The 115343-nt window shown below is 63.4% G+C and carries 102 protein-coding genes, 5 tRNA genes, 1 other RNA gene and 2 pseudogenes (2 of these 110 only partly in view); 82 read left to right on the forward strand and 28 right to left on the reverse strand.

Going from position 1 to position 115343, the window contains the following annotated elements:
- Positions 1-2348, reverse strand: the 5' portion of a protein-coding gene (aceE, locus tag L1277_RS04170) for a pyruvate dehydrogenase (acetyl-transferring), homodimeric type (RefSeq protein WP_253375065.1). It extends 379 nt beyond the left edge of the window; the window shows 2348 of its 2727 coding nt (coding positions 1-2348); the start codon lies at positions 2346-2348; its stop codon lies beyond the left edge, outside the window.
- A gap of 255 nt (positions 2349-2603) precedes the next feature.
- Between aceE and L1277_RS04175 the strand changes: the two genes are divergently transcribed.
- The 6 genes from L1277_RS04175 to rnpB all read left to right on the forward strand — a co-directional run bounded on the left by L1277_RS04175 (position 2604) and on the right by rnpB (position 6435).
- Positions 2604-3077: a peroxiredoxin gene (locus tag L1277_RS04175; protein ID WP_253375066.1), complete on the forward strand. Its 474-nt coding sequence runs from the start codon at positions 2604-2606 to the stop codon at positions 3075-3077.
- 73 nt (positions 3078-3150) lie between these two features.
- A tRNA-Val gene (locus tag L1277_RS04180) sits at positions 3151-3226 on the forward strand.
- A 356-nt stretch (positions 3227-3582) separates the two neighbouring features.
- The gene (locus L1277_RS04185) at positions 3583-4353 is read left to right on the forward strand and encodes a hypothetical protein (protein WP_253375067.1); all 771 of its coding nucleotides are present in this window, start codon (positions 3583-3585) and stop codon (positions 4351-4353) included.
- A 65-nt stretch (positions 4354-4418) separates the two neighbouring features.
- Positions 4419-5237 carry a Nif3-like dinuclear metal center hexameric protein gene (locus tag L1277_RS04190; protein ID WP_253375068.1) on the forward strand — a complete coding sequence of 273 codons (819 nt, stop codon included), beginning with the start codon at positions 4419-4421 and terminating at the stop codon, positions 5235-5237.
- 53 nt (positions 5238-5290) lie between these two features.
- The gene (locus L1277_RS15750) at positions 5291-6028 is read left to right on the forward strand and encodes a zinc ribbon domain-containing protein (protein WP_253375069.1); all 738 of its coding nucleotides are present in this window, start codon (positions 5291-5293) and stop codon (positions 6026-6028) included.
- 43 nt (positions 6029-6071) lie between these two features.
- An RNA gene (gene rnpB, locus L1277_RS04200) (RNase P RNA component class A) lies at positions 6072-6435 on the forward strand.
- Positions 6436-6441: 6 nt separating this feature from the next.
- On the opposite strand, the gene ppgK is transcribed toward rnpB, so the two are convergent.
- Together ppgK and map are read right to left on the reverse strand one after the other, a co-directional pair.
- Entirely contained in the window at positions 6442-7209 is a 768-nt protein-coding gene (gene ppgK / locus L1277_RS04205) for a polyphosphate--glucose phosphotransferase (protein WP_253375070.1), read from the reverse strand.
- Complete coding sequence (gene map / locus L1277_RS04210) at positions 7206-8087, reverse strand: type I methionyl aminopeptidase (protein ID WP_253375071.1); 882 nt, start codon at positions 8085-8087, stop codon at positions 7206-7208. The genes ppgK and map overlap by 4 nt, the downstream gene beginning before the upstream one ends.
- A gap of 35 nt (positions 8088-8122) precedes the next feature.
- On the opposite strand from map, the gene L1277_RS04215 reads away from it, so the two are divergent.
- A complete protein-coding gene (locus L1277_RS04215; RefSeq protein ID WP_253375072.1) occupies positions 8123-8311 on the forward strand; it encodes an SPOR domain-containing protein in 189 nt (62 codons plus the stop codon).
- 6 nt (positions 8312-8317) lie between these two features.
- On the opposite strand, the gene panB is transcribed toward L1277_RS04215, so the two are convergent.
- Positions 8318-9151: a 3-methyl-2-oxobutanoate hydroxymethyltransferase gene (gene panB / locus L1277_RS04220; protein WP_253375073.1), complete on the reverse strand. Its 834-nt coding sequence runs from the start codon at positions 9149-9151 to the stop codon at positions 8318-8320.
- A gap of 115 nt (positions 9152-9266) precedes the next feature.
- On the opposite strand from panB, the gene L1277_RS04225 reads away from it, so the two are divergent.
- Both L1277_RS04225 and L1277_RS04230 read left to right on the forward strand, forming a co-directional pair.
- Positions 9267-10622, forward strand: a complete 1356-nt coding sequence (locus tag L1277_RS04225) for a glutamine synthetase family protein (protein ID WP_253375074.1) — start codon at positions 9267-9269, stop codon at positions 10620-10622.
- Positions 10623-10643: 21 nt separating this feature from the next.
- Positions 10644-13637 (forward strand): bifunctional [glutamine synthetase] adenylyltransferase/[glutamine synthetase]-adenylyl-L-tyrosine phosphorylase, encoded by a 2994-nt coding sequence (locus tag L1277_RS04230; protein ID WP_253375075.1) that lies wholly within the window; start codon positions 10644-10646, stop codon positions 13635-13637.
- Between the two features lie 95 nt (positions 13638-13732).
- On the opposite strand, the gene glnA is transcribed toward L1277_RS04230, so the two are convergent.
- Positions 13733-15157 carry a type I glutamate--ammonia ligase gene (gene glnA, locus L1277_RS04235; protein WP_253375076.1) on the reverse strand — a complete coding sequence of 475 codons (1425 nt, stop codon included), beginning with the start codon at positions 15155-15157 and terminating at the stop codon, positions 13733-13735.
- Between the two features lie 138 nt (positions 15158-15295).
- Between glnA and L1277_RS04240 the strand changes: the two genes are divergently transcribed.
- A complete protein-coding gene (locus L1277_RS04240; protein WP_253375077.1) occupies positions 15296-15724 on the forward strand; it encodes an RDD family protein in 429 nt (142 codons plus the stop codon).
- Positions 15725-15747: 23 nt separating this feature from the next.
- On the opposite strand, the gene L1277_RS04245 is transcribed toward L1277_RS04240, so the two are convergent.
- Complete coding sequence (locus L1277_RS04245) at positions 15748-16458, reverse strand: DUF4191 domain-containing protein (RefSeq protein WP_253375078.1); 711 nt, start codon at positions 16456-16458, stop codon at positions 15748-15750.
- A 181-nt stretch (positions 16459-16639) separates the two neighbouring features.
- Between L1277_RS04245 and L1277_RS04250 the strand changes: the two genes are divergently transcribed.
- Entirely contained in the window at positions 16640-18091 is a 1452-nt protein-coding gene (locus tag L1277_RS04250; RefSeq protein WP_253375079.1) for a hypothetical protein, read from the forward strand.
- Between the two features lie 9 nt (positions 18092-18100).
- Here the strand turns inward: L1277_RS04250 and sucB are convergent, their stop codons facing one another.
- From sucB to L1277_RS04265, 3 genes are all read right to left on the reverse strand, one after another.
- Positions 18101-19540, reverse strand: a complete 1440-nt coding sequence (gene sucB / locus L1277_RS04255) for a 2-oxoglutarate dehydrogenase, E2 component, dihydrolipoamide succinyltransferase (protein WP_253375080.1) — start codon at positions 19538-19540, stop codon at positions 18101-18103.
- Positions 19541-19611: 71 nt separating this feature from the next.
- Positions 19612-20985: a dihydrolipoyl dehydrogenase gene (lpdA, locus tag L1277_RS04260; RefSeq protein WP_253375081.1), complete on the reverse strand. Its 1374-nt coding sequence runs from the start codon at positions 20983-20985 to the stop codon at positions 19612-19614.
- Positions 20986-21080: 95 nt separating this feature from the next.
- A complete protein-coding gene (locus tag L1277_RS04265; protein ID WP_253375082.1) occupies positions 21081-22583 on the reverse strand; it encodes a leucyl aminopeptidase in 1503 nt (500 codons plus the stop codon).
- A 120-nt stretch (positions 22584-22703) separates the two neighbouring features.
- Here L1277_RS04265 and L1277_RS04270 point away from each other — a divergent pair, with 120 nt between their 5' ends.
- From L1277_RS04270 to L1277_RS04290, 5 genes are all read left to right on the forward strand, one after another.
- Positions 22704-23648: a proteasome assembly chaperone family protein gene (locus L1277_RS04270; RefSeq protein ID WP_253375083.1), complete on the forward strand. Its 945-nt coding sequence runs from the start codon at positions 22704-22706 to the stop codon at positions 23646-23648.
- Positions 23649-23670: 22 nt separating this feature from the next.
- On the forward strand, positions 23671-24987 hold the full coding sequence (locus tag L1277_RS04275; RefSeq protein WP_253375084.1) for a nitrate/nitrite transporter: 1317 nt from the start codon (positions 23671-23673) through the stop codon (positions 24985-24987).
- 209 nt (positions 24988-25196) lie between these two features.
- Positions 25197-26492, forward strand: coding sequence for an RNA polymerase sigma factor (locus L1277_RS04280; RefSeq protein ID WP_374110163.1), 1296 nt, complete (start codon positions 25197-25199; stop codon positions 26490-26492).
- A complete protein-coding gene (locus L1277_RS04285) occupies positions 26485-27780 on the forward strand; it encodes a Mur ligase family protein (RefSeq protein ID WP_253375086.1) in 1296 nt (431 codons plus the stop codon). The genes L1277_RS04280 and L1277_RS04285 overlap by 8 nt, the downstream gene beginning before the upstream one ends.
- Positions 27777-28511 carry a type 1 glutamine amidotransferase gene (locus L1277_RS04290; protein ID WP_253375087.1) on the forward strand — a complete coding sequence of 245 codons (735 nt, stop codon included), beginning with the start codon at positions 27777-27779 and terminating at the stop codon, positions 28509-28511. Before L1277_RS04285 ends, L1277_RS04290 begins: the two co-directional genes overlap by 4 nt.
- A 66-nt stretch (positions 28512-28577) precedes the next feature.
- On the opposite strand, the gene L1277_RS04295 is transcribed toward L1277_RS04290, so the two are convergent.
- Positions 28578-28823: a hypothetical protein gene (locus tag L1277_RS04295; RefSeq protein ID WP_253375088.1), complete on the reverse strand. Its 246-nt coding sequence runs from the start codon at positions 28821-28823 to the stop codon at positions 28578-28580.
- Positions 28824-29012: 189 nt separating this feature from the next.
- Between L1277_RS04295 and L1277_RS04300 the strand changes: the two genes are divergently transcribed.
- Positions 29013-31094 (forward strand): type IIA DNA topoisomerase subunit B, encoded by a 2082-nt coding sequence (locus tag L1277_RS04300; RefSeq protein WP_253375089.1) that lies wholly within the window; start codon positions 29013-29015, stop codon positions 31092-31094.
- Between the two features lie 63 nt (positions 31095-31157).
- Here the strand turns inward: L1277_RS04300 and L1277_RS04305 are convergent, their stop codons facing one another.
- The gene (locus L1277_RS04305; RefSeq protein WP_253375090.1) at positions 31158-33635 is read right to left on the reverse strand and encodes a DNA topoisomerase (ATP-hydrolyzing) subunit A; all 2478 of its coding nucleotides are present in this window, start codon (positions 33633-33635) and stop codon (positions 31158-31160) included.
- Between the two features lie 87 nt (positions 33636-33722).
- On the opposite strand from L1277_RS04305, the gene L1277_RS04310 reads away from it, so the two are divergent.
- Positions 33723-34862, forward strand: a complete 1140-nt coding sequence (locus tag L1277_RS04310; protein ID WP_253375091.1) for an alkaline phosphatase family protein — start codon at positions 33723-33725, stop codon at positions 34860-34862.
- 90 nt (positions 34863-34952) lie between these two features.
- On the forward strand, positions 34953-35642 hold the full coding sequence (locus L1277_RS04315; protein ID WP_253375092.1) for a hypothetical protein: 690 nt from the start codon (positions 34953-34955) through the stop codon (positions 35640-35642).
- 286 nt (positions 35643-35928) lie between these two features.
- On the opposite strand, the gene sepH is transcribed toward L1277_RS04315, so the two are convergent.
- The gene (gene sepH, locus L1277_RS04320) at positions 35929-36975 is read right to left on the reverse strand and encodes a septation protein SepH (protein ID WP_253375093.1); all 1047 of its coding nucleotides are present in this window, start codon (positions 36973-36975) and stop codon (positions 35929-35931) included.
- A 201-nt stretch (positions 36976-37176) separates the two neighbouring features.
- On the opposite strand from sepH, the gene L1277_RS04325 reads away from it, so the two are divergent.
- Entirely contained in the window at positions 37177-37470 is a 294-nt protein-coding gene (locus tag L1277_RS04325; protein WP_121658897.1) for a DUF4193 domain-containing protein, read from the forward strand.
- Here the strand turns inward: L1277_RS04325 and L1277_RS04330 are convergent.
- Entirely contained in the window at positions 37467-37928 is a 462-nt protein-coding gene (locus tag L1277_RS04330; RefSeq protein WP_253375094.1) for a DUF3093 domain-containing protein, read from the reverse strand. The genes L1277_RS04325 and L1277_RS04330 overlap by 4 nt on opposite strands.
- 38 nt (positions 37929-37966) lie before the next feature.
- Here L1277_RS04330 and dut point away from each other — a divergent pair, with 38 nt between their 5' ends.
- From dut to L1277_RS04360, 6 genes are all read left to right on the forward strand, one after another.
- The gene (gene dut, locus L1277_RS04335) at positions 37967-38425 is read left to right on the forward strand and encodes a dUTP diphosphatase (RefSeq protein ID WP_253375095.1); all 459 of its coding nucleotides are present in this window, start codon (positions 37967-37969) and stop codon (positions 38423-38425) included.
- An 80-nt stretch (positions 38426-38505) separates the two neighbouring features.
- The gene (locus L1277_RS04340; protein WP_374110164.1) at positions 38506-39129 is read left to right on the forward strand and encodes a DUF3710 domain-containing protein; all 624 of its coding nucleotides are present in this window, start codon (positions 38506-38508) and stop codon (positions 39127-39129) included.
- Positions 39129-39893, forward strand: coding sequence for a DUF3159 domain-containing protein (locus tag L1277_RS04345; protein WP_253375097.1), 765 nt, complete (start codon positions 39129-39131; stop codon positions 39891-39893). Before L1277_RS04340 ends, L1277_RS04345 begins: the two co-directional genes overlap by 1 nt.
- A 161-nt stretch (positions 39894-40054) precedes the next feature.
- Positions 40055-42865 carry an aconitate hydratase AcnA gene (gene acnA, locus L1277_RS04350; RefSeq protein ID WP_253375098.1) on the forward strand — a complete coding sequence of 937 codons (2811 nt, stop codon included), beginning with the start codon at positions 40055-40057 and terminating at the stop codon, positions 42863-42865.
- Positions 42866-42992: 127 nt separating this feature from the next.
- Entirely contained in the window at positions 42993-44948 is a 1956-nt protein-coding gene (gene dxs / locus L1277_RS04355; protein ID WP_253375099.1) for a 1-deoxy-D-xylulose-5-phosphate synthase, read from the forward strand.
- A gap of 69 nt (positions 44949-45017) precedes the next feature.
- Positions 45018-46190, forward strand: a complete 1173-nt coding sequence (locus tag L1277_RS04360) for a N(5)-(carboxyethyl)ornithine synthase (protein ID WP_253375100.1) — start codon at positions 45018-45020, stop codon at positions 46188-46190.
- Positions 46191-46251: 61 nt separating this feature from the next.
- Here the strand turns inward: L1277_RS04360 and L1277_RS04365 are convergent, their stop codons facing one another.
- The 4 genes from L1277_RS04365 to L1277_RS04380 all read right to left on the reverse strand — a co-directional run bounded on the left by L1277_RS04365 (position 46252) and on the right by L1277_RS04380 (position 51451).
- The gene (locus tag L1277_RS04365; RefSeq protein ID WP_253375101.1) at positions 46252-48387 is read right to left on the reverse strand and encodes a 3-hydroxyacyl-CoA dehydrogenase NAD-binding domain-containing protein; all 2136 of its coding nucleotides are present in this window, start codon (positions 48385-48387) and stop codon (positions 46252-46254) included.
- Between the two features lie 5 nt (positions 48388-48392).
- Positions 48393-49589: a thiolase family protein gene (locus L1277_RS04370; protein WP_253375102.1), complete on the reverse strand. Its 1197-nt coding sequence runs from the start codon at positions 49587-49589 to the stop codon at positions 48393-48395.
- A gap of 73 nt (positions 49590-49662) precedes the next feature.
- On the reverse strand, positions 49663-50862 hold the full coding sequence (locus tag L1277_RS04375; RefSeq protein WP_253375103.1) for an HRDC domain-containing protein: 1200 nt from the start codon (positions 50860-50862) through the stop codon (positions 49663-49665).
- The gene (locus L1277_RS04380) at positions 50855-51451 is read right to left on the reverse strand and encodes a DUF3000 domain-containing protein (RefSeq protein ID WP_253375104.1); all 597 of its coding nucleotides are present in this window, start codon (positions 51449-51451) and stop codon (positions 50855-50857) included. The genes L1277_RS04375 and L1277_RS04380 overlap by 8 nt, the downstream gene beginning before the upstream one ends.
- An 85-nt stretch (positions 51452-51536) precedes the next feature.
- Between L1277_RS04380 and L1277_RS04385 the strand changes: the two genes are divergently transcribed.
- Positions 51537-52670 carry a S9 family peptidase gene (locus L1277_RS04385; protein WP_253375105.1) on the forward strand — a complete coding sequence of 378 codons (1134 nt, stop codon included), beginning with the start codon at positions 51537-51539 and terminating at the stop codon, positions 52668-52670.
- A gap of 6 nt (positions 52671-52676) precedes the next feature.
- On the opposite strand, the gene L1277_RS04390 is transcribed toward L1277_RS04385, so the two are convergent.
- Together L1277_RS04390 and L1277_RS04395 are read right to left on the reverse strand one after the other, a co-directional pair.
- Positions 52677-53114 carry a SufE family protein gene (locus L1277_RS04390; RefSeq protein ID WP_253375106.1) on the reverse strand — a complete coding sequence of 146 codons (438 nt, stop codon included), beginning with the start codon at positions 53112-53114 and terminating at the stop codon, positions 52677-52679.
- Positions 53107-54027, reverse strand: a complete 921-nt coding sequence (locus tag L1277_RS04395) for a sulfurtransferase (protein ID WP_253375284.1) — start codon at positions 54025-54027, stop codon at positions 53107-53109. The genes L1277_RS04390 and L1277_RS04395 overlap by 8 nt, the downstream gene beginning before the upstream one ends.
- Before the next feature lie 146 nt (positions 54028-54173).
- On the opposite strand from L1277_RS04395, the gene zapE reads away from it, so the two are divergent.
- The 6 genes from zapE to L1277_RS04425 all read left to right on the forward strand — a co-directional run bounded on the left by zapE (position 54174) and on the right by L1277_RS04425 (position 59811).
- The gene (zapE, locus tag L1277_RS04400; protein WP_253375107.1) at positions 54174-55214 is read left to right on the forward strand and encodes a cell division protein ZapE; all 1041 of its coding nucleotides are present in this window, start codon (positions 54174-54176) and stop codon (positions 55212-55214) included.
- Positions 55215-55380: 166 nt separating this feature from the next.
- Positions 55381-56613: an ammonium transporter gene (locus L1277_RS04405; protein ID WP_253375108.1), complete on the forward strand. Its 1233-nt coding sequence runs from the start codon at positions 55381-55383 to the stop codon at positions 56611-56613.
- Positions 56614-56748: 135 nt separating this feature from the next.
- The gene (locus L1277_RS04410; RefSeq protein WP_253375109.1) at positions 56749-57129 is read left to right on the forward strand and encodes a type II toxin-antitoxin system PemK/MazF family toxin; all 381 of its coding nucleotides are present in this window, start codon (positions 56749-56751) and stop codon (positions 57127-57129) included.
- Positions 57130-57325: 196 nt separating this feature from the next.
- A complete protein-coding gene (locus tag L1277_RS04415; protein ID WP_253375285.1) occupies positions 57326-58030 on the forward strand; it encodes an endonuclease/exonuclease/phosphatase family protein in 705 nt (234 codons plus the stop codon).
- Between the two features lie 145 nt (positions 58031-58175).
- Positions 58176-59330, forward strand: coding sequence for a ScyD/ScyE family protein (locus L1277_RS04420; RefSeq protein ID WP_253375110.1), 1155 nt, complete (start codon positions 58176-58178; stop codon positions 59328-59330).
- An 85-nt stretch (positions 59331-59415) separates the two neighbouring features.
- A complete protein-coding gene (locus L1277_RS04425; protein WP_253375111.1) occupies positions 59416-59811 on the forward strand; it encodes a PPOX class F420-dependent oxidoreductase in 396 nt (131 codons plus the stop codon).
- Here L1277_RS04425 and L1277_RS04430 read toward each other — a convergent pair.
- Together L1277_RS04430 and L1277_RS04435 are read right to left on the reverse strand one after the other, a co-directional pair.
- The gene (locus L1277_RS04430) at positions 59800-60696 is read right to left on the reverse strand and encodes an aminoglycoside phosphotransferase family protein (protein WP_253375112.1); all 897 of its coding nucleotides are present in this window, start codon (positions 60694-60696) and stop codon (positions 59800-59802) included. The two genes, L1277_RS04425 and L1277_RS04430, sit on opposite strands and share 12 nt — an antisense overlap.
- 146 nt (positions 60697-60842) lie before the next feature.
- Positions 60843-60918 (reverse strand) — tRNA-Val (locus L1277_RS04435).
- 205 nt (positions 60919-61123) lie between these two features.
- On the opposite strand from L1277_RS04435, the gene L1277_RS04440 reads away from it, so the two are divergent.
- The 3 genes from L1277_RS04440 (at position 61124) to L1277_RS04450 (ending at position 61424) form a co-directional block, all read left to right on the forward strand.
- Positions 61124-61195 (forward strand) — tRNA-Gly (locus tag L1277_RS04440).
- Positions 61196-61251: 56 nt separating this feature from the next.
- Positions 61252-61322: transfer RNA gene (locus tag L1277_RS04445), tRNA-Cys, on the forward strand.
- Positions 61323-61352: 30 nt separating this feature from the next.
- Positions 61353-61424, forward strand: a tRNA-Val gene (locus L1277_RS04450).
- Positions 61425-61567: 143 nt separating this feature from the next.
- Here the strand turns inward: L1277_RS04450 and L1277_RS04455 are convergent.
- Positions 61568-62743, reverse strand: coding sequence for a zinc-dependent alcohol dehydrogenase (locus tag L1277_RS04455; RefSeq protein WP_253375113.1), 1176 nt, complete (start codon positions 62741-62743; stop codon positions 61568-61570).
- A gap of 101 nt (positions 62744-62844) precedes the next feature.
- Here L1277_RS04455 and L1277_RS04460 point away from each other — a divergent pair, with 101 nt between their 5' ends.
- Positions 62845-63981 (forward strand): AI-2E family transporter, encoded by a 1137-nt coding sequence (locus L1277_RS04460; protein WP_253375114.1) that lies wholly within the window; start codon positions 62845-62847, stop codon positions 63979-63981.
- Here L1277_RS04460 and L1277_RS04465 read toward each other — a convergent pair.
- Together L1277_RS04465 and L1277_RS04470 are read right to left on the reverse strand one after the other, a co-directional pair.
- The gene (locus L1277_RS04465) at positions 63890-64741 is read right to left on the reverse strand and encodes an alpha/beta fold hydrolase (RefSeq protein ID WP_253375115.1); all 852 of its coding nucleotides are present in this window, start codon (positions 64739-64741) and stop codon (positions 63890-63892) included. The two genes, L1277_RS04460 and L1277_RS04465, sit on opposite strands and share 92 nt — an antisense overlap.
- Positions 64738-65433 carry a lysoplasmalogenase gene (locus L1277_RS04470; protein ID WP_253375116.1) on the reverse strand — a complete coding sequence of 232 codons (696 nt, stop codon included), beginning with the start codon at positions 65431-65433 and terminating at the stop codon, positions 64738-64740. Before L1277_RS04470 ends, L1277_RS04465 begins: the two co-directional genes overlap by 4 nt.
- A 127-nt stretch (positions 65434-65560) precedes the next feature.
- Between L1277_RS04470 and thrS the strand changes: the two genes are divergently transcribed.
- The 12 genes from thrS to L1277_RS04530 all read left to right on the forward strand — a co-directional run bounded on the left by thrS (position 65561) and on the right by L1277_RS04530 (position 78394).
- A complete protein-coding gene (gene thrS, locus L1277_RS04475; protein ID WP_253375117.1) occupies positions 65561-67528 on the forward strand; it encodes a threonine--tRNA ligase in 1968 nt (655 codons plus the stop codon).
- On the forward strand, positions 67516-68127 hold the full coding sequence (locus tag L1277_RS04480; RefSeq protein WP_253375118.1) for an HIT domain-containing protein: 612 nt from the start codon (positions 67516-67518) through the stop codon (positions 68125-68127). Before thrS ends, L1277_RS04480 begins: the two co-directional genes overlap by 13 nt.
- A gap of 75 nt (positions 68128-68202) precedes the next feature.
- Complete coding sequence (pdxS, locus tag L1277_RS04485) at positions 68203-69105, forward strand: pyridoxal 5'-phosphate synthase lyase subunit PdxS (protein ID WP_253375119.1); 903 nt, start codon at positions 68203-68205, stop codon at positions 69103-69105.
- Complete coding sequence (gene pdxT, locus L1277_RS04490; RefSeq protein WP_253375120.1) at positions 69095-69694, forward strand: pyridoxal 5'-phosphate synthase glutaminase subunit PdxT; 600 nt, start codon at positions 69095-69097, stop codon at positions 69692-69694. The genes pdxS and pdxT overlap by 11 nt, the downstream gene beginning before the upstream one ends.
- 67 nt (positions 69695-69761) lie before the next feature.
- On the forward strand, positions 69762-70523 hold the full coding sequence (locus L1277_RS04495; protein ID WP_253375121.1) for a YebC/PmpR family DNA-binding transcriptional regulator: 762 nt from the start codon (positions 69762-69764) through the stop codon (positions 70521-70523).
- A 3-nt stretch (positions 70524-70526) separates the two neighbouring features.
- Complete coding sequence (ruvC, locus tag L1277_RS04500; RefSeq protein WP_253375122.1) at positions 70527-71099, forward strand: crossover junction endodeoxyribonuclease RuvC; 573 nt, start codon at positions 70527-70529, stop codon at positions 71097-71099.
- A 56-nt stretch (positions 71100-71155) separates the two neighbouring features.
- The gene (gene ruvA, locus L1277_RS04505; protein WP_253375123.1) at positions 71156-71788 is read left to right on the forward strand and encodes a Holliday junction branch migration protein RuvA; all 633 of its coding nucleotides are present in this window, start codon (positions 71156-71158) and stop codon (positions 71786-71788) included.
- On the forward strand, positions 71785-72810 hold the full coding sequence (ruvB, locus tag L1277_RS04510) for a Holliday junction branch migration DNA helicase RuvB (RefSeq protein ID WP_253375124.1): 1026 nt from the start codon (positions 71785-71787) through the stop codon (positions 72808-72810). Before ruvA ends, ruvB begins: the two co-directional genes overlap by 4 nt.
- A 69-nt stretch (positions 72811-72879) precedes the next feature.
- Complete coding sequence (gene yajC / locus L1277_RS04515; protein ID WP_253375125.1) at positions 72880-73275, forward strand: preprotein translocase subunit YajC; 396 nt, start codon at positions 72880-72882, stop codon at positions 73273-73275.
- A gap of 95 nt (positions 73276-73370) precedes the next feature.
- The gene (gene secD, locus L1277_RS04520; protein WP_253375126.1) at positions 73371-75092 is read left to right on the forward strand and encodes a protein translocase subunit SecD; all 1722 of its coding nucleotides are present in this window, start codon (positions 73371-73373) and stop codon (positions 75090-75092) included.
- A complete protein-coding gene (gene secF, locus L1277_RS04525; RefSeq protein WP_253375127.1) occupies positions 75092-76102 on the forward strand; it encodes a protein translocase subunit SecF in 1011 nt (336 codons plus the stop codon). Before secD ends, secF begins: the two co-directional genes overlap by 1 nt.
- Before the next feature lie 45 nt (positions 76103-76147).
- Positions 76148-78394, forward strand: coding sequence for a bifunctional (p)ppGpp synthetase/guanosine-3',5'-bis(diphosphate) 3'-pyrophosphohydrolase (locus L1277_RS04530; RefSeq protein WP_253375128.1), 2247 nt, complete (start codon positions 76148-76150; stop codon positions 78392-78394).
- Here L1277_RS04530 and L1277_RS04535 read toward each other — a convergent pair.
- From L1277_RS04535 to L1277_RS04545, 3 genes are all read right to left on the reverse strand, one after another.
- Entirely contained in the window at positions 78381-78866 is a 486-nt protein-coding gene (locus L1277_RS04535; protein WP_253375129.1) for a hypothetical protein, read from the reverse strand. The genes L1277_RS04530 and L1277_RS04535 overlap by 14 nt on opposite strands.
- Before the next feature lie 90 nt (positions 78867-78956).
- The gene (locus L1277_RS04540) at positions 78957-80189 is read right to left on the reverse strand and encodes a DUF349 domain-containing protein (RefSeq protein ID WP_253375130.1); all 1233 of its coding nucleotides are present in this window, start codon (positions 80187-80189) and stop codon (positions 78957-78959) included.
- Between the two features lie 101 nt (positions 80190-80290).
- The gene (locus L1277_RS04545; RefSeq protein WP_253375131.1) at positions 80291-81085 is read right to left on the reverse strand and encodes a peptidylprolyl isomerase; all 795 of its coding nucleotides are present in this window, start codon (positions 81083-81085) and stop codon (positions 80291-80293) included.
- 210 nt (positions 81086-81295) lie between these two features.
- Between L1277_RS04545 and L1277_RS04550 the strand changes: the two genes are divergently transcribed.
- The 13 genes from L1277_RS04550 (at position 81296) to nusB (ending at position 93657) form a co-directional block, all read left to right on the forward strand.
- A complete protein-coding gene (locus L1277_RS04550) occupies positions 81296-82762 on the forward strand; it encodes a replication-associated recombination protein A (RefSeq protein ID WP_253375132.1) in 1467 nt (488 codons plus the stop codon).
- Between the two features lie 170 nt (positions 82763-82932).
- Positions 82933-83562, forward strand: a complete 630-nt coding sequence (rpsD, locus tag L1277_RS04555; RefSeq protein ID WP_253375133.1) for a 30S ribosomal protein S4 — start codon at positions 82933-82935, stop codon at positions 83560-83562.
- 145 nt (positions 83563-83707) lie between these two features.
- Entirely contained in the window at positions 83708-83953 is a 246-nt protein-coding gene (locus tag L1277_RS04560; RefSeq protein WP_253375134.1) for a hypothetical protein, read from the forward strand.
- Between the two features lie 42 nt (positions 83954-83995).
- Entirely contained in the window at positions 83996-86653 is a 2658-nt protein-coding gene (gene alaS / locus L1277_RS04565) for an alanine--tRNA ligase (RefSeq protein WP_253375135.1), read from the forward strand.
- 15 nt (positions 86654-86668) lie between these two features.
- Positions 86669-87139 (forward strand): Holliday junction resolvase RuvX, encoded by a 471-nt coding sequence (gene ruvX / locus L1277_RS04570; protein ID WP_253375136.1) that lies wholly within the window; start codon positions 86669-86671, stop codon positions 87137-87139.
- 3 nt (positions 87140-87142) lie between these two features.
- On the forward strand, positions 87143-88420 hold the full coding sequence (mltG, locus tag L1277_RS04575) for an endolytic transglycosylase MltG (RefSeq protein ID WP_253375137.1): 1278 nt from the start codon (positions 87143-87145) through the stop codon (positions 88418-88420).
- Complete coding sequence (locus tag L1277_RS04580; protein WP_253375138.1) at positions 88420-89286, forward strand: shikimate dehydrogenase; 867 nt, start codon at positions 88420-88422, stop codon at positions 89284-89286. The genes mltG and L1277_RS04580 overlap by 1 nt, the downstream gene beginning before the upstream one ends.
- Before the next feature lie 47 nt (positions 89287-89333).
- Positions 89334-90548: a chorismate synthase gene (gene aroC / locus L1277_RS04585; protein ID WP_253375139.1), complete on the forward strand. Its 1215-nt coding sequence runs from the start codon at positions 89334-89336 to the stop codon at positions 90546-90548.
- Positions 90545-91057: a shikimate kinase gene (locus tag L1277_RS04590; RefSeq protein ID WP_253375140.1), complete on the forward strand. Its 513-nt coding sequence runs from the start codon at positions 90545-90547 to the stop codon at positions 91055-91057. Before aroC ends, L1277_RS04590 begins: the two co-directional genes overlap by 4 nt.
- Complete coding sequence (gene aroB, locus L1277_RS04595; RefSeq protein ID WP_253375141.1) at positions 91054-92148, forward strand: 3-dehydroquinate synthase; 1095 nt, start codon at positions 91054-91056, stop codon at positions 92146-92148. Before L1277_RS04590 ends, aroB begins: the two co-directional genes overlap by 4 nt.
- A gap of 1 nt (position 92149) precedes the next feature.
- Complete coding sequence (locus tag L1277_RS04600) at positions 92150-92602, forward strand: type II 3-dehydroquinate dehydratase (protein ID WP_253375142.1); 453 nt, start codon at positions 92150-92152, stop codon at positions 92600-92602.
- Between the two features lie 78 nt (positions 92603-92680).
- On the forward strand, positions 92681-93244 hold the full coding sequence (gene efp, locus L1277_RS04605; protein WP_253375143.1) for an elongation factor P: 564 nt from the start codon (positions 92681-92683) through the stop codon (positions 93242-93244).
- The gene (gene nusB, locus L1277_RS04610; RefSeq protein ID WP_253375144.1) at positions 93244-93657 is read left to right on the forward strand and encodes a transcription antitermination factor NusB; all 414 of its coding nucleotides are present in this window, start codon (positions 93244-93246) and stop codon (positions 93655-93657) included. The genes efp and nusB overlap by 1 nt, the downstream gene beginning before the upstream one ends.
- Before the next feature lie 52 nt (positions 93658-93709).
- Here nusB and L1277_RS04615 read toward each other — a convergent pair.
- A pseudogene (locus L1277_RS04615) lies at positions 93710-94592 on the reverse strand (NAD(P)-binding domain-containing protein).
- Between the two features lie 260 nt (positions 94593-94852).
- On the opposite strand from L1277_RS04615, the pseudogene L1277_RS04620 reads away from it, so the two are divergent.
- The 20 genes and pseudogenes from L1277_RS04620 to hisF form a co-directional block, all read left to right on the forward strand.
- Positions 94853-95979 (forward strand): annotated as a pseudogene (locus L1277_RS04620) (DUF222 domain-containing protein); the annotation flags it as partial.
- A gap of 45 nt (positions 95980-96024) precedes the next feature.
- Positions 96025-96267 (forward strand): HNH endonuclease signature motif containing protein, encoded by a 243-nt coding sequence (locus L1277_RS04625; protein ID WP_253375286.1) that lies wholly within the window; start codon positions 96025-96027, stop codon positions 96265-96267.
- Between the two features lie 147 nt (positions 96268-96414).
- Complete coding sequence (gene pyrR / locus L1277_RS04630; protein ID WP_253375145.1) at positions 96415-96954, forward strand: bifunctional pyr operon transcriptional regulator/uracil phosphoribosyltransferase PyrR; 540 nt, start codon at positions 96415-96417, stop codon at positions 96952-96954.
- Positions 96954-97904, forward strand: a complete 951-nt coding sequence (locus tag L1277_RS04635; RefSeq protein ID WP_253375146.1) for an aspartate carbamoyltransferase catalytic subunit — start codon at positions 96954-96956, stop codon at positions 97902-97904. The genes pyrR and L1277_RS04635 overlap by 1 nt, the downstream gene beginning before the upstream one ends.
- A gap of 2 nt (positions 97905-97906) precedes the next feature.
- On the forward strand, positions 97907-99256 hold the full coding sequence (locus L1277_RS04640; protein ID WP_253375147.1) for a dihydroorotase: 1350 nt from the start codon (positions 97907-97909) through the stop codon (positions 99254-99256).
- On the forward strand, positions 99249-99794 hold the full coding sequence (locus L1277_RS04645) for a hypothetical protein (protein ID WP_253375148.1): 546 nt from the start codon (positions 99249-99251) through the stop codon (positions 99792-99794). Before L1277_RS04640 ends, L1277_RS04645 begins: the two co-directional genes overlap by 8 nt.
- Positions 99791-100954, forward strand: coding sequence for a glutamine-hydrolyzing carbamoyl-phosphate synthase small subunit (carA, locus tag L1277_RS04650; protein ID WP_253375149.1), 1164 nt, complete (start codon positions 99791-99793; stop codon positions 100952-100954). Before L1277_RS04645 ends, carA begins: the two co-directional genes overlap by 4 nt.
- Positions 100954-104247 carry a carbamoyl-phosphate synthase large subunit gene (carB, locus tag L1277_RS04655; protein WP_253375150.1) on the forward strand — a complete coding sequence of 1098 codons (3294 nt, stop codon included), beginning with the start codon at positions 100954-100956 and terminating at the stop codon, positions 104245-104247. The genes carA and carB overlap by 1 nt, the downstream gene beginning before the upstream one ends.
- On the forward strand, positions 104244-105086 hold the full coding sequence (gene pyrF, locus L1277_RS04660) for an orotidine-5'-phosphate decarboxylase (protein ID WP_253375151.1): 843 nt from the start codon (positions 104244-104246) through the stop codon (positions 105084-105086). The genes carB and pyrF overlap by 4 nt, the downstream gene beginning before the upstream one ends.
- Positions 105079-106008 (forward strand): guanylate kinase, encoded by a 930-nt coding sequence (gene gmk / locus L1277_RS04665; protein WP_253375152.1) that lies wholly within the window; start codon positions 105079-105081, stop codon positions 106006-106008. The genes pyrF and gmk overlap by 8 nt, the downstream gene beginning before the upstream one ends.
- A 116-nt stretch (positions 106009-106124) precedes the next feature.
- Positions 106125-106382 carry a DNA-directed RNA polymerase subunit omega gene (gene rpoZ, locus L1277_RS04670; protein ID WP_253375153.1) on the forward strand — a complete coding sequence of 86 codons (258 nt, stop codon included), beginning with the start codon at positions 106125-106127 and terminating at the stop codon, positions 106380-106382.
- A 15-nt stretch (positions 106383-106397) separates the two neighbouring features.
- Complete coding sequence (gene coaBC / locus L1277_RS04675; protein ID WP_253375154.1) at positions 106398-107597, forward strand: bifunctional phosphopantothenoylcysteine decarboxylase/phosphopantothenate--cysteine ligase CoaBC; 1200 nt, start codon at positions 106398-106400, stop codon at positions 107595-107597.
- A gap of 32 nt (positions 107598-107629) precedes the next feature.
- Entirely contained in the window at positions 107630-108823 is a 1194-nt protein-coding gene (gene metK, locus L1277_RS04680) for a methionine adenosyltransferase (RefSeq protein ID WP_253375155.1), read from the forward strand.
- Between the two features lie 2 nt (positions 108824-108825).
- A complete protein-coding gene (locus L1277_RS04685) occupies positions 108826-110913 on the forward strand; it encodes a primosomal protein N' (RefSeq protein WP_253375156.1) in 2088 nt (695 codons plus the stop codon).
- 25 nt (positions 110914-110938) lie between these two features.
- Positions 110939-111856 (forward strand): methionyl-tRNA formyltransferase, encoded by a 918-nt coding sequence (fmt, locus tag L1277_RS04690; RefSeq protein ID WP_253375157.1) that lies wholly within the window; start codon positions 110939-110941, stop codon positions 111854-111856.
- Between the two features lie 10 nt (positions 111857-111866).
- Positions 111867-113264 (forward strand): RsmB/NOP family class I SAM-dependent RNA methyltransferase, encoded by a 1398-nt coding sequence (locus L1277_RS04695; RefSeq protein WP_253375158.1) that lies wholly within the window; start codon positions 111867-111869, stop codon positions 113262-113264.
- A gap of 27 nt (positions 113265-113291) precedes the next feature.
- The gene (gene rpe / locus L1277_RS04700; RefSeq protein WP_253375159.1) at positions 113292-113972 is read left to right on the forward strand and encodes a ribulose-phosphate 3-epimerase; all 681 of its coding nucleotides are present in this window, start codon (positions 113292-113294) and stop codon (positions 113970-113972) included.
- Between the two features lie 13 nt (positions 113973-113985).
- Positions 113986-114249, forward strand: coding sequence for a phosphoribosyl-ATP diphosphatase (locus tag L1277_RS04705; RefSeq protein WP_253375160.1), 264 nt, complete (start codon positions 113986-113988; stop codon positions 114247-114249).
- Positions 114250-114306: 57 nt separating this feature from the next.
- Positions 114307-115146 carry an ATP phosphoribosyltransferase gene (gene hisG / locus L1277_RS04710; RefSeq protein WP_253375161.1) on the forward strand — a complete coding sequence of 280 codons (840 nt, stop codon included), beginning with the start codon at positions 114307-114309 and terminating at the stop codon, positions 115144-115146.
- Between the two features lie 13 nt (positions 115147-115159).
- Positions 115160-115343, forward strand: partial view of an imidazole glycerol phosphate synthase subunit HisF gene (gene hisF / locus L1277_RS04715; RefSeq protein ID WP_253375162.1) — the start only. Its footprint extends 581 nt past the window's final position; only the first 184 of its 765 coding nucleotides appear in the window; it begins with the start codon at positions 115160-115162; its stop codon lies beyond the right edge, outside the window.

Consider the following 115343-nt stretch of genomic DNA (forward strand, 5'->3'; position numbering starts at 1 on the left):
TCTCGACGCAGTTCAGTCCATGACGTCACCGACCAGACATCGGCGGAAACGCCCCAGTCCTGGGCCAGCAACTGCTGCGCCTCAAGAGCCCACGGGACAGACACGCCCGAGGCGAGAAGCTGGGCACGTGGCCCTTCAGTCTCGGCACCCTTGAGCTTGTAGATTCCGCGAAGCAGTCCGTCAACGTCCAGGTTCTCTGGCTCGGCGGGCTGGACGATCGGCTCGTTGTAGACCGTGAGGTAGTACATGACGTTGGGGTCTTCGTGCGCCCCGCCGTACATGCGCTCGAGGCCGGCGCGCATGATGTGCCCGATCTCGTAGCCGTATGCCGGGTCATAGGTGATCGTTGCCGGGTTGGTCGATGCGAGCAGGGGTGAGTGACCGTCAGCGTGCTGGAGACCTTCACCGGTCAGTGTCGTGCGTCCGGCAGTCGCTCCGATGATGAAGCCTCGTGCCATCTGGTCACCGGCCGCCCACAAGGCGTCGCCCGTGCGCTGGTAACCGAACATTGAGTAGAACACGTAGATCGGAATCAGCGGCTCACCCTGTGTCGAGTACGACGTTCCGATGTTGGTGAACGCAGCTGCTCCGCCGGCTTCGTTGATGCCGACGTGCAGGATCTGGCCCTGCGGGCTTTCCTTGTACGCGAGAAGCAGTTCACGGTCAACCGAAGTGTAGTGCTGGCCGTTCGGGTTGTAGATCTTCGCGGTCGGGAAGAACGCGTCGATTCCGAAGGTTCGAGCCTCGTCCGGGATGATCGGGACGATTCGGTTACCGAAGTCCTTCGAGCGAATGAGGTCCTTGAGCAGTCGAACGAACGCCATGGTGGTGGCGATCTCCTGGGTGCCGGACCCCTTCTTGGCGATCGCGTACGTCGAGTCCTCCGGAAGACGGATCTCGGTGTACTTCGACCGGCGTTCGGGAACGTAACCGCCGAGAGCCCGCCGGCGCTCGTGCAGGTACTGGATCGCTTCGTCGTCCGCACCGGGGTGGTAGTACGGCGGAAGGTACGGGTTCTCCTCGAGCTGTGAGTCCGTGATCGGGACGCGCATTTCGTCACGGAACATCTTGAGGTTGTCCAGCGTCATCTTCTTCATCTGGTGCGTGGCGTTGCGGCCCTCGAAGGACGGGCCGAGGCCGTATCCCTTGACCGTCTTCGCGAGGATGACCGTCGGCTGTCCCTTGTGCTCCGAGGCAGCCTTGAAGGCGGCGTACACCTTGCGGTAGTCGTGGCCACCGCGCTTGAGGTTCCAGATCTGCTCGTCGGAATAGTTCTCCACGAGCTTGAGCGCACGCTCATCCCGACCGAAGAAGTTCTCACGGACGAATGCACCGCTCTCGGCCTTGTAGGTCTGGTAGTCACCGTCAGGCGTGACATTCATCAGGTTGAGCAGGGCTCCACTTGAGTCACGGGCGAGCAGGTCATCCCACTCGCGGCCCCAGACCACCTTGATGACGTTCCAGCCGGCACCGCGGAAGAAGCTCTCGAGCTCCTGGATGATCTTGCCGTTACCGCGGACCGGTCCGTCGAGCCGCTGCAGGTTGCAGTTGATGACGAAGTTGAGGTTATCGAGTCCGTCGTTAGCGGCAACCTGGAGCTGTCCGCGGCTCTCGACCTCGTCCATCTCGCCGTCGCCGAGGAACGCCCAGACCTGCTGGTCACCGGCATCCTTGATGCCGCGGTTGGTCAGGTACTTGTTGGTCTGTGCCTGGTAGATCGCGTTGATCGGTCCGAGACCCATCGAGACGGTCGGGAACTGCCAGAACTCTGGCATGAGCCGAGGGTGGGGGTACGACGAGATGCCGTGCGGAGCATGCGACTTTTCCTGGCGGAACCCATCCAACTGGTCGGTGGACAGACGGCCCTCGAGGAAGGCACGTGCGTAAGTTCCGGGGGAGGCGTGGCCCTGGATGAAAATCTGGTCGCCGCCGCTGGGGTGGTCCTGGCCGCGGAAGAAGTGGTTGAACCCGACTTCGTAGAGCGCCGCGGACGACGCGTACGTCGAGATGTGTCCACCGACACCAATCCCGGGGCGCTGTGCGCGGTGCACCGTGATGGCCGCATTCCACCGGATCCATGCGCGGTAGCGTCGCTCGATGTCCTCGTTTCCGGGGAATTCAGGCTCGTTCTCCGGCGCGATCGTATTGATGTAATCCGTCGTCGGCACCATCGGAACGCCGAGGTGCAGTTCACGGGAACGCTTGAGCAAGCTCAGCATAATTTCGCGCGCACGGCCGTGGCCGTGGGTTGCGACGAGCTGATCAAGCGACTCTTGCCACTCTGCGGTTTCTTCGGGATCAGCGTCGAAGTTGTTAACCGAGTAGGGGTCCTGGTCGTTTACAGTCACCGTCGACCTTTCTGTATGGGCAGATCGTGCCTGGTTTTCCGAGGTGCAAATGTCAGACAGGGTCGGGTTACGACACGCGCAGGCACCTCAGATCAGCCTAGCGACTTAGAAAGCCAAAGGGTGACATTGTGCTGCAGTGCGTGAATTCCGCAGTGACTTTGGAGTTGAGAACCGGGAGGTCTAGCATGTGTCACTGATTCGCGTGAGGGCCTCTCGCGCGTGAAACCAGGCACTGGCCTGAAAGGACGCGGCGCTATGGCTCTCGAGAACGACACTCGAGCCCCCGACTTCGAACTCGTCAATCAGTTCGGCGAGACGGTGCAACTGGGCAGTTTCCGCGGCAAACGAGCCGTGGCACTCGTCTTCTTCCCCCTAGCGTTCTCCGGGCGCTGCACGAGTGAGTTGTGTGAGCTCCGGGACAACCTCGCTCTGTTCCAAAACGGCAACGTCGAATTAATTGGAATCTCTGTCGATTCGAAGTTCACACTCCGCGCGTGGGCGGAGGAAGAAGGTTACGACTTCACCCTGCTCGCCGATTTCTGGCCACACGGTCAGGTCAGCAAGGAGTACGGCGTCTTCCTCCCCGAGAAAGGCTTCGCAAACCGCGCCACCTTCCTCATCGACATCGACGGCATCATTCGGGCCAGTTTCATCACGGCGCCGGGCGAGCCGCGTTCTCTGGATGCTTACCGCACCGCTCTTGAGAGCGTTCAGCACCAACTGGTCTGAATACTGGGCAGCGCCGCTGTTTCGAGTCGGCGGTGAAAACTGTGTAACATGATCACGCTGCCTCGCGCAGTGAGGGCCTTTAGCTCAGCTGGTAGAGCGCCACGTTTACACCGTGGATGTCATCGGTTCGATCCCGGTAGGGCCCACCAACACCTCAGAAAGACCGGTTCGCGCTCCGCGAATCGGTCTTTCTGCATTTCGCCGACATGCCCTGCGTCGTCTCAGCGACGACGTGCACACGACTTGCACAGGGTTAGGGCAGGTTCTTTTCAGGCGAACCTTTCATACTGGGGTGATCAGTCGCCTGCGTGCCCGAATGTGCAGGCGTGACGCGGGCAGTTCTCGCGTCGTCCAGACATCGAAAGTCATCCACGTAGCCGCAGAGTGCGGAGCCCATGTGCCCCACTCGTGACGACCAGGCCACCGCCCCTCGTGAGCGCGGTGCCGCTGTGTCCAGGCTCACGCCCCGTGCGAGCTGACGCGCGCCGGCACAATCCCGGAAATCATGCTCATACTCAAAAGATTCACCCGCGCCCAAATTCTCATTGCAGCACTCGTTGTCGTCGGCGTCGCCCTCGCGTCGTTCCTGACGATCCAGGCCAACATCGCTCGAGTTCAGTCCATTGCCACCGGCGAGAAGATCGAGGGTTCGAGAACCCAACTCGCGGCCGCGCTGACCGCGACGGCGGACACCGTGTCGGAAGCTCAAGCCAACAAGCAAGCAGAAGCCGTACTGGCCGAGGCCAACCAGGTCATCGTTGCTGTGCAGGAAAAGGTCGACACCACTCCGCTCGTCGCCAGCGTGGCGTCGCTTTCGTCGTATGCCAGCCACGATGGTGACACTGTGCTCGCCCTCGCCGCGTCCACACAGGCCACGACCGCTGAGATGCAGGCCGCCGCCGCCGAGGCCGACCGCCAGGCCGCAGCGGCCGCCGCAGCAGCTGCCGAAGCCCAGCGCGTTGCCAACACGCCTGATGGCGCTCGTGCCACCGCGCGCTCAATGGCCCAGTCCTCCTACGGATGGGGCGACGCGCAGTTCTCCTGCCTCGACAAGCTCTGGCAGAAGGAGTCGGGCTGGTCTTACACCGCCCGCAACGCATCGAGCGGCGCCACGGGCATCCCGCAAGCACTCCCGGGCAGCAAGATGGCATCGGCCGGAAGCGACTGGGCAACCAACGCCTCAACGCAGGTGAAGTGGGGGCTCGACTACATTCAGCGCGCCTACGGTTCTCCGTGCTCGGCATGGTCGCACTCGCAGTCCGTCAACTGGTACTAAGTCAGAACGATCCTCTCGGTAAAGGGCCGGCCCGGAAAGCATCACGCTTTCTGTAGGCTGGCCTTGTGCCATATTCACTTCGCGAGGTCTCCGACGCCGTTGAGTCGTTGTGGCCCATCGCTGGAGCCGAGGGTTGGGACGCTTCCGGGCTGATCGCAGGGCACCCAGACGACTCGGTCTCTACCGTGCTCCTGGCCGTCGATGCCGTTGCCGAGACCGCCGACGAAGCGCTCGATAGCAGAGCCGATCTTCTCCTGGTGCATCACCCACTGCTGCTTCGCGGCGTCACCTCCATTGCCGCCGACCGCTACAAGGGATCGATTCTGACCCGCCTCATCCGCGGGAACTGTGCACTTCTCGCCGCACACACCAACGCTGATGTTGTCGGTGATGGAACCTCGGGCGTCCTCGCCCAACGCCTCGGCCTGGTTGACGTCGCCCCGATCGTCCCCCACACCGACCCCGAAGCGGGCATCGGCCGCGTCGGCCGCCTCACCGAACCGTTGAGCCTCGGTCACCTGGCCCAGGCGCTCGGCAAAATTCTTCCCGCGACGGCCACCGGCATCCGCGTCTCCGGCGACTACGACAGCATGGTCCAGACCATCGCACTGTGCGGTGGTGCCGGTGATTCCCTGTTATCAACGGATGCCGTCACTCACGCAGACGTCTATGTCACGAGCGACCTTCGGCACCATCCTGCATCCGAAGCCCGCGAGCAGGCCGGCCTTGGTCGAGGCCCCGCACTCATTGATGTCTCGCACTGGGCCAGCGAATGGCTCTGGCTTGACGTCGCCGCCGAACAATTGCGGCAACGGCTTCCTGACCTGAGTGTCCAGGTAAGCGAGATCCGTACAGACCCCTGGGACTTCGTCGTCACCCAGTGATGCGCCGCGTCCAGCCACCACAACTCCAAAGTCAGAATCACAAGGGAACCGACGTGAAATCTAACCTCGCCGAGCAGAAGAAACTGCTTGAACTGCACACCATCGATTCTGGGCTTGCCCGGGTTGCGTACCGGGAGAAGAACCTGCCGGAACTCGCTGAGCACGCCGCTGTGACCAAGAAGCGCACCGAGCTCAGCGCCCGGCTCGCTGCTGACCTCGGTGAGCTCGAGGATGCCAAGACCGAGCTGGGCCGGCTCGAGTCGGACGCGGGCGTCGTCGACGCCCGGATCGCGCGGGACACCGAGCGAGTGAACACCTCGTCGAGTATGAAGGACGTCGCCGCTCTGGAGGCAGAATTGGAGTCGCTCTACCGGCGGAAGACCAACCTCGAAGACATGGAGCTCGTCGTCATGGAACGTGTCGAGGTTGCTGAAGCCCAGCTCTCGGCCACCCGTGACCTCGACAACGACCTCGCCGAGAAGTTGGAGGAGATCGCCGTTCGCCGTCGTGCGGCGCTTGACGAACTGGCATCCGAGCGTGCAACGCTCACCGCACAGCGCGGGCTCCTCGAGGACTCGGTCACGCCGGATCTGCTCGGCCTGTACGAGTCACTGCGGGCGAAGACCGGCACCGGCGCTGCCCTCTTCCGGGCTGGCACTTGTGGCGCGTGCACCATGTCACTGACCGGCAACGAACTGGTCAAAGTGCGTTCGGCCGAGATCGACGAGGTGCTCGAGTGCCCTGAGTGCGGTGCCATTATGGTGCGCACCGAAGAGTCCGGACTCTGGTAGCGAACATTCCGCTGCCAGACGGCAGGTAAACTCGACGTGTGAATGGGTCGGCAAGACGACCGCGTCGCCAGTAATGGCGCCGAGGAACGTCCGGGCTCCGCAGAGCAGGGTGGTGGGTAACACCCACCCGGGGTAACCCGCGAGACAGTGCAACAGAAAGTAGACCGCCGGGCACGCAAGTGCCAGGTAAGGGTGAAACGGTGGTGTAAGAGACCACCAGCGGCCGAGGTGACTCGGCCGGCTCGGTAAACCTCGCCCGGAGCAAGGTCGAACAGAGGACTATGGGGCTGCTCGTCCCGTCCTCGGGTAGGCCGCTAGAAGGCTGTGGCAACGCAGTCTCGAGACAGATGGTCGTCCAGGGTGCACACGCACCTCAACAGAACCCGGCGTATCAGCCGGCCCATTCACCTCCGTCAGCTCAGCGGCGGAATTGTGCGCACCGCCAGAGCCGCAGCCCCTAAAATGCCCGCGTTGTTGCGGTGCACGGCCGGCACGATCGGCGCGTTGAGCGACAGCCTCGGCAGGAAGTGCTCGTGGTGCTTGGAGACGCCTCCGCCGACGATGAAAAGGTCGGGGGAGAAGTAGAACTCCAACCGGGAGTAGAAGGTCTGCAGTCGCTTGGCCCATTCCTTCCAGGACAGGTCCTCACGCTCTCGAGCAGCGTTGGATGCACGCGTCTCGGCATCGACGCCGTCAACCTCCAGGTGGCCCAGTTCGGCGTTCGGTACGAGAACTCCGTTGTGCAAAATTGCGGTGCCAATTCCCGTGCCCAGGGTTGTCATCAGGGCAACGCCCTCGATGCCCTGAGCCGCGCCGAATTGCGCTTCTGCGTAACCGGCGGCATCCGCATCATTAACGAAGGTGATGTCTCTCTTGAGCGTCTGCTCGAAGAGTTCTTCGGCCTGCAGACCGATCCACTTCTTCGAAACGTTCGCTGCCGACAGGGTGACGCCGTGTTTCACGACGGCCGGGAAGGTGACGCCGACCGGGACGTCCGATCCCGGCTGCAGCTTCTCTAAAAGCGCTGCGGTCACCTCAAGGATGCCCTCGGGGGAGCCACCAGCTGGGGTGGGCAGCTTGATGCGGTCGGTGACGAGCGTGCCGGTCGAGAGGTCGACGACAGCGCCCTTGATGCCTGTGCCGCCAATATCGATGCCGACGGCGGTCGATGGGCTGATCATGCGTGTGCTCCCGTCGGAAGGGTGAGGACGTCTGCACCGGTCTCGGTGACGACCAGCGTGTGCTCGAACTGGGCCGTCATACTCTTGTCTTTCGTGGTCACTGTCCAGTCGTCGGGCCACATGTCCCATTCGTGCGTGCCCAGAGTGAGCATCGGCTCAATCGTGAAGACCATGCCGACCTCCATTACCGTGTCGTACTGGGGCGCGGAGTCGTAGTGCGGAATGATCAAGCCCGAGTGGAAGGCACGACCGACGCCGTGGCCGGTGAAGTCGCGGATGACGCCGTAGCCGAATCGCTTTGCGTACGACTCGATGGCCCGGCCGATGACGTTGACCTGGCGCCCGGGAGCGACGGCCTTAATGCCGCGGCGGAGGGACTCTTCTGTGCGCTCCACGAGCAGGCGCACGTCGTCATGAGCCTCCCCGGCGATGAACGTGCGGTTGCTGTCTCCGTGCACGCCGTCGACGAACGCGGTGATGTCGATATTGATGATGTCGCCGTCGTCGAGCACGGTGTTGTCAGGGATTCCGTGGCACACGACTTCGTTGACCGAGCTGCAGAGGGACTTGGCAAACCCGCGGTAGCCGAGGGTGGATGGATACGCATAGTGGTCGATGAGGTACCGGTGCCCAATTTCGTCAAGCTGATCTGTTGTGACGCCGGGCCGGACGTTCTCGCCGACGAGTGCGATGGCATCCGCTGCGATTCGTCCTGCACGGCGGATACGTTCGATGTCCTCAGGGGAATAGACGTCGGTTCCGGTGTATTTCGCCGGGGATTTCTTGCCCACGTATTCGGGTCGAGGAATGCGCGGGGGGACCTGACGCTCGGGAGAGCGAACGCCGGGAATCAGGTGGCCATTCATGTCCTTGGGCATAGGATCAAGCTTAGCGATGCAGGAGGAGGCAGCTCATGGCTGAAGACCCGTCGAAGCAATATTGGTACAACATGAAGACCGGGCAGGTTGAACGGGGCTACCAATCGCCATCCGTTGACCGCGCCGGCCCCTTCGAGACCGAAGCGGAAGCGCGGCATGCCCTCGATAAGTTGCGCGAGAACAGCCGTAAGTGGGCTGAGGAGGACGCCGCAGAGGGCCGCTGACGCAGCTTACTTGTAGCTGTACTCTTCGCCGGGGTAGACGCCGTCGGCGACCTCGGTGCGAAACGCGGAAACGGCGTCGGTCAGGGCACCGCGGATGTCGGCGTACTTCTTGACGAAGGACGGGATGCGTCCGGTGGTCAGGCCGGCGAAGTCGGTCCAGACCAGCAACTGCCCTGAGACGTGCGGGCCCGCGCCAACTCCGATGGTGGGGATGTCGAGCTCCGCCGTCACGCGTTCGGCGGCGTCAGCAGGCACCATTTCGAGGACGACCGCGAAGGCACCGGCGTCCTGCACGGCACGCGCATCGCGCATCAGCTGGTCAAACGCGTCGCCGCGACCCTGGATGATGTGCCCGCCGAGGCCGTGTTCGCTCTGCGGGGTGAAGCCGATGTGGCCCATGACGGGAATGCCGGCTGAGACGATCCGGCGAATCTGGTCGTGGCTGCGTTCGCCGCCCTCGAGCTTTACGGCCTGTGCGCCGGTCTCTTTCATGAACCGCAACGCCGTCTTAAGCGCGTCTTCGGGCCCGTTCTCGTATGACCCAAAAGGCATGTCGGCGACGACAAGGGCGCGCTTAGCGGCTCCGGCGACGGCACGGGTGAGGGGAATGAGCTCATCGACTGTGACGGGCAACGTGGTGTCGTAACCGAGGACGGTGTTGCCCGCTGAGTCTCCGACGAGAAGGAAGTCGATGCCAGCCTCGTCAAAGATCGACGCGGTTAGCATGTCGTAACTGGTGAGACCGGTGATCTTGATGCCCTGGTCTTTGGCACGCTGGAAGTGCCTCGTGCGCACGCGGGCAGGGCTTGTCGACGGCGCTGGCTTCATTGGCTCACTCATGCCCGCCAGTCTAGCGATCGGCGCGCCGTCGAATATGGCGTCAGCCTGCCAGCGTCAGGGCGTTGGAACGGATAGCCTATGAGGGCAGCTAACGCACGACAATTAAGGGGAGTGGATGGATAAGCAGCGCGACTTCGTTCTTCGTACGATCGAGGAGCGGGGAGTCAAGTTCGTGCGACTGTGGTTCACCGACGTCGTCGGCACTCTCAAGTCGGTGGCGATTGCTCCCGCTGAAGTTGAAGGCGCATTCGCTGAGGGCCTCGGCTTCGATGGTTCAGCCATTGAAGGTTTGAGCCGATCGTACGAATCGGACCTGCTCGCGGTACCCGACCCCACGACGTTCCAGCTTCTTCCCTGGCGTGGCGAGATCGACCCAACCGCACGGATGTTCTGCGACATCACCACCCCTGACGGGCTTCCAGCTGTCTCTGATCCGCGGAACGTGCTGAAACGCACGCTGGCTAAGGCCGCCGACCGCGGATTTACGTTCTACACGCATCCGGAGATTGAGTTTTACCTGCTCAAATCGGCCAAGCTCGGCAAGGAAGGCCCCGTGCCCGTTGACTCGGCCGGTTACTTCGACAACGTGCCCGGCGGTACGGCGCACGACTTCCGTCGTCGCTCAGTTCGCATGCTGGAAGACCTCGGCATCTCCGTCGAGTTCAGCCACCACGAGGCGGGCCCCGGCCAGAACGAGATCGACCTGCGCTACGCGGACGCTCTCACCACAGCCGATAACATCATGACCTTCCGGACGGTGATCAAGGAAGTTGCAATCGAGCAGGGCGTCTACGCGACGTTCATGCCCAAACCGCTCTCGGACCAGCCCGGATCCGGCATGCACACGCACATGTCACTCTTCGAGGGCGACAACAACGCCTTCTACGAGGCCGGTGCCCAGTACCAGCTCTCCAAGATCGGTCGTCAGTTCATTGCCGGACTCTTGCACCATGCACCGGAGATCACCGCGGTAACCAACCAGTTCGTGAACTCATACAAGAGGCTGTGGGGCACGGTCGGTCGCAACGGCCTGGCCGAAGCTCCGAGCTTCGTCACCTGGGGACACAACAACCGCTCAGCGCTCGTTCGGGTTCCGCTGTACAAGCCCAACAAGGGCGGAAGCGCTCGCGTCGAATATCGTGCGATCGACTCCGCTGCGAACCCGTACCTCGCCTACTCGCTGCTGCTGGCCGCAGGGCTGAAGGGCATCGAGGAGAACTACGAGTTGCCGCCCGAGGCCGAAGACAACGTGTGGAGCCTGAGTGACTCCGAGCGCCGTGCCCTCGGCTACTCGGCGCTCCCGGCGAGCCTCGACCACGCCACCCAGCTGATGGAAGAGTCCGAGTTGGTGGCTGAGACGCTGGGAGAGCAGGTGTTCAACTACGTTCTGGCCAACAAGCGGCAGGAGTGGCAGGAATACCGCGCACAGGTCACGCCGTACGAACTCGAGAAAAACATCGAGATTCTCTAAGCCGCAACGCCCACCTTTCGAATGCGCCGCGATCAAACAACGCTGAGTGAACTCGCTCGGCTCGGTTTCGCCGGGCTGAGCGGCGTTCGCGCGCTCCTCGATGAGCTGGCGACGACGGTTTTGGTGAACCAGGACGAGCTGCTGCCGTTATTTGGTCGCGCAGCGGACCCGGATCAGGCGTTGGCCGGTCTGGTGCAACTCGGGCGAGCGCACCCTGAACGGCTCGGCGAGGTGCTCACGAGTGCCGGTCGCACCAAGACCCTCGTCCGTATCCTGGGTGCATCGACCGGACTGGCGGATTTCTTCCACCGTCACCCGGACGAGCTCCTGCGCCTTCCCGATCGCCCGCGGCGCCTTCCGACCCGGGCGGAGCTCGTCGAGAGCCTTCTGGACGCTGTCGGTGCCGTCGACGGTTTTGCGCAGTATTCCGATGAGGATGGCTGGACGCGCCTTCGGGTACGGTATCGCCGGTGGCTCGCCCGGATCGCGGCTCACGACCTTCGGTCCGAGGACCCGGTCTCGGCATTCGATGCCGTGGCTCTCGCCCTGTCCGACGCGGCGGCTGCTGCGTTCGAAGCGTCCATCGCGGTGGCGCGACGGCAGGTTACTGAGCCCGGCAACGGGCCGATGGTCTTCGGTGAGGGCGAAGTGCGAGCCACCCGCTTCTCCGTGATCGGGATGGGTAAGGCCGGTGCGGGCGAGCTGAACTATGTCAGCGACGTCGACGTCATCTTTGTAGCCGAAGGCTCCGAGGACGCCGGAGTTTCGAACCCGCGCGCAATCGATATCGCTACCCGGCTCGCCATGCTGTCCATGCGTGGATTGGGCCAGGCAGGAATCGAGCCCGAACTGTGGGAGGTCGACCCCAACCTCCGGCCCGAGGGCAAGCAGGGCGCTCTGGTTCGCACCCTCGAATCGCACCTCGCCTATTACGAGCGGTGGGCGAAGAGTTGGGAATTCCAGGCGCTCCTCAAGGCTCGTGCGTTCGCCGGTGATCTGGCGCTAGGCGAACGGTACGTCGAGGCGATTGCGCCGTTGGTGTGGTCCAGTGCGGCCCGGGAAAACTTCGTCGAATCTGTTCAGCGGATGCGTGAACGCGTGACCGAAAATATCCCTGCTGAAGAGGTGCACTACCAAATCAAGCTCGGACCGGGCGGACTGCGTGACATCGAGTTCACCGTCCAGCTCCTGCAACTGGTGCACGGCGCGGTTGATGAGCAGGTGCGGCAACGTGGAACCCTCCGCGCCCTCGAGGCGCTGAGCGCCAACAGCTACATTGGCCGGGAAGAGGCGAATGCCTTCGCCGCCGACTACCGGATGCTCCGCGTGCTTGAGCATCGGCTCCAGCTGGCGAGCCTCCGGCGCACGCACATCATGCCGCAGGACACGGACGAGCTGCGCGTACTGGCCCGCGCGTCGACGCTCGCTCCCAACGCCGACGCACTGGTGACGCGTTGGGAGAGCATCAAACACGAGGTGCGTGGCCTGCACGAGCGACTTTTCTACCGTCCGTTGCTCGCGGCGGTCGCTGCCCTCCCCGAGGAAGAGGTTGCCCTGAGTTCGGCCCAGGCAGAAGCGCGCCTGGCGGCCATCGGCTTCCGCGACGCCAAGGGCGCCCTCGCACACATCGCTGCGCTGACCGCCGGCGTCTCCCGCCGGGCGACTATCCAGCGTCACCTCCTTCCCGTTATGCTCCGTTGGCTCGCCGACGGCGCCGACCCCGATTACGGGCTTATTGCCTTCCGCCGGCTGAGTGAGTCGCTCGGTGGCACCCACTGGTTCCTCCGCACCCTCCGCGATTCGTCCGGAGTCGCCCAACGGCTGACACGGGTGTTGTCGGGCTGCCGCTTCATCGGAGAGCTGCTCGACCAGATCCCGGAGGCCGCGGCCTGGCTCGCAGATAACAAGGACCTGCACCCGCGCTCGTTGACCGCAATTGAAGACGAGATGCGGGCGATCCTGGCACGACACGACACCGACGCGGCGGCCGCGCAGGCCATCCGTCGCGTGCGTCGGCGTGAGATCCTCCGGCTCGCTCTCGGTGGTGTGCTCGGCGTGACCGAGCTCCCCGAGCTGAGCTCGGGGTTGACGGACATCACGACGGCAACGATTCGAGGCCTTCTCCGCCTGATCCGCCGGGCGGACGGGGTCGGCGAGGCAGACCTTGAGTTCGCGGTGATCGGCATGGGACGATACGGGGGAGCGGAACTCGGCTTCGGCTCCGACGCCGACGTCATGTATGTCTATCGGGCCACGCGGCTCGACAACGAACAGTCCCACAAAGCAGCGAACCGCATCGTCTCTGAACTCAATCGCCTGAGCGAAGATCACCGGCTCCCGCTCGACCTCGACATCGGTCTGCGCCCGGAGGGCAAGAACGGCCCGGTTTCCCGCTCGTTGGACTCGTATCGCGCTTATTACGCCCGTTGGTCGTTGACCTGGGAGGCGCAAGCGCTCCTTCGCGCCCAGGGCGTCGCTGGTGACGCAGAATTAATTGCCGATTTCGAGAAGGTCGCCGACGGCATCCGTTATCCCTCCGAAATTTCGGAGGCGGCCGTGCGGGAAGTGAAACGCATTAAGGCTCGGGTCGAGAATGAGCGGCTGCCGCAGGGTGCCGACCCGTCTCGACACGTCAAACTCGGTCGCGGATCTCTCAGCGATGTGGAGTGGTTCGTCCAACTCCTGCAGTTGGAACACGGAGCCCGCATTCCCGGTCTTCGAACGACGAGCACTCTGACGGCGCTGCGTGTTGCCCAGGAGAACGGCCTCGTTACGGTGGAGAGCGCAGAACGCTTGCGTGCGGCGTGGATCTTTGCATCTCGGTTGCGCTCTGCGATGACGCTGTGGCTGAACAAGACCACAGACGTTCTCCCCAGCGATCGGATGCAGCTTGACGGCATCGCCCGCGTGCTCGAGTACCCGCCGGGGTCGGCGGCGCAGCTCGAGGAAGATTATCTCGCTGTCACGAGGCGCGCACGGAGCGTCTTCGAGAAGAACTTCTACGGGAACCCGTAACGCTCAGCGCTGGCCAGGTCGGTGCAGGAGCGGTCGGAACGCGTTAACCACAACTGGCCGCACCCCGAAGGGCACGGCCAGTAGTGATGCGGGTCTTAGACGCCGTAGTAGAGCTCGAACTCGAACGGGTGCGGGCGCTGCGCGAGCGGCTTGATCTCGTGCTCACGCTTGTAGTCGATCCACGTCTCGATCAGGTCGCGTGTGAACACGTTGCCCTGCAGGAGGAAGTCGTGGTCGGCTTCGAGGGCCTGGAGTGCGCCTTCGAGTGACGACGGCACCTGCGGGATGCTCTTCGCCTCTTCGGGGGGCAGCTCGTAGAGGTCCTTGTCGACGGGCTCGTGCGGCTCGATGCGGTTCTTGATTCCGTCGAGGCCAGCCATCAGCTGAGCGGCGAAGGCGAGGTACGGGTTACCCGAGGCGTCGGGGGCGCGGAACTCAATGCGCTTGGCCTTAGGGTTCGTTCCGGTAATCGGGATGCGGATCGATGCTGAGCGGTTACCGGCGGAGTACACCAGGTTGACCGGAGCTTCGAAGCCGGGCACGAGCCGGTGGTAGCTGTTGACGGTCGGGTTGGTGAACGCGAGCACAGCAGGGGCGTGCTTGAGCAGGCCACCGATGTACCAGCGGGCAACGTCGGACAGTCCGCCGTATCCGGCCTCGTCGTAGAACAGGGGCTGTCCGCCGTTCCAGAGGGACTGGTGGACGTGCATACCCGAGCCGTTGTCGCCGAAGAGCGGCTTCGGCATGAAGGTGGCCGTCTTGCCCCACTGGTGGGCGGTGTTCTTGACGATGTACTTGAACTTCAGGATGTCATCGGCGGAGTGGGTCATCGTGTCGAACCGGTAGTTGATCTCACCCTGGCCTGCGGTGCCAACTTCGTGGTGGCTGCGCTCGAGAATCAGGCCGGCGTCGGAGAGCTTGAGGCAGATGTCGTCGCGCAGGTCAGCGTGCTGGTCGACCGGGCTGACGGGGAAGTAGCCACCCTTGTACGGCGTCTTGTTGGCGAGGTTTCCGCCGGGCTCTTCACGTCCGGAGTTCCAGGCGCCTTCGCTGGAGTCGACCGAGTAGGAGCTGGAGTGCTGGTTGATCTCGTAGCGTACGTCGTCGAAGATGTAGAACTCTGCCTCAGGCGCGAAGAACGCGGTGTCAGCGATTCCCGTCGAAGCCAGGTACTTCTCAGCCTTCTTGGCCACCTGGCGCGGGTCCTTCGCATAGATCTCGCCATTACGGGGGTTGTAGATGTCGAAGATGATGATGAGCGTGCGCTCGATGCGGAACGGGTCAATGTACGCCGTCGTCACATCGGGGATCAGCTGCATGTCCGACTCGTGGATGCTCGCGAATCCCCGGATCGACGATCCGTCGAACAGCTGTCCGACCGTGAAGAACTCCTCGTCGACTGTCGATGCCGGGATGTTGAAGTGCTGCTGAACACCGGGAAGATCGGTGAATCGGATGTCGACGAACTTAACGTCGGTGTCCTTGATGAACTTAAGCACCTCGGATGAATCGCTGAACATATGGAGAACTCCAAAAGAAGGTTGGTACCGAGAAGACTGCAACCTGCAGCCTCTTGAAGGGTATGCACCCGGGGTTACCCGCCAGTGACACCCATGTTTCTGGCATGTTACACGTCTCGTGGCCCGTAGGATTTAACAATGCCTGCGAACACCCGACCTCCAGCTTCATCCGGCGACATTGCGCCGAGCCGATACCCGGGGGAGCGTCTGGGGCTTCCCGAGCGTGGGCAGCACAGCGTTGCCCGTGCGGGACGTCGCATCGGCGCGCTCGTCGTGGACTGGGGATTGGCCATGCTGGTGTCGGCGATGTTCTTCAGCTCTGAAGCTTGGGCGAACACCGCACTTTTCGCGATCATGCAGATCGTTTTCCTGCCCACACTCGGCGGAAGCCTCGGCCACCGCCTCTGGGGGCTGCGGCTCATCCGTGTGACGGGTGGCTGGGTGGGAGCGTGGCGGCCGCTCGTACGCACGCTTCTGCTCGTGATCGTGGTGCCCGCGCTGGTCTGGGATTCAGACCAGCGCGGTTTCCACGACAAGGTGGCGGGAACGGTACTTATCCGCGCCTGAGAGGGTGTGCGGCTCAGGAAAAGTTACCTGGCGCGCTGCGGCTTCACCTTGAACGGGTCGACACCCTTCGGAATGGGAAGTCCGGTGGAGCTGAGCGAGGACAGACGGTTCATTACCGCGAGGGTCTCAGGCTTGGTCAGGGTCGGCTTCACCTTGCGGACCGAACGAGTGAGCTTGTAGAGCGGCACAGAGTCCTCGTCCGGACCAACGAACAACACGGTAACCGGGACGTTCGGAAGAACGCGGTTCACCTTACGCTTTTCGTCTTCAACGAGACGCGATGCGCGCGAGCGTGGGCCTTCTCCGACCAGAACGACACCGCCGCGACCGACCGCGCGGTATACGGCATCCTGCGTCTTCGCGTTTGCATTTACGGGCATTTCGCTACCCTGCCATCCACGCGGAAGCGAGCTGCGGAACACCGCCCCCACAGCACCAGGCTGACCGGAGATCTGGCTGTATGCGGCTTTTTCGGCTTTGCGGCCGAGGATAATCATGGCCGCGAGGATACCGGCGAGGACGCCTGCGATGATCCAGAGGACCATGCCGAAGACGCTGCCGCCGGAGATCAGGAAGGCGAGCACGACGGAAATCGCAATGCTTCCGACGAATCCGAGGAGGATCCACCAGACAGCTGTCTTGTCGTAGCGGCGGGTCATTTGGAACACCTGCCACATTTGCTTCAAGCGGCCTGGTTCCTTCGCAGCCTTAGCTGGCTTTTCTTTGCGTGCCATGCCTTCAAGGATACCGGCATCCGGACCCCTCGAATGTGCCGGACTGCGCGCTCACCGCGAACGGGCATTTCCTGAACTGTTCCCTGACCGCCGCGGGTTGCTCACAACAGACCGGGGCGCGTCACGGGGCTCAGAGTGTGTCTGGAACAATCTCAGGCACGGGCCGCGAAAGGCGACGAACGTGAAGAATCCTGGGCCGGCAACGGCGGCGGTAGCATCTCTCCCCGAGACAGAGTTGTGCGGCTTTCGGCTCGTACGGATTATCAGCCACAACGCGACAGTAACGTCGTGGGTGGCCAGCCCAAGTGGCCACGGCACCGGGCACGATCCGGAGGACGCGACGCCCCTCGAAGGATCTGTGACGCTGAGCAGGTTCACAGAGGTCGGCGCCGCCGCCATTCCGCCCGCCATGCTGAGCGTTTCGTCGTCGTTTCTGCAGCGAGCCCTCGACGTGGCGACCGACGGCAGCGGTGCCGTGGTGCTGATCACCGAGCGAACGCACGGTACCCTCGCGGAGCTGTTCGACCTGCGGACAGCGGTGCGCCTGGGGGAGGCGGTGACGATCCTCGCTCCCGTGGCGGCGGGTATCCATGCGTTGCATCGTGAGGGATATACCCACGGCGGCCTCTCACCCGCCACTGTGGCGTTCACATCGGATGGCCGACCGCTTGTGACGCTGCTCTCGGACACCATGTCTTCTGCACCAGCCTGTACCGAGGAGAGTGACCTCGCAGACCTCAGGAAGCTCATCAGCCTCGTGCTCGGTCGGAGTGACGCCGCAGGGAGCGAGCCGGTCGAGGCGCTCCTCCGCTGGCTCGAGCGAAGCGACGCCCCTCGGCTGACACCCGACTTTTTCACCCAACTCGACCTGCGGCTCTTTGCACTCGCGGAGCCCGCGCCCATTTCGTTCGCAGCAGAGTCGGCCGACGTGAGAACTCGTGCGGAATCACCGGTGGCTGCGTTCCACATTCTGCGGGAGCGCACACGAGAAGACCGAGGGACAGCGGACGCCGGCGATCGAGTACCGCGGTTCCTCGCTGGACTCGGATCCTGGGCGGAGGCCGTGGGTGGTTTCTCGATGAGCGACAACCTCAGATCGCGATTCGCCGGTATTGGGGGCTGGCTCGCCCGCACTCTTCGGGGGCGGGCAGCGGTCCTCATTGTCGGAACGGCGGTTGCCATGGTGGCGGTGTGGGGCGGTCTTGCGCTTGTGCCGGCTGCCGACACACCCACGAACGCCGCCGATCGGGGGAGCAATGTCGAACCTGTAGCGAACGTCGCAGCGACGAACGCGGAGACAACGGCAATTGAGTCGGACGACCCGATCCCCGCGCTCGTGGGTTTGCTTGCCCTGCGATCCCGTTGCCTGCAGAGCGGCAACGATGGGTGCCTGAATATCGTGGACGAACCCAACTCTGCGGCCGAGGCAACGGACCAGCACGCAATGGATGTGTCTGGCGAGACGTTTCTCCCGTTGCCGATCGAGCCGGCCCAGGCGGAGCTGCTGCAACGCACCGGGCATGCTGCGCTTTTTCGGGTTAAGCCCGGCGGCAAAGAAAGCCAGCCGGTGCTCGTCCTCATCATGAAGACGACCACCGGCTGGCGGGTCCGGGACCTTGCGGTGCCGGGATAACTGTTGTTGCTAGATGCCCAGGTCAGCTTCGAATGCGCCTGCCTCAAGACGGTTCTTGACCGCAACAAGGTAACCAGCGGCATCCGCACCATCAACGATGCGGTGATCGTACGACAGTGCAAGGTAGACCATTGAGCGGATAGCGATTGCTTCCTGGCCGGCAGCCTTCACCACGATGGGACGCTTGACGACAATGCCCGTTCCGAGGATCGCCGATTGCGGCAGGAACACGACAGGGGTGTCGAAGAGGGCGCCACGCGAACCGGTGTTTGTCACCGTGAAGGTGCCACCGGAGAGCTCGTCTGGCTTGAGCTTGTTGGCGCGGGTGCGCTCGGCGAGGTCCGCAATCTGAGCGGCAGTCTCGGCGATGTTCAGGTCAGTTGCGCTGCGCACAACCGGCGTGAGCAGTCCGCGCTCGGTGTCAACCGCGATCGAGATGTTCTCGTGGTCGGGGTAGACGATCGAGTCGCCGTCAACGGTGGCGTTGATCACGGGGAACGCGGTCAGTGCCTCGGCAGCTGCCTTCACAAAGAACGGCAGGAACGACAGCTTGTTGCCGGTCTTCGAGAGGAAGTCAGCCTTAACCTTGTCGCGAAGCGCCGCGATGTTGGTGACGTCGACCTCGATCACCGTGGTGAGCTGAGCGGAGGTCTGCATCGACTGTACGGCGCGCTCGGCGACGACCTTGCGCAGGCGAGACATCGGCTGCGTGGTTCCGCGCAGCGGCGAAATCTCGAGCGGTGCAGCCTTGGCAGGTGCCGTCGAAGCGGATGCTGCCTGGCCGGCCTGCAGGACGTCTTCCTTGCGAATGCGGCCGCCGACACCGGTGCCGGTGATTGTCGACAGGTCGACACCCTGCTGGTTGGCGAGGCGACGCACGAGAGGAGTGACGTATCCGCCACCGAGCGACTCGCCAACGGCGGGAGCGGACGGCTGTGCTGCCGGGGCAGCAGGAGCGGGCGCGGGAGCCGAAGGTGCTGCCGGGGCAGGGGCCGGGGCGGCAGGCGCCTGGGCGGCGGGAGCCGGCTCGGGAGCTGCGGGAGCGGGCGGTGCTGGAGCATCGGCGGGTGCCTCAGCGGGAGCTGCTTCAGCTTCCTCCGGAACCTCGGTCGACGGCTGAACCGACGGCGACTCTTCTTCCTGTGCCTCGGCTGCGGGCTCTTCCGACTCGGCCTCAGCGGCCGGTTCGGCGTCGCCAGCCGGCGCCGATGAACCGTCGCCGATCTTGACGAGGGCTGTACCGACCTCTACCGTTTCGTCTTCCTGAACGAGGATCTCTTCGATAACCCCGGCAACCGGCGATGGGATCTCGGTGTCGACCTTGTCGGTCGATACCTCGAGTAGAGGCTCGTCGACTTCGACGCGATCCCCGACGTTCTTCAGCCAGCGGGTGACCGTACCCTCGGTGACACTCTCGCCGAGTGCCGGAAGGCTTACGGATTCTGACATGACCTTGTCTCCTTTGAAACCAATTCTTGCTATGTGAGCTTAGTAACGAACGCGCCCGCGGCGGGCGAGAACTAAAGTGCGTGCAACGGCTTTCCTGCAAGAGCGAGGAACGCTTCGCCGAGTGCTTCGCTCTGGGTGGGGTGAGCGTGGATGAGAGGAGCAAGGTCCTCCGGGTACGCTTCCCAGTTCACCGCGAGCTGGCCTTCGGTGATGAGTTCTCCGACTCGGGCACCGATCATGTGGACGCCGACGACGGGACCGTCGATGACCCGGACGACCTTGACGTTTCCGGTCGTGCCGATGATCTCGCTCTTGCCGTTGCCGGCGAGGTTGAAGTCGTATGCCTTGATCTTGTCGGCGCCGTACTGCTCAGCAGCCTTCGCTTCGCTGAGACCAACAGAGGCGACCTCGGGGTCGCAGTAGGTGACCTTCGGGATGTTGACGTCGGGGATCAGAACGGGCTTGAGGCCCGCAATTTCCTCAACAGCGAAGATGCCCTGCTGGAATCCGCGGTGTGCGAGCTGGAGGCCGGGAACGATGTCGCCGACTGCGTACAGACCCGGGATGTTGGTCTCGAGGCGCTCGTTGGTGATGACAAAGCCACGGTCCATGGTGACGCCGACCTCTTCGTAGCCGAGGTTGGCCGTCGACGGTCCGCGACCGACGGCGACGAGAAGAAGCTCGGCCTCAATCGTGGTGCCGTTCTCGAGGGTGACGACAACGCCGGACTCGTCCTGGGTGACCGACTGGAAGCGAATTCCCAGCGAGTAGTTGATGCCGCGCTTACGGAACGCGCGCTCAAGGCCCTTGCTGATCGACTCGTCCTCGTTGGGAACCAGGTGGGGGAGCGCCTCAATGATCGTGACATCGGAGCCGAAGGACTTCCAGACGCTTGCGAACTCAACACCGATGACGCCGCCACCGAGCACTGCGACCTTCTTGGGGACGAAGTCCAGCTGAAGTGCGTGCTCGCTCGTGATGACGCGGCCGCCGATCTCCAGTCCAGGAAGCGAACGGCTGTACGAGCCGGTGGCGAGGATGACGTTCTTACCGGTCACCGTCGTGTCGCCCACCTGAACGGTCGTCGGGGAGGTCAAACGGCCTTCACCCTCAATGACCGTGATGCCGCGGGCCTTGATCAGTCCCTGAAGACCCTTGTACTTCTTGGCGACAATGCCTTCGCGGTACGTGGTCACGCCAGCAATGTCGATGCTGTCGAAAGTCGCATTGACACCGTACTTCGACGACTCGCGGGAGACGTCAGCAACTTCAGCGGAATGCAGAAGGGCTTTGGTTGGAATGCAGCCGCGGTGGAGGCAGGTGCCACCGAGCTTGTCTTTCTCTACAAGTCCGACGGTGAATCCGAGTTCGCTCGCGCGCAAAGCCGCTGCGTAACCACCACTTCCACCACCGAGAATGACGATGTCAAAATTCTGCTCCGACACTGAGTTACTCCCTCGTGCATCTGGTTCATGCGTAAGTCGCCTCCCTGGGTCGGGCAGGCAACGCTCTAGGGCCTTTTACCGCCCATACGACCTTACTACGGGCGAGAAAACTCTTCGGCCACTCGCACGAGCGTCCGAACAGCAACTCCGGTCGGGCCGGTGCCCGTGAATCCGTAGGGTGACTCACCGTTCGTACCGGGTCCAGCGATGTCAAGGTGCGCCCACGGAATGGACGGGGCGTCGTCGTCGGTGCCGATCTTGCCGATGAACTCCCGCAGAAACAGTCCGGCGACGAGCATCCCGCCGGAGCGGTTGCCCACCTTGGCATTGGCGAGGTCTGCAACTTCCGAGCGCAGCAGGCTCCGAAGCTCCTCCGCGAAGGGCATGGGCCACATCGTCTCTCCGACGCCCTTTGCTGCGTCCAGAACCTGGCCGACGAGAGTCTCGTCTCCCATCACGCCGGTGTATCGGTTCCCGAGGGCGACGACCTGGGCACCGGTGAGGGTGGCGACGTCGATGATGGCGTCGGGCTGTTCGGCACTTGCCGCGACGAGTCCGTCGGCCATCACCAGTCGGCCTTCGGCGTCGGTGTTGGTCACTTCAACTGTCGTGCCGTTAGAGATCGTGAGCACATCGCCCGGGCGGATCGCCGTACCTGACGGCATGTTCTCCGCGATGCACATCCACGCGGTGACGCGAACGTCGAGGCCGAGCTCTGCAACGGCCCGAACAACGGCGAGAACCGTCGCGGCGCCGATCATGTCGTCTTTCATACCGAGCATCGATGCGGCCGGCTTGAGGCTCAACCCACCGGTGTCGAACGTGATGCCTTTGCCGACGAGCGCGATGTGCCGCGCGGCATTCGCAGGGGAGTATGCGAGTTTGACCAGACGCGGAGGGCGACTCGAACCCTGGCCGACCCCGAGAATTCCGCCGAAGTTGTCACGGCGCAGGGCTTCTTCGTCCCACACGGTGATGTCGACAGGCAGATCGCGAACGGATGCCTCGGCTGCGGCAGCGAGGGACTCCGGGTACAGATCGTTCGCTGGAGTTGCCGCGAGGTTCTTCACGTCCGCCACCGCGCTGGCGATGACGCGAGCGCGAGCAATCGCGGCCGTTGTCTCCTCAGAATCGGCGAGGACCGCATCTGTGAGTACGGTGACGGTGCTGACCGGGGCCTTCTGGCTGTCGAGGGATGTCCCCTTGTAAGCGGTGAATGAGTAGGCACCGAGTGCGGCGCCCTCGAGCGCTGCGGCCAGTCCGGCGGCATCGTTCAACGGCAAAGCCAGCGCGACACTCGCGGATCCAGCGAGCTGGCGGATGGCAGAGCCAGCTGCAGTCCTCAGTGCGTCGGAAGTGACCTCGCTGCCGAGCCCGATGATGGCGATACTTCCTGCGGTCCCAGTGCCGGGGATACGCACAAGCTGGTCGGCCGAACCGGTCACGCCGATCGCCTCCAGCGAGTTCGCGAGATTCTCAAATCCTTCCGGCGCCAGAAGTTGCGGACCTCCGCGTTTCACCGTCGCGCCCACAACGAGAACGTCGGCGGAGATGGTGGTAGCGGAGGACGAGGAAACGAGGAGTTCAAGATCAGCCATTACTTCATGCTAGACGCTGAGCCCCTTGAGCCCCGTGAACCCTGTGGCTGTTCGCTCTGGGCGCTCTCCGTCCCGGGGTGGGAAGGGAGTTCACGATCAGGCTCCGATTAGAGTGGAGACATGAGCGTTACCGGCGACCTGTTCGAGCTGACCCCAGCGGCCTCTGCCGTGCCGATGGGGCTGGATCTCGTGATCGCGCTGACCGGGTTCTCCGACGCGGGTGGGGCGGCGGGACAGTTCAACGAGTATTCGCGACAGGCCGTGACGAGTGAACCGATCGCCGTCTTCGAGAACGACTTGCTGCTTGACTATCGAGCACGTCGGCCGATCATCTACTTCAATGAAGACCGCCTGACGGAATACACCCCGCCGGTTCTCCAACTGTCGCTTGCTCAGGACGACCTGCATCAGCCGTTCCTCATGCTGACCGGGTACGAACCAGATTTTCTGTGGGAGCGCTTCGTGCGCGACATTATCGGTCTGATCGAGCGATTCGGAGTGGCCCGAACGACATGGGTCCACGCCATTCCGATGCCCGTGCCGCACACGCGGCCCATCGGCGTCACGGTGAGCGGTACTCGCGAAGACCTCATTGAGGGACTCAGCGTGTGGCGGCCGCACACTCAGGTGCCGTCCAACGTCCTTCACCTCCTGGAGTACCGGTTGACCGAACTCGGCTCGGACGTTGCCGGCTTCGCGCTCCTGATTCCTCACTATCTCGCCGATACTGAGTTCCCATCAGCGGCCCTCGCCACCATTGACAGCATCAGCGCGGCGACCGGGCTTATTCTGCCGACCGACGAACTCCGCGAGGAGGGACGAGACTTCGTGTCGCGCATCGATGAGCAGGTTCAGGGCAACGAGGAGCTGCGGCGCCTCGTCGGAACGCTCGAACAGCGCTACGACGCGTACATGGAAAACAACTCGTTGAAGTCGCCACTCATGGATTCGGAGGGGGCTCTGCCGAGCGCGGATGAGATCGCCGCGGAACTCGAGAAGTTCCTGGCCGGGCGTAAAGGACCCGACGAGGGAACAGGATCGATGGGTCCTGGCGCACGACCCTGACCCTACGGCGTAGGCTTAACGGGTGAATTCCCGCAAATCTTGGTTCGTCTTTTGGGTGGGAGTCATCGCGTACATCGCTGCCGTCATGCAGCGATCGACCCTTGGAGTCGCCGGCGTTTCAGCCGTTGATCGATTCGATGCGTCCGCCTCAGCTCTGAGCGCCCTCGCTGTTGTCCAGTTGATCGTGTACGCCGCTCTTCAGGTGCCCATCGGTGTCCTCATTGACCGGCTGGGACCACGCGTGCTCATCCTGAGCGGGCTCTCGCTGATGGTGGCGGGCCAAGTGGTTCTCGCATTCGCTCCGAACATCGGTATTGCGGTCGTCGGGCGGGTGTTGGTGGGCGCCGGCGACGCAGCCATCTTTGTGTCCGTTATGCGACTGGTGACGTCCTGGTTCTCCGGGCGCACGGTTCCGCAACTGTCCCAGTGGATGGGGAACCTCGGCCAAGCTGGCCAGATTCTGTCGGCTATTCCGTTCGCGTTTGTGCTGCACCAGACCGGGTGGACGAGCGCGTTCCTCGCGGCAGCAGCCTTTGTGGCTCTCTCCCTGGTACTGTCGCTCGCCGTCATCCGCGATCGTCCGGCGGACTCAACCGAGCACCCTCGCGTGGCAACCATGCGCGAGGCCATGAGGGAACTCCGGGCGGCATTCGCGCGACCGGGAACCCAGCTCGGTTTCTGGGCGCACTACTCGACGCAGTCCTCCGGCACCGTTTTCTCACTGCTCTGGGGCTACCCGTTCATGGTCTACGCCATGGGACTCGACGAGAGTCTCGCTGCGTCGATGCTGCTCGTCGTGGTGGCGTCCGGTGTGATCGTCGGACCGATCCTCGGCCTGCTGTCTGCCCGTTACCCGTACCGGAGGAGCAATCTCGTTCTCGGGATTGTTCTGGTCATCGGCATCACCTGGGCTGTGTTCCTCGCCTGGCCCGGGGTGCCACCGCTGTGGCTGCTGATCATCCTTCTCGTTGTTCTCGGCGCCGGTGGGCCCGGTTCGCTGATCGGGTTCGATTTCGCCCGGACCTTCAACCCCGTTCGCGTGCTCGGGGCTGCGAATGGAGTGGTCAACGTCGGGGGCTTCCTGGCGAGCTTTGTCATGATGTACTTCGTCGGCCTGCTCCTCGACCTGCAAGCGTCACCGGGAGCCGGCACTGAGGAGCTGTACAGCATCTCGGCGTTCAAAGTTGCCTTCCTCGTCCAATACCTCGTCATTGGGTTCGGTGTGGTCATGCTTCTCGCCGCTCGGAGGCGCACCCGGCGGAGGATTGTTCTCGACGAGGGAATTGAAGTGGGGCCTCTGTGGGTTGCAGCTATGGAGAAGATTCGTCGCCGTCGCTGATGGTCGCTTCGTTCGGACATCCGGTCAAGGCAGCCGTTGGCGGGCTAGTGGACTAAAACGTGGCATAATGATAGTAAGGACCCGTTCAGGTTCCCATGGTGTGCACGTTGCGAAACGCACACGCCGCGGGGGACTTGACATGGGTCCTAGTAATGTCCGAAAACAATCTGGGCCCACGAGCGGGTTCTGGCGACATCCCAGCTCAGGGACTGAAAGGTGCTCTTATGGCCACCAAGGCCGCACAAACTTCGGCAGAAGAAGAACAGACCGCTGTCGCAACGGCAGCGGTGAAGGCTCCGGCCGTCAAAAAGATGACCGCAGCAGCGAAGGCAAAGGCGGAGAAGGCCGCGGCAGCAGCCGCTGAAGCGCCCGCCAAGGCCGCCCCCGCAAAGCGGGGCGCAAAGAAGAAGGCCACCGACGACGTGGAGGAGGCCGCCCTGGCGCCTGACGTCATCGAAGACGACCACGACGACGAAGACGACGCGAAGAAGAGCACGATCGCCACCGAGGCACTGCCTCAGGGTGCGCTCGTCCTCTCCGCGACCGACGACGAAGATGAAGTTCCGGTTTACTCGTCAGCGATCACTGGCGCAACAGCCGACCCGGTCAAGGACTACCTGAAGCAGATCGGAAAGGTTGCGCTCCTCAACGCGGCTGAAGAGGTCGAACTTGCGATGCGTATCGAGGCCGGCCTGTTCGCCGAGGACAAGCTGTCTCAAATGGACGACGCTGCAAAGCGCACCCAGCTGGGCCGCGAGCTGACCTGGGTTGCCAAGGACGGCGCGCGCGCGAAGAGCCACCTGCTCGGAGCAAACCTCCGCCTCGTCGTCTCCCTGGCGAAGCGCTACACAGGCCGTGGGATGCAGTTCCTTGACCTGATTCAGGAAGGGAACCTGGGCCTCATCCGCGCCGTCGAGAAGTTCGACTACACGAAGGGCTTCAAATTCTCGACCTACGCAACGTGGTGGATCCGTCAGGCAATCACCCGCGCGATGGCCGACCAGGCCCGCACCATTCGTATTCCGGTGCACATGGTCGAGGTCATCAACAAGCTCGCCCGCGTCCAGCGGCAGATGCTGCAGGATCTGGGCCGCGAGCCCACCCCTGAAGAGCTCAGCCGCGAACTGGACATGACCCCTGAGAAGGTCATCGAGGTGCAGAAGTACGGACGCGAGCCCATCTCGCTGCACACCCCGCTTGGCGAGGATGGCGACAGTGAATTCGGAGACCTCATCGAGGACACCGAGGCGGTCGTTCCTGCCGACGCCGTTGGTTTCACGATGTTGCAGAAGCAGCTCGAAAGTCTCCTCGACTCGTTGAGCGAACGCGAGGCCGGAGTAATCCGGATGCGCTTCGGACTTGGCGACGGCATGCCGAAGACTCTCGACCAGATTGGCGACACCTTCGGCGTCACGCGCGAACGTATCCGCCAGATCGAATCGAAGACCATGGCCAAGCTGCGCCACCCGTCCCGCTCGCAGTCTCTTCGGGACTACCTTGAGTAAACCGACGGGTCTTCATTACGTCCTTCCCATCCTCGCCGGCCGTGTGACGCGCTTCGCCACACGGCTGCGCGGCGGTGGCAGCGCGATGCCCGGTGTCGTGGTGCAGAAGCTTGCTCCGCACATCATGCGGGATGTCGCATCACAGCTGCCGTACGGCGTTGTTTTTGTCCTCGGATCGAACGGTAAGTCGACAACGACGAACTTGCTCTCGGCGATCATGCGTGAGCACGGTCTTCGGGTCTTCACCAACCCGTCTGGGGCGAACATGCCGCAAGGCATCGCCTCAGCGATCCTGGCGGAAACCAGCCTGACCGGTCGCATGGATGCTGACATCGCGATCCTGGAGATCGACGAGGGCTACGGTGCCGTCATTGCGCGGCAGCTCAAGCCGGCGACCGCCGTCATCCTGAACCTCCTCGTTGACCAGATCTACCGTTTTGGTGAGCCGGACAAGGTCGCTCAGATGTTCCGCGGGATCGCCGCTGAGATCACTTCCTCGATCGTTCTGAACCGCGACGATAACTTCCTCGGCAAGCTCGGCAGCGAGCTCGAGGCGGAAGGTCGCCTTCAGGTCGAGTACTTTGGTGCGACGCCAGAGGTACAGGCCTCCGCGCCCCACGGCCAGGTATCCGCTCGGGATTTCAGCGACGTCGCAGCCGCCGCATCGCGCGAGGCTGCTGCTGAGGTCGTCCATGCGGACGGATACGACGCTCGGATCTCCTGGGCAGGCACCGTGTACGACATTCGCATGCCGTCACGCGGTTTGCACTATGCCGTCGACATCGCAGCAGCGTTCACTCTCGCCGCCCGCAACCTGGGTGACAAGTTCGACATCCAGCGGGCGATCACCGCTGTGCAGACGACCAAGACCGTTTACGGTCGGGGAGAAATCCTCCAGGTCAATGGCGTTGAGGTCGAGATCCTCATGTTGAAGAACCTCGCAAGCCTGCAGCTGAACCTCGATTACCTTCAGGAGACTCCCGAGTCAGTTCTGTTCGCGTACGACGAGTCGAGTAAAGACCCGTCCTGGTTGTATGCGGCGGATCTCAGCAAGCTTGACCACGTCGACGTCATCTCGGGGCCAAAGGGCGCTTTCGTTGCGCTCCGGCTGGCATACGAAGGCAAAGATTTCGGCGTGATTGAGCCCGACATCACGAAGGCAGTCCAACGGATGCTCGACGGGCCACGGCCCACGAGCGGACGTCACACCTTCTTCCTCGACTACGACCAGATGATGGCTACCCGCCGCTATCTGGGCTACAAAGACCTGGAAGCGGGTGCAGCATGACAATCTCGGTTCTGGAACTTTATCCCGCTCACCTGTCGCTGAACGGTGACGTTGGCAACCGAACGGCACTGGTTCGCCGAATGCGTCTGGCGGGCATCGACGTCGCGGAGCACGCTTACCACCCGGGCGATACGCTGCCGGACACCCCGGACATCGTCACCATCGGAACAGGCACCTCGAGCGCTCAGCGTTCGCTTGCCTCGGACATCGCACGGCTCGCTCCGCTCCTGGCCGAGTGGTCTGAGGCTGGTGTCGTGATCTTCGCGGCCGGTGCGGGGTTCCATCTTCTCAGCGCCTCCGTGCGGTTCGGCGCTGACGAGGTTATCCCTGGCGCGGGCGTCTTCGCGGGAAGTGCAGACGCATCCCGACCACGCATCATTACCGAGGCCTTCGCGGTCGAGAGCGACTTCGGCCTGCTGATCGGTACCGAAAACCACACATCGGTCTTTGTGGGTCGTCCCGATCAGAAGCCGATCGGACGCGTACGCCACGGCGTCGGCAATGGTGACGGGACGGACGGGGCTGTCGTCAACAACAGCTTCGGTACCCATCTTCATGGTCCCGCACTCGTTCTCAACCCCTCACTGGCCGACCACTTGATCGGTCTGGCGACCGGACGGGCAGGTGTTGATTACGTCAGGAGCGGTGAGCACGATGCCCTCGATAAGACGGTGGAGCTGGCTCGATCGATCCTTATCAACAAGCTGCCGTCCAGCGGACAGAAGTCCTGACACACTGCGCAACGAAAAACGCCGCCCGAAAAATCGGGCGGCGTTTTTTTGATGGGATTCAGCGGGTTACGCTCGCTGGTCCTCGAGAAGTCGGGCTGACTCGTCGTGCCAGCTGTGGGCGATCTCGCTGAGCTTCTCCTGGTACTTCTTCCCGTGGTGTGCGCAGAACAGCAGTTCACCGCTGTTCACGACCACGCGGATGTACGCCTGTGCGCCGCAGCTATCGCAGCGGTCTGCCGCGGTCAGCTGTGGCTCGAGCGTGTCCACGGTGCCGGTCTCTCCTCGGACGGTACCGTTTTCTCCCTGTGACATGAGCTCCTCCTGACCTCGCGTTTTGACCCAATTGCCTTGTTACCCAATGAAACCACGTGAAGCCGAGAATCTTCCTTTTGCCAGGGGTATTTCGCTGTCCGCGTAGATTGTGCGGCACGTGGTTGCGGAAAGAGCCTTCGGCCCGTGTCTTTGGGGCACTTCGTCGGTGGCCATCTATAGGCTTGCGAGGTGAGTTCTGACTATTCCGCCCGCCATCTTTCCGTGCTCGAGGGCCTCGAGGCGGTACGCAAGCGCCCCGGAATGTATATCGGGTCGACGGACTCCCGGGGACTCATGCACTGCCTGTGGGAGATCATCGACAACTCGGTCGACGAAGCCCTCGGCGGACACGGCGACCACATCGACGTCGTGCTTCACTCCGACGGCAGCGTCGAAGTCCGCGACCGCGCCCGTGGCATCCCCGTCGACATTGAACCGAAGACGGGGCTCAGCGGCGTTGAGGTCGTCTTCACGAAGCTGCACGCCGGCGGTAAGTTCGGGTCGGGTTCATACGCGGCCTCCGGTGGGCTGCACGGCGTCGGTGCGTCCGTCGTAAACGCCCTCAGCGAGCGCCTTGATGTCGAGGTGGACCGCGACGGCAAAACCTGGGCCATGTCCTTCCACCGCGGTGAGCCGGGCATCTTCGATGACAAGGGCAAAGAGCCCAGTCCGGATGCCACATTCACTCCATTCGAATTCGGTAGCGAACTGCGCGTCGTCGGCAAGGTGAAGAAAGGTGTCACCGGCTCTCGTGTGCGCTACTGGGCGGATCGACAGATCTTCACCAAGGGCGCCGAGTTCCAGATGGAGGACCTCGTGGGTCGGGCCCGGCAGACAGCGTTCCTCATCCCGGGTCTGGCACTCACAATCGATGACCGCCGGTCGCCGGAGGGCACCTCCCACCTCTTCCAGTACGAGGGCGGAATCTCCGAGTTTGTTGAACACCTCGCCACTGACACCCCGGTGACCGACGTGTGGCGGCTCCAGGGGTCCGGAACATTCACGGAGACGGTTCCTGTTCTCAACGACCACGGTGCGATGGTGCCAACCGAGCTCGAGCGCACCTGCGAGGTCGACATCGCCCTGCGCTGGGGCACCGGTTACGACACCGTCTCGAAGAGCTTCGTGAACATCATTGCGACGCCGAAGGGCGGTTCGCACCAACTCGGTTTCGACCAGGGCCTGCTCAAGGTCCTGCGCCAGCAGGTCGAAGCCAACGCGCGCCGGCTCAAGGTCGGCAACGACAAGCTCGAGAAAGACGACATTCTCGCTGGCCTCACCGCCGTGCTGACCGTTCGCCTGCCCGAGCCGCAGTTCGAAGGGCAGACCAAAGAGGTGCTTGGCACGCCCGCGGCCCGCAACATCGTGTCTGCCGTCGTCACGAAGGCGCTGAAAGAGCGCTTCGCCTCGTCGAAGCGTGACGACAAGGCGCAGACGGCCCTCGTGCTCGACAAGATCGTCTCCGAGATGAAGTCGCGCATTTCCGCGCGCGCACACAAGGAGACCCAGCGGCGAAAGAACGCTCTGGAGAGTTCAACCCTCCCGGCAAAGCTCGTCGACTGCCGCTCCAACGACGTCGCAAACAGCGAACTGCTCATTGTGGAGGGCGACTCCGCACTGGGCACCGCGAAGAATGCACGCGACAGCGAGTACCAGGCCCTTCTCCCGATTCGTGGGAAGATTTTGAACGTCCAGAAGGCATCCGTTTCAGACATGTTGTCCAATAGCGAGTGTGCATCAATCATTCAGGTGATCGGTGCCGGCTCCGGACGAAGCTTCGATCTGAGCGCGGCCCGATACGGCAAGGTCATTATTATGAGCGACGCGGATGTCGATGGCGCGCACATTCGCACGCTTCTGTTGACGCTGTTCTTCCGGTACATGCGACCGATGATCGCGGAGGGGCGGGTCTTCGCCGCCGTTCCGCCGCTCCACCGGGTGATCGTGATCAATCCTGGGTCCAAACCCAACGACACGATTTACACCTACTCGGAGCAGGAACTGCACGCGGTGCTTGCCGACCTGAAGAAGAGGAACAAGCGGTACATGGAGCCGATCCAGCGGTACAAGGGCCTGGGTGAAATGGATGCCGACCAGCTGGCGACCACCACCATGGACCGGCGCCACCGCACACTGCGTCGAGTGCAGGTGCCCGATGCCGAGCAAGCTGCGCACGTGTTCGAGCTGCTCATGGGCAACGATGTTGCGCCGCGCAAGGAATTCATCATCGACAGTTCCGACCGGCTCAACCGGGATCGGATCGACGCGTAGTAGTCGTGGCAGTCGAAAGGCGGCGGAGAAATCCGCCGCCTTTCGTGCTACTGCCTGCGTGAACTACACCCAGATTTCTCGACCGAAGTAGCCGATGACGCTGTCGATGGCGGTTCCGGAGGCATCACGCTTCGCGGGGATCTCAGGAAGGGTGCGTGCGGAGCCGTCGGGCCCGATGGCCATGGCGGGGGAGGCACCAACCCAGGCGAGGGCGAGCATGTCTTCGCCCTTGAGGAACGTATGGGTTCGAACTCCGCCGGTGGCGCGACCCTTGGCGGGGTATTCCGAGAAGGGAGAGACCTTGACCCGACCGGGGTCCGTTCCGGGGATGGTCGCCGAGCTGACCGACACTGTTGCGACCGAGATTTCCTCGCTGGGATCGACGGCACCAAAGAAGATGACGTGGCTGTCACCGGAGAGGTTCATGCCAGCCATGCCGCCAGCCGGCCGTCCCTGCGGGCGAACCGCAGACGCAGGGAAGTGCAGCAGCTGCGCCCCTGAGCTCACGAAGACGAGTTCGGCGGACTCGGGCGCCTGCACAGCACCGACCACCTCGTCCTTGGGCTTGAGGCCGATCACTTCGAAGTCAGGCTTGTTGGGCCAGTCGCCCGGGCTGACACGTTTGACGATGCCCTGCCGTGTGCCGAGCGCGATGGGGTCCGAGCTCTCGAGTGACACCAGCGCAAGCACGCGCTCGGCCTTGTTGGGTAGCGCAAGGTAGTCGGCGATCTTGACGCCGGCGCCCATTTGCAGCGAGTTGGTAGGAACAACGGGCAGGTCGACGGGGCTGAAGCGCACAAGGCGCCCGAGTGACGTCACGGCACCGATTTCTGCGCGCGAGGTCGTGTCGAGCGTCGACAGGATGGCGTCGTGTTTGGTGCGGCGACGAACCCGACCGTTTGGCGGGCTCTCGTCGCCGTCGGCGCGTTCCGTTGTGTCCATTCGCAGGGCACGCCCGGTCGCCGACAGGTACACCCGGCACGGAGTGTCAGCGACCTCGAGCTGTGCGGACTGGCGCTTCGCTGATGCGGTGGCGATGCTCGGTCGGGCTTCGGTGAGGAGCGTGCGCCGCGGAGTACCGAATCGCTCCGCAACGTCGGCAAGTTCCAGGGAGACCTGCTTGCGAATGAGAGCTTCGCTGGCCAGCAAGGCTTCAAGTTCGGCGATCTCGGCCTTGAGCTTGTCGCGCTCGGTCTCCAGCTCGATCCGCGAGAATCGGGTCAGTCGACGCAGTCGCAACTCGAGGATGTACTCGGCCTGCAGCTGCGACAGGTCGAAGACCTCGATCAGCCGGGTCCGAGCCTGGTCGGTGTCGTTGCTCGCGCGGATGACCTGGATGACCTCGTCGATGTCGACGATGGCGATGAGCATCCCCTCAACCAGGTGCAGCCGCTCGCGCCGCCGTGCGAGGCGATAAGTGGAACGGCGGGTGACGACCTCAATGCGGTGGTCGACGTAGACCTGCAGCAGTTCCCGCAGACCAAGAGTCTGCGGCCCACCGTCGACGAGCGCGACGTTGTTGATGCTGAATCCGTCTTCGAGCGGGGTGTAGCGGTACAACTGCTCGAGGACGGCTTCGGGGCTGAACCCGGTTTTGATGCCGACAACGAGGCGCAGTCCGTGTGTGCGGTCCGTGAGATCCGTGACATCCGAAATGCCACTCAATTTTTTGTTGGTGACTCCGTCCTTGATCTTCTCGATGACCCGTTCCGGACCGACGAGGTAGGGCAGTTCGGTGAAAATAAGTCCGGTCTTGCGCGCGGAGAGGCTCTCGACCGAGACCTTGGCGCGTGTCTTGAAGCTGCCGCGGCCGGTCGCGTAAGCGTCCTTGATTCCGGCCAGCCCAACGATGGTGCCGCCGGTGGGGAGATCAGGACCCGGGACGAACTCCATCAGGTCGTCGAGAGTGGCGTCGGGATTCGACAGCAGGTGCCTCGCGGCGCCGATGACTTCGACGAGGTTGTGCGGCACCATGTTGGTGGCCATGCCGACGGCGATTCCGCTGGCACCGTTGACCAGAAGGTTGGGGAAAGCGGCCGGGAGAACCTCGGGCTGGGTCAGCTGGTTGTCGTAGTTGGGAATGAAATTGACGACGTCCTCGTCGAGCCCGTCGGTCATGGCGAGGGCAGCCGCGTCGAGGCGCGCCTCGGTGTACCGCGCGGCAGCCGGGCCGTCGTCGAGCGACCCGAAGTTGCCGTGCCCGTCGATGAGGGGGACGCGCATGGTGAATGGCTGTGCAAGGCGCACGAGAGCGTCGTAGATAGCACTGTCACCGTGCGGGTGAAGCTTGCCCATCACTTCACCGGTGACACGAGCGCTCTTAACGTGCCCACGCTCGGGACGGAGACCCATTTCCGTCATCATGTAGAGGATCCGCCGCTGGACCGGCTTGAGGCCGTCCCGTGCGTCGGGGAGGGCCCGTGAATAGATCACCGAGTAGGCATACTCGAGGAACGAGCCCTGCATTTCGGTGGAGACGTCGACGTCCTGGATACGCTCGGTGAAGGGTTCGGGAGTTGCTGCAGTTTTCTTCGGGGTCATTCGGCGTTTCTCGGGCAGGGAAGGGGAAATGGCGGATGCCGTTCGGGCAATCGGTCGCATCGGCGACTGTGTGCCAGACTTGGCCCGATGGCCACAATGCTACCCACCGACAAAGCAGGCGCCCGGAGCCTTGCCGACGTTCTGCCGAATTCGGTCGCTGCGCTCCAGGGAAAAAGCAACGATTTGTCGCTTCCTTCGGTGGAATCTGTCGTCGTTGTTGTTGTCGATGGCTTAGGCCGCGCTCAGCTGCAGGCTCGGGCCGGACATGCGCGCTTTCTGACGGCCACGAAGAGCGACGCACTAGTCAGCGTTTTTCCATCAACGACCGCAGCCGCGCTGGCCAGTTTTGCAACCGGAACGTTGCCCGGCCGGCACGGCCTCGTCAGCTACCGCGCCCTCGATGCCGACAACGATCGGGTCGTTAACCAGCTCAGCGGCTGGGACGAGCTCATGGTTCCGGAGACCTGGCAGCGCGAACGTACGGTGTTCGAGACGGCCGGTGATGAGGGAGTCCTCTCGTTCGCCATTGGGCAAGCAAAGTACGCAACCTCAGGCTTCACCCGAGCCATCCTTCGGGGTGCCCGCTACGTCTCGGCGAACAGCCTCTCAGAGCGCCGAGCAGCGGCGGTCAAGATTGCACGGGAATACCCGGGCTCGCTGACGTATCTCTACATTCCCGAACTCGATAAGGCGTCGCACCAGTACGGTTGGGAATCCGATCAGTGGCTATCGGCACTCGAGGCTGTCGACGCCGAGGTCCAGCGGCTGAGTACCGAGCTGCCGCCTCGCACGGGCCTCCTGGTGACCGCCGATCATGGCTCGGTGGATGTGCCTGCGTCGAGTCAGATCCTGTTCGATACGGTGCCCGAACTGGTCGACGGGGTTCGCCACGTCGGTGGGGAGCCGCGATCCCTGCAGTTGTACCTCGAGCCTGGGGCCACCGCGGAAGACCGAAGCGCCTTGGCTCGCGTCTGGGAGGAAAGCGAAGGTGAACGTGCCTGGGTCTCGACACGCGAGCAACTGGTCGAATCAGGCCTGTATGGCGACGTGGCCAGCGAGGTTCTACCCCGCATTGGCGATGTGGTTATTGCCGCGCGCAAGCGAGTGGTGTACTACGATTCCCGTCCGGCCGACCAATCCGCTCGTCGGATGATCGGCCAGCACGGTTCGGTGACGCACGACGAACGTTCCATACCGCTGATCCGCCTCGGCGCCTTCCGGCGCTGAGGCTGAGGCTGACGCTGCGGAGTTATTCGCCTAGCGTCGGCTTTCGTAACGAGTCGGTCCCCTTTGCCCTGGTCTCTGTAGGTTGTGGGCATGTACATCTCCGATCGCGACCCAGACGACTTTCTTCCACCCCAGACGATCGACGACGTGGCCAAACTTTTCAGCCTTCCAGTGATGTCTCTCATTCCTCAACTCTCTGTGGAGGAGCAGCCGATTCCCTCAACCACCGGGTCCTCCTCAAACGGCGGCGCGATGACCTTGGATAGCGTGGCACTCTCTTACACGCTCTGGCGAAATCCTTCTGATCGCAAAGACCCTGCGAACCTCGCCGACCTTGCCGATTCGGTGCGCGACGCGATCGACGCCGACCCTGTCAGGCCGCTACCCGAATGGATGCTGAAGCAGCGTGAGGTGATGCGATATCCGATGTTGTGGGAGGCCGTCATGACGACTCGTGCGTCAGAGGAGGGCTGGCAGACGCCCGAGTCCACACTCGTCGGGCATGTCAATCACATCCTGACGAACAGTTTCCGCGAGCTGCGCGTGGTTGGCGGCTTCCCAGGCGAGCTGCGTTCCCCGGCCGCCGAGCGCCACATCGAGGCTGTCACCGTTCCCATCGATGGCGCCGACGTGGCTGGCATGCGCATTGACACTGACCCGCATGTATATGCTGTCGGCGCCGCGCTGAATGACCGAATACTCACAGCGGTCGTCGCGCGGGAGTATCTCCCTTACGTCTCTCTGGCGTTCACGACACGTGAAATGGCTTCCGAGTCTTGAACACGGCGTCGCGCTCAGACGGCGTTGAAGTGCGTCGATAGCTGAGACCTCAGCGGGAACCTTTAGCGCCACACAGACCGGCACGGGAACCTATTCGAGAAAGTCCGGCCCCACCTCGGCGATTGCATGCAAGTCGGATTTCAACTCTTCACGAGAACGCGACGGCGATCGTGCCCTCACCCGACTTACTGATCCCCCGACAGTTCACTGAAAGATGGCAGGCATCAAATGGCGATCATAGAACGTCGCCGCAAAGGTGAGAGGCACAGCTGAGCCGGCCCGCCGGCTAGTCTTCGTCGGTTCGCGCTCCGAAGACAATTTCGTCCCAGGACGGCATCGCTGTGCGACCGCGCTTGCTGCTTCCACGCGACGACGTCACGGGAACCTCAGCCGGAGGAGTCGGGGTGTCTTCCTTGTGTTCGGCTGCCGGTGTTTCCATGAGGCGGGGTACCTGGGCGGTCTCCGCCTGCGCCTCATCGGTGTGTGCTGACTCTCGTTCCCCGCGGCGTTTCCGCAGCGCCTCGAGCAGGTCCGCCGTCTGGTTCGACTGTGACGACGATCCGGAGTCGTGCGCGCGGTTAATCGCGGCAGCGGCGGCGGCCTTCGAAGACGCCTGGGGGCGGCCGATGGCCGAAATGTCAATCGTCGGCGACAGGTCGAGGCTGTCGTCCGAGCTGTCGCGGAAGTTGAATGCTCCACTGTCGAATCGGCTGTCATCGGGACGAGAGTCGTCACGCTCGACGGCGCGGAGCCGTGGAATCAGGCCGTGCTGAGGGAGCTCGCCCTGTTTCGAGAGCGTCACCGCTTCGCTGTTCATTGGAGCGAGCGCCTGCTTCTTGGGCTCGAAGCTCCAGCGCGCATCGTGCTCGATGTCATTGGACGTGAAGGAGAGCTTGACGACCCAGCCGCCGGTTGATTCCTTCCAGCTGGTCCAGCGTTCCTCAGAGGCGCCGAGCGATTCCAGACGCGCCCGAATGGCCGAACCAAAGGTGTCGTCGTCATCGTCGCGCGTGGGGTCGACCGTCGTGAGGACGTGAACGCTCAGCGCCGCCCCCACGATGTGCTCACGTTCGGCGAGCACAGGACCTTCGAAGCGCTGCACATACTCAAGGTCAGCACCGGTGATGTCGGCGACTTCCTCGGCAGACAATCCCGACCGGATGTTCGCCTGCACATCGCGCGGGCTCGGCTTGGGACCCTGCGTGGGCTCCTTGCGGCTCCGACGCACATGGGACTGCAGAACCTCGTCGATAACGAGACGAAAACGCTCGCCGCTTTCGGTCGCGGCAATGAGTGCGCCGTCCTCGACGCCAATGACTTTCAAATCGTGCATGATCAACTGCCTCTCAGGCTGTGATTTGTTATCCAAATGGTGTCACGTGCCGCGGCATTTCCGTGGGAATAACGCGGGCGTGCCGCAGGTTCCACACCGTGTCGCATCTTGAAGCGATAACCCGGTTTGCTATTCGATCGAGATTGATGCAAACTGTGGCCGCCGAAAGCGATCGGAAGACAACACAAGAAGTGGATAGACATGGCAACGGATTACGACGCCCCCAGGAAGACCGACGACGATTCAGAGTCGATTGAGGCCCTCAAGGAGCGCGTGCCAGACAAACTGTCTGGATCTGTCGGCGACGAAGACGCCGACAACCCCGGCGGTTTTGACCTGCCGGGTGCCGACCTTTCGGACCTCGATCTTGACGTCGTCGTTCTGCCTCCGCAGGCCGACGAGTTCACCTGCGTTGAGTGCTTCCTCGTGAAGCACCGCTCACAGATCGATCACGAATCGAAGCTCGGACCGGTCTGCCTGGAGTGCGCAGCCTAATTCTCGACGGGAACATCTGGCCGTTGCGATCGCAAGATCGCAGCGGCCAGTTCTGTTGGATGACGTGTTGACAGGAGCCAGTACGGTGTTGGATCCGCAGGGTCAGCGATACCAACCTTGACGACACCGCGGATGCCGCCACGAATGACCAAAAATGCGGTGACGTTCAATCGTTGGCCGCGTTCCAGAGCAGCCTCGTCACCGTCGAACGGGACAACGTCACCGATCAGGGACACCGGAATTCGAGCCCGGCCGGCGGACAGCTCTCCGTCCTGAACGGCGAGGACAGGGGCGCCGTAGATGAACAACGCCACGCAACCCGCGTACAACACGATGCCGGTCAGCGCACCGGCGAGGACGGAAAGCGGAGCAAGCACAAGCAGGCTCGCAGGGATGACGAGCGCTGACGCTATCAGGATCCAGGTGGCTGGCCACAAACGTTCGCGATATTCGGCCATGTCTCTTCTCATCCAGACTTCTGCACTACCCTCGACACGTGACCGAAAGCGTAGACGTACTCATTGTCGCCCCGGAACTGCCCGTGTATGCCCACCCAGGCGATGCGGGCGCTGATCTCAAGTCTACTGAAGACCTGACCTTGCAGCCCGGGCAGCGGGCCATGGTCGGCACCGGCGTATCGATCGCACTTCCCGACGGGTTTGTCGCCTTCGTCGTTCCGCGCTCAGGCCTCGCGTCCAAGCACGGCATCACCATTGTGAACTCGCCCGGCACCGTAGACGCCGGCTACAGGGGTGAGATCCGGGTGACGCTGCTCAACACGGACAGCACCGAGGCCTACTCAATCTCAGCGGGCGACAGGATCGCCCAGATGATAGTTATGCCCGTCTCGAAAGCACGATTCGTGCCGGTCGAAACCCTTCCCGGGAGTCTTCGCGGCGCCAACGGATTCGGCTCGACCGGCTACGACACGATTCAGACAGGAGCTCAGGTATGAGTAAGAAGAAAAAGGACACCGCCGCTGAGGTTCAGGCTGACGCCACCGATGAGTCGGCCGCCGTGTCGCCAACCACGGGAGTGACGGATGTCGTCGCTACCGACGTTGAGGACGCAGACGTCCTCGACATTTCGAAGTCTGCCCCCGATGACCGCGCGACCGAGGGACCGTTCGACGAGTCAGAAGCGAACCCGGTCCGTCCGTACATTGACCTCGGCGGAGTGAAGATCCTCCCGCGTGAAGGACTTAACCTCCGGCTTGAGGTGGAGGAGAGCACTAAACGCATCGTTGCCGTCGGGCTCGACTATGCCGGCTCGACACTCCAGATCCAGCCGTTCGCGGCACCGCGGAGCACCGGGCTGTGGCACGAGACCCGTGAGCAGATCCAGGAGCAGATCGCTCGCCAGGGCGGAACCGTCACCGAGCGCGATGGCGTCTTCGGACCCGAGCTGCTCGCTGAAGTCCCCGTCGTATCCGGTTCAGACGGATCGGCTGGCACCCGCGTGGCGCGCTTCGTCGGTGTCGACGGTCCCCGGTGGTTCCTCCGCGGCGTGATTGCCGGAGAAGCTGCGACCAATGATGAGGCCGCCGCCCAGGTCGAAGACCTGTTCCGCAGCGTCGTTGTGGTGCGCGGTTCGGCGCCAATGCCCCCGCGTGACCTCATTCCCCTGGTGATGCCGCCAACCGCGGCTCCCACGGACTAATGGCGGAGCTGCCGGACGAGGCGCCAGTCGGCTCCGCCGAAACAGCGCCAAACGCCGCGTCCCCGAGACCCGAGCCGGAGACGTCCGCGGTCGTTGGCGCCGCCATCGCTGATGCTGCACGCAAATCGGGGCTCAACGCCCTGGCACAAGCGGACCGGCCGAACGGTCACGTCATCTTGGAAGCGATGGGTGGCATCCGCGGCATTATTGAAGCTGTCCTGCCCGGGCTGCTCTTCCTGGTGGCATACACCCTCACCACGGATCTCGTTATTTCTCTGGCGGTATCCGTCGGTGTCGCCGCGATACTCACCGTCGCCCGGCTTATTCAGAAGACCCCGGTAGCCAGTGCCATTGGTGGGCTCATCGGTGCTGTTGCCTCAGCGATTCTCGCCCTCGTCACCGGGCGACCGGAAGACAACTTCGTTCTGGGCTTTGTCACCAACGGCGCCTACGCGGCTGTTCTCCTCGCCTCCGTGCTCGTGCGCTGGCCGCTCATCGGTGTCATCGCCGGCTACCTCATGAGCGACTCAACAGCGTGGAAGAAGGACGGCGCGAAACGCCGGACCTTCGTTGTTCTGACGCTCTGCTGGGCCGGGATGTTCATCGCCCGGCTGGCCGTGCAGCTGCCGTTGTACTACGCGGGCAACGTGGAATGGCTCGCAGCCACGAAACTGTTCATGGGACTTCCGCTCTACGCGCCCCTCCTCATACTGACGTGGCTCGTCGTGCGCGCGTTGTACCGAAAAAGTCCCGCCGCCTCCTGATAGAGTTATCTCGACATCAAGATAAATTGGTCACAGGCGCCCCCTCCGGCGATGCCTCATAGTTAGGCAAACCTTGCTAGAAAATCTGCCGTTGGGGAACCCAAGATTGACCCAAGGCAGGCGATCGTGTCAGTGCCTGTGCCAACGAAGGAGAAGGCAACGTGTCTACCGTTAATAGCTTCGGGGCGAAGAACACACTCACAGTCGGTGGCACCGACTACGAGATCTTCCGTCTCGACACCGTCCAGGGCTACGAGAAGCTGCCGTTCAGCCTCAAGGTCCTCCTCGAGAACCTGCTCCGCACCGAAGACGGAAAGAACGTCACGGCTGAGCAAATTCGCACCCTCGGCAACTGGAACCCGGCTGCCGAGCCCGACACCGAGATTCAGTTCACACCGGCCCGCGTCGTCATGCAGGACTTCACCGGTGTGCCCTGCATCGTTGACCTCGCGACCATGCGTGAAGCCGTCGCCGAGCTCGGGGGAGACCCGACCAAGATCAACCCGCTCGCGCCGGCCGAGCTGGTCATCGACCACTCGGTGATCGCCGACCTCTTCGGCACCGAAGACGCACTCGAGCGCAACGTCGAAATCGAGTACGAGCGCAACGGGGAGCGTTACCAGTTCCTCCGCTGGGGCCAGACCGCCTTCGAAGACTTCAAGGTCGTCCCGCCGGGAACCGGCATCGTGCACCAGGTCAACATCGAGTACCTGGCGCGCGTCACATACACCCGCACCGTCAACGGAGCCCTCCAGGCCTACCCGGACACGCTGGTTGGAACCGACTCGCACACGACCATGGTCAACGGACTTGGTGTGCTCGGCTGGGGCGTCGGCGGCATTGAGGCAGAGGCGGCCATGCTCGGCCAGCCAGTGTCGATGCTCATCCCGAAGGTCGTCGGCTTCAAGCTGTCCGGCTCGATCCCGACCGGTGTCACCGCAACAGACGTCGTACTCACCATCACCCAGCAGCTCCGCAAGCACGGCGTTGTCGGCAAGTTCGTCGAGTTCTACGGCGACGGTGTTGCCGAGGTTCCGCTCGCCAACCGCGCCACTATCGGAAACATGAGCCCCGAGTTTGGCTCAACCGCAGCGATGTTCCCCATCGACGACGTCACGCTCGACTACCTGCGCCTCACCGGCCGCAGCGAAGAGCAGGTCAAGCTGGTCGAGGAGTACTCCAAGGTCCAGGGACTCTGGCACGACCCGTCGGTCGAGCCCTCGTTCAGCGAATATCTCGAGCTCGACCTCTCGACGGTTGTCCCGTCGATCGCCGGCCCGAAGCGTCCGCAGGACCGTATCGAGCTCAGCGCGGCCAAGTCGCAGTTTGAGGTCGACCTCAACAACTACGCTGACGTCACCCACGACCTGGTCGACCTTGAGGTCAGCGAGTCGTTCCCGGCATCCGACCCGCCCTCGAACACTCCGGAGAGCGAGCACAGCCACCACTCCCACTCGCACGTGAGCCACGCGCCGTCGACGGCCTCCAAGCCAACCGACGTCACGCTCGACGACGGATCGACATTCACGCTGGACCACGGCGCGGTCACCATCGCGGCCATCACGTCCTGCACCAACACGTCAAACCCGTCGGTCATGCTCGCCGCCGGCCTGCTGGCCCGCAACGCGGCGAAGAAGGGCCTCAAGGCCAAGCCGTGGGTCAAGACCACGCTCGCCCCCGGGTCGAAGGTTGTCACTGACTACTACGCCAAGGCCGGGCTCACCGATGACCTCGAAGCCCTCGGCTTCTACACGGTCGGATACGGCTGCACCACCTGTATCGGAAACTCCGGTCCTCTCGCCGAAGAAATCTCAGCCGCGATCAACGAGAGCGACCTCGCTGTCACGGCGGTCCTCTCCGGTAACCGCAACTTCGAGGGTCGCATCAACCCCGACGTGAAGATGAACTACCTGGCCAGCCCGCCCCTGGTCATCGCGTACGCGCTGGCTGGATCGATGAACTTCGATTTCGAAACGGATGCCTTGGGCAAGGACAGCGACGGAAACGACGTTTTCCTCAAGGACATCTGGCCCGATTCCGCTGAGGTTCAGGCGACGATCGACGGATCAATCGACACCGATATGTTCACGCACGAATATGCATCCGTCTTTGAAGGAGATGAGCGCTGGCGTTCACTTCCCACACCGGCCGGAAGCACCTTCGACTGGAACCCGGAGTCGACCTACGTCCGGAAGCCTCCGTACTTCGAGGGCATGACCATGGAGACCACCCCGGTGGCTGACATCACCGGCGCTCGCGTCCTCGCGAAGCTCGGCGACTCGGTGACCACCGACCACATCAGCCCCGCCGGTTCCATCAAGGCCGACAGCCCCGCTGGTCGCTACCTCACCGAGCACGGCATCGAGCGTAAGGACTTCAACTCCTACGGCTCGCGTCGCGGAAACCACGAGGTGATGATCCGCGGTACGTTCGCGAACATCCGTCTCAAGAACCAGTTGCTCGACGGCGTCGAGGGTGGCTACACCCGCGACTTCACGCAGCCGGACGCGCCCGAGTCGTTCATCTACGACGCGTCGCAGAACTACCAGGCCGCCGGCACCCCGCTGGTGATCCTCGGTGGCAAGGAGTACGGTTCCGGTTCGTCGCGTGACTGGGCAGCGAAGGGCACCAGCCTTCTCGGGGTCAAGGCCGTCATCACCGAGAGCTTCGAGCGTATTCACCGCTCGAACCTGATCGGAATGGGCGTTGTCCCGCTGCAGTTCCCCGCCGGCGAAAGCTGGGAAAGCCTGGGCCTCGATGGCACCGAGTCGATCAGCATCAAGGGGCTCGAGGAGCTCAACGCGGGCACCACCCCGAAGACGGTTCACGTCGTCGCTGAGCCGACCGAGCACTCGCCCGAGGGCAAGCAGCCGGTCGAGTTCGACGCCGTTGTGCGCATCGACACACCGGGTGAAGCGGACTACTACCGCAACGGCGGCATCCTGCAGTACGTCCTGCGGAGCCTCGTCTAGCAAAACCAGAGCACGAGCTCTCACGCTGCCCCTGAGCGATTCCAACCGGAAACGCTCAGGGGCAGCGCGTAGAGTGGGGCGGGTCGACTGCACGAGTGTCGGCGGACAAAGGTATGAGGGAGTTCGAATGGGTCTTCTTGAGTCGATCCGAGGTCCACGCGACCTTGATGCCCTCTCGAAGGATCAGCTTGTCCAACTGGCCGCGGAGATTCGAACCTTCCTGGTCAGCGAGGTGTCGCGCACAGGGGGACACCTCGGCCCCAATCTCGGCGTCGTTGAACTGACGCTCGCGATTCACCGCACGTTCGACTCGCCGCATGACGCTGTCGTGTTCGATACCGGCCACCAGTCATACGTCCACAAGCTTTTGACCGGGCGCCAGGACTTCGAGAAGCTCCGGGAGCGCGGCGGACTCGCCGGATACCCGCAGCGCAGCGAATCTCCCCACGACATTGTCGAGAGTTCCCACGCGTCGAGCTCCCTGAGCTGGGCGGACGGAATCTCCCGGGCCTTCGAGATGACCGGCCAACTGGACCGCTCAGTCGTCGCTGTTGTCGGCGATGGCGCGCTAACCGGCGGGATGACCTGGGAAGCCCTCAACAACATCAGCGACGACAACACCCGTCGCCTCATCATTGTCGTCAACGACAACGGCCGGTCATACGCCCCGACAATCGGCGGCATGGCACGGTTCCTCAACACCGTTCGCACGCGTCCGGCCTACAAAGACCTCTACCTCACGAGCCGGCGCATGTTTGACCGCCTGGGCGGGCCCGGCCGTGCCCTCTACCGCGGTGTGCGCGGCGGAACACACGGGTTCCTCAGTCGGTTCAGCAACAACGAGGCGCTCTACTCCAATCTCGACATCAAGTACATCGGTCCTGTGGACGGACACGACGTCAACGCGATGCTCGAGGCACTCGAGCAGGCGAAGAGCTACGGCGCCCCTGTGATCGTTCACGCGATCACCCAGAAGGGCAAGGGTTACGCTCCCGCCGTCGACGACGAGGCTGACCAGTTCCACGCGGTCGGAAAGATCGACCCGATCACCGGCGAGCCCATTTCTTCGAGTAGCGGCCAATCCTGGACAGGTGTGTTCAGCGACAGCCTGGTTTCCCTCGCTGAACAGGATGAGAAAATCGTCGGCGTGACCGCCGCCATGCTGCGCCCAACCGGCCTGCACAAGTTCGCCGAACGGTTCCCCAACCGCGTCCACGACGTCGGCATCGCCGAGCAGCATGCCGCCACAAGTGCAGCCGGCCTCGCCTTCGGCGGCCTGCACCCCGTCGTGGCGATCTACGCGACCTTCATAAACCGCGCCTTTGACCAGGTGCTCATGGACATCGCGCTGCACAAAGCCGGGGTTACCTTCGTCCTCGACCGTGCGGGAGTCACCGGCCCTGACGGCCCCTCGCACCATGGAATCTGGGACCTCGCAATTCTTCAGCTGGTCCCCGGCATCCGTCTTGCCGCACCGCGTGACGCCGAACGCCTGCAGGAGGAGCTCGCGGAAGCCGTCGCCGTAGACGACGCCCCAACCGTCTTGCGCTTCCCCAAAGGCAACGTTCTCCCGACGATCCCGGCTCTCCGCCGAACGGCAGACAACGTCGATGTGCTCTACGAGAGCGCGAAGCCTGACGTTCTCATCGTCACGGTCGGTCCGATGGCCGAGATCGGGCTCGATGTAGCTCGCCGCCTCGAAGCCCAGGGCATCGGAGCGACCGTCATCGACCCGCGGTGGGTCGTGCCGGTACCGACGAGCGTCATCGAACTGGCCCGTACCCACCGCCTCGTCATCTCGATCGAAGACGGCATCCGCGTCGGCGGAATCGGCACGCGCATCCGTCAAGACCTGCGGAGCGCAGGAGTGGATACGGCCGTTGACGAGCTGGGGCTGCCAGACTCCTTCATCGCACACGCGACCCGCGAGCAGATTATGAGTGACGCGGGCCTCACTGGCCAGCAGATCGCCCGCGACGTCGTGGCTCAGGTTCTCGGCAGCCGAATTCCGGTTGCCCGTCCGGTCCCGTCGGACGAGGATCGCGAGCCGGCAGAACACCGTTCGGGCGGCGAGCAGGCTTAGGCCCAGCGCCATCCGGGTGGCGTAGTCTTCGAGAGCGAGCGCAACGGTGTTCTCGCTCTAAGGAGACTCATGACCGAGAGGTCAGATCACGCAGCGTCCGGAACCGATGCTCCCACTCTGGGAATTTTGGCGACGTCACGCAAGAAGCACGAGCGACGCCTTCCCATCCATCCGCTGCACTTTGAACGGATCGATGACGACCTGCGCGCTCGGATCGTTCTCGAGTCGGGATACGGCGAGCGGTTCGGCGTTTCAGACGACAGGTTGCGGGAGTTGGTTGCGGGGGTCGTTCCGCGGGCGGACGTTCTCGAGCGCGCCGACATCGTGCTCCTCCCGAAACCACGGGCCGCCGACCTCACCGAACTTCACGAAGGCCAGACGCTGTGGGGCTGGCCACACTGCGTGCAGGATCGGGGACTTACCCAGGTGGCGATCGACCGGCGGCTGACCCTCATCGCCTTCGAAGCGATGAACCACTGGAGCAAGGAAGGCAGCTTCGCTCTCCACGTCTTCCACAAGAACAATGAGCTCGCCGGGTATGCCGCCGTGCTTCACGCTCTCGAACTGACCGGGTCCACGGGTGACTACGGGCGACGGCTCGACGCGGTTGTGATCGGTTTCGGAGCGACTGCACGAGGGGCGGTGACCGCTCTCAACGCGCTCGGTGTGCACGACGTCACCGTGCTGACGAGCCGGGACCGGGCGGCGGTGAACGCTCCGATCCACTCGGCCACCATCGTGCAGTTCGACCAGGACGACTCCGGTTCGTCGCCGTCAGCGGTTCTGACCGAGGAGGGGAGCAAACCGCTCGCCGACTTCCTTGCCCAGCACGACATCGTCGTGAACTGCACGCTCCAGGACCCCAACAACCCGGCGCTCTACCTGCGAACAGCTGATTTGGCCCTGTTCGTTCCGGGCAGCCTCATCGTTGACGTCTCCTGTGACGAGGGAATGGGCTTTGAATGGGCTGCGATGACCACGTTCGACGGCCCGCTGAAGACCGTCGGCGATCACATCAGCTACTACGCGGTCGACCACACGCCGTCCCTGTTGTGGAACTCGGCGACGTGGGAAATCAGCGAGGCGCTCATTCCGTTTCTCCGCACGGTAATGGACGGGCCAACCGATGACGACCAGAACGAAACGATCCGCCGCGCTGTTGAGATCAGGGACGGTGTCATCCAGAACCCGGCGATCCTCGCCTTCCAGCATCGCGCGGCCGACTACCCGCATCCGTCCTAAAACGCCCTCACACGACAGAACGCCCAGCCGATATGGCTGGGCGTTCCGTCGTTACTTCTGACTACCGGATGCCACGGATCTGTGGGTCATGGAAGGTGCCTCCAAAGACACGTTCGCTGGCCCCGGTGCGATCGAGGTACGGCGTCACGCCGCCCATGTGGAACGGCCAGCCCGCGCCGAGGATCATGCACAGGTCGATGTCTTCCGGTGCTTCAACCACGTGATCTTCGAGCATCCGGTGGATTTCATCGGCCAGGCCGTCCTCGAGACGGCGCAAAATGACATCCGCCGTCAAAGGATCCTTCCCGCCGGAGACGATCTTCAGGGCTCCCTTATCGAAGCCCTTCACCTTGCCCTTGGCATCCTTCTCGAGAAGGGTGCCGTACTCGGCGAGCTTGTGCAGGTTCTCGCTGCGGTAGAACCGCTCAGGGAACGCGGCGTGGTGGGTGTCGAGCACGTGCGCGCCGACCTTGAGGCCGACCAGGTCGAGCAACTGCGACGGCGGCATTGGCAGTCCCAGGGGAGCGAGGGCCTCATCGACCGTGGCGAAGCTCGTGCCGGAGTCGACAGCGAACATCGCCTCGCCGAGAACCTTGGCGAGCACACGGTTGACCACGAACCCTGGGGTGTTTCGGGTGATCACGGCGTTCTTGCGCAGGTTCTTCGCGGTGGACATGGCCGTCGCGAGTGCTTCGTCTGTCGTCTTCGGGGTCTTGACCACCTCGATGAGCGGCATGACCGCGACGGGGTTGAAGAAGTGGAATCCGACGAGCCGCTCCGGGTGGGCGAGCTTCGCGCCGATGTCCTCGACCGAGAGGGACGAGGTGTTGGTGGCAAGGATCGCGGTCTCGGAGATGTACTGCTCCACGTCGGCGAAGACGTCCTGCTTCACACCGAGTTCCTCGAACACGGCCTCGATGACCCAGTCGCAGTCGGCGAAGTCGCGCTTGTCCGTTGTGCCCGAGATGAGAGCATTCAGTCGGTTGGACTCGTCGGGGGAGATGCGCTTCTTGGCGAGGAGGCTGGCGATCTCACCGCGAATGTACTCGAGGCCCTTGTCGACCCGACCCTGATCAAGGTCGGTGATGACAACCGGGACCTGCAGGCGACGCACAAAGAGCAGTGCAAACTGGCTCGCCATGAGACCGGCACCAATCACACCGATCTTGGTGACTTTCTGTGCGAGGGCCTTGTCTGGCGCTCCGGCCGGGCGCTTGGCGCGACGCTGCACAAGGTTGAACGCATAGTTGCTCGCGTGGAACTGGTCGCCGGTCGAGAGTTCGGCGAGGGCGACGTCCTCACGCTCGAAGCCTTCCGCCCGTGTTCCGCTCTTTGCTGCCTTGAGCAGGTCGAGCGCGAGATACGGCGCGCGGGGGACGGTACCGATCTTCGACTCGAGCATCTTGCGGGCGATGCCGATGGCCGCGTCCCACTTGACGAGCCGCTCGACCTTGCCGGGCTGGTTCTTACGACTCACCTTCGTGGCGCCACTGAGGACCGAGCCGGCCCAGCGAAGCGAATCTTCGAGGAAGGTGGCTGCCGGGAACATAGCGTCGGCAATGCCGAGCTCGAACGCGTCGGGGCCTTTGAGCATCCGGTTCATCTTGAGCGGATTCTCAACGACAACCTTCAGCGCGTTCTCAATGCCGATGAGGTTCGGGAGCAGATATGCGCCGCCCCAACCGGGGATAAGGCCGAGGAAGACCTCCGGAAGCGCGATGGCGGGTGCCGAGGCGTCGATCGTACGGTAGGTCGCGTGGAGGCCGATTTCGAGACCGCCTCCGAGCGCCAGGCCGTTGATGAAGACGAACGATGGCACACCGAGCTCATTGAGCTTGTTGAAGACGAAGTGCCCGAGCTGGCCGAGGAGAACCGCCGATTCGCGCGACGTCACTTCGCTCACCTTGCTGAGGTCAGCACCTGCGGCCAGAATGAACGGCTTGCCGGTGACAGCAACCGCGTCGATCTCCTTGCGGGCCGCTCGTTCCTTCTGCCCGTCGAGGACAGAGCCGAGCTCCAGCAGGGTAACCGGACCAAAGGTGTTCGGCCGCGTGTGGTCACGGCCGTTGTCGAGCGTGATCAGCGCGATGACCCGACCGTCGGGGAGGGGCACATCACGGACGAAGGAGTGAGTGACGACCTCATCGACGCTCATGTCGACGAGAGGGGAGAAATCGAGAGTGGAGTAATCGGTCATCGCGGTTACTTCTTTCCCTTCCAGTTCGGGTTTTCCCAGATAACGCTTCCGCCCTGGCCGAGGCCAACGCACATCGCGGTGAGGCCGTAGCGCACGTCCGGGCGTTCAGCGAACTGCGCTGCCAGCTGGTTCATGAGCCGCACGCCGGACGCCGCGAGCGGGTGGCCGACCGCAATGGCTCCGCCCCACTGGTTGACGCGTGGGTCGTCATCGTCGATTCCAAAGTGGTCGAGCAGGGAGAGGACCTGGATGGCGAACGCTTCGTTGAGCTCGAATAGCCCGATGTCATCGATCGTCAGCCCGGCCTTCCGCAGCGCCTTTTCGGTCGAGGGGACGGGGCCGATGCCCATGATCTCCGGCTCCACTCCGGCAAACGCGAAGCTCACCATGCGCATCTTGGGCTTCAGTCCGAATTCCTTGACGGCGGATCCACCGGCCAGGAGGCTCACGGTCGCTCCGTCGGTGAGCGGAGAGGCGGTGCCTGCCGTGACCCGGCCGTGGGGACGGAACGGAGTCTTGAGGTTCGCGAGTCCCTCCATGGTCGTCTCGGGACGGGTTCCTTCGTCGCGGGTCGCAAGGCCCCAGCCCGCCTCGCTCTTGATAGCGACCGGAATGAGGTCCGGCTGGATCTTGCCTGCGTCGTATGCGGCCTGCAGCTTGTGCTGGCTGCGCATACCGAAGCGGTCTGCCCGCTCCTTGGTGAGGTGCGGGAAGCGGTCGTGGATGCGTTCCGCCGTCTTTCCCATGTCGAGGGCGTCGGCCGAAACGAGCTTTTCGGTCAGGAAACGCGGGTTCGGGTCTGCGTCGGCGCCGAGCGGGTGGCGACCCATGTGCTCAACACCACCAGCGATCGCGAAGTCGTACGCCCCGAAACCAATCGCGCTGCCGACCTGGGTTACCGCGGTCATCGCGCCGGCGCACATGCGGTCGATGGCATAGCCGGGCACCGACTGCGGCAGGCCGGCGAGGAGCGCCGTGGTGCGGCCAAGCGTGAGTCCCTGGTCACCCTGCTGCGTCGTCGCCGCAATGGCGACCTCGTCGATGCGGTCCTTGGGAACGTCAGGGTTGCGCTCGAGCAGCCCGATCATTGCCTTGACGACCAGATCGTCTGCGCGGGTGTTCCAGTACATGCCTTTTTGTCCGGCGCGACCGAAGGGGGTCCGCACTCCATCAACAAAAAAGACGTCAGCTATTTCGGCCACTTTGCCTCCCAATCATCGGATACGTGTCGATCCTAGGAGCGGCAAAAATCGCCGCCGCATCCTTTGACTCTTCCTACGAGTCGTTTTTCTCCAGATCGGATGCCGCTTGGTTACCTTCTACAAAGGCATCCACGATCGTCTGTGCAGTAGCTTCAATTTGCCACGCCCGTGCACCGAGATCGCGCAGTGCGTCACCCATCGCCGCGGTGCTGAGCGGCTCCGGTGGAGTCCATGCGACACGACGGAGCGTCTCGGGCGTCAGGAGGTTCTCGAGGGGAAGTGAGAGCGACTCGGCCGTGGTGGTCAGAGCGGTCCGTGCTGCCTTCAGCCGGGCGTCAGCCTCGGGGTTGCGCTCCGACCAGCTCCGCGCCGGTGGAAGGGTGTCGCTGGCTGCCGGGCGAAGGGGTGGAAGATCGTCGGTGGTGAGGCCGCGTTCAACGGCGTTCCACCACACGTCCAGATCGGTGCGGCTTGCACGGCCCTTGAAATCCCGCATGGCGGCGAGTGCTGCACTCGACCGGGGCTGCGCTTTGACGACTGCGACGAGCGATGCGTCCGGAACCAACCGGCCGGGTGCGATGTCGCGTGCCCGCGCCAGCGCGTCGCGGGCCAGCCATAATTCCCGTGCAACGGCGAGGCTGCGGGCACCGCGAACACCGTGCAGACCGGAGAGACGACGCCACGGATCCTGCCGGTTGACCTTGGGCTGACGCAGCCGGGTGGCTTCAAACTCCTCGGCCGCGATCCGTTCCTTACCCGAATCGACGATCATGTCGGCGAGTTTGTCGCGCACGTCGACGAGGAGCTCAACATCGAGGGCGGCGTACTCGAGCCACGATTCGGGCAGCGGTCGGGTCGACCAGTCGGCCGCGGAATGCTCCTTGGCGAGGTGAATGCCGAGAAGTTCCTCGACCACCGCGCCGAGTCCAACCCGGGACAAGCCGAGCAGGCGACCAGCCAGTTCGGTGTCGAAAACCCGTGTGGGGTCCAGTCCGACCTCGCGCAGGCAGGCCAAATCCTGGCTGGCCGCGTGGATGATCCACTCCTCGTCGCGAATGACGTCGTTGAGGGCGTCGAACCGACCGATGGCTGGCGGGTCAAAGAGAAACACCCCTGCTCCGCGCCGGAAGATCTGAATCAGGTACGCCCGTTGCGAGTAACGGTATCCGCTTGCGCGTTCAGCGTCGACGGCGATCGGGCCGTGTCCGTTCTGAATCTGGGTGATGGCGTCGAGGTAGTCGGCCTCGGTATCGATAACGGAACGGTCAGTCACGTGCCGTCCTGCGGGTTGATAACAGGGTTACACCTTCGGTTGTTGGCGGAAGCCCGGCGAGCATGCACAGCAGCTCACCCCAGCCTTCGACGTGCGATGACACGTCGTCTTCGAGGGGCGTCCACGACGCCCTCAACTCGATCTGGGCGCCGTCAGGCTGTTGGGCCAGTTCGCCGAACCCGGTCGAGAGAATCTTGGTGGCAGTACCCGATGGGGCTGCGTACTTCGCGCCTCGTGCGTTGAGCGCGTCCACGAGCCACGACCAGGCCACCTCGGCGAGGAACGGGTCGAGCCCGATCTCGGTTTCCAGTGGCGCCTGGGCAAAACAGACGATCCGGAATGGGCCACCCCAGGCCTCCGGTTCGGCGGGGTCGTAGAGCAGGATGAACCGGCCAGTGCCGAGCTCTGAGTCTGCACCGTGCCGGGTCGGAGTCACGTCGGCAGCGAGGGCCACCGCGAACGGCGCGAGGTTTCCGGGAGCCGGAATCTCATGCACGCTCAGTTCGGTACGCGCCCGAGCGTCGCGGACGGAGGCCAGTGCGCGCGCGAACGGCGCTGGGAGCTCCGCGTCTGTTGGTCTGTCAGCCACGATTGCAGACTAGAGTTACTTGCCAATGAAACGACACAGCCACGCCGTCGAGCCGGCCACACGACCCCGACAACAGGCGCTACGGGTGTCATACGCAGCCGCAGGTTTTGTGGTGACGGTAGCGACAGCATCCGTTTTCTTCGTCTCTGCTGTTGCACGCCGCGTGGTGACGCCGGCGAAAAAGCGGGCGCAGGATACCGATGTGCGTGCGCTCAACCGTGCGGACGGCACCGTTACTCTGAGCCGGACCCCCGACACTTCGCTTCCGGGTCGATATGGACTCTGGTTCGGCGCAGACGACCGTTACCTCCAACTGGGGCCGATTGTGGACCAGGACGCCTCAACGGTGACCCGGGTGTTGGACACGCCGACGAGCGAGCTGGTCGGGCTTCCGGACGCGGGGCCGGCGACGTTCAGCGGGTGGTACTACTCGCGGCCCGAGCAACTTGGTCTGCCGTTCAGCGAGACGGTCATTGAGACGACGCCGGGGCCTGCGCCCGCCTGGCTGTTTCCGGCCGACGAGGATTCGGGCCGCTGGGTCATCGGAGTGCATGGTCGAGGAACCACCCGCAGCGAGTGCCTGCGTTCAGTGCCGGTCCTGCACGACGCCGGATGCACGAGCCTCTTGATCTCCTACCGGAATGATGGCGACGCACCGCCGAGCGCCGACGGACTCTACGGGCTGGGCGACACTGAGTGGCAGGACGTTGAGGCCGCGATCGAGTTCGCGACCGCACACGGGGCAACTTCAATCGTCCTGATGGGCTGGTCGATGGGCGGAGCCATTTCGCTTCAGACGTCACTCCGATCGGCGCTGGCCGACCGGATCACCGGGATCATCCTCGAGTCGGCCGTCGTCGACTGGGGGAGTGTGCTCGAGTTTCAAGCGGACGCCGGCAGGATTCCGGTGTTCGTGCGCCGTGCAGCCATCGCGGCGATCAGCAACGGCTGGGGCAAATCGCTGACCGGTCTCGACACGGTGGTCAACTTCACGGCGCTCGACATGGTCGAACGGTCGGGAGAGCTGACCAAACCCATGCTGGTGCTGCACAGCGACGACGACGGGTTCGTTCCCGCCGACGCCGCGCGTGAGCTCGCGATTCGCCGCAGTGACCTGGCAACCTTCGTGCCGTTCCGCACGGCCCGGCACACGAAGCTCTGGAACTTCGATGAGCCGCGCTGGACCACGGCGATCCGCGACTGGCTCGCCGGCAACTGACCGGCGCTATCCGGCGAGGCGCTCAGTCAGCTGGCGTTTCGTGCGTCGCAGCATTCCGTTCATGCCGTTGAGCCGCAACGGCGACACGACCTTGGAGAGTCCGAGCATCTGCGGGAAGTCGTCGGGGATGGCCAGCACCGCGGCCGGACTCAACCCTTCGACGGCTTGGGCCAGAATGCTCGCGAAGCCGCGCGTTGTCGGCGATTCGCGGGGTGCGGTCGCGTGCAGGTGCACCCGATCGGACTCGACGTCGACAAAGATGTACACCGGTGACTGGCACTCGACGACCCGCTCGAGTAACTCGGGGGAGTCGGCATACTTCGCGGGCAAGTCGGGTAATTCCTGAGAGAACTCGAGAAGGAGCTGGAGCCGCAACTTCTCATCGAGTTCGAGGAAGTCGTCGCGGATCTCGGCCACTTGGTCGGGCAGTGCGCTGTCAGTCATGGTGAGATCCGCCTCGGGAGGCCAGGTCGCCGGGTTCGGTGCCCACGGCAATGGGCACGCGCACGGCGCTGCCCCACTCGGTCCAGGAGCCGTCGTAGTTGCGCACGTTCTCGAAACCGAGCAGGTGGTGCAGAACGAACCAGGTGTGGCTAGAGCGTTCACCGATTCGGCAGTATGCCACGACCTCGTCACCGTCGGTCAGGCCGGCGCCGTCGCGGTACACGGAGTTCAGGTCCTCGAGCGGTTTGAAGGTGCCGTCAGCAGCGACAGCCTGCGACCAGGGCACGTTCTTGGCGGTCGGAATGTGGCCAGCGCGAAGCGCTCCTTCTTCGGGATAGGCGGGAGCCGTTGTGCGTTCGCCGCTGTATTCCTCGGGGGAACGGACGTCGATCAACGGCTTGCCGAGGTGCGCGAGCACGTCTTCCTTATACGCGCGAACGACAGAGTCGTCTCTCTCGACGACTGGATATTCGGTTCGAGGCCGCACCGTGGCATCCGTTGTCAGCGGACGCTCATCGGAGATCCACTTGTCACGCCCGCCGTCGAGCAGCCGCACGTCGGCGTGCCCGAACAGAGTGAACACCCAGAGGGCGTAAGCGGCCCACCAGTTGTTCTTGTCTCCGTAGATGACGACGGTGTCGTCGCGGGCGATGCCCTTGCCACTCAGCAGTTCGGCGAACGCGGCGCCGTCGATGTAATCGCGCTGCACCGGGTCGTTGAGGTCGGTGTGCCAGTCGATCTTGACCGACCCGGGAATGTGGCCGATCTCGTAGAGCAGAACGTCTTCGTCAGATTCAACGACGACGAGTCCGGGCGAACCCAGGTGCTCTTCGAGCCAGTCAGCAGTGACCAGGCGCTCGGGGTGGGCGTACGACGCAAACTTTGAGCTCGACGAGTCGTGTTCGACAGTAATGAGGTACCTCCGGTAGATGACCCGCGGCGTTCCGGGCGCGCCACGCGGGGGATTAGGCTGGAAACTCGGCTCCCTGAGCGAATTTACGCACGATTGCGGCTGAAGTCTTTGGCGCCGTAAGACTTCGACACACGAGGTATTCTCCCATGACAAACTCCACGTCTTCTGCTCGCGTCAGCATCGCTGACCGCAATCCAGAAACTACCGGTGCCGAAATTGCCGCCAGTTTGACGCCGCCCCGTCAATTCGCGGATGCCAGCTTCGACAGCTACCGCCCCGACGCCGCGTTCGCCTCCCAGCAGGAGGCCGTCGAGCTGTTGAGTGCCTTCGCCGGCAGTTGGGGCGTGACGAAATCATCTGGCGGGTTCTTCGGTCGCAGGAAGAAGGCGCCAGACGTGAAACCCGGTGTGTACCTTGACGGCGGATTCGGTGTCGGAAAGACGCACCTGCTCGCCGCTCTCTGGCACGCCGCTCCCGGTCCGCGCAAGTATTTCGGCACCTTCATTGAGTACACCGCGTTGGTCGGGGCGCTCGGCTATGCGAACGCCGTTGAGTCGCTCCGCGGGTCAACTCTGCTCTGCATCGACGAATTCGAGTTGGACGACCCGGGCGACACCATGATGATGACCCGCCTGCTGACCGAGCTCGTTGCATCGGGAACCCGCATCGCAGCCACCTCAAATACACCCCCCAACGCGCTCGGCGAAGGCCGATTCGCCGCGGCCGACTTCCTGCGCGAGATTCACGCGATGGCCGACCACTTCACTACGCTACGAATCGACGGCGAGGACTACCGACGACGCTCGATGGAAGGGCACGCCGAGGCACTCGACGAGAGCGCGTACGACGTCCGCATCAGCACGGCAATCGATTCGGGTCAAACGGTCTCGGAGGACACCTTCGACACCGTGATCGAGCACCTGGCCGGTGTGCACCCGTCGCGGTACATCAAACTGCTCGCGGGCATCGACGCCATCGGACTGCGCGACGTGCACGAGTTGCAGTCGCAAACCGAAGCGCTGCGGCTGGTGGCGTTCATCGACCGCGTCTACGACGCCCAGATCCCGATCTACGCCACCGGACTCCCGCTCGATGAGGTGTTCGGTGGTGACATGCTCTCGGGTGGCTACCGCAAGAAGTACCTGCGGGCGATGTCCCGCATGATTGCGCTGACACGGGGTTCCTAGCGCCGCGTAACACGCTATTTACACAGCTAGACGGCTCGTAACAGTCCTGAAACATCGAATGCACCGCGTCGGAAATCTCCGAAGCGCATGCTGATTCCATACCGACAAGCGCCCAGCGCGTCAGTCTCGGTCAGCCCGATGCACTCGAGAGAACTAAGGACACGATATGGACACCGGCAGCATTGCCTGGGGGATCACAGCGACAGCGCTCGTACTGGTGATGACCCCCGGAGTCGCATTCTTCTACGGCGGCCTCGTCAAAGCGAAGAGCGTCATCAGCATGATGATGATGAGCTTCGGGGCGCTCGGCCTCATCAGCGTGCTGTGGATCCTCTACGGATTCAATATGAGCGCCGTCGCAAGCCCCACAGCGTTCGCCGGCAACCCCTTCTCCGACTTCGGGCTCACCGCCCTGTCGCAGGGTGAGTCAGGCAACACCGACCTCCTCGGCGCCACCTACGGAGCCACATTCGCGATCATCACCGTCGCACTGATCTCCGGAGCGATCGCCGACCGCGCCAAATTCGGTTCGTGGATGATCTTCGCGGGCATCTTCGCGACCATCGGTTACTTCCCGATCGCGGCCTGGGTCTGGGGCGGCGGCTGGATCATGAACCTCGGCACGACGCTCTTCGGGGAAGACGCCGGCATCGCGGTCATCGACTACGCCGGCGGAACTGCGGTCCACATCAACGCTGGTGCAGCCGCACTTGCCCTCGCCCTGGTCCTCGGTAAGCGTGTCGGCTTCCAGAAGGGCATTCAGAAGCCCCACAACGTTCCGCTCACGCTCCTCGGAGCGTCCATCCTCTGGTTCGGTTGGTTCGGATTCAACGCCGGTGCTGAATGGCTCAACGGACTCGAGAACGTCGGCCTCATCGTCGTCAACACCTTGGGGGCAACGGCAGCGGCCATCATCGGCTGGCTGATCATTGAGAAGTTCAAGGATGGCAAGGCTACGAGCGTCGGAGCCGCATCGGGCGCTGTCGCTGGCCTCGTCGCCATCACGCCGGCCTGTGCGAACCTCACCCCGGGTTGGGCTCTGGTCCTCGGCGTTCTCACCGGAGCGGTTTGCGCCCTGGCCGTCGAACTGAAGTTCAAGCTCGGCTTCGATGACTCGCTCGATGTTGTGGGCATCCACCTCGTCGGCGGTCTGGTCGGAACCCTGTTCCTCGGCTTCTTCGCCACCGAAACCGGACTCTTCCTCGGTGGCGGGTTCGAGCAGCTCGTCGTCCAGGTGATCGCGGCAGCTGCCGTCCTTCTCTACTCCTTCGTGATCGCATTCGTCGTTGGCCTTGCCATCCAGAAGACATTGGGCTTCCGGGTGAAGAACGAAGACGAGATCGCCGGAGTCGACACGAGCGTCCACGGCGAAGAGGGATACGCCCTCGAGGTCGTCTAACCTCCCGCGCTTCGCGTCACGCAATCGGGATGCCACCGTATGGTGGCATCCCGTTTCGCTTGTCCGCACGCAACACTCCGGTGGTTACGATGGGCCAAAAGGTGCACCCGCACCGCGACGGTGTGAGGAGGCTCCATGACGAGGTTCGGCACCATTATCCGTTCCGTGTTGTCGTCCCTGACCACGCGAGGCTCCTCTGCTGTTCGTCATTCGGATGAGCCCGGGCGATTCGGCGAAGCTGGGACGGTTGAGGTCGACCCAGCCACGATCGGTCCGGTCCGCATGACGTATGTTCCGTCCACCGACGGTGATCCCGACCCCGGCGAGATCGTCTGGACCTGGGTCCCGTTTGAAGAGCGCGACGGCCGAGGTAAAGACCGACCGGTGCTCATCGTTGCCGAGGAGCCTGGTGGAGCGCGTCTGGCGGTCCAACTGACATCGAAACACCACGATGATTCACCGGACTACGTTCCCATCGGCAGCGGACCGTGGGATACGCGGGGGCGCTCCAGCTGAGTCAACGTCGCCCGGGTATTTCGTATCTACCCCTCCGGGATGCGTCGCGAGGCGGCTGCTATCGACCGGTCGGCATACGAGCGCGTCGCAGCCGTGCTTCGGAACGTCTATGGCTGGCGCTGATTCGGTGCAAACTCAAGAGCTAGCTTCACTACAATTATGCATCCGCACTTTCGCCTGACCCGGGGGACAGCTCATCAGAATCGTCAGTTACAACCTTCGAAAGCACGCTGCCAGTGCCGAACTCGTTGACATCGAGCGCCTGTACGACGTGGATGTCCTCTGCCTGCAGGAAGCAGACGCTGTGCTCCTGCCTGAGACGGTCGGGCATCTGCGGCTCGCCGACGCGACAAAAGCAAACCGCCTGGGGCTCGCGATATATGTCAACGACGAGCGTTTCACCATCGGCGACACAACGGCTTTCGAACTCAAGAAGTCCATGCACGACCGCCTGTTTTCGCCAGCGAATGAGAGGCTCATCGCGTCTCGGCTGTATGACAAGGAGGCGGACCGGGAAATTCTCATCGCGTCCTTCCACGCCGCACCACTCACCGCTCCTAATTCGCTGCGACGCAAGCAGATCTCGACGGCTCACCGAGAGCTTGGATCGCTTGCGGCCGGAGTTCCAACGGTGATGGTCGGGGACTTCAATTACCCGGTCTTCAAGAACAACTTGCGGCGACGGATCCAGGAGATGGGCTACGAGCTCTCGCTGAGCAACGCGCGTACCTACAGCAGATACAAAATATTCCGCGGACACTTTGACTTCGTCACGTCCGTGAACATGGGTATAGACGACGTGAAGACGCTTCCGCGAGGAGCGTCCGACCACCGGCCGATCCTCGTGACGACGAGCTATCTCAGCACCGGTGCCGAGCCTCGACAAGAACAACGTTCCTGAGTACGCTTTCGAAAATGTGAGACAGTTTCATGACCAACTCGCAATGATGCGTTAGTTCTTCTGCCCCAACTCTCCTGCCCCGGCGTCACCACAGCGATGGCCTCTGGCTGCTCTGGTCTATTTCAGATGCAAAGGGAGTAATGAAGTGAAAAAATTAGCAATCACCGCGGTGACAGCCGCTGCCGTCCTGGTAACAGCCGCCGTTGCAGCGCCGGCGTCAGCCGCACCGGCACCGCCGATCAGCATTTCGCAGAGCACTTTGGCCACCGGCCTGTTCAGCCCGCTCTCGCTCGCCGTCGACAGCGGCGGAGTCTCTTATGTCACGCAGAACTTCATCGGCGTTCTCACGCGGGTGAACCCGGACAAAACCACATCCACCGTCGCGAGCGCGCCGGGGGAGGAGATCAGCGCGGTATCCACTCGAAACGGAACCGTCTACTACGCTCAACTCGCTCAAGACCACTCAAATGCGTTCCTGATGAGTGTGACCGGACAGGGTGCACCCGTTCAAGTTGCGGATCTCTGGGCTCACGAGAACACAACCAACCCCGACGCCTCCAACACCTACGGATTCGTTGGCCTTCCGCAGTCCTGTCTCGACCAGTTTGATCCGGCAAGTCCAATCGGGCCGCCGGTATACACCGGTATCGTTGACACCCACCCGTACGCCTCAGTTGCCACGGCCGCTGGCGTCTATGTCGCCGATGCAGGTGCGAATGCCATCCTGCGCGTTGGGTATGACGGATCAGTGACGACAACCGCTGTCCTGCCTCCCACCGCGCCAACCACCGTAACGGCGGCAATCGCCACTGAGTTTGGGTTCCCAGCCTGTTCTGTGGGCAGTTCCTATCGCTTCGAGGGTGTTCCGACCGATGTTGAGGTAGGCCCCGACGGCTGGCTCTATGTCACGTCGCTTCCCGGCGGCCCGGAAGACGCAAGTCTGGGCATGCGCGGGTCCGTCGTCAAAGTGAACCCCTCGACCGGGCAGCTTCGTACCGTCGCTACCGGCTTCGTTGGCTCGACTGATCTTGCGGTGTCGCAACAGACCGGTGCGATCTTTGTCACTGAGCTGTTCGGTGGCCCTCGAGGAACCGGCCAGGTTTCGGTGGTGCTTCCGTGGGGTGGCAAGCCAGTCGCGGCATTGCCGGTGACGTCGCCCGCAACGATCGAACTGGTGGGCACCAGCATTTACGTCACAAGGGACGCATTCGTTCCGGACGAAATGGGCGCTCCCCAACCGATCGGCAAGCTCACGAAGGTAACGGTGTCGAGCCCTCTCCTGAAGAAGTATCTGGGCTGAGCATGTGATGCCCTCTGAGGGCCGCACCGGGCGTATCAACGTCTCGGGGCGGCCCTCTCGCTTTTCGCGATTAGGCTCGTCTCTCATGAGTCTTACCGCCTTCTCCGCTGAGCCATATGCCCTGCTCACGACCTTCCGCGCTTCGGGCGAGCCCGTCGGAACGCCCGTCTGGGTCGTGGAAGGTCTGGGGGGACTGCTCGTGACCACATCCGGCGCATCCGGTAAGGTGAAGCGGATTCGGCGTAACCAGGCCGTCACACTCACACCGTGCGACGTTCAGGGATCCATCGCCGAGGGCGCTCGGACCCTCGTCGGCCGAGCTTCTGTCCATGAGGATGCCGAGAGCCGCGTTGTGATCGACGCGGCCCTCGAACGCAAGTACGGCCTTCGGTACAAGGCGATCAAGGCTGCCGGCAAACTTCGCCGCTCGGCCTCTGAATCGGTCGTGGTCAGAATCGTTCCCGAAGTTCTAGCTGGATGAGTCCGAGAGGATTTCGCCAATCGTGCGTACTGCCGTCTGGACGAACGCCGGGTTCGATTCCTCGTAGTAGGGGATGATGAGCGCCGCTTGGTGCAGCGCGTACCCGCGGGCGCGGTCCCATGTCGCATCATCGACGTCGAGCGCCTCACGAAAGTCTCGGCGTCCGTCCGGACCGAAGACACTCCACGCGGCGATGACATCCGCTGCGGGATCACCGATCCCCGCACCACCCCAGTCGATGATGCCTGCGATTTGTCCCTGAGCGGCCAGGATGTTTGGCCGAAGCAAATCTGTATGAATCCACACACTCGGGCCTGACCAGGCCGGAGTCCGCACCAGCTGATCCCACTCCGCAGTGAGTCGTGAGATATCGAGTTGCTCACCGTCGCTCACAGCAGCTGACGCCACTATCGACTCGCGCGTCACCGCGTCGAGGTCCTGAAGCGGCCGGCGTCCGGCGGGCGGTGCTCCGTCAGGTGGCACACGACGTAACTCGCGGATGAACGCAGCCAGGTATCGAGCGGCGGCGAGTTCGTCGACTATCGCATCATCGGCGTACGGAGTGCCATCGAGCCACTCGTATACCGCCCACGGCGCCGGAAAGTCTGCTGTGGGACTACCGACGAACGCGACGCGCGGAATCCGCACGCTGAGGTGACCAGCGAGGAAGGGGAGCCAACGCACCTCTCGCTCGAGATCGTCGCCCCAGCGGTCCATCCGCGGCAAGCGAACGAGGTGCTTTTCGCCGAGTCGAAACACGGCATTCACCGTTCCGGTTGAGTGAAACTCCCGAAGTTCCTGGTGCGAAGCCCGTGGGAACTGTGTGGCGATAAGCCGACGGACCAGGTCAGCCGTGATCGAGATCTCTCCCTCGTGCATGCTCATGCCTGCCCACCGTTATGCGCCGACCGGGATTTTCACTGGTGATGCGAGAAGCGCGTGATTCCATTGTGCCGAAAGCAGTGCTCAAAGCGCGACCGTCGAACGCACGGAGAAACGAAGAAGGCTCGCGGATACCGCGGGCCTTCTACTGGTGGGCGATACCGGACTCGAACCGATGACCTCTTCCGTGTGAAGGAAGCGCGCTACCAACTGCGCCAATCGCCCGCATCGAACTGACGAAAAGTTCTCAACGACGTCTTATGTTAGCCGACTGCGAGACGTCCTGCGCACCATCGGGGTGTGGCATCCGCTTTTCGGAAAGGGGATCGAAATCCTTTCGCGCTCGATTTGTTTTCTCGGGGAAACATCTTGTAGAGTCTTCAACGCACGCAGAAATGCGAGTAGCAAAGCCGGTAGAGATACAGGCAATGCGGATGTGGCGCAGTGGTAGCGCATCACCTTGCCAAGGTGAGGGTCGCGAGTTCGAATCTCGTCATCCGCTCGAGTGTTTGGGGTCAGTCTCACGACTGACCACGGCATGTGGGCAAACCCACACGCGGTGGCGTGGCCGAGAGGCGAGGCAGCGGCCTGCAAAGCCGTCCACACGGGTTCGAATCCCGTCGCCACCTCACACACTCTGTAGTAAAATGAATGACCTTGAGCGATTGGCGCAGCGGTAGCGCGCTTCCCTGACACGGAAGAGGTCGCTGGTTCGATCCCAGTATCGCTCACAGAAGAAGCCCGGACAGAAATGTCCGGGCTTCGTTCGTTTCAGACGGATGTTTTCACACTCATGTCCGGTCGAGCCAGTCGGCGGCGTCCGACGCCTTCACGGATGCGCCGCCGACCGGCTCACGGTTCAATGCTTTCCGGCTTACGGCTTCAGCACCACCTTGATGCAGCCGTTCTCTTTCTTTTGGAACATGTCGTACATCTCAGGCGCTTTGTCGAGAGGAACGCGATGCGTGACGAGGTCTTCAACGCCGAGTGGATCCGTTGGGTCTTCCACGAGGGGAAGCAGCTCGTCGCGCCAGCGCTGGACGTTGCACTGGCCCATTCGGATGCCCACCTGCTTGTCGAACAGTGTTTTCATGGGGAAAGGATCGGCTTCGCCCGCATACACGCCGCTCAGCGACACGGTACCGCCGCGACGAACTGAGTCGAAGGACGCGTAGAGCGCGGCCATACGGTCCAGGCCCGCTGTGTCCATCATCTTCTTAGCCAGGGCGTCTGGCAGAAGTCCCACGGCGCCTTGAGCGAATGCTGCGCCCGGGCTGCCGTGGGCTTCCATACCGACTGCTTCCACGACTGAGTCGACTCCGCGGCCTTCCGTTGCGTCGCGGAGTTGCTCAACGACGTCATCGGTCAGATCAAAGGTTTCGACGCCGTACCGCTCAGCCATGGCTCGGCGCTCGGGCACTGGCTCTACAGCGAGGACGCGGTGGCCAAGGTGTTTGCCCACTCGCGCCGCGAACTGGCCCACCGGTCCGAGCCCCATGACAGCGAGGATGCCGTCATCGGGGAGATCGGCGTACTTCACGCCCTGCCACGCAGTCGGAAGGATGTCGCTGAGGAACAGGTATCGATCATCAGGCAGGTCATGACCGACTTTGGTGGCGTTGAAGTCCGCGAGCGGAACGCGGAGTCGTTCCGCCTGGCCGCCGGGAACTGAACCGTAAAGCTCGGTGTAGCCGTACAAAGTGGCTCCCGTACCTGTGTCGGTGTTCTGGGTGGTCTCACACTGCGAATGGAGGCCGCGCGAGCACATGTAACAGTGCCCGCACGCGATGACGAATGGAATCACGACCCGGTCGCCGGGGGAGAGACGTGTGACCGCTGACCCGACTTCCTCGACGACACCCATGGTCTCGTGGCCGAGAATGTCACCCTTATTAAGGAATGGGCCGAGCGTCTCGTAGAGGTGCAGGTCTGAACCGCAGATGGCAGCGGATGTCACGCGGATTACCACATCCGTTGGTTCCTGAATTGTCGGGTCCGGAACTGTCTCGACGGATACTGAACGTTTTGCTTGCCAAGTAAGTGCCTTCATGTCCCCTTTGTACCCAGAGGGAGAGGACGGCGTCCATACCTTGACGATGCCAGCCCATGCAAGTACCGTGGCGCGATTGATCCCCAAACTAGGCTGGTGCCATGAGAACCGACACCGACCCAGAACGCCCGCCGCTTCGCACATTGTGGACCGATCGGCTGGGCACAGTCGGCACTCGCAGTGTTCAGATTCTCGCCATACTTGCTCTCGCAGCGGTGGCGGTGCTCGGCATGATCCAACTCAAGCTGGTGGTCATTCCAGTGCTCATTGCCATCGTCATCGCAGCGGCCGCCGCGCCGGTCATCGGCTGGTTGCGGCGATTTATGCCACCGATCCTTGCGGCGTGGGTGGCGCTCCTCAGCGGAATCGTAATCTTCGGCGGAGTGGTGACGCTCATTGTGTTCGCCGTGAGAGGGCAGTGGGACGACCTCTCATCGTCGGCGCTCAAGGGCATAGACCAGCTCTACGACTACCTGATCAACGGTCCGCTGCCCATCGATCAGAAGCAGATCGAAGACGCACGGGATGCTGTGATTGATTTCGTCACCAGCGCCCAGTTCGGCTCGGGTGCGCTTGCCGGTGTTTCGGCTGCTGCCAACATCATCACAGGCGCGGTGCTCGTGATTGTTATCCTGTTCTTCTTCCTTAAGGACGGCGACACCATCTGGGAGTTCTTCCTCCGTCCGTTCCGGGGAGAACATCTCGCGCGCGGTCACCGGATCGGCCACACAGCCGTCCGGGTTCTCGGTGGCTACGTTCGGGGAACCGCGATCATCGCTTTGGTGGACGCGTTCTTTATTGGCCTCGGCCTGGTGATCCTGGGAGTTCCGCTGGCACTACCGCTCGCTGTCATTGTCTTCGTCGCAAGCTTCGTGCCGCTCGTTGGCGCCACCATCGCGAGTGGCCTTGCTGCCCTCGTCGCTCTTGTCGGGACGGAGAACGGCCCGGTCGTCGCACTCATCGTCATCGCTATCGCCATCGGGGTCAACCAGCTTGAGGGAAACTTCCTCCAGCCCGTGGTGATGGCGCAGTCGCTGAAGCTTCACCCATTGGTCATCTTGGTCGCGTTGACGGCGGGAACAATCGTTGCCGGCATCATCGGTGCTGTGCTTGCTGTGCCGATCGCCGCGGTTTCCTGGGCGATCATCAAGGTGTGGAAGTCCCCGCAACCGACCCCTGCTCCGGTGGTGCCGAATCCTCGCCGGAAGAAGAAGATGACACCGCGTCCCTCGGCGTAACGAGAGGAAGCCGAGCGGCAAATCGAGTGATTTCATCGGCCACAGCTGTGCTCGCCGTGTGCTGAACGACGTGTCCGGATCCTGGGATGGATACCACCCGGGCCCCGGGCGAACGGCGTGCCAAGGCACGTGCCCATCCCTCCGGCGCGACGGGGTCTTCCGCGCCCCGCACGACAAGAACCGGCACGTCAACATGGGGAAGGTGCTTCTCGATGCGGTAGGTAAGCATCGCCGGCAGTTCGCTCAGGTACCACCGGATTCCACTGCGCAGGTAGTCGGTGGCCACGATCCAGTTCGAACTGACACTCTCGTGAAGGCCGTCGCGGGCGAGGCGCAGCCCTTGGCGCAGGGCGGTCGGCGCCCGCTCGTCAACAACGGGCCCGATCAGAACCAAACCTTCGGTGGGCAGTCGGCGCGCGGTCTCGACGACGATTTGGGCACCCATCGAGTGCCCCACCAGAATCGGGGCGTCGCTACCGATGTTTTCCAGGTAGTCCGCCACCAGAGCTCCGAACGCTTCGACGCTCAACCGTCGGCGTGGTCGCTTGTTCGGGCCGAAGCCAGGAAGATCCAGAGCAATGACCCTGGTGGATCTCGCCAGTTCCTCCGCAAGTCTCCGGAAGTAGCGTGACGACACCCCGATGCCGTGGACAAGCACCACGGGCGGGAGACAGGTCGGTTGTGACGGTTCCCAGTGGCGCGCCGTCATGACCAGGTCATCGCGTACGTACGTGGTTACGACGGGTTGTGGCAACGTCACGCCCGACGCCCCGCGCTTTCCTGCACGACGAGCCCACTGCTGGGTGTGAACCGGTCCTGCAGGCCCCACGCGATGAGCGCCTGGCCTGCAATGTAAGTCACCATGATCAGGAAGCCTGCCTCAGGAAGCTCGATGGTTTCAACGAACTTATTGACGGCCAGTATCGAGTCCGACATGAGGAACAGAATGGCACCGGAGATTACCCGAGGCGAGCACCTCGTGGCGACGATGGCCATGGTGGCGATCACCACGCCGTACCCGATCACCGGGAGCAAGAGAGCATCGAGGTGAGGCACGAGAACACCCATGAGCACGCCAAACCAGGCCACGAAGATGAGGCTCCACCACTGCGGTCGCGACCGGATGGCGGCGCGAGCAAAGGCGGCGATGTACACCAGGTGTGCGACCAAAAATGCGGAGAGGCCAGCAATGAAGGGACCGTTGCCGTCGCCCAGTAGCGCGACATCACCGATCGTGCTGAAGATCAAGGCCACCGTGAGCAGAAGCCCGACGCGTCCGAAACGGGGTCGCGCGGTGAGGATCGCAGCGATCGCCAGCACCGGCATCAGGAACGGCTTCGTCCAGAGAGACACAGTGTCCCACTCGGCGAGTAGCGCGATCAGGTGGATGACGCTGAGGGCGATGAAAACGGTGATCGCCGTGATCCTCACACGGCCAGGCGCGTCGCTCACGAGCACTTCCTTCTCTTCGGTCGGTGCGTTCACTCTAGAGGTCAACGGTGCACAGCTGCGCGCGCACGGTGGATGACTCTCGCAACGCTAAAGTTGAAGAGTCTTACTACTTAGAGGAGCAAATCACGTGTCTGACGGATTCGAGAGATTCACCGATCGGTCCGTTGTCGCCATGCGCGTCAACGGCGAGTTGAAAGATCTCGCGACGACGATCACCGACACCGATGAGGTTGAGGCAGTCACAATCGACTCGACGGACGGCCTCAATATCCTCCGACACTCGGCTGCGCACGTACTTGCCCAGGCCGTGCAGAAGGTGAACCCCGACGCAAAGCTCGGTATCGGTCCGCCTGTCACAGACGGTTTTTACTACGATTTCGACGTTTCGGAAGCCTTCACCCCTGAGGATCTCAAGGCACTGTCGAAGGAGATGGACCGGATCATTCGCTCCGGCCAGCGCTTCGTGCGCCGTGTCGTCACCGACGCCGAAGCCCGCGAAGAACTGGCGAACGAGCCGTTCAAGCTCGAGCTGATCGGCCTCAAGGGCGGGTCCGCCGACGGTCAGGACAACGAGAACGTTGAGGTCGGTGGCACCGAACTCACCATCTACGACAACGTGAACCCGAAGACGGGTGAGACCGAGTGGAAGGACCTCTGCCGCGGTCCTCACCTGCCGAACACGCGCATGATCGGCAACGGGTACGCGCTCACGCGCGTCGCGGCCGCCTACTGGCGTGGGTCGGAAAAGAACCCGCAGCTTCAGCGGATCTATGGCACGGCGTGGCCAACGAAAGACGAGTTGCGCGCCTACCAGGCTCGGCTCGAAGAGGCTGCCAAGCGCGACCACCGCAAGCTCGGTGCCGAGATGGACCTCTTCAGCTTTCCCGACGAAATCGGTTCGGGCCTTGCCGTTTTCCACCCCAAGGGTGGAATCATCCGTTCAGAGATTGAAAATTATCTCCGCGAGCAGCTGATCGAGAACGATTATGAACTCGTCAACACGCCCCACATCACCAAGGGGCAACTATTCGAGACCAGCCAGCACCTCAACTGGTACCGGGACGGGATGTTCCCGCCCATGCACCTTGATGAAGAAACGGATGCCGATGGCAACGTGACAAAGATGGGCCAGGACTATTACCTGAAGCCCATGAACTGTCCGATGCACAACCTCATCTACCGTTCGCGCGGGCGCAGTTATCGCGAACTCCCGCTTCGGCTCGCGGAGTTCGGAACGGTCTACCGGTACGAGAAGAGCGGCACCCTGTCGGGGCTCACCCGCGTGCGCGGCCTGACCCAGGATGACGCTCACATCTACGTGACGCAGGACCAGATCAAGGATGAGGTCGCCCGCCAGCTGGCCTTCGTTCTCGAAACGCTTCGCGGATACGGACTCGACGACTTCTACCTCGAACTCTCCACGAAGGATCCCGAGAAATTCGTTGGATCCGATGAGGTGTGGGAGACCGCAACCCAGACGCTTCGCGAAGTTGCACTCGACTCGGGCCTGGAACTCGTCAGCGACCCGGGTGGGGCGGCGTTCTACGGCCCGAAGATCTCGGTGCAGGCGCGCGACGCCATCGGTCGTACCTGGCAGTTGTCGACCGTGCAGCTCGACTTCAACCAGCCGGAACTGTTCGAGCTCGAGTACACCGGAGCCGACGGATCGCGTCACCGCCCGGCCATGATCCACCGTGCATTGCTTGGTTCGGTCGAGCGCTTCTTCGCCATCCTCCTCGAGCACTACGCCGGTGCATTCCCGGTCTGGTTGTCTCCGGTCCAGGTCATGGGTATCCCCGTGGCCGAGGACTACGCGCCGTACCTCGATGAGATCGCCGCGAAACTCAAGCGCCGAGGCGTGCGAGTGCAGGTTGACCACAGCGACGACCGCATGCCTAAGAAGATCCGCACGCACACGAAAGCCAAGATCCCGTTCCAGCTCATCGCCGGGGAGGACGACCGGGCAAACGGTGCAGTGAGCTTCCGGTTCCGCGACGGCACCCAGCTCAACGGGATTCCGGTGGACGAAGCGATCGAGAGGATCGTGTCGTCGATCGAGTCTCACGCGCAGGTATCGACGGCATGGCTCGACTAGGCCTCGACGACTACGCCGACGAGGAGTCGGCCTTCGGGCACCCGACGGCCGCTCCCGGCGTCGGCGTTGAATCAGCCGCCCATCTCGCCGGTGTTCCCGACGAGTTCCAACGGCTGTGGACACCGCATCGGCTCGTGTATATCCAGCACGGGCAGCAGCCGGACGAGCATGAGTGCCCGTTCTGCCACGCCCCTAAGATGCCCGACGAAGATGCACTCATCGTTGCGCGGGGGACGCATGCGTTCGTTTTGCTCAACCTCTTCCCGTACAACAGCGGTCACCTCCTGGTGTGCCCGTATCGTCATATTCCGACGTACGATTTGGCAACCCCCGAGGAAGTCGCTGAAATTGGTGAGCTGACTCAGACCGCCATGAGAGTCGTTCGCACCGTGTCGCGAAACGACGGCTTCAATATCGGGATGAATCAGGGTGTCGTCGCGGGGGCCGGGATCGCGGGCCACCTCCACCAGCACATCGTCCCTCGATGGGCGCAGGATGCCAACTTCTTGCCGATCATTGCGAAGACGAAGGCCCTCCCACAGCTACTCGGCGACGTGCGGCAGGCTCTGGCAGACGCCTGGCCCGCTGCCGACGCGTAACTACGCCCGCGCCGGGGTCAAGACCGGCCACTTCCCGAGGGCTACTCCCGATAGAACAACCTAGGATTGAGCATTATGACGAACAGCACCGCCACAGGCGAACAGGGCTCCAACCGCGTTAAGCGCGGACTTGCAGAAATGCTGAAGGGTGGCGTCATCATGGACGTCGTCACCCCGGAGCAGGCGCGAATCGCCGAGGACGCCGGAGCGGTCGCCGTGATGGCGCTTGAACGCGTTCCCGCCGACATTCGCTCGCAGGGCGGTGTCGCCCGCATGAGTGACCCCGATCTGATCGAAGCGATTATCGCCGAGGTGTCTATCCCGGTGATGGCGAAGGCTCGGATCGGGCACTTCGTTGAGGCTCAGGTGCTTCAGGCCCTCAACGTCGACTACATCGATGAGTCTGAGGTGTTGAGCCCGGCTGACTACGTCAACCACATCGACAAGTGGGGCTTCAACGTTCCCTTCGTCTGCGGTGCCACCAACCTGGGCGAAGCGCTCCGCCGCATCAACGAGGGTGCCGCGATGATTCGCTCCAAGGGCGAGGCCGGAACGGGCGATGTCTCGGAGGCGACCAAGCACATCCGCAAGATCAAGAGTGAGATCGCCCAGCTGACGTCCATGTCGAAAGACGAACTGTACGTCGCAGCCAAGGAGCTTCAGGCGCCGTATGAACTCGTCGCAGAGATCGCCGAAACCGGAAAGTTGCCCGTCGTGCTGTTCACAGCGGGTGGAGTAGCCACGCCGGCTGACGCCGCCATGATGATGCAGCTCGGCGCGGACGGAGTCTTCGTCGGCTCCGGCATCTTCAAGTCGGGAAGCCCCGAGAAGCGCGCAGCGGCCGTGGTCAAGGCGACAACCTTCTACGATGACCCCGCCGTCATCGCCGAGGTGTCACGCGGTCTCGGAGAGGCGATGGTCGGCATCAACGTTTCAGACCTCGCGGCACCGCACCGCCTCGCTGAGCGTGGCTGGTAACGGCGCGCCGACGGTAGGCGTTCTTGCCCTGCAGGGCGACTTCAGGGAGCACGCGAATGTTCTTCGCGGACTGGGCGCGGACGTCACTCTCGTGCGCAGGCCGGAGGAGCTTGCGGCGGTCGATGGACTGGTGATCCCCGGAGGCGAATCCAGTGTGATGGATAAGCTTTCGCGGACCTTCGGGCTGGCTGAGCCGCTCAAGGAAGCAATCGATGCTGGCCTGCCGGTCTACGGCACGTGTGCGGGGCTCATCATGCTCGCGGACACCATCGTTGATGGAATTCGCGGGCAGCGCTCACTCGGTGGGCTCGATGTTGCCGTGCGAAGGAATGCCTTCGGTTCTCAAGGTGATTCCTTCGAAACGGACCTCGACGTGCCTGCCTTAGGCTGGCATCCGCTTCACGCCGTTTTCATTCGCGCACCCATCGTGGAGTCGGTCGGCCCACGCGCCAAGCCGCTTGCTGCGCTCACTGACGGTCGGGTCGTCGCGGTCGAACAGGGCAACCTTCTCGGCACCTCATTTCACCCCGAAGTGACCGGGGACACCCGGTTCCACGAGTACTTTCTCGCGAAGGTACGCGCCGCATAACCGAAATCCAGCGCTTGACGCGGCAGTGATTTAGAATGGGGCGGTTACAGATCCAGTAAGGGAGCACATGTCCGGTCACTCCAAGTGGGCAACGACGAAGCACAAGAAGGCGATCACCGACTCGCGCCGTGCCAAAGCGTTCGCAAAGCTCATCAAGAACATCGAGGTCGCCGCAAAGATGGGCGGCGCCGATCTGTCCGGCAACCCGACGCTGGTTGACGCGATCCAGAAGGCCAAGAAGACGTCGGTTCCGAACGACAACATCGACCGCGCCGTCAAGCGTGGTGCCGGGTTGTCCGGCGAATCGGTCAACTACACGACGATCATGTACGAGGGCTACGCCCAGAACGGCGTCGCCCTTTTGATCGAATGTCTCACCGACAACAAGAACCGTGCTGCGGCCGACGTTCGCACCCTGATGAGCCGCAACGGCGGCACCATGGGCGACCCGGGAAGCGTCGCGTACAACTTCGCCCGCAAGGGCATCATCGTCGTGCCAGCCGCGAACACCACCGAGGACGACATCCTGGCTGCGGTGCTCGACGCTGGCGCAGAAGAAGTTGTCAACGAAGGCGAAACGTTCGAGGTCATCACCGAGCCGTCGGACCTCGTTGCGACGCGGACCGCGCTGCAGGAAGCCGGCATTGACTACGACTCGGCAGACGCCGCATTCGTGCCGAACCTCAAGGTGGAGGTTGACGCCGAGACCGCTCGGAAGATCTTCAAGCTCATCGATGCCCTCGAAGACTCGGATGACGTGCAGAACATCTACAGCAACTACGACCTCTCACCCGAGGTTCAGGCTGAGCTCCAGTCCGAAGACGACTAAGCAATGACGGTGCGGGTGCTCGGCATCGATCCTGGCCTCACCCGCTGCGGTGTCGGGGTCGTCGATGTCGAGCCCAACCGGACCGCGGTGCTCGTGCACTATTCCGTCGTTCGGAGTGACGCGAGTGCCGACATTGATCAGCGGCTGCTGGTCATTGGGCGGGGGATTGACGCCGCTCTCGACGAGTTCGCGCCTGATGCCGTCGCTGTCGAGCGAGTCTTTGCCCAGCACAACCTGCGGACCGTCATGGGGACGGCGCAGGCTTCCGGCCTTGCCCTGCACGCGGCCGCGAAACGGGGACTGCCGGTCGGACTGCACACCCCATCGGAAGTGAAAGCGGCGATCACCGGCTACGGCAACGCGGAGAAGAAGCAGGTGCAGACCATGGTTGCTCGTGTACTCGGTCTCGCTGAGCTGCCCCAGCCCGCTGACGCAGCAGATGCTCTCGCCCTGGCGATCTGCCACGCCTGGCGAGGCGGGGTTCGAGCGCCGGCTGCTGCCGGTGGAGGCTCGGGCCTTACACCCGCGCAAGCCGCGTGGGCGCGCGCTGAGAAGGCGGCGCGCCGCCGCGTCTAACCCGGCCGTCGCGTGGCGATCCCCGTCGTGTCGGACCCGCAACGTAGGCTGGGTCCGTGATTTCAAGTGTGCGCGGAACCGTGCTGTCTGCCGTGGGCAGCAGCGTCATCATTGAGGTGGGTGGCATCGGCTACGCCGTTCAGGTCACGCCTGAACACTCGTTGGCGCTGCGCGTGGGTGACCAGGCGCTCATCCATACGAGTCTCATCGTCCGCGAAGACTCGCTGTCATTGTTCGGCTTCGAAACGACGGAGCAACTTCACGTCTTCGAACTGCTGACCGGGGTGACCGGAGTGGGTCCGAAGTCGGCGCTGGGCGTGCTGTCCGTTCTCGGACCGGGCCAAATCGCCGCAGCCGTCACCTCCGAGGACGACAAGGCGTTCCGCAAGGTGTCGGGTATTGGCCCGAAAACAGCGAAGCTCATCGTTCTGTCGCTCACCGGAAAGCTCATCGCCACCGCGCCGGCTGAGGCACCCCTCGCCGTTCCCGCCGCGGGGGAGAGCGTTGTCGTCGCCCTCGTGGGTCTCGGCTGGAGCGAAAAGGTGGCCCTTCAGGCCGTCGAGGACGTGCTCAATTCTCATCCGGACGCTCAAACGGCACCCGTGCAGACGGTGCTCCGGCTCGCGCTCGCACAACTCGGCCCGGCCCAACACAGTGCGCAAACACGGACGGCCGAGGCTCGCCCATGACCGATGTTGATCTCACGACGCCCGAGCCCATCTCCGAGGCCGAGCTCGTCTTCGAGGGCGCACTTCGTCCGAAGAGCCTGGAAGAATTCGTGGGCCAGTCGAAGGTCCGCGGTCAACTTCAACTCCTCCTGCAAGCGGCCAGCATTCAGGGCCGAACACCGGACCACATTCTGCTGGCGGGACCTCCCGGGCTTGGCAAGACAACGCTGGCGATGATCGTGGCGCACGAGAGCAACAAACCGCTCCGTATGTCCAGCGGTCCCGCTATCCAGCACGCTGGCGACCTCGCCGCCGTCCTGTCCAGCCTGGTGCCGGGTGAGGTCCTCTTCATTGACGAAATTCACCGGATGGCCAGGTCGGCCGAAGAGATGCTTTACCTCGCGATGGAAGACTTCCGCATCGACATCATGGTGGGTAAGGGGGCGGGGGCAACCTCAGTTCCCCTGGATCTGGCGCCGTTCACGCTGGTCGGAGCAACGACGCGGTCGGGCATGCTTCCCAACCCGCTCCGCGACCGATTCGGTTTCACCGCTCACCTCGAGTTCTACGACGAGTCCGAACTCGAACAAGTGCTGCATCGCGCCGCACGGATGCTGGATTTCGACATCGACCGGAACGGGCTCGCAGAGATTGCTGGCCGTTGCCGGGGGACACCCCGAATCGCGAACCGCCTGCTCCGGCGCGTGCGCGACTACGTTCTCGTGCACGGCACCGATGCAAATCTCGCTGCCGTTCAGTCCGCTCTCACTCTCTACGACGTGGATGAGCTCGGGCTCGATCGCCTCGACCGTGCCGTGATGGAGATCATGCTCACCCGTTTCGGCGGCGGACCAGTTGGACTCAATACCCTCGCGGTCTCTGTGGGGGAGGAAGCCGACACCATTGAGAGCGTTGTGGAGCCGTTCCTCGTGCGGATAGGCCTCATCACCAGAACCCCTCGTGGACGCGTCGCCACACCGCAAGCGTTTGCGCATTTCGGCGTTCCGAACCCTCAGGGTTCTTTCCTGCCCGGTGTTCTATAATTCAAGCTGGTCTATCGACCGTTTCCCCTCCCATGCGGCTTTGTCGCTGCGAAAGGTTCTATCCCTCTTATGGATCCATTAACCATCGGAATGCTGGTCATCCTGGCCGTCCTCATCTTCTTCATGTTCCGCAACGGACAGAAGCGCAAGAAGGACCAGGAGGCCCTGCTCTCGAAGGTTGTGCCAGGCGCCGACGTCATGACGACGTTCGGACTGTTCGGAACCATCCTCGAAATGGATGACGACACGAACAAGGTTCTCCTCGAAACGAGCCCAGGAACCGTCCTCACCGTCCACCGTCAGGCGATCGCCAAGGTCGTCGAAGACGAGCCCGTCGTTGCAGCAGACGATGCTGACGTCACCGTCATCGACGACACCCAGGTTGAGCCGGCACCGGGTCTGCCGACCGAGTTTGACGCGTCGACCGACGTCGCCGATTCACGTGACAAGAGGGCTGACCAGTAGTCTCTCTGAGCAGGTAGTCACCAAGCAGTAAACCAGAAGCGTTTCGCGCCGCCATTGTGGCGGCGCGAAACGGTCAGAGAAAGCTGAGTACGTAGTTGGCAAAGTCGAAGTCGACGCCGATCCGTAGAGCGAGTCGCTCACTGGTCTGGCTTGGCGTAATCACCCTCGCGCTCTTCGGCATTCTCGCCGGCGGTGTGATTTGGGGTAACGCCACCTGGGCCCCCAAGCTCGCACTGGATCTCGAGGGCGGCACGCAGATTATCCTGCAGCCGAACGTCCAGGAGGGTGAATCGGTCTCGGCTGAGCAGTTGAACCAGGCCGTGTCGATCATCCGACAGCGCGTCGACGCGTCGGGTGTCTCCGAGGCTGAGGTCAACACTGAGGGCAGCAACGTCGTCGTTTCCATCCCCGGCGAAGCCGACGAAGAAACTCGTAACCGCATCGAAGCGTCAGCGAAGCTCGAGTTCCGGCCTGTTCTTGTCGCCAGCCAGCCCGCCACCACTTTTGTTGGGGAAGACGGAAACGAAACCCCGTATCCGACTCCCGACCCGTCGCTGCCGGACACCCCGGCCACTGAGCCGACAAATGCCAGCGACCTCGCTTGGGTGACCGAAAAACTCCAGGCCGAGTTCCAGGCCTTCGACTGCAACGCTCCGCTCGAGGCCGGCACTGTTCAGCCCGCGGACAAGCCGATCGTCGCGTGCGAATCTGACGGCAGCGTCAAGTACATCCTCGGACCTGTTGAGGTCGAAGGTTCACGAATCTCCGATGCCACCAACGGGATGCAGACGACCCAGACCGGTGCAACCACCGGTGCGTGGGTTGTCAACCTCGAGTTCGACGGCAAGGGCACCAAAGAGTTCGCGGCGGTCACGCAGCGCCTCAACGCCCTCGAAAGCCCGCAGAACCAGTTCGCCATCGTCCTGGACAACCAGGTGATCTCGGCACCACAGACCAATACGGTCATCTCCGACGGCAACGCCGAGATTTCCGGAAACTTCACGCAGGAGTCATCGAAGTCCCTCGCCGACCAGCTGAAGTATGGGGCGCTCCCGATCAGCTTCCAGGTGCAGAGCTCCGACCAGATCTCGGCCACCCTCGGATCGGCGCAGCTGCAGATCGGCATCATCGCCGGCATCATCGGCCTCATCCTCGTCGCGATCTATACCCTGTTCCAGTACCGCCTGCTCGGCTTCGTCACGATCGCGTCCCTCGTCGTCGCGGCGGTGCTGACCTACCTGGTGATCGCGATCCTGTCCTGGCGCAACGGCTACCGCCTGTCCTTGGCAGGTGTGGCGGGCCTCATCGTCGCGATTGGGTTTACGGCCGACTCGTTCATCGTCTACTTCGAACGTATTCGAGACGAACTTCGAGACGGCCGTGGTCTTGAGTCCGCGGTTGAAGCGGGTTGGAAGCGCGCCAAACGCACCATTTACGCCTCCAAGGGCGTCAACCTTCTCGCCGCTGTCGTGCTCTACGCACTCGCTGTCGGCAACGTGAAGGGCTTCGCGTTCACCCTCGGAGTCACGACGATCATCGACGTCCTTGTTGTGCTGATCTTCACCCACCCGACCCTGCAGCTCCTCGCACAGACCCGCTTCTTCGCCAGCGGTCACCGGCTCTCCGGCCTCGACCCGAACGCGCTCGGTGCCGTGTACCGCGGCCGTGCGCAGTTCCGGGCACCGCAGGCCGCAGTTGCGGGTAAAGCAACGAAGTCCAGCCGTGAGGCCGCCAAACGGCAAACCATCGCAGAACGCAAGCAGGCTGAACTGGTCGCCGCTGGCGCCGGTAAGAAGTCCGAGGAGAAGAAGTCCTAATGGCAAGCCTCACCACATTCGGCAACGACCTGTTCACGGGCAAGCGCTCGTTCAACTTCGTCGGCAACCGCAAAATCTGGTTCAGCGTCGCGATCGTCCTCGTTCTCGCGTCGATCCTGGTTCCCATCGTCAAGGGCGGGTTCAACCTCAGCATCGAGTTCACCGGTGGTTCGCAGTTCACCATCAACTCGGTCGAGGACACCAATCAAAATAAGGCCACGGATGCTGTCGCCAGCGTCGTTCCCGACGCCGTATCGAAGGTCACCACGGTTGGTGAATCCGCAATCCGGGTCCAGACCAACCAGCTGACCTCTGCAGACACCAATGACGTCACCACGGCTCTCGCCGAGGCGTTCAACGTACCGGAGTCGGAGGTCACGACGTCCTTCATCGGTGCTTCCTGGGGGCAGGATGTCACCCGCCAGGCGCTCTCGGGACTTGTGATCTTCCTCGTCTTGGCGTTCATCACGATGGCGATCTACTTCCGTACGTGGAAGATGTCCGCTGCCGCCATGATTGCGCTTCTCGACGTTCTCGTCATCACTCTCGGCGTGTACGCGCTCAGCGGCTTTGAGATTAGCCCCGCCGCCATCATCGGATTCCTCACCATCCTGGGCTACTCGCTCTACGATACGGTTGTGGTGTTCGACAAGATTCGGGAGAACACAACCGAAGACGGCGACAACGCTCCACGCACCTTTGCTGAGAGCGTAAACCTCGCCGTCAACCAAACGCTTGTGCGCTCGATTAACACGTCAGTTGTCGCGGCGCTCCCCGTCGGGTCGATCCTCATCATCGGAGACTTCCTGCTCGGCGCCGAGACCCTGCGCGACATTTCACTGTCACTGTTCGTCGGTATTCTCGTGGCCACTTACTCGACGATCTTTGTTGCGGCTCCGCTCTATGCGCTCTTCCGCCAGAACGAACCGGAGATCAAGAAGCGCGACGCTCGCGTCCTCGCGGCGCGCGCGCGTGCTGCTTCAGACGATGCGGTTGTCCCTGCGGTCTAGAACCGTTCCGGAACGCGGGATAATGGAAGCTTCGGAGGTGAGCGAATGACGGAGACACAATCGTCGAGCGCGTCCCTTCGACGCCTGGTTCCGCGAATTTTTTCGAAGGCGCAGCCAGCCGGTGCCGTAGACCGGCTTGTGCGCACCGCACGCCTGCACCATCCGAAGGCCGACCTCGCGGTCATCGAGCGCGCGTACATCGTCGCCGAGCGCGCGCACCGCGGCCAGAAGCGGCAAAGCGGTGAGCCGTACATCACTCACCCTGTCGCCGTCGCACAGATTCTCGCTGACCTCGGAATCGGGCCGAAGACGTTGGCCGCAGCGCTTCTGCACGACACGGTCGAAGACACCGACTACGCGCTTGACGACCTCCGTGCCGAGTTTGGCGATGAGGTCGCGATGCTTGTCGACGGAGTGACCAAGCTCGACAAGGTCAAGTACGGGGAGAGCGCACAGGCCGAAACTGTACGCAAGATGATCGTGGCAATGTCCAAAGACATCCGCGTTCTGGTTATCAAGCTTGCTGACCGCCTGCACAACGCCCGCACCTGGGGCTTCGTGCCGGCCGAGAAGGCCGCCAAGAAAGCCACCGAGACGCTCGAGATCTACGCGCCTCTCGCGCATCGCCTAGGAATCCAGACCATCAAGTGGGAGCTTGAAGACCTGTCCTTCGCCGTCCTTTATCCCAAGCTCTATGCGGAGATCGAAAGCCTCGTCAAGCAGCGCACGCCGCAGCGTGAAGAACTTGTGCAAACGGTCATCGACTCGGTCAACGAAGACCTGAAAGCAGCGAAGATTCGCGGCAAGGTCGTCGGTCGGCCAAAGCAGTACTACTCGATCTACCAGAAGATGATCGTGCGCGGTCGTGATTTCGACGAAATCTACGACCTGGTTGGAATCCGTGTGCTGGTGAACTCCGTACGGGATTGCTACGCGGTGCTCGGTGCCATCCACGCTCGATGGACGCCAATCCCCGGCCGGTTCAAGGACTACATCGCCACACCGAAGTACAACCTGTACCAGTCGCTGCACACCACGGTGATCGGTCCGCAGGGCAAGAGTGTCGAGATTCAGATTCGCACGCATGAGATGCACCAACACGCCGAATACGGCGTCGCTGCGCACTGGAAGTACAAAGAGAACGTCAACGGTGGCAAGGGTTCGTCCAAGGCCACCGAAAACGACATGGTGTGGCTCGCGCACATTTCCGACTGGCAGGCAGAGACCAGCGACCCTGGGGAGTTCCTCGATTCCCTCAGGTTCGAGATCGGCGCCAAAGAGGTCTACGTCTTCACCCCAAAGGGCCGCGTCATCGGCCTGCCGGCCGGAGCAACGCCCGTCGACTTCGCCTATGCCGTTCACACCGAAATTGGTCACCGCACGATGGGCGCCAAGGTCAACGGCCGACTCGTCCCGCTGGAGTCGGAGCTCAATAGCGGTGACGTCGTCGAGGTGTTCACGTCGAAGAATCCCGACTCCGGCCCCAGCCAGGACTGGCTCAGCTTCGTCAAGAGCACTCGTGCCCGCAACAAGATCCGTCAGTGGTTCACGAAAGAACGTCGCGACGAGGCGATAGAGCAGGGCAAGGATGCCATTGCTCGCGCCATGCGCAAGCAGAACCTGCCGCTTCAGAAGCTCATGAGCCAGGACTCGTTCGCCGAGGTTGCGTCCCAGATGCGCTACGAAGACGTCTCAGCGCTCTATGCGGCCGTCGGAGAAGGCCACGTTTCGACGCAGTCTGTACTTGAGAAGGTCGCCGCCCTCCTGCAGGGCGACACCGAGGCGGAACAAGCGGCCATCGACTTCCCGGTGCGCGGTCGCACGCGATCGGTCACACACAGCGACTCCGGAGTGCTCGTTCGCGGCGCCCCCGACATTCTCGTCAAACTGTCGAAGTGTTGCACCCCAGTACCCGGCGACGACATCGTGGGCTTTGTGACACGGGGCTCCGGGGTGTCTGTGCACCGAAGCGATTGCCACAACGTGCAGGAGCTCCTCAAGGAGCCCGAGCGCATGATCGACGTCGAGTGGGCGCCGAGCTCGAAGAGCCTCTTCCTTGTGCACATCCAGGTTGAGGCGCTTGATCGCGCCGGACTGCTCAGCGACGTGACACGCGTGCTCAGCGAACATCACGTCAACATTCTCTCGGCCACGGTGTCGACCTCGAACAACAGGCTCGCCATCTCCCGGTTCGTCTTCGAGATGGGCGACACCACGCACCTCGAGAGGGTGCTCAACGCCGTGCGTCGGATCGACGCTGTGTACGACGTCTATCGCGTCAACGGCGGGTAACTCCCTCTTCGATCAGGCGCTCCCGCAGCTGAGCCATATGGGTGAACGTGGGGGAGCGCGAGCCCTGCCTCGAAAGGTCGCGGAGCGTGCGATCCACGGTGGTCACCCGCATCCCGGCGATGAGCATCTCGTCCTCGTCACGCAGCAAGAGTTCGCGCTGGCGGAATCTCGGCGGCAGCCGCACGGTAGCGCGCTCGTCCGCCCGTACGCTCAGTTCGTGTTGCCACGGCGCCTGGTCGATCGCTCCGTGAATCCAGGCAGCGCTGGGCCCGGTCGCGATCAGGTGTCGCACCGCAGGAACGCGAGGGAGAGACGATCGGAGCGCCCGGGCACGGATGTCTCTCCCGTCGGGCTCGTCCACACAAATGAACGCTTCATCCAATCGCACGACGTCGCCGTCCTGACAGGCGGCGCAGAGTTCTGCGAGTGGCAGGAACATCGAGTCGAGGATCGGGGGTAGGAGACGGGGCATGACACCAGCCTGAGGCGTGGCCGGACAAACGAAACGGCGGGGGCGACTCTGTGAACAAGTCGACCCCGCCGTTACGGTTGTGGATGGAACCTAAGAAAGAGCGTTGAGCCACACCTTGCGCGCTTCGAGCGCTTCGGTTGCGGCATCGATCTTTGACTTATCGCCGGTGGCTTTGGCGTCCTCCAACTCAGCCTCGAGCTTGGCGATTGCTGCGTTCAACTGGCCGGCAAGTCCTTCGGTGCGCGCCTTGGTTTCTGGGTTGTTCTTGGTCCAGTGGTCCTCGTCGAGCTTTTTGAGGTGGTTCTCGACCTTGCGAAGCCGGTCTTCGACCACTCGTACCTGGTCCCGAGGGACCTTTCCAATCTCATCCCACCGACGCTGGATCGAAGCGAGAGCGGAACGGAGTTTGTCCCGGTTGTTCTCCGAGAGGAGAGGCTCTGCCTCGTCGAGCAATGCGAGCTTGGCCTGCAGGTTTTCAGCGAATTCGGCGTTGTCGATAGCGTCGATTTCAGACTTCGCGGCGTAGATCGCGTCGCCGGCAGCCTTGAAACGGGCCCACAGCGCATCGTCGTGACGCTTTCCTGCGCGGCCGGACTTCTTCCACTCGTCCAGAAGGGCTCGGTAGCCGGGAATCCCGTCTGCGCCCTTGGGAACCAGGGCTTCAGCCTGGTCGATGAGCTGTTGCTTGCGGGTCTTGGCGTCGCGGTGCACGGAATCGAGCTCCGCGAAGAACGCGCGTCGGTTCTGTTCGATGGATGACTTCGCGGTCCGGAATCGCTTCCACAGGTCGTTGGCTTCACCCTTGGGCAGCTTGGGGCCCTCCTGCTGGTGAGTCTGCCACTGTGCGAACAACGCGTTGATTTGTTCAGTCGTTGTCTTCCACTGGGCTTTCGCAGGATCCTGCGCCGCCAGCTTCTCCGCTTCAACCACAATCGCCGTACGTGTCGCGATCGCTTCTGCGACAGCGGCCTTCGCCTCTTCGACCTGGTGTTCGGTCAGTTCGCCGACGGTCGAGTCGAGCGCGGCCACCCTGGACTTCAAAGTGGCGAGATCGCCGACCGCATTCGCGTTCTCCAGCGTGGAGGCGAGATGCGCGACAGCCTTAGCGACGTCGGCGGCTGGCGCACCGCGCTTGACGCGCTGCTCGAGAAGCGTGACCTGTCCGGCCAGCTCGGTGAACTTGCGGGTGAAGTAAGCGAGTGCTTCTTCAGCCGTGCCGTCGGGATACTGCCCAACCTCACGCCAGTTATCGTCGCCCTCGCGTACGAAAACGGCGCCGGACTCGTCTACGCGACCCCACGGTTGCTGCTCAGAATTAGACACGTGCCTCACCTTGCTTGAATATCGCGCGAGTGCGCGACCGGAAACTCTGGTCCAGCCTATTACGTGAACCGCTCCCGACGGGAAAGGCCACGAGCCCTTGGTTACTGGAGGGTCACACTCGTGATTGACACCGGGATGGCAGGAGTACCGTCGGAGGACCCGTCAGCAATACCCGCGTCGACCACCTGTGCCTTGAGTTCGTCGAGTCCGCTGGTGACCTTGCCCAGCACGGTGTACCCACCGGCCGTGTCCGAGGGAATGGTCGTGTCGTCATAGACGATGAAGAACTGGCTGCCCATGCTGTAGGCATTGTCGCTCTGTCGAGCCATCGCGAGGGTGCCGGCGGGGTAGACGTTGTCTTCAGGGGCGTTCTCGATGGGCCCGTAACTGTAGCCAGGCCCACCGGCCCCCGTGCCTTCCGGGTCTCCGCACTGCAGAACGAAGAATCCGCCGTTGGTTAGCCGATGGCAGCTGATGCCGTTGTAGAAGCCGCTCTGCGACAGCGAAAGGAACGATGAGACACCCTGCGGCGCCGCCGCACCATCGACTTCAATGCCGAGATCGATGTCGTTAACGGTCATCGACCCGGCCCACACGCGTCCCTCAGCCAGATCCGCGTCGGGCACATCCCCCATATTGGTTCCAGCCGGTGCGGTTTCGCTGGGGCTGGCCGAAGGCGTCGGCTCCGCCGTTGGAGCGCCAGGTCCAGCCGAGAAATACGCAATCTGACCGGCAGTCACCGCAGCGGCGATCACCACGAGAGCAACGCCGGCGATCCAGTTGTCGCGAACACGCCGCTTGACGCGGTACTCGTGCATCGCGCGACGGGCCTTGTATCCCTTGAGACGTTCGCGGTTCTCGCGAGCCTGGCGCTCGTCAGTCCTGCTGGGTGCCACGTAGTTCCTCCGTCGGATGGGCGCTCGTGCGCCGATTCTCGAGACCCGCACAAGTGGCAGTCTCCCGATGAACTTTACGGTGCTCGTTCTTCTCGATCCAAATGGCGCAAGGGTGAGCCGTTTTCCTCAGGGTCGCGCGGGTCACGGCACACGGTTGGCAGGGCGAGCCGTGTGGAGGGCGTTGTCAGCGGTGACGGATAGCCTTGGTCCATGGCAAACACGACGGCAGGGTTGCACTCAGGCAGCGTCCCCCTTGCCGTACGTATGCGACCCAAAAGCCTTGATGAAGTCGCCGGGCAACGACACCTGCTGAAGCCGGGGTCCCCGCTCGTCAGTCTCGCGCACAGCAAGTCCGGAGACCAGGGCAGTGTTTCCGTCATCCTGTGGGGCCCACCCGGCACCGGCAAGACGACGATTGCCCAGTCGATTGCGCACAGTTCAGGGCGTCGCTTTGTCGAACTTTCAGCCGTATCCGCGGGCGTTCGTGACGTTCGTCAGGTGATGGACGAGGCGATGACCAGTCGCGACCTCTACGGGCTCTCGACCGTTCTCTTCCTCGACGAGATTCATCGCTTCAGTAAGGCGCAGCAAGACGCTCTTCTTCCCGGCGTCGAGAACGGCTGGGTAATCCTCGTCGCTGCGACAACAGAGAACCCGTCGTTCTCGGTGATCTCGCCACTACTCTCGCGTTCGCTTCTCCTCACACTCGAACAACTCAGCGATGAGGATCTCCGCGTGGTCGTCGATCGTGCGATTGACGACCCGAGAGGCCTGGGCGGGCGATTTGAGGTGACGGATGACGCGAGAGATACCATCATTCGACTCGCCTCCGGCGATGCCCGTCGAGCACTGACGGCCCTCGAGGCTGCCTCCGTCAGCGCGGACTCGCTGTCCAACCCAGACTCAGACGCGGAACTGGCCGAACCGTTATCCCCCGATGGCGAGGATGATGACGAAGGCGACGACGACGACGACGAGTCAGCGATAACCACGGCGAACGCTCCTGAGGACGAAACGCCGTCATCCGTTCGCAGACCGGTGATTACGGCGGATGTCGTTGCAAGCGCCGTGGACCGGGCTCTTCTGCGCTACGACCGCAACGGTGACGAGCATTACGACGTCATCAGCGCATTCATTAAGTCCATTCGCGGATCCGACGTTGATGCCGCGCTGCACTACCTGGCCCGCATGATCGAAGCAGGGGAGGACCCCCGCTTCATTTCACGCCGCATCATTGTCAGCGCCTCCGAAGATATCGGCATGGCAGATCCCCATGCGCTGTCCGTCGCGGTCGCCGCCGCCGACGCTGTTCAGTTCATCGGCATGCCAGAGGGCCGCATTCCACTCGCCGAGGCAGTGGTCTATCTCGCGACGGCCGCAAAATCGAACGCGTCATACGTCGCCATCAATCGGGCCATCGCCGATGTCAAGGCTGGTAACTTCGGCCGTGTGCCCAAACCCCTGCGCGATGCGCACTATGCGGGTGCCAAGCGCCTAGGCCACGGGAAGGGGTATCGGTACCCCCACGACTCGGAGGTCGGAGTCGTGGAGCAGCAGTATCTTCCCGATGAACTCCGCGGGGTGCGGTACTACCAGCCAACACAGCACGGCAATGAGCGGGACGTCTCGTCGAGGCTCGCCAAGCTGCTGCGGATTGTTCGCGGGGGTCGCGGCTGAGCCGTGTTAGGATTATTGCTGGCCTAGGCCCGGTTTGAATGTATGGCTGCACTGAATCGGGTTGACGGACATGTTCATTAGCCGAACTGTTCCGGCTCACCCCTCTAACTTTCCGGTTGCACTTCTGTGCGCCGGCATCACATTGTCAGAGATTCCATCGAAAGGAAACCGTGTCTACCAAGTCACGTACCCGTAGCAAGACCCGCCTGTCGCGGTCGCTGGGCATTGCCCTCACCCCGAAGGCAGCAAAGTACCTCGAGAAGCGTCCGTACGCTCCGGGCGAGCACGGCCGCACCAAGCGCAAGACCGACTCCGACTACGCTGTGCGTCTTCGCGAGAAGCAGCGTCTGCGCGCCCAGTACGGCATCCGCGAGAAGCAGCTGAAGATCGCCTTCGAAGAAGCTCGTCGCGTCAAGGGCCTGACGGGTGAAAACCTCGTCGAGATCCTCGAGACCCGCCTCGACGCTCTCCTCGTGCGCTCGGCTATCGCCCGCACCACCGCTCAGGCTCGCCAGATGGTCGTGCACCGTCACATCCTCGTTGACGGCCAGATCGTTGACCGCCCGTCCTTCCGCGTCAAGCCGGGACAGCTCATTCACGTCAAGGCACGCAGCGAAGGCACCGAGCCTTTCCAGGTTGCAGCGGCCGGCGGACACGTCGACGTTCTTCCGAAGCTTCCTCCGTACCTCGAGGTAGAGCTCGACAAGCTTCAGGCACGCCTCGTTCGCGCCCCGAAGCGCGCAGAGGTCCCCGTGACCTGTGAAGTCCAGCTCGTCGTTGAGTACTACGCAGCACGCTAAAAACAGCATTATGGACGGGGTCGCGGCATCTGCCGCGGCCCCGTTTTTCATGTCAGGCAGGCCGCACATCGGCCGCCAAGGCATAACCGGTAGGATGAAATTTCTGGTTTGGAAGCATCCGTCCCACACCCCAGGAGGAGCACCTGTGAAGAATATTTTCTGGCTCGTCACCGGCATTGCAGCCGGTTTCGTCGTCGCGCACGAGATCAACAAGACCCACAAAGGCAAGCAGTTCTTCTCGGACCTCGACGGGAAGCTTCGCGAGTTCAGCGAGACCGTCGCTGACGCATACAAGGAACGCGAAGCCGAGCTGCGCGAGAAGATCGACGAACTCGCGAAGGATGCTGAGGACGCAATCGGCGGCCTCAACCAAGGCTCAACCCAGAACTAGAACATCCCCTGCGCCCGCGCAGACACCACTCCGAACGGACCCATGAAGACCGCTGATATCCGCCAGCGCTGGCTTGAGTTTTTTGCCGAGCGCGGCCACACCGTAGTTCCTTCCGCATCACTTGTTTCTGATGACCCCACTCTGCTTTTCACGGTTGCGGGCATGGTGCCATTCGTTCCATACCTCACCGGGCTTGTCCCGTCGCCGTACCCGCGAGCGACCAGCGTGCAGAAGTGCATCAGGACGAACGACATCGAAGAAGTCGGCAAGACACCGCGACACGGCACCTTCTTTCAGATGAACGGAAACTTCTCATTCGGCGACTATTTCAAAGAAGGCGCCATCAGCTACGCCTGGGAGTTGCTCACCTCACCGGAAAACACCGGTGGCTACGGGTTCGATGAGAAGGACCTCTGGGTCACGGTCTACAAAGACGATGACGAAGCGATTCGCTTGTGGAAGTCGATCGCTGGCCTGCCTGACGAGCGCATCCAGCGCCTGGACATGGACACCAACTACTGGTCGACCGGACAGCCGGGCCCGGCAGGACCATGTTCTGAGATCTTCTTCGACCGCGGACCGGCTTACGGCGCCGACGGGGGACCGGCGACAGACGACGACCGTTACGTCGAAATCTGGAACCTCGTCTTCATGCAGTACTTGCGCGGTGAAGGCACCGGCAAAAACGACTTCGAAATTCTGGGCGATCTGCCTCGGAAGAACATCGACACCGGCATGGGGCTTGAGCGCGTGGCGTTCCTCAAGCAGGGCGTCGAGAATATGTACGAGATCGACCAGGTGCGACCGGTTCTTGACCTGGCGTCAGAACTGTCCGGTCGTCGTTATGGTGCCGATCACACCGACGACGTGCGCATGCGAGTCATTGCTGACCACGTACGTTCCTCTCTGATGCTCCTCAGCGATGGCGTCACTCCGTCAAACGAAGGACGCGGCTACATCCTTCGCCGTCTCATGCGTCGCACCGTGCGGTCGATGCGCCTTTTGGGCGTCGACACCGCGACGTTCCCCGAACTTTTCGCGGCATCGCGAGACGCCATGAAGGCTGCGTATCCCGAAGTGGAGCACGACTACAGCCGCATCTCCCAGGCGGCATATGGCGAAGAGGAGACGTTCCTGCGCACACTCGCGGGCGGAACGACCATCCTCGATCTCGCCGTCGAGAAGTCCAAGACACAGAGCAGCACCACGCTGCCTGGCGACACCGCTTTCCTCCTGCACGACACCTACGGATTCCCCATCGACCTCACCCTCGAGATCGCGGAGGAAGCCGGCCTGAGCGTTGACCGGCCGGCCTTCGACGCTCTGATGGCCAACCAGCGCGCCCTGGCTAAGGCAGATGCCAAGGCCAAGAAGACGGCACTTGCCGACCTCAGCGTCTACAGCGCGTTCCGCGCTTTCGGTGAAACCACCTTCACGGGCTACACCGAACTCACGACGGAGTCCAAGGTTCTCGGTCTCATCGTGAACGGCCAGTCGGTCACCAAAGCCGCTGCCGGGGACATCGCCGAGGTCATTCTCGCCGAAACCGCTCTCTACGCTGAGTCCGGCGGCCAGGAAGCCGACCAGGGCCTCATCGTTGGCCCGGGCTACGAACTCGAAGTGCTCGACGTTCAAAAGCCGATCAAGGGACTCATTAGCCACAAGGTCCAGGTAGCCAAGGGCGAGGTCGGCGTTGGCGACAGCGCCACCAGCGTTGTCGACCGTAACTACCGTCGCGGCGCCCGCCAGGCGCACTCCGGTACCCACATCATTCACGCAGCTCTCCGCCAGGTGCTCGGCCCTAACGCGCACCAGTCGGGCTCATACAACAAGGCCGGCTACCTGCGACTCGACTTCTCGTGGAACTCCGGCTTGTCGGCCGAAACGCGCAGTGAAATCGAGGACATTTCAAACAACGCGATCCGCGACAACCTCGAGGTCGTCACGCGCGAGCTGCCGCTCGACGAAGCGAAATCCTTGGGTGCGATGGCGCTCTTCGGTGAGAAGTACGGCAACGTCGTTCGCGTCGTTGACATCGGCGGACCATGGTCACGTGAGCTGTGTGCGGGAACCCACGTATCGTCGAGTGCCGAGATCGGCATGATCAACCTCGTCAGCGAGTCGAGCGTCGGTTCAACGAACCGCCGGGTGGAATCTCTGGTCGGACTGGAAGCGTTCCGCGACCTGGCCGCCGAGCGTGCCATCGTCTCGCAGCTGACCTCGTCACTCAAGACACCCCGCGAGCAGCTGCCTGACCGCATCGCGGACCTGGTTGCAAACCTCAAGCAGGCCGAGAAGAAGATTCAGGCCTTTGAGGCTCGAGCGCTCACCGAGCGTGTTCCCGGACTTGTCGCTACGCAGCACACGGCAGGCGCTTATAGCGTCGTCGCCGAGAACCTGGGTGTGCTGAACTCGGCGGACGACCTCCGACTGCTGGTGACAACGGTCCGCGAGCGGCTCGGCTCTGTTCCGAGCATCACGGCGCTAGCTGCGACGGTCAACGACAAGCCCATCGTCATTGTGGCCACGAATGCTGAAGCTCGCGCTGCCGGCGCCAAGGCCGGGCAGCTTGCCCGAACCGCAGCCGGCATCCTCGGCGGAGGCGGCGGCGGTAAGGACGACATGGCCCAGGGCGGCGGTACTGACGCCTCGGCGATCCCGAGCGCGTTGGCCGCGATTGTCGACGCGGCGACGAGGTAACCCGTGACGGGTGCCATGCGCACGGGAGTCCGGGTGGGCATCGACGTGGGAAAGGTCCGCGTCGGGCTCGCTCGCTCGGATTTCCATGGAATGTTGGCGACTCCGCTGGAGACGGTTGCACGTTCGTTGGATTCGGATGCCGACATCCGTCGGATTCTCGAGATCGCGGCGGAACTTGACCCGATCGAGTTCGTGGTGGGTCTTCCGCTCGCGCTGTCTGGTTCGCATACAGCGTCAACGAACGACGCCGTGACGTTTGCTGAGAAGCTGGCGACGGCATCCGCTCGCCCTGTTCGTCTTGTGGATGAGCGCCTGTCGACGGTTTCTGCTCACTCCGCGCTGCGTTCTTCGGGCAAAAAGTCCAGCCGATCACGTAATATTGTCGATCAAGTCGCTGCGGTGATCATCCTGCAGCATGCCCTCGACGCGGAGCGCGGCAGTTCGTACCCTCCAGGTTCCCTCGTCGGACTGAATGAAGGAACCTAGGACGTGACCCCCGAGCCACCCCAAGGCGACGATCCCTTCGACGCGATCTTCGCGCCGAAAGAGCCTGAGCCCACAGAAGACGCCCCGACCCGGGACGTGCCTCCCACCTCTCGACGTGAAGCGCGCGAGCAAGCCGAACGCGCCGCAGCGGCGTCGACCCGGTCGCAGCGTCGGGCTGCCAGCGCCACGGAATCGACCTACCCCCGACGGGAAAAAGGTCGACACCGCGGGTTGATCGCGTCGATCGTGACCCTGGTGGTTTTGGCTGGCATCGCGGGTGGTGGACTCTACGTGTGGAACACGTTCGAGCCGCAGATTCGCAACGTCATGGGGTGGAAAGAACCGATCGACTATGAGGGATCCGGGAGCGGGGAAGTTCTCGTGTCGATTGCGTCGGGGGATACCGGTCAGGACATCGCCCGCACGTTGAAAACCCGCGGCGTCACCAAGACCGTTGACGCGTTCTACGAAATTCTTCTGACCCGAAAGCCCGAACCGGTGTTCCATCCCGGTGTGTACGCACTGAAGAAGGAGATGAGCGCGAAATCCGCTCTCAACGCGCTGCTTGACCCGGCCAACAAGGTCGAGCGCACGGTTCTCGTGCGGGAGGGCATGAAGGGTGCGGACATCTTCGCCGAGCTCTCGGCCAGCACCGAGATACCGGTCGCCGACTTTGAGGCCGCCGTTGCGGACCCGACGATCTACGGAATCGCGCCGACTGCTCCGTCAATTGAAGGCTGGCTGTTCCCGGCGCTCTACACCTTTGACCCCGATCTCTCCGCGCAGCAGATCATCCAGGTGCTCGTCGATCGCACGATCAAAGCACTCGACGCCGCCGCGGTGCCGGTCGAGGACCGGGAACGGATTTTGACCATCGCGTCCATCGTCGAACGCGAAGCCCGGGTCGAGGAAGACTTCTACAAGGTCAGTCGAGTGATCCAGAATCGCCTGGCTGCGGATATGAAGCTCGAAATGGACTCGACCGCGCAGTACGGCAACACCACCGAGGCCGGGTCGGTCTGGTCGACCCAGCAAGCGCTCGAATCCGACACCCCGTGGAACACGTACCAGCGCGCCGGGCTGCCTATCGGCCCGATCGCGAGCCCGGGCGACACGGCCATCGCTGCGGCCATGGCACCCGCACAAGGTTCCTGGCTCTTCTTCGTGACCGTCAACCTCGACACCGGTGAAACGGTGTTCACCAACACGGTGGAAGAGCATCAGGCAGCCGTCACTCAGCTCAAAACCTGGTGCTCGGAGAACCCAGACAAGGGCTGCTGATGACTGACCGACTTGCCGTTCTCGGGTCGCCCATCGCCCACTCCAAGTCCCCGTTGCTGCACCGGACCGCATACGATCTGCTCGGGCTGGACTGGGCCTACGGCTCCCGCGAGGTCACCGGGGCCGAGCTTGCACCTCTCGTTGCCGACCTTGACGCGAGCTGGCGCGGGCTCTCGCTCACCATGCCGCTCAAGGGTGCGGCGTTCGAGTTGGCTGGCACGCGCGACGCCATGGCCGAACTGACCGGAGCCGTCAACACCCTTCGCCTCGTCGGCGCTGGGCCTGCCCGAGCCCTCTTCGGTTACAACACCGATGTCGCCGGCATCACCCGAGCCCTCGAGGCCGTCGGCGTCGTCTCCACTCCGCACGTGCACATTCTGGGCGGGGGAGCGACCGCAGCGAGTGCCGTCGTCGCGGCTGCCGAGCTGGGCGCGGTCTCGGTGTCGGTGTTCGCTCGAACTCCCGAGAAGTCGGCGCCGCTCGTTGACCTCGGCCGCCGGGCCGGAGCGATCGTCTCGCTGCACCCGTTTTCCGACGGCACGGAGCGAGCCAGTCCGAACCTGGTGATCAGCACCCTGCCCGGCGGCACGGAGTCGCCGATCGACTATCCCGTCGACGTCCGAACCACCGCCGCTCTGCTCGATGTCGCCTATTCGCCCTGGCCCAGCCCACTTGCCAAAATATGGGCGGATGCCGGTGGCACCGTTGCGAATGGACTATCGATGCTTGTGCACCAAGCCTTGGTGCAGGTCCGTATCTTTCTCACCAACGACCCGTTCCAGCCCCTCGACGACGAAGAGGCCGTGCTTTCGGCCATGTTGACCTCCGTCGGGCTCGACCGGAACGGGATCCCGCTGAGCTCCTGACCGTCACACAGGTCAAGCGACCTCGGGCGCTGTGGAAGGATAGAGCCATGCTTCGTTGGCTCACAGCCGGAGAGTCTCACGGCCCGGAACTCATTGCAATCGTCGAGGGTCTTCCCGCCGGCGTCCCCGTTTCACTCGACGCCATTCGCGCCGACCTGGCCCGCCGCAAGCTCGGCTATGGGCGTGGTTCGCGAATGAAGTTCGAGCAGGACGAACTCAACATTTCCGGTGGCGTGCGTCACGGCTTCAGCCTCGGCAGCCCGATCGCACTGCGGATCGGAAACACCGAGTGGCCCAAGTGGGTCGAGGTAATGAACCCGGAGCCCGGCGAGGAAACCGAAAAGTCCCGCGGCCGCAGCGCCCCGCTGACCCGTCCGCGGCCAGGCCACGCTGACCTGGTCGGCATGCAGAAGTACAACTTCGACGAGGCTCGGCCCATTCTTGAGCGCGCGAGCGCCCGCGAGACCGCCGCACGCGTCGCGCTCGGCGCCGTCGCTCGAGGTTTCCTGGCCGAGCTGGGCATCAGCCTGGTCAGCCACACCCTGTCGATCGGGCCCGTTCGCGTTCCCGAGGGCTCCGCTTTGCCGACGCCCGGCGACGTGGACGCGCTCGACGCCGATCCGTTGCGCTGCTTCGACGCGGCCACCTCCCAGTTGATGATCGCCGAAGTCGACGCGGCCAAGAAAGACGGAGACACCCTCGGCGGCGTCGTCGAGGTGCTCGCCTACGGGCTGCCGCCCGGACTCGGCTCACACGTGCACTGGGACCGCCGGCTGGACGGCCAGCTGGCCCAGGCCCTCATGGGTATCCAGGCCATCAAGGGCGTCGAGGTTGGCGACGGGTTCCTCACCACGACCCGCCGGGGTTCCGACGCACACGACGAGTTGTTCCAGATCGGTGACCAGATTGCCCGGTCGAGCGACAAGGCCGGTGGCACCGAGGGCGGAATGAGCACAGGAACCGTGCTGCGCGTGCGAGCCGGCATGAAGCCCATCGCCACCGTTCCGCACTCCCTACGCACCGTCGACGTGTCGACCGGCGAGGCGGCCGGCGCGCACCACCAGCGGTCCGACGTTTGCGCGGTTCCGGCCGCCGGTGTTGTTGCCGAAGCCATGGTTGCGCTGGTCCTCGCGAACAGCGTCCTCGAAAAGTTCGGTGGCGACTCGGTCGACGAGACCCGGCGCAACCTGACCAGCTACCTCGCCTCGATCCCCACCGGTCTCCGCACGGCGAGTGAGTCCACCGCGGACTTCCCGGCGTGACCGAGGTCCGCCCGCTCTACCCACTCGTCTTCATCGGGCCCATGGGCGCCGGAAAGACCCGGATCGGCCGACGCGTCGCCAAGGCGCTCGATGTGCCGTTTCTTGACACTGACAAGTTGATCGTGGCCGAACACGGTCCCATCTCTGACATCTTCGAGACGCAGGGCGAGTCGGCGTTCCGGGAGCTTGAGAAGGAGGCCGTTGCTGCCGCGCTCAGCGAGCAGGCCGTCGTCTCCCTCGGGGGTGGTGCCGTGCTGCATCCCGAGACCCGCGGCGCCCTGGCCGGAAAAACCGTTGTGCTCCTCACGGTGTCCGCTGAGGCCGTAGCCGCGCGCATCAACACGTCGAAACGACCGCTGCTCAAGAACGGAACCGGCGAGTGGCAGCGGATTTACGATGAGCGTCGCGACGTCTACGACGCACTCGCCACCACCCGATTCGACACCTCGAGCGAGCCCATCGAGAGAATCGCCGAGAACATAGCCACCTGGGCGAAAGGACGAGCATGACAGACGACGCTTCCAACCGCGGCATCACTTCGATCGAGGTGACGGGTGCCGACGCGTACACGGTTGAGGTCGGCCGAGGCATCCTCGACCGTGTGCCACTCGCCCTCGGCGACGCCGTTCAGAAGGTTCTCCTCGTGCACCCGCCCACACTCGCAACGCAGGCCGAAGAGCTTCGCGCCGCGCTGGCCGACCGCTACCAGGTACTCCTCGCTGAGATCCCCGACGCCGAAACCGGCAAGCGGGTCGAAGTGGCGGCGTTCTGCTGGCAGATCATGGGCCAGGCCGACTTCACCCGCACCGATGCTGTCATCGGTTTCGGCGGGGGAGCGACGACCGACCTCGCGGGATTCGTTGCGGCTACCTGGCTGCGCGGTGTCCGACTGGTCCAGATCCCGACCACTGTCGCCGGCATGGTCGACGCGGCGATCGGCGGCAAGACCGGGATCAACACCAACGAGGGCAAGAACCTCGTCGGCGCCTTCTACGCCCCCGCCGGTGTCCTCGTCGATTTTGACCTGCTGACCACACTGTCGAAAAATGAGATCCTTGCCGGTTTTGCCGAGATCGTGAAGTGCGGCTTCATCGCCGAGCCCGAGATCCTCGACCTCATCGAGGCTGATGTCGATCGGGTCACCGACCCGTCCTCCGATGAGTTCCGCCGCGTCGTCGAGCTCTCGATCGCACTCAAGGCGCGCGTTGTGAGCGAGGACTTCAAAGAGGGCGGCCTCCGCGAGATCCTCAACTATGGGCACACCCTGGGCCACGCGATCGAACATGCCGAGCGCTACCAGTGGCGCCACGGAGCGGCCGTCGCGGTAGGCATGATGTTCGCGGCCGAATTGTCCCGCCTGGCCGGGCGCCTTCCCGACGCCGTCGCCGACCGGCACCGCAGCATCCTCGATTCGCTCTCACTTCCCACCGAGTACCCGGTTGGCCGCTGGAACACCCTTCTCGCCACCATGCAGCGCGACAAGAAGGCCCGCGCCGGCATGCTCCGCTTCATCGTGCTCGACGACCTGGCGAAGCCCACGGTCCTCGCCGGACCCGAGACGGCCCTGCTGTTTGCCGCCTACCAGGAGATAGGTTCATAAGATGACCCGCATCCTCGTGCTCAACGGCCCCAACCTCGGCCGGCTCGGTTCCCGCGAGCCTGACGTGTACGGTACCGCCAACCTCGACGACCTGCGCGCGATCCTCGCGTCAAGCGCCGGCGATGCCGCGACGATCGACGTCCGCCAAACCAATGATGAAGCCGAGCTCATCGCATGGCTCTATGAAGCGACGGATGCCTCGGTGCCGGTCATCCTGAATCCTGCGGCTTTCACGCATTACAGTTATGCACTTCGGGATGCCGCTGCGCTCGTCACGAAGGCCGGCATACCGTTGGTGGAAGTGCACATTTCAAACCCGCACAGCCGCGAAACGTTCCGGCACACCAGCGTCATCTCGGGTGTCGCAACGGGCGTCATCGCCGGTTTCGGCTTCGATTCCTACCGGCTGGCACTGGACGCTGTGCTCCGTCTCACAGCTGCTCGCCCGGCGTGAGGCGTCGGCTGCGGTAAACTCGCTTCATCGGTCCTCTCGGACCACACTGACTTCCCACTGAAACGGAACCCCCTCTTCATGGCATCTACCGCCGACATCAAGAACGGAATTGTCCTCAACATCGACGGCCAGCTCTGGAACGTCATTGAGTTCCAGCACGTCAAGCCCGGCAAGGGTGGCGCGTTCGTCCGCACCAAGTTGAAGAACGTCGTGTCAGGCAAGACCGTCGACCGCACCTACAACGCCGGCGCGAAGATCGAGATCGAAAACGTCGACCGCCGCGACTTCACCTACCTGTACAACGACGGCGACGCCTTTGTGTTCATGGACACCGCCGACTACGACCAGTTGAGCGTTCCCGCTTCGGTCGTCGGAGACGCCGCCAACTTCATGCTCGAAAACCAGGCCGTGACCGTCGCGCTCAACAACGGCAACCCGCTGTATGTCGAGCTGCCGGCATCCGTTGTTCTGGAAATCACCTACACCGAGCCTGGCCTGCAGGGCGACCGTTCAACCGGTGGCACCAAGCCCGCCACTGTTGAGACCGGTTACGAGATCCAGGTACCGCTGTTCCTCGAGCAGGGCACCAAGGTCAAGGTCGACACGCGCACCGGCGACTACATGGGTCGCGTCAACGACTAGTGAGCGCTCGAAGCAAGGCCCGCAAGCGGGCCATCGACATTCTGTACGGAGCTGACCTGCGCGAAATCTCGCTCAGCGATGCGCTCACCGTTGAGGCGAAGCGCGCGGCAAGTGAGCCCGACCGTGAGGCCAGCTGGCTCTACGCCCGCGACATCGTCGACGGCATCGCCGACAACGCCGAGGAAATTGACGAGCAGATCGAGACGTACGCCCAGGGCTGGTCCCTGGCGCGCATGCCCGCGGTCGACCGTGCGATCTTGCGCATCGGCGTCTGGGAGATTCTCTTCAACGCCGAGGTACCGGCGGCCGTCGCCATCGACGAGGCGGTCGAGTCAGCGAAAACGCTGTCGACCGACGACTCGGCCGGATTCGTCAACGGACTCCTCGGGAAGATCGCGCAGGCCAACGGCTAGCTTTTCCCGCACTCACGCCCGTCATCGTTCTCGGATGGCGGGCGTTTGTCGTTCACGCGCCTCGCTCCAATGACAGCTCGGGAGGACGAGTCGCAACCTGGCGCTCACCATCGAATCGATCGAGCATTCGGATGACATCGGCCACAGCGGAACGGCCCGCCCGGTTCGCGCCGATCGTCGACGACGACGGGCCGTACCCGACGAGGTGCACGCGGGATTCCTGGCGCACCGCCGTGCCGTCGATCGCGATACCGCCACCCGGCGCACGCAGGTGGAGTGGCGCGAGGTGGTCGATCGCTGGGCGGAAGCCGGTGGCCCAGAGGAGCACGTCGACCCGCTCGAAGCTGTACCGCTGAGATTCCGCCGCCGATCACGGCAACGTGCTGGCCGGCGAATTCCGACGCTGCGACGTAGTCGGCGACGTGCAGCTGCCGACCGCGGAAGCTCGACTGACCGGGATAGAGCGGCCAAAACGGTCGTGTCCACGTTCCGGTGGCGTTGATGACCGCCCGCGTCCGCCACGTGCCCGCATCCGATTCCACACGAAGCTGGCCGTTTGGATTGTCGTCCTCACGGAACACGCCGCTGACGCGAACCGGTCGCACGATGGCGAGCCCCAGCTCCCGCTCGTAGTCGTCGAAGTATCGAGTGAGGAACTCCGAGCTCGGCATGCTCGGATCCACGTCGGGCTTCTCTATTCCGGGAAGGTCGCTGATGCCGTTGACCGTCGCCATCACCAGGCTCTTCCAACGATGTCTCCACGCGCCACCCGGACCACGTTCAGCGTCAAGAACGACGTAGCTGCGATCATCCGTTCGCTCACTTTTCGATGTGACAGGGACAAATCCCCGACGCTGCAGGTGGTAGGCGGCGGAGAGGCCAGCCTGGCCAGCACCGATGACGACGACATCGACCTCGGGCGAGACGGTGGGCAGGGAATCGGCGGGAGGCACACCCAGTCCAACAACCCACGGCGGGGGATATTTCCGGCGACAAGGCCATGTCGGTGGTTCGTGGTCGAATAACTGTATGGACAGGTCACGCTGGATTTCCGCAGGCGGCGCTTCGTGCCGCCTGCGGCCCGAGCGGGTGTGTCAGCGGTGGGTGGTGTACTGAATTCATGAACACCTCAGGTGCTGTTCTTCCGGTCGCATCCGACCCGGCAGATGCAGCGCTTGACGGTGTTCTCGTCCAGATGTCTGAGGTGCTCGACGGGCTGAATCTCGATCACCTGAACCGGCTGTCACACGACACTCTTCTCTCACTGGTCTCGAAGGCGGCAGCGCTGGGACGCGGCGCCGAGACAATTCTTGCGGCGGCCGGTCACGAGGTCGCGGTTCGCAGCGACCCTGTACTCGGAGCCGAGGGTTTGGCGACGAGGTTTAACTATCCGCGACCGTCGCACCTGTTGGAGCAGATCGCGGGCGTCTCGTCGGCGACGGCGAACCGGCTGATTCGGGTCGGCTCCCGAACCAGTCGGCGGGTCAGTGTTGGGCAGGCGCTGCCGCCGTTGTTCCCGCAGGTTGCCGAGGCGTTCCGTGCCGGCATGATCAGCATCGAAACAGCGGATGTCATCACTCGCGAACTCACCCTCGTCGCGCCCCGCGCCGATGCCGAGCACCTCACTATGGCGGAGCGCGCGCTGGTCGACCAGGCCGCCGGAACCTCAGACGCGCTGGGGCTCCCCGTGCCAACCGACCTCGTTGCTGTGCAGGCCCGGGCCTGGCGCGATCGGCTCGACGAGAGGGGCATTGAGGCTCGCGCAGAGAAGGCGTTCCACAACCGTGACTTCTGGGTGCGTCGCACGGCGGAAGACGGCCTGATAGCGTTCGGTGGCCGGGTGACCCTCGACGTTGGAGCGAAACTTCACGCGCTCCTCGACGCCGTGCTGAGCCTCCGCACCGATCCGCGGTTCGTTCCCGACACTGCCGACGAAGGTGGGGGGAGTGATTCGGCCCATGCCGTCGGCGGGGGCGATAGACGTGGCGACGCACCAGCAACGGGTACGAGTACGGCGCCCGTCGTGACGACGGGGAGCGGGCGGTCAGGCAAACTTCGTGACACACGCACCGCCGGGCAACAGCGCGCCGACGTGTTCGCGGCCATGATCGATTCCCTGGCGCGCTCAAGCGATGCGCCCACCGTCTCGGGGGCGGCCCGACCGTGATCGTGAGCGTCACCACCGACGTTCTTGACCGGCGTGCCGGCACCGCCGACGTTGTCGGAATCAGTGACGCTCTCCCATACTCGGCCGTGCAGCAGATCCTCTGCGACAGCGACGTCATTCCGGTGTACTTGAGGCCGGACGGCGGCATCGCAGCCCTCGGCACCACCAAACGGGCGTTCAACCGTGAGCAACGCATGGGCATGATCGCCCGGGACGGGCCGACGTGCGGGATTCCCGGCTGCCAGGTCCCGGCGACCGGCTGTGAAGCCCATCACGTGGTCGAGCACAGCGCAGGCGGCCCCACCTCGGTCGACAACGGAATCCTGCTCTGTTGGTTTCACCACCACATGGTCGACACCGGCATCTTCGTGATCACGATGGAGGAGGGCAGACCGGTCGTCACCATCCCCGACTGGTTGCTTCGAAAACCGTACTTTCACTGACCGGGCAGAACCAGATCAGGAGCGAACCGGTCCGACCGACGGCGGACCGGTCCGTAACCTCACGAAGTGACCACGTGACGACTGCTAGAGTCGGAGCATCAATGACAACCTTTAACGCCGTCCAGAGAGACGGAGAAGGGAGTCGGCATGAGTGCGCGCGTCGTACTTCAGCAGGCTGACATCGCTCGAGCGTTGACCCGAATCTCCCACGAGATTCTTGAGTCCAATCGAGGCGCAGACGACCTTGTTCTTCTCGGCATTCCGACCCGAGGCGTGATCCTCGCCGATCGCATCGCCGCCCTGATTTCAGGATTCGCGGCGACGCCCATCGACGCCGGCTCACTCGACGTCACCATGTATCGCGACGACCTCGCGAAACACCCGACCCGGACCCCGGCACCGACCCACATTCCCGCGTCGGGCATCGACGGCAAGACCGTTGTGCTCATCGACGACGTGCTCTACTCCGGTCGCACCATTCGCGCCGCCCTCGACGCCATCGGCGACATCGGTCGCCCGCGCGCCGTGCGCCTCGCCACCCTCGTTGACCGGGGGCACCGCGAACTCCCGATTCGGCCGGACTTCGTTGGCAAGAACCTGCCCAGCGCACAGAACGAACGGATCAACGTGCACTTGGCCGAGCTCGACGGAGCCGATCTCGTCTCGATCGATGAGATGGGTGCCTGATGCGTCACTTGCTGTCAACGCGTGACCTCAGCCGCGATGCGGCGGTTGCCCTCCTCGACGTCGCCGAGGACATGGCGGACACCCAGCTGCGCGAGGTGAAGAAACTTCCCACCCTGCGCGGCAAGACCGTCGTCAACCTCTTTTTCGAAGACTCCACCCGCACCCGGATTTCGTTCGAAGCCGCAGCCAAACGATTGAGCGCGGATGTCATTAACTTCAGTGCAAAAGGATCGAGCGTATCCAAGGGGGAGAGTCTCAAAGACACCGCGCAGACCCTCCAGGCGATGGGAGCCGATGCTGTCGTCATCCGGCATCCCGCCTCGGGCGCCCCGCAGACGCTCGCGACCAGCGGCTGGATCGACGCCGGCATTCTCAACGCCGGTGACGGCACCCACGAACATCCGACTCAAGCGCTGCTCGACGCCTTCACCATTCGGAAGCGCGTGCACGGCGCCGCCTCGCGACGAAAAGACCTCGACGGGCTCACGGTGACCATCGTCGGCGACATTCTGCACTCGCGCGTCGCTCGGTCGAACATGTGGCTTCTCACCACTCTGGGAGCGACGGTCTCCCTGGTCTCACCGCCGACGCTCGTTCCCGTGCACACGGCGGCCTGGCCCGTGACGGTCGGTTATGACCTCGACGCGGCTCTCGCCGAGAAACCCGATGTGGTCATGATGCTCCGCATCCAGGCCGAACGGATGCGTGACGCGTTTTTCCCGAACAGCCGGGAGTATTCGAAGCGCTGGGGACTGGACGATGGACGATTGGGCACCCTTTCGGCGACTACCATTGTCATGCACCCCGGTCCAATGAACCGGGGCCTGGAAATCTCCGCTGCAGCAGCCGACTCACCCCAGTCCACGGTTCGTGAACAAGTGACCAACGGAGTTTCTGTGCGGATGGCCGCACTCTACCTGCTGCTGTCTGGCGATCGGGAGGACGCATAATCATGACAACCAACACCTACCTCCTGCGTTCAGCGACCCTCGCGGACGGCCGCACCACAGACATCCGCATCGCAGACGGAATCATCGCCGAACTCGGTACCGCACTGTCGCCTCAGGGGGCGACGGTCATCGACGCGGACGGACTCCGTGCCCTGCCCGGGCTCGTCGACCTGCACACCCATCTTCGGGAGCCTGGCTACGAGCAGAGCGAAACTGTGTTGACCGGAACACAGGCCGCGGCGGCCGGCGGATTCACTGCGGTCTTCGCGATGGCCAATACCTCACCGGTGGCAGACACCGCCGGCGTCGTTGAACAAGAGCTCGCCCTCGGACAGGAAGCCGGCTACGCCACCGTGCAACCGATCGGTGCTGTGACCGTCGGCCTTGCGGGGGAGCGGCTCGCTGAACTGGGCGCCATGGCCACCTCACGCGCCCGGGTGCGGGTGTTCTCCGACGACGGCTCCTGCGTCTCAGACCCATTGCTGATGCGCCGTGCACTCGAGTATGTCAAGTCGTTCGACGGCGTCATCGCCCAGCACGCCCAAGACCCCCGGCTCACCGTCGGCGCCCAAATGAACGAGGGCGCCGTCTCAGGCGAGCTCGGCCTACAGGGCTGGCCCGCGGTCGCCGAAGAGTCGATCATCGCCCGAGACGTCTTGCTCGCCGAGCACGTCGGCTCGCGGCTGCACGTCTGCCACGTATCGACAGCGGGCAGCGTCGACGTGATCCGCTGGGCCAAAGCCCGCGGCATCCAGGTCACCGCCGAGGTCACCCCACACCACCTTCTGCTCACCGAAGAACTCGTGCGCAGCTATGACGCCCGGTACAAGGTCAACCCTCCGCTCCGGCGCCAGGAGGACGTGCTTGCCCTGCGCGAGGCTCTCGCCGACGGCACGATCGACATCGTGGCCACCGACCACGCACCGCATCCCACCGAGCACAAGGACTGCGAGTGGGATGCCGCCGCCAACGGCATGGTCGGCCTCGAGTCCGCCCTCAGCGTTGTGCAGGCATCCGTCATCGACACCGACCTGCTCAACTGGGAAGATCTCGCTCGCGTCTTCTCGGCCACCCCCGCTCGAATCGGTCGAATTTCACGCCACGGCCAGGGCATCATCGAGGGAGTTCCCGCCCAGGTCGTGCTCTATGACCCGCAGGCGTCGCGAACCTTCGGCACCGAGCACCTGGCCGGCAAGGGCACCAACTCGCCCTACCTGGACTTGACGCTGCCCGGCCGCGTGGTGGCCACCTTCCACGACGGATATGCCACCGTCCTCGACGGCGCGCTCCGCCCCGCTGGGGAAGTGGCACAGCACGCGCTCACCAACAGAAGGGCAGTCACACATGTCTGATCGCCTGATTCCCGCCATCCTCGTACTCGGGCTCCTCGCGCTCCTGCTCGTGGGGATGTGGCTGGCGTGGCGCGGCCGAGTTCGACGACACAGCGGCCTGACCGCGGGGGAGTCCCTTCCCGACGCCGGCATCCACCCGATCCTGGTCGCCGACGTGCTCTACGTGGCCACCACCGAGGCAGACCGACCGCTCGAACGCCTGGCCATCCGTGGTCTCGCGTTTCGGGCCCGTGCCGAGCTCACCGTCGCCACCGAAGGTGTTGTCATCTCCGTGCCCGGACAGGAGCCGATCTTTCTGCCAGCCCACAGCATCCGTTCGTCACTTCCTGCCACCTGGACGATCGATCGTGTTGTCGAATCGGACGGCCTCGTCGCGATCGCCTGGCGAAGCGGCGAGACGGATGTCGACAGTTATGTTCGCGTGATCGATTCGACCCAGCATGCTGCAGTTCTCGACGCCCTGGCGTCACTTACGTCGACCGGCCCGGATTCATCCGCTCCGGCCCCCACTACTTCCACCGAGAGGAAGAAATCATGAGCACATTCGGCTCAGCAGAACCGGCCGTCCTCGTCCTGGAAGACGGCACCCGCTACGTCGGCCGCGCGTACGGCGCGACCGGAAAGACACTCGGTGAGGTTGTCTTTTCGACCGGTATGACCGGCTACCAGGAGACCCTCACCGACCCGTCATACGCCGGCCAGATCGTGCTCATGACGGCGCCGCACATTGGCAACACCGGCATGAACGCCGAAGACATGGAGTCGAATCGTGTCTGGGTCGCCGGATACGTCGTGCGTGACCCTTCTCGCATGGTGTCGAACTTCCGCTCCGAGAACAGCCTCGACAGCGAGCTCAGCCGCGACGGCATCGTCGGCATCAGCGACATCGACACCCGAGCGGTGACCCGCCGCATTCGGTCGAGTGGCGCCATGCGCGCCGGCATCTTCTCCGGTGCGGACTTTACGCTCTCCGACGGCGAGCAGCTCGACCAGGTGCGCCAGGGACCCGAGATGACCGGCCGCAACCTCTCCGGTGACGTCTCGACCATCGACCCCTACGAAGTTCCCGCACAGGGCGAGCGCATCGGCCGGGTGGCCGTGCTCGACCTTGGCATCAAGAAGTCGACGGTCAACTATCTCTCCGAGCGCGGTTTCGACGTGCTCGTTCTACCGCAGAACGTCACGGCCGACCACGTGCTGAGCCTCAAGCCCGACGCCCTGTTTTTCTCGAACGGCCCGGGAGACCCCGCTGCCTCAGACGCCCACGTCACCCTGCTGCGCGACGTGCTGCGTGAGAACGTCCCGTACTTCGGCATTTGCTTCGGCAACCAGCTGCTCGGTCGTGCACTCGGCTTCGGCACGTACAAGCTGCCGTTCGGCCACCGCGGAATCAACCAGCCGGTGCTCGACAAGACAACGGGCCGGGTTGAAATCACCTCGCAGAACCACGGTTTCGCGGTCGACCTCCCGATCGAGGGAGAGCACCAGTCGCCCGAGGGATTCGGCCGGGTCACGGTCAGCCACTACAGCCTCAACGACCAGGTGGTCGAGGGACTCGCCTGCCTCGATATCCCGGCATTCAGCGTTCAGTACCACCCGGAGTCGGCCGCGGGCCCGCACGACGCCAATCACCTCTTCGATCGCTTCCGCGACCTCGTGATCGCGAATAACCAGACCCCAGCAGGAGACAACAACTAATGCCAAAACGCGACGACATCTCAAGCGTCCTCGTCATCGGTTCGGGCCCCATTGTTATCGGGCAGGCCGTCGAGTTTGACTACTCGGGAACCCAGGCATGCCGCGTGCTCCGTGAAGAAGGCGTTCGCGTCATCCTGGTCAACTCCAACCCCGCCACCATCATGACCGACCCGGACTTCGCCGACGCCACTTACGTCGAGCCGATCACCTGGGAAGTCATCGAGACGATTATCGCGAAGGAAAAACCCGACGCGATCCTGCCGACCCTCGGCGGCCAGACCGCGCTCAACGCCGCGATTCAGCTGCACGAGCACGGCATCCTCGAAAAGTACAACGTCGAGCTGATCGGCGCGAACTTCGAGGCCATCAACAAGGGTGAAGACCGCCAGATCTTCAAACAGCTCGTGCTCGACGCCGGCGCTGATGTAGCCCGGTCATACATCGCCCACACGGTCGAGGAGGCTGTCGGTTTCGCCGAGGACCTCGGCTACCCCCTCGTTGTGCGTCCCTCGTTCACCATGGGCGGCCTCGGTTCAGGCTTCGCCTACAACGAGGAAGAGTTGCGCCGCATCGTCGGCGACGGCCTGCACCAGAGCCCGACCACCGAAGTCCTTCTCGAGGAGTCCATCCTCGGCTGGAAAGAGTACGAGCTTGAGCTCATGCGCGATACGGCCGACAACACGGTCGTGGTCTGCTCGATCGAGAACGTTGACCCGGTTGGCGTGCACACCGGTGACTCGATCACGGTCGCCCCAGCGCTCACCCTGACCGACCGCGAGTACCAGAAGCTCCGTGACATCGGTATCGACATCATCCGCGCGGTCGGCGTCGACACCGGTGGCTGCAACATCCAGTTCGCCATCGACCCGGCCGACGGCCGCATCATCGTGATCGAGATGAACCCCCGTGTTTCCCGGTCGAGCGCCCTCGCGTCGAAGGCCACCGGCTTCCCCATCGCCAAGATCGCCGCGAAGCTCGCCATCGGCTACCGGCTCGATGAGATCCCGAACGACATCACCAAGGTCACGCCAGCGAGCTTCGAGCCCACGCTCGACTACGTCGTCGTCAAGGTTCCGAGGTTTGCTTTCGAAAAATTCCCCGCAGCGGATGCCACGCTGACGACAACCATGAAATCCGTCGGTGAGGCGATGGCGATTGGTCGCAACTTCTCGTCAGCCCTGCAAAAAGCGCTCCGCTCGCTGGAGAAGCGTGGATCGAGCTTCTCCTGGGGTGAAGAGACCCGGTCGGTCGACGAACTTCTCGAGATCGCTGCTGTACCGACCGACGGTCGGATCGTCGTTGTGCAGCAGGCGCTGCGCATGGGCGCGACGCCGGAGCAGGTGTTCGAAGCCACCAAGATCGACCCGTGGTTCCTCGACCAGATCGTGCTCATCAATGAGGTCGCCGAGTACATTCGCACGGCGGCTGTACTTGATACCGAGGTCCTTGTCACCGCGAAGAACCACGGTTTCTCTGATGTTCAGATCGGGCAGCTCCGCGGCTTCGGTGAAGACCAGGTACGTGAGGTTCGACACATCCTCGACGTGCGCCCCGTCTTCAAGACGGTTGACACCTGTGCGGGCGAGTTCCCTGCGCTTACGCCGTACCACTACTCGAGCTACGACGCCGAGACGGAAGTCGAACCATCCGACCGCCGCAAGGTCGTCATCCTCGGTTCCGGCCCGAACCGCATCGGCCAGGGTGTCGAATTCGACTACTCCTGCGTGCACGCCTCGTTTGCGCTCAGCGACGCCGGTTTCGAGACGATCATGATCAACTGCAACCCCGAAACCGTGTCCACCGACTACGACACCTCCGACCGGTTGTACTTCGAGCCGCTCACCCTCGAGGATGTCCTCGAGGTCATCCACGCCGAGAGCCAGTCGGGTGAGCTCGTCGGTGTGGTGGTTCAACTCGGCGGGCAGACCGCCCTCGGTCTCGCTCCCGGCCTCAAGGCAGCGGGCGTCCCGATCCTCGGCACCACACCGGAAGCCATCGACCTCGCCGAGGAGCGTGGCGCGTTCTCCCGCATCCTGGCCGAGGCTGGCTTGCTCGCGCCGAAGAATGGAACCGCTACCGAGATCACCGGTGCCATCACCATCGCCGAGGGCATCGGATACCCGGTCCTCGTTCGCCCCAGCTTCGTGCTCGGCGGCCGCGGAATGGAAATTGTCTACGACACCGCGTCGCTCGAGGACTACTTCGATCGGATGGCAGACCAGGGCATCATCGGCCCCCAGCACCCGCTGCTCGTCGACCGGTTCCTCGACGACGCCATCGAAATTGACGTCGACGCGCTCTACGACGGCCACGAACTTTACATTGGCGGCGTGATGGAGCACATCGAGGAGGCCGGTATCCACTCTGGTGACTCCAGCTGCACCCTCCCGCCAATTTCGCTCGGCCGCGACCAGATCGACAGCGTCCGCGACGCCACACTTGCCATCGCGCAGGGCATCGGGGTGCAGGGTCTGCTCAACGTTCAGTTCGCGATCGGTGCCGGCATCCTCTATGTGCTCGAAGCGAACCCCCGCGCCTCCCGCACCGTGCCGTTCGTTTCGAAAGCGCTCGGCATTCCGCTGGCCAAGGCGGCGTCCCTCGTCATGACCGGAACCACCATTGCGGAGCTCAAGGAATCGGGCTTCCTGCCCGCCGTCGACGGTTCACGCGTCCCGATGGATTCTCCGGTGTCCGTCAAGGAAGCCGTCCTCCCGTTCAAGCGGTTCCGCACCAAGGAAGGTCGCATCGTCGACTCGATCCTCGGCCCTGAGATGCGCTCAACCGGTGAGGTCATGGGTATCGATAAGGACTTCCCGCGTGCATTCGCGAAGAGCCAGACCGCAGCGTACGGCGGCATGCCGCTGTCCGGCACGGTCTTTGTCTCGGTCTCCGACCGTGACAAGCGCTCCATCGTGCTGCCGATCCTCCGTTTCCAGGAGCTCGGTTACGACATTCTGGCCACAGAGGGCACAGCGGAAATCCTCAACCGCAACGGCATTTCTGCCCGCACCGTGCGCAAGTTCAGCGAGGGAGACGAGTCCACCCTCGGAGAGCCATCCATCGTTGAGCTGATCAACCGTCACGAAGTGGACGTCGTCATCAACACGCCGTCTGGTCGAAGCGGTCGTGCAGACGGCTATGAGATTCGAGCGGCCGCGGTTGCCGAAGACAAGCCCCTGTTCACGACCATCGCCGAGCTGACCGCCGCCGTGGCTTCGATCGAGGCCGTGCGCAACGGCTTCGACGTGCGCTCACTTCAGGAGTACGCGCTGGATCGGGCGTCGCGGGCATGACGCTGACCTTCGGAGAACGACTCGAGCGTGTGTTCGCTGGCCTGGGACGCCTATGTGTGGGAATCGACCCGCACCCGTGGCTCCTGGCCGAGTGGGGTCTGCCGGACTCCGCAGCGGGCACTCGCGAGTTCGGCCTGCGAGTCCTCGACGCTGTTGAGGGCAACGCCGGCATTGTGAAGCCACAAGTGGCATTCTTCGAACGGTTCGGCTCCGTCGGGTACGCCGCGCTTGAGGAGATCCTGGCGTCGGCACGACAGCGGGGGATCCTCGTCATCGCAGACGGCAAGCGGGGTGACCTCGGCACGAGCGTCGAGGCGTACGGCCAGGCCTGGCTGACCCCGGGTTCGCCGCTCGAGGCGGACGCGCTCACAGTGAGTGCTTATCAGGGTGTCGGGTCGCTCGCCGCGCCCAGCGCGCTAGCCGAGCAGACCGGTAAAGGCTTGTTTGTTCTGGCCGCGACCTCAAACCCTGAAGGATCAGCTCTCCAGCAGGCACGGATGCCTTCGGGCACGACAGTCGCGCGAACAATCCTCGATGAGGTCAATACCTGGAACGGCACGCACAGCGCGACGGGCCTCGGCTCGATCGGCGTTGTCATCGGTGCAACGCTGAACCTCGCTGACTTTGACCTTGAGGTGTCGCCGACCCCGGTGCCTCCGGTGCTCGCTCCGGGCTTCGGCCACCAGGGTGCATCGGTTCCAGCCATGCGGTCCATCTACGGTGCACTGTCCAGCGGTGTTATCGTCTCCGAATCACGAAGCGTGCTCGGCGCGGGCCCTGAAGGGATCCGAAACGCCGTGAGCACTCGAGCAGAAAATGTGAGGCAGGCCAGTGCCTGAGCAAACAGTCCGAACACCGCCAGAGGTCGATCGGGTCGCGGCGTCACGCGCGGCCGTCGAGGCTCGTCGCAGACGCGCAGAGGTTAAGAACCGCATCGCGACGGGCGCGGTGTCCGCGCTGGACGTCCTCGATGACGCCTTCGCTGACCCAGACGGTGTCGCCGGTCGCATGCGTGTCACTGACTTCCTGTTGAGTGTTCCGGCGATCGGCCGCACCAAACTGAGCCGCATTCTCAGCGACCTTAAGATCTCAGAGGCCAAGCGCCTCGGCGGGCTCGGCCCGAACCAACGTCTGCGCATCCGCGACTTCATCGCCGATCGCGAGTCGAAGAACCGCCGGCACAAGCGCTCGCGCCTGATCGTGCTGGCCGGCCCGACCGCCGTCGGCAAGGGTACCGTTGCGAGCTACATCCGAGAGAACTACCCGGACGTACTGCTCTCGGTCTCAGCGACGACGCGTCGTCCGCGACCGGGTGAGGTTGAGGGCGTCAACTATTTCTTCGTCGACGACGCCGAGTTCGATCGGCTCATCGCGGAGAATGAGCTGCTTGAATACGCCACGGTGCACAACGCATCCCGATACGGCACCCCGCGCGCGCCGATCGACGAGGCACTCAACCGCGGTGACAGCGTTCTGCTCGAGATCGACATCCAGGGCGCACGCCAGGTGCGTGCCGCAATGCCCGAGGCGACACTGGTCTTCCTGCTCCCGCCGAGCTGGGACGAACTGGTCCGCCGCCTCGTCGGCCGCGGAACCGAAGACGCCGAGGAACGGGAACGTCGACTCGAGACTGCACGGCACGAATTGGCTGCCCAAGAGGAGTTCGACTACCGCGTTGTGAACGGCACAGTGGCTGAGGCGGCCCAAGAGGTCGTAGACTTGATTAAGACTCGCGGCGCACGACCCCGGCGCACTTCGTAAAAACAGTGCCGAAACGGGCGAACACCACAGGTACCGATACCTGGTTGTTTGTGATGCTGCCGCTTCCCGGCCTTCTTCCAGAAATCCGCAACGCACGAGGAGTGTGAACTTCAGTTATGGCTGAAAAACCCAAGGGAATCATTGACCCGCCCATCGACGACCTGCTGAGCAAGGTCGACTCGAAGTACGCTCTCGTGATCTTCGCGTCGAAGCGCGCTCGTCAGATCAACGACTACTACGCTGACCTGCATGAAGGCAGCCTCTTTGACAACGTCGGCCCGCTCGTCGACTCGCAGGTGGAAGACAAGCCACTGTCCGTTGCTCTTCACGAGATCAACGAAGACAAGCTCGTTGTGCGCCCCATCGCCGAATAGTTTCAGCGTTTCCCGATGACAGGCACACTGAACGTCGTTGTCGGCATTACGGGTGGCATCGCCGCATACAAAGCGGTCGGTGTCATCCGTTTTTTCGTGAAAGAAGGACACTCGGTCCAGGTCGTTGCGACCGCTGGCGCCCTGAAATTCGTCGGCAGGCCGACCCTCGAGGCGATCTCGCGTAACCCGGTGCACACCGAACTCTATGAGGGTGTCGCCGAAGTTCGCCACGTTGCCCTGGGCCAGGCCGCCGACCTCATCGTCATCGCACCGGCCACGGCCAACACCATCGCGAAACTGGCCGCAGGGCTCGCCGATGACCTGCTGGGCAACACCGTGCTTGCAAGTACAGCTCCCGTGGTCGTTGCCCCGGCCATGCACACCGAAATGTGGCAGAACCCCGCGACCGTGGCGAACATCGCCACTCTCCGCGCCCGCGGCGTCACGATCGTTGGCCCCGCATCCGGCCAGCTCACCGGAAACGATTCAGGCCCGGGTCGAATGGAAGAACCGGAAACCATCGTCGCCGCAGCGCTCGAGCGAGTACGGCCAACGGCGAAAGATCTCATCGGCAAGCGCGTCGTGGTGACCGCCGGTGGCACTCGAGAACCGCTCGACCCGGTCCGATATATCGGCAACCGCTCCAGCGGAAAGCAGGGGGTGGCCCTCGCGACGGCCGCGGCTGCCCGAGGCGCATCCGTAACCCTCATCGCCTCCCACCTGGAGGTGCCCGTGCCAGACGGCATCGAGGTCATTTCGGCTCCAACGGCGGCGGACGTCCTGACTGCGGTGACGGATGCCGCGGCGACGGCAGATATCACCATCATGGCCGCCGCTATTGCTGACTATCGATCGGCCGAAGTCCGCCAGGCCAAAATCAAGAAAGAAACGACGGGGGACGAACTAACCCTCACTCTCGTCAAGAACCCCGACATTCTCGCCACCCTGGCCGCATCGCACCCGCGCGGACTCGTCGTGGGGTTCGCGGCCGAGACCGCCGACTCCGAGGACGATTTGATCGAACTGGGTGCATCGAAGCTTGAGCGTAAGGGCTGTGACTACCTCGTCCTCAACCGGGTGAGCTGGTCGGAAGGATTCTCCACCGACCGTAACAGTGTCGTGATGCTGTCACGGGGCGGAGATATAGTGATGAAGGCCTCGGGCGAGAAGCTTGACGTTGCACACAGCATCCTCGACTCACTCGTCTCCCGCTAGCCCGAACTCACCCCGTCCCACTTGGAGTTGGTATGACGCAGCTGCGCCTGTTTACCTCGGAATCTGTCACCGAAGGGCATCCAGACAAAGTTTGCGACCAAATCTCCGACAGCATCCTCGATGCGATGCTCGAGCAAGATCCCCACAGCCGGGTTGCCGTTGAGACCCTCGTCACCACCGGGCTCGTGCACGTTGCCGGTGAAGTGACGACCGAGGCCTATGTCGAGATTCCCGCCCTCATCCGCGAACTGGTGACGTCGATCGGCTACGACCACTCCGACGTCGGGTTCGACGGAAAGTCGTGCGGCGTTTCGGTGTCGATCGGCCAGCAGTCGCCCGACATCGCACAGGGTGTTGATTCGGCCTTTGAGGCCCGTGAACAGTCGAGCTCCGACGCGCTCGACGCGCAGGGCGCCGGCGACCAGGGCATCATGTTCGGTTACGCCACCACCGAGACGCCGCAGCTCATGCCGGTTCCAGGCTGGATCGCCCACCGGCTGGCCGAGCGGCTCTCCGAGGTTCGCAAGTCCGGCGAGCTCGACTACCTCCGCCCGGATGGAAAGACGCAAGCCACCATCGGCTACGACGGAATCACCCCACGCACCGTGGAGACCATCGTCCTGTCGACCCAGCACCGCGACGGGATCGACGTGGAGCGGCTCCGCGCCGACGTCGCCGAACTCGTCATCAAGCCGGTACTCGACACCGTCGACCTCGACACCTCCGACGTCAACTTCCTCATCAACCCGACCGGTCGATTCGTCATCGGCGGGCCGCAGGGTGACGCAGGGCTCACCGGTCGCAAGATCATCATCGACACCTACGGTGGCGCTGCGCGGCACGGCGGGGGAGCCTTCTCCGGAAAAGACCCGTCGAAGGTCGACCGTTCCGCGGCATACGCCATGCGCTGGGTTGCGAAGAACGCAGTCGCCGCTGGCTTCGCCGACAAGCTCGAAGTGCAGGTTGCGTACGCCATCGGCAAGGCCGCGCCCGTCGGCCTCTATGTCGAGACCTTCGGTACTGCAAAGGTCTCGGAAACGACCATCGTCGACGCCATTCGCGATGTCTTCGACCTGCGCCCCGCAGCCATCGTCTCTTCCCTCGATTTGCTTCGTCCGATCTACGCTGCGACTGCGGCATACGGGCACTTTGGTCGTGAGCTTCCCGATTTCACCTGGGAGCGGCTCGACCGGGTTGCCGACCTGCAGAGCGCGGCCGGGTTGTAACCATGACGACGCCGGCTGAAACCACGCCGGTGGATGCCGCACCCGCTCGCGTCGCCCGGGTCGCTCTCGACTCACCGCTTCCTCAGCTCGACCACCTCTTCGACTACAGCATTCCGCCTGAACTCGCCGATACGGCGATTCCGGGCGTTCGAGTGATGGTGCCGTTCCGTTCGGCGGGGCGGCTCAATCGTGGGTACATCGTTGAGGTGGCGGAGAAGGCCGATGGTTTCGAGGGCGCACTGAGCCCCATCGACTCCGTCGTGTCGCCGGTTCCCGTGCTCACGCCCGAATTGTGGAGTCTTGCCCGACGGCTGGCTGATCGCGCGGCCGGGTCGGCAACCGACATCCTTCGGCTGGCCATCCCACCACGGCAGGTGCGGGTGGAAAAAGCCTGGTTGGCCGAGCAGGACGCTCTCCGGTCCGGAGCTCCCGAAGCCCGGGACGATACCCAGGACGCCGAAGAAGCCGAAGCCGACGACACCGACGACACGGCGGTCGCGCCGACGTCCGACGCAATGACCGCGACGTTGCCCGGTGTATCGGACTACCCGGTGGCGCTCACCGACGCTGTCGACGCCGGGGGCCGGGTCGCGCTGGCCGCCATCCCCACGGTGGCTGACATCGGAGGCGCATGGGTGGGCCGCTGGGCCGTCACCATCGCGGAACTGAGTGAGCGCGTGCTGGCGAGCGGTTCCTCCGTCATCGTGGCTCTGCCCGACTACCGGGACCAGGATCAGTTGCAGGCTGCACTGGAGCGCCGGGTTCCGCTCGAGCAGCTCACCAGGGTCGACGCCAGACAATCTAATGCCGAGCGATATCGGTCATTTCTCGACTGCCTCACCGACGCACCTCGGATCATCCTCGGCAACCGCTCAGCGGTGTACGCCCCTGCCGCCAAGCTCGGGCTTCTCGTGGTCTGGGACGACGGTGACCCACTGCATTCCGAGCCGCTCTCACCATACGTCCACGCACGCGACGCCGCCCTTGTGCGGCAGGAAGAGTCCGGCGCCGCTCTGGTGTTCGCCGGTCACAGTCGCAGTGCTGACGTTCAGAGGCTCGTCGAGATGGGCTGGCTCACCCCGGTCGAGCCGACCCGCCTGTACACCCCGCGCGTTATGCTCACGGCGCAGTCGGACGTCGTCGAACCCGGCGCCGTGGCCGCGCGCATCCCGTCGCTGGCCTGGCGGCAGGCGCGGGAGGCGCTTGAGAAGGGTCCCGTGCTTGTGCAGGTCGCCCGGCCGGGATACGCTCCGGTCATCGCCTGCGCACGGTGCACTCAAGCGGCGCGGTGCACCGTGTGTTCCGGACCGCTGGGGATCCCTCGAGCGGGTGCGCTTCCCGCGTGCACACTGTGCGGTGCGATCGCCGGCAACTGGTCCTGCGACAACTGTGAGGGCACGAAGCTGCGGTTGGTGACCCGTGGCACCGGGCGGACCGCCGAAGAACTCGGGCGCGCGTTTCCCGGTGTCAAGGTCGTCGTGTCCGACGGCGAACGGCAGGTGATTGGTGTCTCCGGTTCGCCGGCCCTCGTGATCGCCACCCGCGGCGCCGAACCCGTCGCCGACGGGGGATACGCGGCCGTGCTGCTTCTCGACGGTGACCGAATGCTCGCAGCCGAGTCCCTGCGCATCGCGGAGGACTGCCTGCGTTGGTGGTCCAACGCGGCCGCGCTGAGCGCACCGGGGGCGCCGGTCGTCCTGACCGGGGTCTCCGGCACCCTCGCGACGGCCCTCGCGACCTGGAACCAACCGGCGTTCGCCTCCGCAGAGCTGGCCGACCGACGCACGTTACGATTCCCACCCGCGGTACGCGTAGCATCCGTCACTGGAGATGATGCAGCCGTGAGCGAAGCGGTCGCTGCTGTCACCTCGCTGGTGCCTGCCGACGTGCTCGGACCGGTGCCAACCGAAAACGGTGTGCGCACCATCCTGCGGCTGGACTACGGCAAAGCGCAGGCTGCGGCCAGGGAACTGCGGGCGACCGTGGTGAAGAACGCGACCAAACGGCGAAAGCCACCAGCCGGCAAGGCTGCGTATCGGCAGGCTCCTACACTGAAGGTACGATTCGACGACCCGGAGATCCTGTCATGACCACCCGCACCACCCCGTTTTTCGCATGAGGCTTGTCTTTGCCGGGACACCGTCCGTTGCCGTTTCCAGCCTGCTCGCGCTCCTCGACACCGAGCACGAAGTAGTAGCCGTGATCTCGCGAGAAGATGCACCGCTCGGCCGAAAACGCGTTCTCACGCCGTCGCCGGTCGCCGAAGCCGCTGTTGCGCGGGGCATCCCGGTGCTCAAGGCTAACCGCCTGACCGAGAGCATGGCCGACACAGTGCGGTCCCTCGACGCTGACCTCGGCGTCATCGTTGCGTACGGCGGACTCGTGCGAGAGCCGCTGCTGTCGACGCCCCGTCACGGCTGGATCAACCTGCACTTTTCTCTACTCCCTGCGTGGCGCGGAGCAGCGCCAGTGCAGCGCTCACTCATTGCAGGCGACACGGTCACCGGAGCCAGCGTGTTTCAGCTGGTGCCCGAGCTCGACGCCGGTGACCTTTACGGAACAGTGGAGCATCCGGTTGGTCCGGACATCACGGCGGGAGAGCTGCTCGACGAACTGGCCGACGTCGGCAGTTCACTTCTCGTGTCGGTTGTCAACGACATCGCCCGGGGAAATGCCACGGCGGTGCCTCAATCGGGAGAACCCACTCTTGCTCCGAAACTGACACTCGACGACGGCCGGCTTGCCTGGACCGAACCGGCAGACGTTCTATACAACCGCTTCCGCGGCGTCACGCCCGAGCCCGGCGCGCACACGACGATCGGTAGCGCGCGGTTCAAGATCCTCGACGCGCGCGCGCGGACCGACGTTACCCTGCCGCCAGGAACGATCACGATGCGCGACAAGATCGTCCTCATCGGTACCGGGTCAACCGCGCTTGAGCTGGTGACGGTTCAACCGGCGGGCAAGGCGGCCATGCGTGCCGCCGACTGGTGGCGGGGCCTCGGTCACGACCCGCAAATCGTGGCAGAGTAGAAGCCACACAATGAATGCCGCGCCATACACTCCAGCTCCTGTCCAGCCCTCACGCCGGGTCGCGTTCGACGTGATCTCCGCGGTCAGCCGTGACGATGCGTACGCGAACCTCCTGCTGCCGACTCTGATCCGCCGTCAGGCACTCAACACGGCCGATGCCGGGCTGGCGACCGAACTGACCTACGGCACCCTCCGCATGCGGGGCTACTACGACCGGGTCATCGCCCTGGCCGCAAACCGGCCGGTCAGCGACATCGACCCCGACATCCTGGACGTGCTGCGCCTCGGCGCCCATCAGCTGCTCGCTACCCGGGTCGCCCAGCACGCCGCGGTCAACGAGTCGGTCACCCTCGCCCGGAGTGTCGGGTCTCGGTCCGCTGTCGGATTCACTAACGGAGTGCTCCGCACCCTTTCCCGTTCCACTCCTGAGGAGTGGAAAGAACGGGTGCTCGCAACGGCGAAGACGACCGACGACCGTTTGGCCACCGAGCACGCGCACCCGGCGTGGATTGTCCGAGCCTTTCGACAGGCCCTCGCCGCTGAGGGTCGGACCGATGAACTCGAAGACCTGCTCGCCGCCGACAACGCCGCCCCGCGGGTGAACCTCATCGCCCTTCCCGGGCTCGCTTCCCTGCCCGACGACGCCGAGCGAGACACCTATTCGCCCTTCGGCTTCGTGTTGGCCAGTGGCGACCCGGACACCGCCATTCGACATGAAGCCGGTCGCCTCCGGGTGCAGGATGAAGGCTCGCAGATCGCCGCCCTCGCGCTCACCCGGGCCCGCCCGATCGCAGAGGGTGAACGGTGGCTCGATCTCTGTGCCGGTCCAGGCGGCAAGACGGCACTCCTCGGTGCCGAAGCAGCACTTTCCGGTGCCCATCTCACCGCCAATGAAGTGGTGCCGGCGCGTGCCGAACTCGTGCGCCGCGCTGTCGCTCCGGTGCCGGGCGACATTCCAGTAACTGAGCTCGACGGAACCACTATCGGCGAGATGCAGCCAGAGTCGTATGACCGCATCCTCGTGGATGCCCCGTGTACCGGACTCGGCGCCTTGCGCCGGCGACCTGAAGCGCGATGGCGCAAGACGGCCAAGGACGTCGGTGACCTGACCAAACTGCAGCAGTCGCTACTGTTGTCGGCGTTCGCCGCGCTCAAACCCGGGGGAGTGCTTGCCTACGTCACCTGCTCGCCGCACCTCGCGGAAACCCGCAGCGTCGTGCTGGACTCACTTCGTCGGTTGGGCGACGGCGCCGAGCTCCTCGATACCGCTGCCGTCGTGCAGTCCGTCGCTCGGGAACCCATCGACCTCGGCGACCAGCAAACCGAACGGGCAGGAACCACCGTGCAGTTGTGGCCGCACCGCCACGGCACAGACGCCATGTTCATCGCGCTGATCACCAAAGTCTGAGCCGCCGCGGTTCGATAGGCTCGAGCTATGTCAATCCGGATCAACCCCAGCATTCTGGCCGCTGACTTCGTGAACATGGAGAGTGCCCTGCACTCGATCAGTTCCGCTGACCTGGTGCATGTGGACGTGATGGATAATCATTTCGTTCCCAACCTCACCTTCGGCCCCGGGATGGTCGGCCGCATCCAGGACGTCTCGCCGATTCCACTCGACGTGCACCTCATGATCGACGCGCCCGAGCGTTGGGCTCCGGGGTATGCCGAGCTTGGCGCCTTCAGTGTCACCTTCCACGCTGAAGCCACGTCAGACCCTGTGGCTGTCGCTCGACGGTTGCGGCAGATCGGCTCTCGCGCCGGCCTGGCCCTCAAACCCGGAACCGACGCTGAGCCGTACCTTGAGCTCCTCGATGAGTTCGACCAGATTCTCGTGATGACGGTCGAGCCCGGCTTCGGCGGGCAGAAGTTCATGCCGGAGACAATGCCCAAGCTCCGGCTACTCGCCGAGACAGCCGCGCGAACCGGCGCCGATCTCTGGCTCCAGGTCGACGGTGGAATCACCGAAGACACCATCGGGATTGCGGCTGAAGCGGGTGCCAACACCTTTGTGGCGGGCTCAAGCGTGTTCGCTGCGGAGAATCCTGCGCTCCAGATCGACACTCTGAGACGCACTGCGATGAGTCACGCGCACGACCACACCTCCAATCGCTAGTACCCTGATACCTGTGAAAACATTCGACGATCTGTTCGCTGAGCTTTCTGCCAAGGCCCACACCCGGCCGGAAGGCAGCGGCACCGTCCGCGAACTCGACGCTGGCGTCCACGCCATCGGTAAGAAGATTGTCGAAGAGGCCGCCGAAGTGTGGATGGCCGCCGAATACCAGAGTGACACCGAGACCGCTGAAGAGATCTCCCAGCTGATCTACCACCTGCAGGTCATGATGATCGCCAAAGGACTCTCGCCCGAGGACGTCTATCGACATCTGTGACGAACGGGGAGCGCGCTCCCGCCGCCACGATTCGATCACCTACCGAGAGAACTACCCATGCTGAGAATTGCAGTGCCCAATAAGGGTTCCCTGGCCGAGACGGCCGCACAGATGTTGTCAGAGGCCGGATACGCCGGTCGCCGCGACCCCAAAGAACTTCACCTCATCGACGCCAGAAACGACGTCGAATTCTTCTTCCTTCGCCCGCGGGACATCGCAACCTACGTCGGTTCGGGTGCCCTCGATGTGGGAATCACCGGGCGGGACCTCCTGCTCGACTCAGGATCGAAAGCCGTCGAGATCGAGAGCCTCGGCTTCGGAGACTCAACCTTCCGCTTCGCTGGACCCGTCGGCCAGTTCTCCGCGCTGGAGGACCTCGCCGGTCTCCGAGTCGCAACCAGCTACCCCGGCCTCGTCGGCGCATTCCTCGCCGACCACAACGTTTCGGTCGACCTCGTTCCCCTCGATGGTGCGGTTGAATCTGCGGTGCGTTTGGGCGTAGCGGATGCTGTCGCTGACGTTGTCTCAACCGGTACGACGCTGCGTAAAGCGGAGTTGGACATCTTCGGGCCCGTCATCCTCGAATCAACGGCTGTCCTGATCGGCGCCCCGGAGGAGAAACCAGGACTGGCAACGCTCCGCCGTCGCCTGCAGGGAGTGCTCGTCGCTCGCGAGTTCGTGATCATGGACTACGACCTGCCCGAGCGGCTGCTCGATCAGGCGACCGCGATCGCCGGCGGCATTGAATCACCAACCGTTTCACCTCTTCGCGACAAGGAATGGGTGGCCGTCCGGGTGATGGTCCCGCGCGCGCACACCAACCAGATCATGGATGCACTCTACGAGATCGGCGCTCGCGCCATCCTCGTCAGCGCCATCCACGCGGCGAGGCTGTAGGGCGGAGCGGACGATGACCGTAGCCTGCCGCGTCATTCCCTGTCTCGACGTTGCCGACGGCCGCGTCGTCAAGGGCGTCAACTTCCAAAATCTGCGTGACGCCGGCGACCCGGTTGAACTGGCCAGGCGGTATTACGAGCAGGGTGCCGATGAACTGACCTTCCTGGACGTCACCGCCACCGTCGACAATCGGGCAA

This window comes from Okibacterium sp. HSC-33S16, assembly GCF_024171565.1.
Classification (GTDB): Bacteria; Actinomycetota; Actinomycetes; order Actinomycetales; family Microbacteriaceae; genus Mycetocola_A.

Bases quoted from the DNA above. Each gene is read 5' to 3' on its own strand.
- ruvB (WP_253375124.1), top strand. From the start codon at position 71,785: ATGACCGATGTTGATCTCACGACGCCCGAGCCCATCTCCGAGGCCGAG.
- sucB (WP_253375080.1), bottom strand. From the start codon at position 19,540: ATGTCAGAATCCGTAAGCCTTCCGGCACTCGGCGAGAGTGTCACCGAG.
- carB (WP_253375150.1), top strand. From the start codon at position 100,954: ATGCCAAAACGCGACGACATCTCAAGCGTCCTCGTCATCGGTTCGGGC.
- L1277_RS04425 (WP_253375111.1), top strand. From the start codon at position 59,416: ATGAGTCTTACCGCCTTCTCCGCTGAGCCATATGCCCTGCTCACGACC.
- ruvX (WP_253375136.1), top strand. From the start codon at position 86,669: ATGCGCACGGGAGTCCGGGTGGGCATCGACGTGGGAAAGGTCCGCGTC.
- aroC (WP_253375139.1), top strand. From the start codon at position 89,334: ATGCTTCGTTGGCTCACAGCCGGAGAGTCTCACGGCCCGGAACTCATT.
- L1277_RS04270 (WP_253375083.1), top strand. From the start codon at position 22,704: ATGAGCGTTACCGGCGACCTGTTCGAGCTGACCCCAGCGGCCTCTGCC.
- L1277_RS04290 (WP_253375087.1), top strand. From the start codon at position 27,777: ATGACAATCTCGGTTCTGGAACTTTATCCCGCTCACCTGTCGCTGAAC.
- panB (WP_253375073.1), bottom strand. From the start codon at position 9,151: ATGAGTGAGCCAATGAAGCCAGCGCCGTCGACAAGCCCTGCCCGCGTG.
- L1277_RS04625 (WP_253375286.1), top strand. From the start codon at position 96,025: ATGATCGCCCGGGACGGGCCGACGTGCGGGATTCCCGGCTGCCAGGTC.
- L1277_RS04315 (WP_253375092.1), top strand. From the start codon at position 34,953: ATGTACATCTCCGATCGCGACCCAGACGACTTTCTTCCACCCCAGACG.
- L1277_RS04295 (WP_253375088.1), bottom strand. From the start codon at position 28,823: ATGTCACAGGGAGAAAACGGTACCGTCCGAGGAGAGACCGGCACCGTG.
- L1277_RS04175 (WP_253375066.1), top strand. From the start codon at position 2,604: ATGGCTCTCGAGAACGACACTCGAGCCCCCGACTTCGAACTCGTCAAT.
- zapE (WP_253375107.1), top strand. From the start codon at position 54,174: ATGACAAACTCCACGTCTTCTGCTCGCGTCAGCATCGCTGACCGCAAT.
- L1277_RS04535 (WP_253375129.1), bottom strand. From the start codon at position 78,866: ATGCCCCGTCTCCTACCCCCGATCCTCGACTCGATGTTCCTGCCACTC.
- L1277_RS04550 (WP_253375132.1), top strand. From the start codon at position 81,296: ATGGCAAACACGACGGCAGGGTTGCACTCAGGCAGCGTCCCCCTTGCC.
- L1277_RS04390 (WP_253375106.1), bottom strand. From the start codon at position 53,114: ATGACTGACAGCGCACTGCCCGACCAAGTGGCCGAGATCCGCGACGAC.
- L1277_RS04530 (WP_253375128.1), top strand. From the start codon at position 76,148: ATGACGGAGACACAATCGTCGAGCGCGTCCCTTCGACGCCTGGTTCCG.
- hisG (WP_253375161.1), top strand. From the start codon at position 114,307: ATGCTGAGAATTGCAGTGCCCAATAAGGGTTCCCTGGCCGAGACGGCC.
- rpoZ (WP_253375153.1), top strand. From the start codon at position 106,125: ATGGCTGAAAAACCCAAGGGAATCATTGACCCGCCCATCGACGACCTG.
- L1277_RS04365 (WP_253375101.1), bottom strand. From the start codon at position 48,387: ATGACCGATTACTCCACTCTCGATTTCTCCCCTCTCGTCGACATGAGC.
- map (WP_253375071.1), bottom strand. From the start codon at position 8,087: ATGCCCAAGGACATGAATGGCCACCTGATTCCCGGCGTTCGCTCTCCC.
- metK (WP_253375155.1), top strand. From the start codon at position 107,630: ATGACGCAGCTGCGCCTGTTTACCTCGGAATCTGTCACCGAAGGGCAT.
- L1277_RS04480 (WP_253375118.1), top strand. From the start codon at position 67,516: ATGGCTCGACTAGGCCTCGACGACTACGCCGACGAGGAGTCGGCCTTC.
- L1277_RS04410 (WP_253375109.1), top strand. From the start codon at position 56,749: ATGACGAGGTTCGGCACCATTATCCGTTCCGTGTTGTCGTCCCTGACC.
- pdxS (WP_253375119.1), top strand. From the start codon at position 68,203: ATGACGAACAGCACCGCCACAGGCGAACAGGGCTCCAACCGCGTTAAG.
- L1277_RS04330 (WP_253375094.1), bottom strand. From the start codon at position 37,928: ATGGCCGAATATCGCGAACGTTTGTGGCCAGCCACCTGGATCCTGATA.
- L1277_RS04685 (WP_253375156.1), top strand. From the start codon at position 108,826: ATGACGACGCCGGCTGAAACCACGCCGGTGGATGCCGCACCCGCTCGC.
- L1277_RS04345 (WP_253375097.1), top strand. From the start codon at position 39,129: ATGGCGGAGCTGCCGGACGAGGCGCCAGTCGGCTCCGCCGAAACAGCG.
- secF (WP_253375127.1), top strand. From the start codon at position 75,092: ATGGCAAGCCTCACCACATTCGGCAACGACCTGTTCACGGGCAAGCGC.
- L1277_RS04600 (WP_253375142.1), top strand. From the start codon at position 92,150: ATGACCCGCATCCTCGTGCTCAACGGCCCCAACCTCGGCCGGCTCGGT.
- L1277_RS04405 (WP_253375108.1), top strand. From the start codon at position 55,381: ATGGACACCGGCAGCATTGCCTGGGGGATCACAGCGACAGCGCTCGTA.
- L1277_RS04185 (WP_253375067.1), top strand. From the start codon at position 3,583: ATGCTCATACTCAAAAGATTCACCCGCGCCCAAATTCTCATTGCAGCA.
- L1277_RS04230 (WP_253375075.1), top strand. From the start codon at position 10,644: ATGCGCCGCGATCAAACAACGCTGAGTGAACTCGCTCGGCTCGGTTTC.
- L1277_RS04310 (WP_253375091.1), top strand. From the start codon at position 33,723: ATGGCCACAATGCTACCCACCGACAAAGCAGGCGCCCGGAGCCTTGCC.
- L1277_RS04635 (WP_253375146.1), top strand. From the start codon at position 96,954: ATGCGTCACTTGCTGTCAACGCGTGACCTCAGCCGCGATGCGGCGGTT.
- L1277_RS04245 (WP_253375078.1), bottom strand. From the start codon at position 16,458: ATGGCACGCAAAGAAAAGCCAGCTAAGGCTGCGAAGGAACCAGGCCGC.
- L1277_RS04455 (WP_253375113.1), bottom strand. From the start codon at position 62,743: ATGAAGGCACTTACTTGGCAAGCAAAACGTTCAGTATCCGTCGAGACA.
- fmt (WP_253375157.1), top strand. From the start codon at position 110,939: ATGAGGCTTGTCTTTGCCGGGACACCGTCCGTTGCCGTTTCCAGCCTG.
- sepH (WP_253375093.1), bottom strand. From the start codon at position 36,975: ATGCACGATTTGAAAGTCATTGGCGTCGAGGACGGCGCACTCATTGCC.
- ppgK (WP_253375070.1), bottom strand. From the start codon at position 7,209: ATGATCAGCCCATCGACCGCCGTCGGCATCGATATTGGCGGCACAGGC.
- carA (WP_253375149.1), top strand. From the start codon at position 99,791: ATGAGCACATTCGGCTCAGCAGAACCGGCCGTCCTCGTCCTGGAAGAC.
- L1277_RS04645 (WP_253375148.1), top strand. From the start codon at position 99,249: ATGTCTGATCGCCTGATTCCCGCCATCCTCGTACTCGGGCTCCTCGCG.
- aroB (WP_253375141.1), top strand. From the start codon at position 91,054: ATGACAGACGACGCTTCCAACCGCGGCATCACTTCGATCGAGGTGACG.
- yajC (WP_253375125.1), top strand. From the start codon at position 72,880: ATGGATCCATTAACCATCGGAATGCTGGTCATCCTGGCCGTCCTCATC.
- L1277_RS04265 (WP_253375082.1), bottom strand. From the start codon at position 22,583: ATGGCTGATCTTGAACTCCTCGTTTCCTCGTCCTCCGCTACCACCATC.
- L1277_RS04215 (WP_253375072.1), top strand. From the start codon at position 8,123: ATGGCTGAAGACCCGTCGAAGCAATATTGGTACAACATGAAGACCGGG.
- pyrR (WP_253375145.1), top strand. From the start codon at position 96,415: ATGAGTGCGCGCGTCGTACTTCAGCAGGCTGACATCGCTCGAGCGTTG.
- L1277_RS04580 (WP_253375138.1), top strand. From the start codon at position 88,420: ATGACTGACCGACTTGCCGTTCTCGGGTCGCCCATCGCCCACTCCAAG.
- L1277_RS04640 (WP_253375147.1), top strand. From the start codon at position 97,907: ATGACAACCAACACCTACCTCCTGCGTTCAGCGACCCTCGCGGACGGC.
- L1277_RS04240 (WP_253375077.1), top strand. From the start codon at position 15,296: ATGCCTGCGAACACCCGACCTCCAGCTTCATCCGGCGACATTGCGCCG.
- L1277_RS04495 (WP_253375121.1), top strand. From the start codon at position 69,762: ATGTCCGGTCACTCCAAGTGGGCAACGACGAAGCACAAGAAGGCGATC.
- L1277_RS04460 (WP_253375114.1), top strand. From the start codon at position 62,845: ATGAGAACCGACACCGACCCAGAACGCCCGCCGCTTCGCACATTGTGG.
- L1277_RS04225 (WP_253375074.1), top strand. From the start codon at position 9,267: ATGGATAAGCAGCGCGACTTCGTTCTTCGTACGATCGAGGAGCGGGGA.
- dxs (WP_253375099.1), top strand. From the start codon at position 42,993: ATGGGTCTTCTTGAGTCGATCCGAGGTCCACGCGACCTTGATGCCCTC.
- L1277_RS04360 (WP_253375100.1), top strand. From the start codon at position 45,018: ATGACCGAGAGGTCAGATCACGCAGCGTCCGGAACCGATGCTCCCACT.
- rpe (WP_253375159.1), top strand. From the start codon at position 113,292: ATGTCAATCCGGATCAACCCCAGCATTCTGGCCGCTGACTTCGTGAAC.
- L1277_RS04695 (WP_253375158.1), top strand. From the start codon at position 111,867: ATGAATGCCGCGCCATACACTCCAGCTCCTGTCCAGCCCTCACGCCGG.
- glnA (WP_253375076.1), bottom strand. From the start codon at position 15,157: ATGTTCAGCGATTCATCCGAGGTGCTTAAGTTCATCAAGGACACCGAC.
- L1277_RS04430 (WP_253375112.1), bottom strand. From the start codon at position 60,696: ATGAGCATGCACGAGGGAGAGATCTCGATCACGGCTGACCTGGTCCGT.
- L1277_RS04325 (WP_121658897.1), top strand. From the start codon at position 37,177: ATGGCAACGGATTACGACGCCCCCAGGAAGACCGACGACGATTCAGAG.
- pyrF (WP_253375151.1), top strand. From the start codon at position 104,244: ATGACGCTGACCTTCGGAGAACGACTCGAGCGTGTGTTCGCTGGCCTG.
- alaS (WP_253375135.1), top strand. From the start codon at position 83,996: ATGAAGACCGCTGATATCCGCCAGCGCTGGCTTGAGTTTTTTGCCGAG.
- L1277_RS04305 (WP_253375090.1), bottom strand. From the start codon at position 33,635: ATGACCCCGAAGAAAACTGCAGCAACTCCCGAACCCTTCACCGAGCGT.
- coaBC (WP_253375154.1), top strand. From the start codon at position 106,398: ATGACAGGCACACTGAACGTCGTTGTCGGCATTACGGGTGGCATCGCC.
- ruvC (WP_253375122.1), top strand. From the start codon at position 70,527: ATGACGGTGCGGGTGCTCGGCATCGATCCTGGCCTCACCCGCTGCGGT.
- efp (WP_253375143.1), top strand. From the start codon at position 92,681: ATGGCATCTACCGCCGACATCAAGAACGGAATTGTCCTCAACATCGAC.